A 115,343-nucleotide genomic window follows, 5' to 3' on the forward strand; every position below is an offset into this window, starting at 1 on the left:
TGGATATCTAAGCAATTCCAATTACCGTCATCCCCGACCCCGATCGGGGATCCAAAAACCTCGAAATCTAATTTACTCCGCGCTTGGTAAAATTCAAAAGCATTCGCTCACGCTTACTCGGGATACCCGATCAAGTCGGGTATGACCATAGATACCTAAGTAAGCTAACAGCCCATCAGGTCTTTGGAAGAGTCACACCCGTCTGGCCCTGATACTTGCCGCCGCGATCTTTGTAGCTGACTTCGCAAATTTCGTCTGATTCAAAAAACAGCATCTGCGCCACGCCTTCGTTAGCGTATATCTTTGCTGGCAAGGTTGTGGTGTTTGAAAATTCCAAAGTCACATGCCCCTCCCACTCCGGCTCTAGCGGCGTGACATTCACAATAATACCGCAGCGCGCATAGGTCGACTTGCCCAAACACATGGTTAACACACTGCGGGGAATACGGAAGTATTCAACCGTGCGCGCCAGTGCAAAGGAGTTTGGCGGAATAATGCAGTAGTCGGCGGTGATATCGACAAAGCTTTTTTCATCAAACGCTTTAGGATCTACCGTCGCAGAGTAGGTATTTGTAAATACTTTAAACTCATTTGAACAGCGTACATCGTAGCCGTAGCTAGACGTGCCGTAAGAGATAATTTTAGCGTCGTCGCGAGTACGAATCTGCCCTGGCTCAAAAGGCTCAATCATGCCCTCGCTCTCTGCCATGCGGCGAATCCACTTGTCGGCCTTAATACTCATTGCATCCCCTCTGGTAGTTCATTTCAATTTTTAAATTGGCTATGGCGACGATATTAATCATCGCTGATCGAAATATTCGGAAAAGCATTACTCTGCAGGCGCTGGCGCTTGGCCAACTCGGCGGTCATGCTGATGGCGACCTGCCGATATAACATCGCCGCATCGCTATCTGGATGAGCGGCTAACACCGGTTTACCGCAATCTGCCTGCTCGCGAATTTGCATTGAAAGAGGCAGGGAGCCCAACATCGGCACATCATAAGATTGCGCCATACGCTCGCCGCCGCCTTGACCAAATACATGCTCATGATGGCCGCACTGACTGCAAATGTGCACTGCCATATTTTCAATAATGCCCAACACCGGCACCGACACCTTGCGAAACATTTCAATGCCTTTCTTGGCATCTAATAGCGCAATATCTTGCGGCGTCGTCACCACTACCGCGCCAGACACCGGCACTTTTTGTGAGAGCGTCAATTGAATATCGCCCGTGCCCGGCGGCATATCAATAATCAAATAATCCAAATCCTGCCAATACGTCTGATTCAACAACTGCTGCAGCGCGCCAGTCGCCATCGGCCCACGCCACACCATCGGTGTATCGGCCGTCACCAAATAGCCCATCGACATCGACTGCACGCCATAGGCTTCAATCGGCAATAAATAATGCGTGCCATACTGCTTTGGGCGCTGCCCCTCAGGGATTCCCAACATCATTTGCACGCTGGGGCCATAAATATCAGCGTCCAACAATCCTACCCGCGCGCCTTCAGCAGCCAAAGCCAAGGCTAGATTCACAGACGTAGTAGACTTGCCGACCCCGCCCTTGCCAGACGCGACCGCAATGATATTACGGACATTTTCCATGCTCTTAATATTTTGCTGCGCCGCATAGGCCGCGACCTTCCACCCAAGCTGCACCGTCGCTTGGGTAACACCGGCCACCTGTTTTAGCTCTTCGCACAATAATTTCTCATATTGCTGCTGCGCACTTTTTGCGGGAAAACCAAGCTCAATTACCACATCGACGCGGTCGCCGCTGACAAGCAAAGACACAATATCGGCAAGCTCAGCCAGTGGCGAAGCCAAACCGGGCAGCACCACCGCCATCAGTTGCTCGCGTACTCTGGATTCCAGCGCTGCCGTCATATCTTTCCCCTGCCTTTAATAAATATTGAATCAGCCGGCGAGTATACGCCCCGCACCCATATCGAACAACGCCGAGACAGATGCGCCAAGCAGTCAAAAACGCTATAATCTCGCGCCTTTAAGTCCATTCAAGCCACCGACTATATGCAGTCACGGCTAGCACCACTAAACAAGGAAACCCATGTCGCGCAAGATTCTGGTCACCAGTGCCCTGCCCTACGCCAACGGCCCACTTCATCTCGGTCATTTACTGGAATCTATCCAGACCGATATTTGGGTGCGTTACCAGAAACTACGCGGCAATGACTGCATTTATTTATGCGCCGACGACGCCCACGGCACCGCCATCATGCTCACGGCAGAAAAACTCGGCATTACCCCGGAAGAGCAAATTGCACGGGTAAAAGCCGAGCACGAGCGTGATTTAGCGGGCTTCCATATCCGCTTCGACAATTACCACTCCACCCATTCCCGTGAGTGCCAACATTACTCAGAAGAAATTTATCGTCGCCTCGATGCCAACGGCCATATTGAGCGCCGCGACGTCACCCAGCTTTTCGACCCGGAAAAGAATTTGTTTTTAGCCGACCGCTACATCAAAGGCACCTGCCCCAAGTGCAAAACCGACGACCAATACGGCGACAACTGCGAAGCCTGTGGCGCGACGTACACGCCCGCGGAATTAATTAATCCGCGCTCGGCAATCTCTGGCGCCACCCCAATCGAAAAAAGCTCCACGCACTTTTTCTTTAAACTCGGCGACTTTGAAAACCTGCTGCGCAACTGGACCAGCAGCGACGCACTGCAGCCGCAAATTGCCAACAAATTGCGGGAGTGGTTAGACGCTGGCCTGCAAAGCTGGGACATATCCCGCGACGCACCCTACTTCGGTTTTGAAATTCCCGGCGCACCCGGTAAATTTTTCTACGTGTGGCTAGATGCCCCCATCGGCTATATGGCCAGCTGCGCCAACTGGTGCGAGAAAAACGGCCGCGACTTTGATGAATATTGGGGCACGGACTCCACCGCCGAGCTTTACCACTTTATTGGTAAAGACATTATCAATTTCCACGGCTTGTTCTGGCCCGCCATGCTGGATTCAGCCGGCTTCCGCCAGCCCACCGCAATTTTTGCCCACGGCTTTTTAACCGTCAACGGCAAGAAAATGTCAAAATCTCGCGGCACGTTCATCAAGGCGGAAACCTACCTAAAACATTTACCCGCCGAATATTTGCGTTACTACTTTGCCGCCAAACTGTCTGGCGCCGTAGATGACATCGATCTTAATCTGGAAGATTTCATCAATCGCGTGAATTCTGATCTGGTCGGCAAACTCGTCAACATCGCCAGCCGCAGCGCCAAGTTTGTGCAAAAAGGCAATGACGGCAAACTCAGCACCACCCAGCACAATGCCACACTGTGGCAGCAAGTCACTGGCGCAGGCGAATCGATCGCCGAGCTATACGAGCAGCGTGAGTACAGCAAAGCCGTGCGCGAAATCATGGCATTGGCAGACGCCACCAACGAATACTTTGACGCCTGCGAACCGTGGAAACTAGCCAAATCCGATGACACCATCGGCCAAGCAGCCGACGTCGCGTCGCAGTGCATCGACATATTTCGCGTACTCGCCACCTATCTTTCACCGGTATTGCCTGAACTAGCTAAGCAGGCCGAGCAATTTTTAAATATCCCACTGACTTGGCAGGGCGAGTTTGCGCCGCTGCACAATCACAGCATTGAGCCATTCAAAGCAATGATGAGCCGAGTCGACGCCGACAAGGTTGCGGCGATGGTGGAAGAAAGCAGTGACAACTCACCTGCGCCGACACCTGCCGCCAAACCGAAAAAGGCGGCGAAAGACAAAGACTCGGGTATAGCCGACACAATCGCCTACCCCGACTTTGCTAAAATTGATTTGCGTGTGGCGGAAATCGTCGCAGCAGAGGCCGTCGAAGGCGCCGACAAATTGCTAAAACTGACGCTCAGCTTAGGTGATTTGGGCACTCGCCAAGTCTTTGCCGGTATTAAAACCGCGTACAATGCCGAGCAGTTGGTGGGCAAACTTACCGTGATGGTCGCCAACCTGGAGGCGCGCAAGATGCGCTTTGGCATGTCTGAAGGCATGGTGCTCGCCGCCGGCCCTGGCGACCAAGAGATATGGTTGCTCAGCCCCGACAGCGGCGCCAAAGCGGGCATGAAAATTCAGTAAGCGCAGACACCTGCCCAGCAAAGGCAGGTGAAATGCATTACCGCTTTTTAAATTGAACGCTTGATCGAAATAAACTAAGATCGCCCGATAATGACGATCTGGCCCGTAATACTGCGTATTGCCCAGCCAGAGTAGATTTCGCATAAGCGATGCAAAGGTGAGGCTAAAAATTGTGTTAGCAGACTATTCACTATTGTTAATCAGCGCCATTCTGGTTAACAACTTCGTACTGGTGCAGTTTCTGGGCCTGTGCCCGTTCATGGGCGTGTCTAATAAACTCGAAACTGCCATCGGCATGTCTAGCGCCACCACCTTTGTACTCACCCTCGCGTCTATTTGCAGCTGGCTGACCTATGAGTGGCTACTCATTCCACTCGGCCTAGAATACCTGCGCACGATCACCTTTATTCTTGTCATCGCGGTGGTTGTGCAATTCACTGAAATGGTAGTGCGCAAAACCAGCCCCATGCTCTACAAGGTACTTGGGGTATTTTTACCGCTGATCACCACCAACTGCGCGGTATTGGGTGTCGCTCTGCTCAATATCAACAAAGACCACAGCTTTGTCGAATCAACCCTTTATGGCTTCGGCGCCGCTGCCGGCTTCTCAATGGTATTAGTGTTATTCGCCGCCATGCGCGAACGCATCACCGCTGCCGACGTACCCGCCCCATTTAAAGGCCCCGCCGTCGGTATGATTACCGCCGGCCTGATGTCGCTCGCCTTTATGGGCTTTGCAGGATTGGTATAGGCTGCAAACATGATTGAACTGATTGCCCAAAACCCGTTTTTAGCCTCACTGCTGGCCCTAGTCGGCCTCGGCTTGGTATTCGGCGCACTGCTGGGTTTCGCCGCGGTGAAATTTAAAACCGAAGGCAACCCCATCGCCGAGCAAATCGAATCGCTGCTGCCGCAAACCCAGTGCGGACAGTGCGGCTACCCCGGCTGTCGTCCCTACGCGCAAGCTATCGCTGAGGGCGACGATATCAATAAATGTCCACCTGGCGGCGAAGCCACCATCGCCGCCCTCGCTGATTTACTTGGCGTTGAAGCCAAGCCACTAGACGCCGCTGAAGAAGCCGTACCCTCGGTTGCCTTTATTCGTGAAGCAGAATGCATTGGCTGCACAAAATGTATTCAGGCCTGCCCCGTGGATGCCATTCTCGGCTCTGCCAAGCACATGCACACGGTCATCGCCAGTGAATGCACCGGCTGTGATTTGTGCGTAGAACCTTGCCCGGTAGACTGTATCGACATGCTCCCCATACAAACCAGCCTGCAAACCTGGCATTGGGACAAGCCCAAGCCGGCAGAAGATCTTATTGCGTCGGATCGCGGCACCACGAAACAAAGTGGAGCTGCGGTATGAGAAAAATATGGGATATTCACGGCGGCATTCACCCCGCAGAAAACAAACATCAGTCGCTACACAACCCAATTGAAAATGCCGGCATTCCGCCGCAACTCATTCTGCCCCTGGCGCAACATATCGGCGCGCCAGCCAGCCCGATAGTTAATGTCGGCGACCGCGTGCTTAAAGGCCAGATGATTGCCGAAGCGAAAGGCTTTGTCAGCGCGCCAGTTCACGCGCCAACATCCGGTGTTATTGCCGCCATCGAATCTCGCGTTATTCCGCATCCATCGGGCATGAGCGCTAGCTGCATTGTGATCGACACCGACGGCAAAGACGAATGGATCGCCCACCAAGGCATTGAAGATTACACCCAGCTCAGCAAGATAGAATTAGTCGACCGTGTTCGCCAAGCCGGTATTGCAGGCATGGGCGGTGCGGGTTTTCCCGCTGCGGTTAAACTCAGCACCCGCGACGACAAGCCAATAGAAACGCTAATTCTGAACGGCACCGAGTGCGAACCCTACATCACCGCCGATGACATTCTAATGCGCGAACGCGCAGCGGAAATCATCGCCGGCGCCGAAATACTTCGGCACCTGATTAAGCCCAGTAAAGAAACCCTGATTGGCGTAGAAGACAATAAACCCGAAGGCATAGCCGCGCTTAAAAAAGCGGCTGAAGGCACGGGTATTGAGATTGTGGTATTCCCGACCAAATACCCATCCGGCGGTGAAAAACAGCTGATTCAGATTTTGACCGGCAAAGAAGTCCCCTCCGGCGGCTTACCGTCAGACGTCGGCATTGTGTGTCAAAACATCGGTACCGCAACCGCCATTTACCGCGCTATTCGTTTTGGCGAGCCGCTTATTTCACGGATCACCACCGTCACAGGCGAAGCCTGCGGCCAACCACAAAATTATGAGGTTTTGCTCGGTACGCCGGTTCAGTATTTATTAGATAAAAGCGGCTTCAACAAAGACAATTGCATCCGCTTAATTATGGGCGGCCCTATGATGGGCTACACGCTACAAGACACGGCGGTACCCATTGTAAAAACCAGTAACTGCGTGCTGGCGCCAACCGTGGCCGAACTGCCACCGCCGCCGCCAGCGCAAGCGTGTATCCGTTGCGGCATGTGTGCAGAAGCCTGCCCTGTATCGTTGCTGCCTCAGCAAATGTACTGGTTCGCGCGCGCCCAAGAACACGAAAAATTAGAAAATCATCAGCTTTTCGACTGCATTGAATGCGGTGCGTGTTCGTTTGCCTGCCCAAGTAATATCCCGTTGGTGCAGTACTACCGCGCATCAAAAGCCGAAATTCGCCAAGCTCAGCAAGACAAAATTAAAGCCGAGCGCTCAAAAGAACGTTTTGAAGCGCGCACCGCCAGATTAGAACAGGAAGAGGCTGAAAAAGAAGCCAAACGCGCAGCCCGAATGGAAGCGGCGAAAGCCAAAGCAGCCGCCGCGGCAAACGCACCAGAAGCCGGCAAGGCCGATATCATTCAAGCGGCAATAGAGCGCAGCAAGGCCAAAAAAGCCGAATCGGCTGACCCAGCGCAAGCCGCCATCGCTCGTGCGCAGGCCAAACGTGACGGCAATGTCGAGGAAGAAAGCCCGCAAGAGAAAACCGAGCGCTTGCAAAAATTGTTAGCGAGTGCAGAGAAGCGCCTCTCAGCAGCTAAAGAAAAACTCGCTCTAGCCCAGGAACAGCAAAACGAGAATGCAGACGCCTTTGCAACGGCGGTTAGTAAAACTGAAGAGAAGCTCGCCGCCATACAAAAAGAACTGAGCGAGCACGAGGCAAGTTTAGCGCCGACAAAAGCGTCACCCGCGAGCGACAATGCCGATCCCGCGCAGGCTGCGATTACCAGAGCACTAGCAAAACGCGCTGGCGCTAACGCAGATGAAACTGACGAAGACAAAACCACACGCTTGCAAAATACCGTCGCCAGTACCGAAAAGCGCCTAAGCGCAGCACAAGAAAAATTGGCCGCGGCGCAGGAGCAGAACGACGCCAATGTCGCCGCCTTTGCGACTGGTGTTGAGAAAACTCAGGCGAAACTCGACACAGCAAAAAAAGAACTGAGCGACCATCTCGCCACGCTGAAAACGAGCAGTGCGAGCGAAGCGGTAGCGAGCGACGATCCGGTTCAAGCTGCCATCGAGCGCGCCAAAGCGGCTCGTGAAGCACAAGCGAATATGAGCGACGCCGACAAAATTAAGCAGACTATCGAGTCCCTGGAAAGCCGCATCGCCCGCACCAAAGAGAAACTTGAAGCTGCGCGCGCAGAAGGCGATGACAAAGCCGATCTATTGGCCGACTCGCTAGTTAAACTAGAAGATAAATTGGCCGCCGCTCAGCAAACGCTGAGCGAAACCTAGAATACGAGCACGAATGAGACTATGGGATTTTTAAAAGTCAGTTCACCACACGCCCACGGGCCAATGAGCACCGCGCGAGTCATGCGCTTGGTGCTGCTGGCAACCATCCCCGGTCTTTTTTCACTAACGTGGTTTTTCGGTTTCGGCAGCCTCGTCAACGTGCTTTGGGCAAGCATCACCGCACTGTCATTTGAGGCACTGGCTTTAAAATGGCGCAAGCGCCCAATCGGATTTTATCTCAACGACTACAGCGCACTCGTCACCGCTTTTTTATTAGGTATCGCGCTACCACCTGGATCACCATTTTGGTTGATCATGATCGGCACCGGTTTTGCCATTCTTATCTGTAAACAACTCTACGGCGGCATGGGCTACAATCCATTCAACCCAGCCATGGCGGCTTACGTCATGCTGCTCATTTCCTTCCCCGTACAAATGACCACATGGCTTGCGCCGCAGGGCAGCTTTGCCGGCGACCTGTTAGGGCCGATAGACGCCCTGCGCTACTGTTTTGGATTCGGTCGCGACAGCATCGACGCCATCACCATGGCAACGCCGCTAGATGTGCTCAAACAAAACAATTCACTGCTGATAGAAGACTTGTGGCAGGAGTCGTCACAGTTCGGCCAATTTGCAGGCATCGGCTGGGAATGGGCTAACATCGGCTTTTTACTCGGCGGTATGTATTTACTGTATCGACGCGTATTTACCTGGCATGCGCCGATCAGCATGCTGACATCGTTAACCGTTATGTCCACTTTGTTTTACGATGGCGGCAGCTCAGCTTCTGGCGGATCACCGCTGTTTCACTTGCTCAGTGGCGCCACCATGCTCGGCGCATTTTTTATTGTGACCGACCCTGTTACCTCTGCCGTATCGAATCGTGGCCGCGTCATTTACGGCGCACTGATTGGCATTTTGGTTTACGTCATTCGAGTGTGGGGCAACTACCCTGACGCGGTGGCCTTCGCAGTACTATTGATGAACTTCGCGGCGCCCTTTATTGATCACTACACTCAGCCACGAACCTACGGCCATAAATTAAAAGATCAGCAGGGAGGAAAGTCATGAATATCCTCGGCCGATCCATCACAAAAAACGGCATTTTGCTCGGCGTCTTCGCCGTCGTCACCACCGGTGTTATCGCGGGAACGTATTTATCGACCCGCGGTTTAATCCAAGACAATATCCGCCACGCAGAAGAGAGTGCACTACTAGAGCTCTTCCCAAAATCGAGCCACGACAACTCCATGCTAGACGACGCCATAAGCGCCAGCGACAGTGAGCTCTTAGGCCTGCGGGAAAGCAAAAAGCTCTACCGCGCCAGCATGAACGGCGAATTTGTCGGCGCCATATTGCCCGCCACCGCCCGTGATGGCTACACCGGCGATATCGATATGATTGTCGGCATTACCGAAGATGGCACCATCTCTGGCGTGCGCGTACTCTCTCATCGCGAAACACCGGGCCTCGGCGACCAAGTCGACTACAAAAAAAGTCATTGGGTTGATGGCTTTCTGGGTAAAAGCCTAAGCAACCCAGAAGAATCAAAGTGGGCGGTTAAAAAAGACAAGGGCGTGTTCGACCAATTCACCGGCGCGACCATTACCCCCCGCGCCGTTACCAACGCCGTACACAAGGCGTTACAGTATTACGACGCCAATAAAGCGCAAATCATCAATGCCGTCGCAGCAAATACGAGCGAACAGCAAGTAAATACCGACGCAGGAACTCAACCATGAGTGATATCAGTTACCGCGAGATCTCCCTAAACGGTCTATGGAAAAACAACCCGGCCATTGTTCAGCTGCTGGGTTTATGCCCCTTGCTCGCCGTCACCGGCTCGGTCATCAATGCCTTAGGCATGGGCTTAGCCACGATGTTAGTGCTTACCGTCTCTAACACCGCCGTCTCCATGATCCGCAGCTTCGCCTCAGACGCCATCCGCCTGCCCGCCTTCGTCATGATCATCGCCGCAGCGGTAACCTGTATAGAACTGCTCATGCAGGCCTTCGCCTACGAACTATTCCAAATACTCGGTATCTTCCTGCCGCTGATTACCACCAACTGCGTCATACTCGGTCGTGCAGACGCCTTCGCCTGTAAAAACAAAGTCCTGCCCGCCATGTACGACGGCTTTATTATGGGCGTCGGCTTCGCGTTCATCCTAATGTTGCTAGGCGCCGTCAGAGAAGTGATCGGCACCGGCGCCATCTTCGCCAATATGGATTTATTATTTGGCGAAGGCGCAAAAAGCTGGAAAATTGTTTTAGTAGACGACTACACCGCCGTGCTAGTCGCCATACTGCCACCCGGCGCTTTCATATTTACTGGCATGATTATCGCCCTGAAAAACATCATCGACACCGGCATTAAAAATCGCGAAGCGGCGAAGACGGAGAAAGTGGCGCCGACTAGCCGGCGGGTTCGGGTGACTGGGAATATTAGTTAAGGCTTTGGGAATGCTGGGAGTTGGGCGTCTGACGTAACGTAATTCGCTAACGCTCACTCTGGATCCCCGATCGCGGTCGGGGATGACGGTGGTTTTTTTAAAGTTTTGAATGGTCGGGGCTGGCGTGTAGTTGCTTAACGACGTGGCTTTAATGGCTCAGTTTTGAAGGCGCAGAGGTTGCGCCACCTTCAACCTCGACGCCTCATCAACGCACATCGCCATCGCCATCGCCATCAACGGTCCTCCAACATCAACGCCCAAAAGCCGTCACCATTAACGACCCAAACCTGTCATCCTCCACGTCCCACCGTCGTCATCCTCAACGCCCCACCATCGTCATCCTCAACGCCCCACCATCGTCATCCTCAACTCGATTGAGGATCCATATACCTCGGGCTTTGCCGCACGCCACAATGCGGCGAAGTAGCGTCGGAAGTCAGACGTCTGGCGTCCGACGCGAAAGGCGTTCACTTGCGCTCACATGGATCCCCGATCCGAGCCGGGGATGACTTGGTATAGTGTTGCCCTCAACAACGTCCCACCGCCGTCATCCTCAACGTCCCACCGCCGTCATCCTCAACGTCCCACCGTCGTCATCCTCAACTCGATTGAGGATCCACAACCCACGGGGCTTACTCAACTACATTAGTCGTCAAAACCAAAGGTATTCGCTGCGCCTATTAGCGTTCCCCGTTTTCCGTCTAGCCTAAAGCATCACTAGCGCTCCCCGCCTCCCATCCTCGCCTTTCTCGTCTGACCCCAGACGCCAGACTCCCGTCCCGCCTACTCTTCCGACGCCAGATAAAAGGCCAGCATCACAAGCCACACAAAAAGCCAAATCGACTTACATTAACGAGATAAAAACTAGCGTCAGTCTGCACAAGCAGTGTAGATTAAGCCCTTGTAAAAAAGCAGTTCTAAACTGATCGCAGCAATAATTAGCCACATCTCAAACTAGGTAAAAAAATGAGTTCCGCAAGTCTATTACAACGAATCAACAACAAAGAGACTGTAATCGGCGTGTTTGGCCTAGGTTACGTAGGCCTCCCCCTTGCCCTTTGCTTTGCAGAAGCGAATTATAAAGTCATTGGCTTCGACACTGACCCCGCGAAACCCAAACAACTTTCTCAAGGCCAAACCTACCTTAAGCATATCAACGCTGAGCGAATTCAAACGGCAATAAAGGGCAATTTTTCGGCAACATGCGACTATGCAAAAGCCAGTCAGCTAGACGCCATCATCATCTGCGTACCCACACCGCTGAACAAATACCGCGAACCCGACCTGAGCTACGTAACAAATACCGTCTCGCAGTTGTTACCGCATTTAAAAGCGCAGCAAATTCTGTCACTAGAAAGCACTAGCTACCCCGGCACAACTGAAGAACTCGTCCGCCCATTAATTGAATCCAAAGGCTTCACCATTGGCGAAGATTACTTTTTAGTCTATTCCCCCGAGCGAGAAGACCCCGGCAATAGCAGCTATACAACCAAAACAATACCAAAAGTCTGCGGCGGCGAAACACCCGCTTGCTTGAACGCTGGTGTGAAATTATACGAAAGCATTATAGATACAGTAGTACCCGTCAGCTCAACTAAAGCAGCTGAAATGACCAAGCTGCTAGAAAACATCTATCGCGCCGTCAATATCGGCCTAGTCAACGAAATGAAAATCGTCGCCGACAAAATGGGCATCAACATCCACGAAGTCATCGATGCCGCCGCCACCAAACCCTTTGGCTTTACCAAATTCACGCCCGGCCCCGGCCTAGGCGGACACTGCATACCCATCGACCCATTCTATCTAACATGGAAAGCGCGAGAATACGGCATACATACTCGTTTTATAGAGCTAGCTGGTGACGTAAACCGCGCCATGCCGGAATGGGTGGTGCAAAAAACCACAGATGCACTCAACGAACACGGGAAGGCGGTTAAAGGCAGCAGAATTTTAATTTTGGGCTTGGCTTACAAGAAAAATGTTAGTGACTCGCGCGAAGCTCCAGCGTTCGAAATTATCGCTAAGCTCAAAACAAAAGGCGCTAATGTAGATTACAGTGATCCGCATATACCGTTGTTTCCAAAGAAACGAGATTACATTTTTAATATGCAATCCATCGAATTAACACCAGGTAATCTCCAACAATATGATTGCGCAATATTGGTTACTGACCACGATAGCTTTGACTGCTCAATAATCGCAAGAAATAGCAAACTGGTAATCGATACCCGAAACCGCTTGGCTCACGACGCACATATTATTTCCGCATAGAAAAGCGACTCGATAATTACTTGCAGAGGCCTAGCATTGTCGTGATGAAAGCCACTACTAACCGAATACCTTAATACAAGGACAACAAGTGATTCATATAATCCTTGGCACCAAAGCTCAACTGATTAAAATGGCGCCAGTCATGGTTGAACTCAATACACAAGGCACCCCTTACAGGTTTATCTCTACAGGCCAGCACCGTGACACGATGAACGAGCTTCTGGACAACTTCGGCTTGAGAAGGCCTGACTACACTCTTTACAACGGCAAAGACATTACCTCAATTCTGAGCATGACAGTGTGGGCAAGTCGAATACTGTTAATGACCTTATTCAAAAAGCAGAAAATTTTTGGAGAACAAAAAAAAGGCATTGTTCTCGTCCATGGAGATACGTTTTCAACCCTGCTGGGTGCCTTTATGGGGAAATTCGCGCGGTTACTTGTCGGCCATGTCGAATCAGGACTCAGATCGCACAACTGGTTCCATCCTTTCCCCGAAGAATTGATCCGCGTTCTGGTATTCAGGCTCAGTGACTACTACTTCTGTCCAGACGACAACGCGATAAAAAATGTATCCAAGTATCCGGGCGCTAAAATCAGCACAGGCGCCAATACCCTGCTCGATGCGCTGCGCTTGGCGGAAAAAAACATAGATGCAAGCGAGGTAGACATTCCACAAGAAGCCTACGCGGTAGTATCGCTCCACCGATTTGAAAACATACGCAACGAACGCGCCCTAATGCGAGTAGTAAATTTGATTGAAGAGAGTGCAAAACATAACATCAAACTATTGTTTATCCTGCACAACCCCACAGAAAAGAAACTCAAAAAATTAGACCTCTACAATCGGCTAGCAAACAATCCGAACATTGAACTACGCCCACGCTACGACTACTTTAAGTTTATTAAACTAATTAAGCACAGCGAATTTGTGATTAGTGATGGCGGTAGTAACCAAGAAGAATGCGCCTATCTAGGAAAGCCAACACTGCTCTTTAGAAAAACTAGTGAACGAGGAGAAGGACTCGGAAGCAACTGCGTAATTAGTGAATACAGCCTCAAGATCGCATCAGAATTCTACGATAACTACAAAAATTACAAAAAGGAGCCACAATTGCTGAAGCATCAACCGAGCACCGTGATCGTTAAAAATCTTAGACAAAAATCCAACCCCTAAATAAAAATGCCGCTCGTAGTAGGAGGGAATACCAAAAGAAGATCTCTCGTGAGCAGCAACCATTTGCCAAGTGAAGCGTTCCGACAATTTAACCGAATACAGGCTTATATCAGACCTATTGCAGAGGATTGGCATTATCAAAAAAAAGGGGGGGCTCCCCGAGAATTAATTTGGCCAAACAACGTCTTTTAATAACATTATCGAACCTTCAGGAGTCAAATGCCCATAGTCTCTATAGAGGAAAATATCACCTATTTTGGTTTCACATCGTTCTGCACTACATAATTTTTTGTACAGCCAAACAACATCAACACTTGCCCTCTCTGCAATAGCACCAACCAATTGATGGCTTAATGTCTGCCGGACGGAACTTGCCGACATGGGGATAGTACAACCATCCAAAAAAGTAACTAAGCCTTCAAGAGCTCGCATATAACAGCCGTGTATATCAACTGCATCTTCAGTTTGAGGAGTTGGGCTGACAATGACGACTTTTTTACCAGCCTCTTCGATCTTTGATATCACATCAACCCAGCGCGCAATGAAGTCACTTCGATCAAACCTCTTCAGTTGACCTTCCGAGAGAAACATATTCCCATCATCCCCATAGTAACTAAACTGAGATGAAATAATAACCAAATTTATACTACTTTTATTAAGTATATAATCCAATGCTTTTTGATTATTAGAATTACAAAGTCGAGCACGCGCAAGAGGGAAATCTTTATTAACATGAGAATATTCCAAAGCCGGAGCACAACTCGACATGGTAAGTTGCACCAAGTACTTCTCGGCCTGCAAGACGCCAGCGACAATGTGCATAGCGTAGCTATCCCCCCAAACGGCCACAGTCGGATTTTCTGCCGTCCGGCATTCTCCCTCCAGCACTCCATCTACAAAGGAGCCAAATCTACATTTTCTAGACAACCCGTAATTTCGCCCCGGCGTGCCGGCAGCATCTGAAGACAGTGAATATTTTTCATATTGCTTTTCGATTGCGACAGGTATTACACCGCACGATAGTGCTGCGAGCGAAATCAGCCCAATCGCAACTCGCTTTCTCCCAAATATAATATTTTTAAATTTACTCTCAATGTACTTATACTGTAAACCACCTAGGAGTATGCTCACTACAACAAGAGAAAAAGAAAAATATATAGGTATGCGTCCCAAAAAGAAAAGGGACGAAAACACAAACAATGGCCAATGTATTAGATAAATCGAATATGACCAATCTCCAATTTTGCAAAGACTTCGTATGATAAAATTATTCGGAAATATCTGCCTCTTATCCAATAAAACCATACCTGTAATGAACACTACCAAAACAGAGTCAAAACCAGGACTCTGCAGCGATATACTCTTAAAACACAAGCATATCAAAAAAAAAGAAAGCACGCCCTTCACAAAGAAAGGGAATCTCCCCCCCCCTTGCGACTGAAAATAAACTGCGCATAACGATCCAAAAAGCATTTCCCAAGCTCTATAAGGCAATAAATAGAATGCCCAAGCTTGGTTATCAATAGAGTTTTTTATTGGCAGGGCATTTATCTGATCACTTACTACAAGAAAACACATCCCTAGGCTTATTAGAAAAAGCATTGCCAAAACAAAGGTTCTTTTCGCAGAGAAAAAAAACAAAATTGCTGGCAAAATAAAGTAAAACTGCTCTTCCAACGAAAGAGACCATATGTGCATCAACGGTTTGGTATGAGCTGCGTTTTCGAAATAACCCGATTGAAACGGAAGAACTAAATTCTCCGAAAATAAAACAGCCGCCCAAACTTGATTAACAAAATCACCCCACTGCTCATTTGTCAGGAAAATAGGCGCCAGAGAGATAGTGACCAATAGCGTACTAAAAAAGGCTGGAAGAAGCCTTCTCGCACGACGCGAGTAAAACCCAATAAACGAAAAGTTCCCGGAATCCAAGGATCGCACTATTTGTAGGGTAATTAAGTATCCCGATATAACAAAAAAAATATCAACGCCTAGATATCCGGCATCAAAGATGCCAAGCTGAGTGTGATAAAAAACAACGACAAGGACAGCAATGGCGCGTAAAATTTGAATATCAACTCGAGTTACTGCGTTTTGTAAATTTACTCTGTCTAATGTACTCACGATGTCACAACACTTCAGCCAAATCGAAATAGGGTAAAATCAACCCTTACTCACCAAAATATTTTTCAAGAAAGCGCGAGACGAGCCAGTCCCGCAGGGATGAACAAAACTTAATATCATTTACTTCATTAAGGCAAAATACTTCATATTTTCGACGCCGTATTCCCGACACAGGACTCAAAAGAAGCATGCCAAGAGGATCACCTATATCCACATATCGACAATCTATAGACCCAAGCACACTAGCACCAGTACTAAGCCCGTAATAAGCTTGCATTGTAGTTGCTACAGGAAGATCGTCTCTCGACTTGAACTGACTCTTTCTGGTAGTAACGATCTCATCAACGTACCTCTCCTCAATTTCACACATTATCGATCGAAGCATAGGAAAAGGCGCGTGATGAAGTTTTTTATCAGGGACCACTCCAAAATCTCTTAAAATTAGCTCCCCCGCCCTCGCCGCTGCATAATCAACAGGCCTTCTATCGTCTCCCCAATATTTAATATCATGGCGCGTTAGAAATACTTTTGGGCGCCCACTACTATCAAAGAATTTGTCGAAACCAACCGGCCGTGCAACGAATACATCGTCATTAAAATAGATAAATTTTTCTGACAATCCATCTATCCTATGCAAACAGCTCTCAATCGCTCGAGAATTAAAACAAGGAAGACACTTTTCATCCGGAAATATTTCCTCATGACTGACGGGAAGAATGTTGTACTCTTCCAAACGCTCTGGCAAACGGCAATTAGAGACGATAAATATGTTTCTGACCCACGGACAGTATTTTCTGACAGCGGCAACTGAATAAACCAGCTCCCCTCTATTTCGATATCTTGCTCCGGAGTTAACGCTGCTGTGCCATAAATCCTTGCCCTCACTGCGCAATGACGCATTTTGATGAAGAATACGCCAAGCTGGGTCGCTGCTATTGACCCAAGTAAATACGACATCTATCTCCATAAAATAACTCTATGTCTGGTTGCACAAACTTGAAAATCATATACCATTAAAACGCCATCATCATGAACCCATTTGTTACATAATGAAAATACGAATCGACATTTGCATCTGCACCTACAAACGACCCATCTTACTATCAAAATGCATCGAAAGTCTTTTAAACCAACAATCAATTGACAGTTATGATTGCACCATAATTGTAACAGACAATGACGCCAACCAATCAGCCATGACAGTCGTTGCAAATTTCAGCGATCAAAACAGGCCTAACCCACGATTTCTTTATTTATGCGAACCCGATAAAAATATTGCCAAAGCCAGAAATAAATGTTTAGAACATTCATCTGGAGATTTCATCGCATTCATAGACGACGATGAAGATGCAAGCCACAACTGGCTCTTTACACACCTTAATAGCATCGAACTATATCAATCGGCCGTATCAGCCGGCCCAGTTCTATCTAGATTTTCAGAACACACGCCAGCATGGATATCAAATGGATATTTTTTTGATCGAACTAGATATGCTACAGGCACTATCCTATCCACCACTCGAACGGGGAATGTATTACTGAAAAAATGTTTAATTCCTACAGAAGAATTCTATTTTAAAGAAGAGTACGGACTCACAGGAGGTAGCGACTCAGAATTTTTTAGAAGATTATCAAACAAAAATGTGAAGATCATCTGGACCGATGAAGCAATTGTTACAGAAGAAGTCCCGGAGTCCAGAGCATGTTCGGCTTGGCTTTTAAAAAGATCATATCGAATCGGCCAAGGTATGACTAGAATTTCAGTTGAACAGAATAGTATCAATCACCTCCCTATTTTTATTTTACGAAATTTTTTATTGGCTTCATATGCTATTACGCAGTATGTAGTTTTTTTGCCTATAGATAGAAAATCCAGCTTTAACGCTTTGAGAAAATTTTCAAAGAGACTAGGAATGCTTACTGCACTGTCAAAAAATTACTATCAAGAATATAAGTAACCATATTATATTTTTATTTTTTCAATCTGCTCGGTCTTCGATATCGCAGGAGTCTTCTCAAAGTACACAACATCACAAACATTACTAAAACAATCAAATTTTCCACGCCAATCATCCCCCATCACAAGAATATCGGCTTTGAAAAACTTAACCTATCCGGATTTCTCTTCCAAACTCTCTTCAAAGAATACTTCATCAACATACTTTACAGCTGACACGATCTCTATCCTCTCATGCTCGGAATAAACTGGAAGTCTGCCTTTCTTCTCGCAGTTCAATTTGCCCGTAGACACCCCAACCGCCAGCTTACCACCAAGCGCATTAGCTCTTTGCAATATTCTCAAATGCCCCACATGAAATACATCAAAGGTCCCAAATGTTATCACCACTTTACTCATGGGCAGCCCTCATACAATTCTAAATAATTCCTTACACGCCCTATCGGATGATGAGCCGTCTGCATAGCTCTCATAAACTATTGTCTTTATCATCTTACGTCGCTCATCAACGCTTAGCCGCCCAGCCTCTGACGTTTCAACTGCGTTTGCGATTGCCAATTTAAACCCCGCGAGGTCAGTGGCTGCTTCGCCATACCGGTAGCTGCCATCCAAGCTAAATCCCTTTCTAAATGGTGGTGGCACATCAAGGTATATCGTGGGGCGATCCAACAGCAGAAAATCAAACGCTATCGATGACCAATCGTATATCAAGATGTCGCTCAACAGGAGCAGTCGCTCAGTATCTGGGTATTTATCAGCTGGCACTGTATATACATTGTCGAATCGCTCGCGGTGCTCCGAGGTCGCGTTCAAATGCATGCGTATCAGAAATAGGCAGTTCTGCTCTTCCGCCATCTGGCTGAGCGCATGAAGAAACTCAGCCTCTACCATGCCAAAGGGGTATAGGCTTCTCGCTGTGTCGTCCTGTTTCCATGTTGGCGCATACAGGACGATTTTTTTGTCCGCGACAGGAAAATCATACTCCCGCATCAGCTCGTTCCGGCAGATTGCTCCAGGATTGATCAGCACATCTGTTCTGGCATAGCCGACCGCTTTCAGTTTTTCTCGCTTAAAACCAAACTTATTCTCATACAGGTCGGCCATAAAATTTGACGCCACCCAGATTTCGTCATAGCGGTGTTGTACTTTGAAATCGCTTTTATCAAAGCCTTTGAAGGGTATTCCATGCCAGACATCGATAAACTTCAGGGAAGAATAGTCCAGCAACAAGACCAATGAATGAAGGCCGTGGTCGCTGATGAGCGCCTTCGCTTTAACGAGCAGTATTAATCCTTGAGGACTACCTGCCCAGACCACCGATACGCCCTCACTTTTTAACTGTCGATAGTATGAGTAATCCATGGTGAGGTAGGTCAGGCTCAACTCATCATATTTCAAGCTCTCGCGGTATATGGCACCAAGGTTACCATTGAGCTTGTGAGCATAGAGTACCACCCGATTGTCGCTGGCTATAAATCGTCGCAACACCACCGCCAACAAGGTATTGAGGGTCAGTAGCACTAACCATAGCCAGTGCCACGGATTGACCTTATGGATTTTCATGGCCGCTGGCACTTGATGTGATTGATGTTTGTGCATTAGCCGGCTGCAGCATCAGTTCTTGATGCCCCTTCTCCAGCTCCTCACTTCTATGGCTGATGATAAAGATGCAGCAAGCGGGAAAGGTCTGCTGAATACCACGCAGAATGGCTTTAGCCGAACCAACATCCAAGGGAGCAAGGCTCTCGTCCAGGAAAAGCAGTTGCGCCTTTTTATAGAGCGCTCTGGCAATTAACACTCGGCATTTTTGTCCGCCAGAAAGATTGGTCGCACCTTCGCTGACTGCGCCACCGGGCAATGAGTCTAAGCCGCAGATATCATAGATACTGTCATATAGCGGCGCATCGTAGGTGCTAGCGCTACCCGCAATATTTTCCAGCAAGGAGCCTTCAAACAGGTAACCATTCTGGTTGACGTAAGCAATGGAAGCCCACCACTGGGGCCGAGGAATATCATTCAGATCCCCGTGATCTAGGCGGATTGTTCCGAGCTGGGGCTTACGTAAGCCTGCCAGCAGCTCAATAAGGGTGGTCTTACCGGCACCCGATGGCCCATTTATTCGCACTACCCCGGTAAGCGTAAGATCTGCAGTTAGATTCTGGATCACCCAGTCTTGCCCATGGTGGGCATAGCACAATCCATCCAGGCTCAGTTGCCTGAAATCATCGACTGCCCTGGAAGGCGCCGTCATCGACGCCGTGAAGGGAAGCGATTTCCATTCTTCTTTCACTCTTTCAAAAACCACTGTAGCACCGGTGACCTTACTGACGGCGTGGTAGATTTGCTGAGCCGCTGGAAGGATTTTGTAGGCCGCTATGGCGAAGAGTGAAATCGTCGTTACCAATTGATGGGGGTTGTCAGCTGATTTCCCAAGATAGTATGCCGCAATCAACAACAGCGTCATTCCCAATACTTCAATGAAGTTTCGCGGAATGGTGCCGAGAATTTCGATATTGGCGGTTTTCCTGGAGGTCCCTGTTTTGATCTGCCGAAAATGCTCCAGGTAATCTCTCAAGCGACCATCAATATGAATGTTCCGATAGTCCGCATAGCTGCCAGTGATCATCTGATTGAGCTGTTTCTGAGATTCGAAATTTTCAGCACTCATGCTCTTTAGCTTTGTTTTAATCAGCGAGTACACGAGGAAGTAGGCTCCCGCAATAATAAGCAGGATAAAGAGAGTGACGCGCACATTGAATGCCATCAGTAGCGCAGCAATTACGCCAAGCTGCACGGAACGGGAAAGTATAACGAAACTCGAATCGATAATGCCGGCTGACACGCGCTCACTGACGCCATTGACGTTGCGCAAAAACTCCGACCCAGGACGACTATAAAACGGCTCTATTGATTGCACCATATAAAAGTTGAAGGCTCTCGCTGAGATATCAGCACTTACTCGACGAATAAAACGTTGCCGAGCAAAGACTCCCAGTGTGGTCATAAGTGCGCCACCCCATATAAAGCCAACTGCACCCAATGTAGTCATCGCCAGAAATTTTGACTTCTCCGGCTCTCCAAGCCACACATACAATGTATGCAAGTAACCTTTTTCCACAGCACTTTCGAAGTCAATCAGGGATGTGATGGCCGGGATGACGGCCGCAATACCAATCAAATCTGCTATAGCGGTAATGCTCAACAAAACTGCAACAAGCCAGTATTCACGCCGCTGCTTTGCAGTTAGCAAGCCGAATGCGGATTTAATCGCAGAATACATCTTCAGACTCGCGCAGACTGTTGTAATTGCAAACAGCTGATAATACGTGCAAATAGCTCATGGTTTTGTATCAACGCTCTTTATACATCAACGTAGTTATCTGCTCAGATATCAAACCCATCATAAACAGCATGAACCCGCTGGTTAACAATAGAGCGCTCATATTCGTAAATCTGCTCATCACTGTGAATGTATATCCATACCAACCCAAACCAAGCAAAAAGAAGAGCGCCGCCGCAGGAGTAAATAATTTTAACGGCGAATACAGGGTAGCTACTTTAAAGATGATTAACAAAAATCGCATACCGTCTTTCAAGGGTTTGATATGACTCTTACCTTCTCTTTGTGCGGCATGAATCGGTACATACTTCACAGAGTAACCTGCCCTAAAAAATGCCATTGTGCTCGTTGTTGGGTAGGAAAAACCATTCGGTAATAAGTAAAGAAATTCTTTAAATTTCTCAGCACGCACCGCGCGAAAACCCGATGTTAGATCCTCGACTTTATGACCAGTCATATATGTTGCCAGCTTATTATAAAGGCTATTAGCCAATCCACGCCCGACACTTGCTTGAGAGCCAGGCTGGCGCGCGCCAACTACCAAATCATAGCCTTCATCAATCTCCGTCAATAATGAGCCAATATCTTTGGGATCATGCTGGCCATCGGCGTCCATAAAAATAATTGTGTCGCCGACTGCCGCTCTAGCACCGGATTTTATAGATGCACCATTGCCCTTAGGGTAAGGATGGTTGATTATCGTCGCCCCTGCGGAATAGGCTGACTCTCCCGTGTTATCGTTTGAGCCATCGTTAACAACAATAATCTCTGCCTCAGGAAACTGCTCTTTAATTGCCGTAACTACTATAGCAACTGTAGCTGCTTCATTCTTTGCCGGGATAACTACACTAATCATTAATAACTACCGCACTCTTCGTTAATTTGCCGTTGAATTTATTCGCCCTGCTGAAGGTCTTTGCGCACAACCTTCTCAAACTCATCTATTTCAAGCTTGAAATCTTCACTCGTCCGCTTCGACGCCCCTAAACGGCCTTTTGATATATAGCTTCGCGCCAACTCAGCGTAATCCAAAGCCTCTTTATAATAACCTTCCGTAGCGAGTAACGCTGCAATATACATCGCTGAGTCTGGTGATGGTCTTGCAGAAAGCGAATTTTTAAAATATTGTCGCCCCAACTCTACATCACCCTGATATACCGAAAGCACTCCCAAAAGATAGTGAATTTGGGCGTACCGTGCGGACCGAGTATTCGCATTAACCGGATTCTCGAGCAATGCCGATACAATTGAAAACGTATCTGACAACGCTAAGTTTTCACAATTATGCCGGTGAACTGTATTTACTAAGAACTTATAGTATTCAAATGTACGTAAATCGTATTTAGTTACTTTGGCTAAAGTAATAGCCTCAGCAACATTAATCGCACCCACCCTGCCAACCTGACAACTTACAATTAGCTCCCAGACTCGCAAATCAAATGCCTTCGGATTATTCGCGATGGCTTCATTGGTAACTCGAATTGCTGCGTCTATATTTCCGCTATTATATAATTGCATTGAAGCTTGTTGTTGAGCACGAGACGAGTTTGGAGAAAGGCTAGCCCATGACAAAACCATTGAATCGTAGTTTGACCATATTTTCGCTACATTAAATGTCATCGTTCCCAGTAATAAGAAAATCAATAACGACATAACAATAGCTAATGAAGCAGAAAGGTACTTATATAACAAATAAATGAAAGGCAGTATTAAAAATGCCGCTCCAAGATAATTCCTATGTTCAAAATAGAGCTCCAAAGGTACGGTTGTAGACTCTATTAAGTGACTCGCATAGAAAAACAAACCAGCAAAACTTAAAAGTGCCCATCGTTTTCTTATCCAAAAAAAGAAAATTAGCAACACAGAGTGAAAAGCTAAGGCCCAGAATGTCGATATAGGATTAAAAATCCCAGTCGACTTTAAATAGTCATCTTGAAACACTCCCCCAGTATAGAGACGAGGAAAAAACCAACGTGATTGATAGTCCAGTAGAATGCGCCCCTCGGTTAAAAGACGCTCATATATACTAAATCCACGGCTTGAAATTACCCTGTACAAGCCGCCGTCTACTACTCGCCAAATCAAGTATCCAGCAATTAACATTGACGGAAGCTGTAAGAACAAAAACTTCCAAATTTTGTTTAATTCAGTATTGTGCTTTGTATCATTAGCTAAAATCGTAAATTCCAATACTAAGACCAGCATCGGCAACAACGCGCCATTTTCCTTAGAAAACATCGCTAGAACAGTGCCCACGCCAACGCTTATACCCATGATAAAATAGGCTTTCATGGGTTTAATGAATATCAATGACCGACCGTATAAATAGCCCGCGATACCAGCAAAGCAAAACAATGCCGCGAGCTGGGCCATGCGCTGCACAACGTACAAGGTCGTAGAGATTAAAAAGGGATGAAGCAACCAGATTCCCGCAGTCGTAGCAGAAATCAACATAACGCTCCTGCCGTCAGCAATCTTAAGAAAATTTAAAATTTGGATGCAAATGAGGTATACCAATTGACCACAAAGTACATGAACGGCTAGGTTTGTTAATTTAAAAGGGAACGGATCTGCAGGCCAATTCTGGGCATTCATTAAAAAACTTAGTAACGAGATCGGTCGACCCGTTGGCCCCGAGGTACCGCCGAATACAAAAGCATTAAATGTCGCCCAATTATCTACGCCACCAAGTGCCCCCAACTTATCTAAATTACCAAAGTCATCAAATAAAAATGGTCCGTACATGCCTGGCCAATAAACTATGACGACCAGCACACCAACGAGCACCAACATCACCCATGCGAAACTTCTATTTTTTCCAGGAACAGCCATTACTAAACCAAAATATGAAGCCAAAATAAAAAAGCCCACTCACGTATGAATGGGCTTTCGCACTACCGACCTTTGAAAAAGGCTAAATCATGATGCAGTACGGCAAGAAGAAGGCATGTACTTTAACTCACCATCAAAGCTGCAGTTCCATGACAATGAACCGTCATTTGTAACTGGGGACAAGGTAATAACTTGACCGGAAATCGTGGCCGACGCATCTCCCCCAATGGTTGCAGTAATGACACCAGTAGCAACAGTAACCGAAGTCGTATATTTACCAGAAACAGAGGCAGCAGCGGGAATACCATCGCTTCCAGATGAAGCATCATCAAAATCACCCTTATCAGAATAAGAGTCCGCTACGGCGATCTTCAAACCACCAGCCAAATTCATCGCTTCAGCAGCTTGCGAGCGTGAAACGTAATCTTGATAAGCAGGAAGAGCAACAGCTGCCAAAATACCGATAATCGCGACAACGATCATCAATTCGATAAGGGTAAAACCTTGTTGTGTTCTTTTCATAATGAACTCCGGCAAATTTAGTCATTTCTTGGTGTGACAATGAATTATCACTAAGCATCGACATACAATAACTATGCCAACATATAAAGAAACACTTACAGATGGAGAATGTCGCGCTATAAGGTTGTTTTCTAGGCGCGCCAACCATCTAGAGCCCCGTCAATGGGAGTTGAGCGCCGGCATAAGACTGACAAAAAATGTCACCCGCCGCAGATTATGTCAGCTTCATAAGTAACTAACTCAAGCACTAGTGCTTAATCAATCTTTAGGCACTATACTGTTTTCATTACATTTTTTAACCACAAAGCGATGCGATGAATAGCCCAGTCACTCCCTTAAACGGTCTAGCGAGACGCCTTGTTTACGACGAAATTCTTGATGAAGATACCGTTCGCAAGGCACAGGAAACCGCCCAAAAAGACAAAAAGAGCTTAGTGTCTTATTTGGTGAGCAAGCAACTTGCCGATGGCGTGAAAATAGCAGAGATAGCCGCAGACGAGTTTGGCATTCCGTTTATAGATTTGCGTTCTTACACCACTGAACTCGCCCCGCAAAAAATTATTGATAACAAGCTAATTAAGCTTCACCGCACACTACCGCTTTGGAAGCGTGGTAAGCGTCTGTTTATTGGCATGTCCGACCCAACCAATATCCACGCTTTAGACCAAATCAAGTTTCATACCGGCCTAACGACTGAACCAATTATTGTCGAGGAAGCGGCGCTCAATGCCGCTATCGACAAATACCTTTCTGCCCAAGAGGAATCCCTCGCCGACAGCCTTGGCGATATGGACGACATCAGTCTTGAAAATCTCGATATTGAAGCCGTTGACGAAGACGGCGGCGGTGGCGAAGTTGAGCTCAAGGGTGCCGACGAAGCGCCGGTGGTTAAATTTGTAAACAAAGTTCTTATAGATGCAATACGCGGTGGCGCTTCAGATATTCATTTTGAACCTTATGAAAAGATTTACCGCGTGCGTTTTCGTACCGACGGTATCTTACAGGAAGTAGCGCGACCACCTGCATCATTAGGATATCGCCTTGCCGCTCGCTTAAAGGTTATGTCTCAGATGGACATTTCCGAGCGGCGAGTGCCGCAAGACGGCCGGATCAAAATGAAGCTATCTAAAACCCGCGCCATCGACTTTCGGGTTAACACTCTGCCGACACTTTGGGGAGAAAAGGTTGTACTACGGATACTTGACCCAAGCTCGGCGCAAATGGGCATTGATGCTCTAGGTTATGAGCCAAGCCAAAAAGACATGTATATGAAAACCTTGAATCAGCCGCAGGGCATGATTCTGGTTACTGGGCCTACCGGCTCGGGTAAAACGGTTTCTCTCTATACGGGCCTTAACATCCTTAATACCCCTGAGCGTAATATCTCCACTGCTGAAGATCCGGTAGAGATTAACCTAGAAGGTATTAACCAAGTACACGTAAATGCCAAAGTTGGCCTCGGCTTCCCTGAAGCGCTGCGCTCTTTCTTGCGCCAAGACCCTGACATTATCATGGTCGGTGAGATTCGTGATTTGGAAACGGCCGAAATTGCCATTAAAGCGGCCCAGACAGGTCACTTGGTGTTATCTACACTTCACACCAATAGCGCCTCAGAGACCTTAACGCGCCTATTGAATATGGGCGTACCGGCTTTCAACGTGGCAACATCAGTTAGCCTGATCATTGCCCAGCGCTTAGCGCGACGTTTATGTAAGGAGTGTGCCATTCCGCTAGATGTGCCACAGCACACCTTAATAGAAGAAGGGTTTACCGCAGAACAACTGGAAAAGGCAACAATCATGCATCCAGTAGGCTGCGAGCGCTGCAATAATGGGTATAAAGGCCGGGTAGGGATTTACGAAGTAGTTCGTATCACTCCCGATATTTCTCGTATTATTATGGAAAACGGCAATTCGCTTGAAATTGCCGCACAGGCGCAAAAGGAAGGATTTCCAAATTTACGGCAATCAGCGCTAAAGAAGTGCGCGCAGGGCGTAACCAGCCTTGAAGAAGTAAACCGAGTGACCAAGGATTAATAATGGCAACAGCATCCAAAACACAGGTTTTTATTTGGCAGGGCGTAGATAAGCAGGGCCGCAAAACACGAGGCGAGCTTACAGCTGCATCTAGCGCCTTGGTAAAAGCACACCTACGTAAACAAGGCATTGCTGCTAAAAATGTTAAGCGCAAACCTAAGCCTCTATTTAGCAGTAAAAAACCTATCAAGCCCGCAGATGTTGCTATTTTTGTCCGCCAGATGGCTACGATGCTTAAAGCTGGGGTTCCTTTAGTTCAAAGTTTTGACATCGTTGCGGAAGGTGTCGAAAACCAGACGATGCAAGAATTAGTCGTAGATATTAAAAATGAAGTCGCCTCCGGTGGCGGATTTGCGGCAGCCTGTGCAAAGCACCCGAAGTATTTTGACGAACTATTTTGCAGCTTAGTCGCCTCCGGAGAGCAATCCGGTACGCTGGAAATCATGTTAGATAGGGTTGCCACATATAAAGAAAAGACCGAAGCACTCAAGGCCAAAATTAAGAAAGCTCTTACGTATCCAATTGCCGTTATCGTTGTCGCCGTTATCGTTACCACAATTCTACTAATAAAAGTTGTACCTCAATTTGCGTCAACATTTGAAAGTTTCGGCTCGGATCTTCCCGCTTTCACAAAAATGGTAGTTGCCATGTCAGAATGGATGCAAGCCTATTGGTATATTGTGCTCGGCGTATCAATTGCTGCATTTTTTAGCTTTTCAAAGGCAAAAGAAAAGTCAAAAGCTTTTGCTGACTGGGTAGATAAAATAATGCTTAAAATCCCAGTTATTGGCGATATTGTTTACAATTCCGTTATTGCTCGGTTTTCTAGAACCCTTGCAACTACTTTCGGAGCAGGTGTTCCACTTGTCGATGCGCTAAACTCTGTAGCTGGCGCAGCCGGGAATGCCGTTTACTCAAAAGCGATCATTCAAATTAGGGATGATGTTACAACTGGGCAAACCTTGTACTCATCGATCAAATTCACAAACCTTTTCCCAAGCATGCTGCTACAAATGGTGTCGATCGGTGAAGAATCAGGCTCTTTAGACGACATGTTGGACAAAGTCGCGACGCATTATGAGGAGGCCGTAGATAACGCAGTAGACACACTGACGTCCTTGCTTGAGCCATTCATCATGTCGATACTCGGCGTGTTAGTTGGTGGATTAATGATCGCGATGTACTTACCCATATTCATGCTTGGTTCCGCCGTGTAGCCGATGCGCGAAGAGCGCACACCAAACATCACAGTAGACTTTATTTATGACATTTTTTGAGGCTCTCGCAAGCGCCCCAGCATTTACCATTACAACAATTGGTATTTTCGGATTATTGATCGGCAGCTTCTTCAACGTTGTCATATACCGCCTCCCGAAAATGATGGAAGCTAACTGGCGGGAGGAATGTGAGTATTTATTGAATGACGGAGAGCCTTCTACTCCACCGGCGCCAGCCACTGAATTTAATTTAGCGATCCCCAATTCTCACTGTCCATCCTGCAATGCGCCAATTAAAGCTTGGCAAAATATCCCTGTGATAAGCTACGCTGTACTGCGCGGGCGCTGCGCGAATTGTAAAGTTAGTATTAGTCTCCGCTACCCACTTATTGAAGTTATCACAGCGCTGATCAGTATTATGCCGCTGCTGATTTTTGGCATTACTCCTTACGCGTTTGCGATTATTTTATTTAGCTGGCTGCTATTAATTCTTACCGTCATCGATATCGATCATCAGTTATTGCCGGATCAAATCACCCTGCCACTACTGTGGCTAGGACTGCTGTATAACAGCATATTTGGACATATCCCTATTACCGATGCGCTGTGGGGTGCAATGGCTGGGTATATGATTTTATGGAGCGTCTTCTGGCTCTTTAAAATAGTCACCGGCAAAGAAGGCATGGGTTACGGCGATTTTAAATTACTCGCCGCACTAGGAGCTTGGCTCGGTTGGCAGTATCTGCCGCTGATCATTTTATTATCATCCGTTGTTGGCGCCGTATGCGGCGGACTTATCCTGGCGCTAAATCGCAAGTCAACGTCGACGCCAATGCCGTTTGGGCCGTACTTGGCCGGCGCAGGCTGGATTGCTGTTTTTTGGGGCGATGCCATCATTGACGGTTACCTGGGTTTCGCCGGCCTACGCTGAGGAATTACTGACTAATTACTGCGCTCTGTATTTTGAACGTCTGCGGTGCTCGGAATACTCATTTACTCCGCCCCGAAGACGTCTAAACTTCCTTAGCTAGCGACATTACTCAGGAATCCCCAGGATCCATAATTCATTAAAAAGCTAAATTTAAATATGACCGAAACCAAATATGAGTAATTTAATAGTAGGTTTAACCGGCGGTATTGGCAGTGGCAAAACCGCCGTTTCTGATCGCTTTGCTAAACTTGGTATTGGTATCGTCGATGCCGATGTGATTGCGCGAGAAGTTGTTGAGCCGGGTACCGAAGCACTGGCAAAAATCGCGTCGCATTTTGGCAATGATCTAATTCAAGAAGACGGGCAACTCAATCGGGCAGCGCTTAGGCAAACCATTTTTGCCGACGCCAATGCAAAAACCTGGCTTGAGTCCCTTCTTCACCCACTCATTGCAGATGAGACACTCAAACAGCTTGACGGGATTCAAAGCACCTACGGTATTTATGTCTCGCCGCTACTCGTCGAGAGTAATCAGCAAAGCTTTTGCCAGCGCTTGGTCGTGGTCGATGTGCCCGAGTCAGTACAATTGACCCGCACAATGACACGAGACAGTAACGAACAAGAGCAGGTTGAGCGCATTATAGCGAGCCAAGCAACACGCGATGAAAGATTATCCGCCGCCACAGACGTCATCGACAACACCTCAGGGTTTACTGATCTAGACCGACAAATCACCCGGCTTCACCAACAATTTTTAGAACTAGCGGGAGCGAATTAATGGCCAACGCAAGCAAGAAGCCCACGACAGTGGTGGCGTGCCCAAACTGCGGCACAGAACAGGTTTGGGATACCCGCAATGAATTCCGCCCTTTTTGCTCAGCCCGATGTAAGAATAATGATCTTGTCGCATGGGCGAATGAGGATCACGCTATTCCAGGACAGCCCTTAGAGGATGTTTTTAGCGAAGATTTGGAAGGTAATTATTAGAAAAAAGGACATTCGCTGACGCTCACACTGGATCCCCGATCGGGGTCGTGGATGACGTGGAGTAGTGGCGTCATTCTCAGCGCACCACCGCCATCATCCTCAACTCGATTGAGGATCCATAACTTCGGGCTTTGTAGCACTCCGCCGTTACGTCAGAAGTCAGACGCCTGGCGTCCGACGCTAAAGGCATTCGCTGACGCTCACACTGGATCCCCGATCGGGGTCGGGGATGACGTGGTGTGTTATATAAAGGTGTTCGCTTCGCCCATTTAGATCCCTGATCGGGGATGACATGGTGTGTTATATAAAGGCTTTCGCTTCGCCCATTTGCGTCCCCGGCCGGGGTCGGAGGTGACGTCATTTTATAGAGCCGCGGAATGACGTACTTCAGGCTTCAGGCACGTAGGTTGGGTAGAGGAACGAAACCCAACATTGATGTGGAGGCGTACTCCGATTGTTAGGTTGCGCCACACTCATGTTGGGTTTCGCTCTGCTCTACGCCAAGCTACAGGCTCTTTTACGCTGATTGTATTACGTCGATAATTGCTACATTAGCAGCTGGAAATTCGTATTCACGAAGTGTGCTCGGCTTCACCCAGCGCAGTGGTTGACCTTCCTTTCCGATTGGCTCGCCTTCAAAACCTGACACCGCCCACACGTCTAGCAATACCACTTTATCTGTGTAGTCATGACGTATTTCTAGTAACGCGGTGCAGCTCGAAGGGGTGACAACGATTCCTAGCTCTTCGCGCAACTCGCGAGCTAGAGCATCACAGACTGTTTCACCTTGCTCAACTTTGCCACCGGGAAATTCCCACAAGCCGCCTTGGTGTGCGTCGTCGTGACGACGAGCGATAAGTATCTGCCCTTGGGAGTTATAGATTACCCCTACCGCAACGTGTATCTGTTTATTAGCTGCGGTATTCGGCATTGATTTTGACGTAGTCGTAGGAGAAATCTGTCGTCCACACGGTCTCGGTATGCTGGCCGCGATTCAAATTAATACGAATTGTGATTTCGGACTGCTTCATGACCGCCGCGCCCGCCGCTTCGGTATAGCTTGCCGCACGGCCGCCGTGTTCGGTAATTAACACGTCGTCGAGGTGTACTGTTAAAATCGATACATCCAAGGCTTCGACACCGGCACGGCCAATCGCTGCCAATATACGCCCCCAATTCGGGTCGCTGGCAAATAGCGCTGTTTTCACTAGAGGTGACTCTGCTACTGCATAGGCGACCTTCAGCGACTCTGACACGTCCTTGGCACCAGCCACTTCTACCGCGACGAATTTGGTAGCACCTTCACCGTCGCGCACAATGGCATGGGCCAGTTCAAGAAAGACTTCGTTGAAAGCAGCTTGCAGCTTTTCGAAAGTTTGACCTTCCGATGCTGACAATAATTCACCGCCTGCCTTGCCTGTTGCGACCAAAACACAGGAGTCGTTTGTTGAGGTATCGCCGTCGATAGTAATGCGGTTGAACGACGCATCTGCAGCGACATCTAACATCGCCTGCAATACATCTGGCGCAATAGCGGCATCCGTTGCAACGTAGCCTAGCATGGTGGCCATATTAGGCTTAATCATACCGGCCCCTTTGGATATACCGGTGACAGTGATGGTACGACCGTCGATCTCTATTTTTCTTGAGGTCGCTTTAGGGCGGGTATCGGTAGTCATAATACCGTTGGCGGCCCGCTCCCACGCATCTGCCGATAGCGCGGTCACTGCGGCGGGCATGGCGGCAACAAGTTTATCGAGGGGAAGTTTTTCGCCAATAACGCCAGTAGAAAAAGGTAAGATCTGCTCTGGAGCAACACCTACGTGTTCCGCTAACTCTGCACAAGAGGCGTGCGCGTCTGCCATACCGATTGCTCCGGTACCGGCGTTGGCATTGCCAGTGTTGATCAATAAATAGCGTGGTGAATCTGCAGCAAGGTGCTTTTTAGCAACCGTAACGGGGGCCGCGCAGAACGCATTAAGTGTGAATACGCCAGCAACGGAACTGCCTTCGGCTAACTCGAAAACAACGGTATCTATGCGCCCTGCCTTTTTAATGCCGGCACTTGCTACCCCTATGCGCACGCCATCGACTGAATGCAATGTACCCAAATCACCCGAACCTACCGCCATGCTGGTGTCTTCCTCAGTCTAATTTGCCATGACATTGTTTGTATTTTTTGCCGGAACCACAGGGGCATGGCTCGTTGCGTCCCACTTTAGGTGCCTCACGCACAAAGGTTTCTGGCTGCGCAGCTTCCTGCGCTGGTTCGCTGACATCTTCTTCGACACTTAAGCCGCTAGATTCAGCATGTTGAAACTCCATCGCCCGCTTCGCTTGCTCTTCTCGGCGCTGCTGCTCTAAAGCCTCGGAGTTTTCATCTTGCTGTAAGCGTAAATGCGATAAGAATCGAACCACATCATGCTTAAGCGTTTCGAGCATTTGTTGGAACAATGTAAACGCTTCACGCTTGTATTCTTGCTTCGGATTCTTCTGTGCAAAAGCGCGCAAATGAATACCATGACGCAGGTGATCCATAGTCGCCAAGTGCTCTTTCCACAACGTGTCTAAGACCTGCAGAAAAATATGTCGCTCTATCTTGCGCATATCGGCGCCAACCAAAGCACACTTAGATTCATAGGCGAGATCCACCGCCTCGTAAACACGCTCGTGGATGACCGACTCATTCACGGAACGATCTTCATCCAGCCACTGCTGAATAGGCAGCTTTACCTCAAACTCAGACTCTAGACGATGTTCAAGCCCACTGATATCCCACTGTTCTTCGAGGGTTTGCGGCGGTATATATTCGCTAACAACATCACCGACCACATCGGCACGAATAGCTTTGAGCATTTCGCTAATGTCGTCAGCTTCTAGCAGTTCGTTGCGCTGCTGATAAATAATTTGGCGCTGGTCGTTGGCTACATCATCGTATTCAAGCAACTGCTTACGCATATCGAAGTTACGACCTTCAACTTTGCGCTGCGCTTTTTCAATTGCATTTGAAACCATACGGTGTTCTATGGCTTCGCCCTTCTCTAATCCCAGCGCCTGCATAATGCCGCGCACGCGATCAGAGGCGAATATACGCATCAGGCTGTCTTCTAGAGACAGGTAGAAACGCGATGCACCGGGGTCGCCCTGACGACCAGCACGTCCGCGCAACTGGTTATCTATCCGGCGTGACTCGTGACGCTCGGTACCAACGATGTGCAGTCCGCCTGCTTGCATGACTTTTTCGTGACGAATTTTCCACGCTTCGCGAAGCTCGTTGATCATCCCATCAGATGGATTTTCTAACTGAGCTATTTCAACATCAACATTACCGCCGAGCACGATGTCAGTACCGCGCCCCGCCATGTTCGTCGCAATGGTTACCACGCCAGGGCGTCCAGCCTGGGCAATGATTTCCGCTTCTTGTTCGTGGTATTTTGCGTTGAGGACTTTGTGCTGAATGCCGGCTTTTTGGAAGCGCTGAGACATTTCCTCAGAGGTCTCGATAGAGGCTGTACCAACCAGAATTGGGGCACCACTTTCAACAACACCCTTAACATCTTCAACAATCGCGTCGTATTTCTCTTCTTTGGTCAAGTACACCAAATCATTAGAGTCTCGACGGGCACTCGGCTTATTAGTGGGAATCACCACGACATCCAAGCCGTAAATCTGACGGAATTCAAACGCTTCCGTATCTGCGGTGCCGGTCATACCCGCTAGTTTTTCGAACTGACGGAAGTAGTTCTGGAAGGTTGTTGATGCCAGCGTTTGGCTCTCGGCCTGAACCGTAACACCTTCTTTTGCTTCAATCGCTTGATGGAGACCTTCTGATAAACGGCGGCCCGCCATCGTCCGGCCAGTGTGCTCATCAATCAGCACAACCTGATCATTCTGAATAATGTATTCGACGTTGTTATGGAATAAAACATGGGCGCGCAATGCCGAATTCACATGATGAAGTAAATTCAAGTTTCCTGCCGCATAAAGGCTGTCGCCCTCGTCCAGCAATTTCGCCTGCACAAGCATGTCTTCGACGAGCTGATGGCCGTGCTCGGTTAATTCCACCTGGCGCATTTTTTCATCGACGGTGTAGTGACCTTCGTCAGAGGGTTTTCCGGCTTCATCCATTTCAGCGGGAATGAGTGACGGAATAAACAGGTTAATTTGCTTGTATAACTTGGAACTATCTTCGGCGGGACCAGAAATAATAAGCGGGGTACGCGCCTCATCGATAAGGATCGAGTCGACTTCATCAATAATGGCGTAATTCAAACTGCGCTGAAAGCGATCGCTAATGGCAAACGCCATGTTATCGCGCAGGTAGTCGAAGCCGAATTCGTTGTTGGTGCCGTAGGTGATGTCTGCTTGGTAGGCCGCTCGCTTTTGCTCGGACTCTTGGCCTGAGCGAATAATTCCAACACTTAAACCTAAAAATTCATAAAGAGGGCGCATCCAGTTCGCATCGCGCTGCGCGAGGTAATCGTTGACGGTTACCACAAATACGCCATTGCCTTCCAGGGCATTTAGATAAACCGCCAAGGTAGCCACAAGGGTTTTACCTTCACCGGTGCGCATCTCTGCAATAGTGCCTTCATGTAGGCTGATGCCACCGATAAGCTGCACGTCAAAGTGGCGCATTCCCATCACTCGGCGGCTCGCTTCACGACAAACAGCAAAGGCTTCAGGCAGTATCTGATCTAGGGTTTCACCACTGCTTAAGCGCTGCTTGAACTCACTGGTTTTCGCCGCAAGAGACGCATCATCTAGGGTGGTTAAGCCCTCTTCAAAGGCGTTGACCTTGGCCACCACCTTGCGCATCCGCTTGAGTTCGCGGTCATTTTTACTACCAAAAACTTTCTTAACTACTGCTGTAATCATGATGAATTCGTTACTGTTCCCGGGATTATATCCCTATCTTTGATGGCGCTTGCAGATTGTCGACATTCTAAATATCGTCAGCTCAGACACTAAACTCAGTTCCAAGCTACGCATTAAATTATACAGCCCGCAAAAACCGCACCAAGCTACATTGTCCGAATGAAAATATGATGACGGCTCCGGACTTAATATCCAAAAGAATCAACGCCAAAGATCGCGCTTGTTACCTGCAGGCTGGAAGTAAGCTATACCGTAACACCGAGGCGCAATATCGCATAGATGAGACAATATTACCATGCTTAGACCGACGCCAGACTAAGCATGGAGGAGGGAAAACTAGGCGACAGCAGCTGGCGCCATGTAGCTAATTGGCGCGTCGGCGGGGTCTTCAAATGTTACCCATTCCCACGCATCGGTATCTTTAATAAGGGCGCGTAGCGACACATTATTCAAGCCGTGTCCCGACTTGTGCGCTTTAAACTCGCCGATAAGACTCGTGCCCAGCAGATATAAATCACCGATGGCATCTAAGACCTTATGCTTTACAAACTCATCTTCATAACGAAGACCGTCTTCGTTAAGAATGCGGTATTCGTCAACAACAATCGCGTTGTCAACACTGCCGCCCTGCGCCAAACCTTTCGAGCGCAGGTATTCAATCTCGTGCATAAACCCAAAGGTCCGCGCCCGACTCACTTCTTTAACAAACGAGGTGCTGGAGAAGTCTAACTCGGCATGACCAGTCCGGTCTTTGAAGACCGGATGATCAAAGTCGATAGTGAAAGAGACTTTAAAGCCGTCAAAAGGGAGGAAACTCGCGACTTTATCGCCATCCTTCACTGTTACCGGACGCTTGATACGGATGAATTTCTTAGGTGCATTTTGCTCCTCAATCCCAGCGGACTGGATGAGAAATACAAAAGGCCCCGCACTGCCATCCATAATAGGCACTTCCGACGAACTGACTTCAACATAAGCATTATCAATACCCAAACCAGCCATTGCAGAAAGCAAATGTTCTACCGTCGACACTCTCACGTCACCGTTCATTAACGTGGTGGAAAGCGTTGTATCACCCACATTTTCAGCGCGAGCATGGATTTCAACAACGGGATTCAAGTCGGTGCGACGGAAAATCACACCGGTATCAACCGGCGCTGGCTTCAGCGTCAGGTAGACCTTTTCCCCCGTATGCAAACCAATTCCGGTGGCACGGATGGTGTTGCGCAAGGTGCGTTGTTTAATCATGTTCATACTCACTCTATGGGCCGGACGGCTACATTTGCAGAGACGACGCTACTAATGTGCTAGCGATAAATCGCTGGCACTTCGCCCTGCTGTACCGGCTACAGCTGGTTAATCGGCTTGACGCCGCAGAAACGCAGGAATATCCAAGTATTCCATGTCCTTATCTGCCATCGGCGCCGGAGCCACATCTCGCGCAACCGCCGCCTGCTGGTTATTGCGCATTACTGTTGGTCGATCAAGCTTACGGTAGTCGGTTGAGCGAGCTTCTACAGGTCGAGACTCAACAACTTTAAGCGGTGCTTCTTGACCCAATCCATCCAGGCCTGTTGCCACCACTGTGACGCGTAATTCATCGACCATATCGGGATCAATTACAGTTCCGACCACGACTGTCGCGTTCTCGGAAGCAAACTCCTCGATAGTATCCCCGACATCGTTAAACTCGCCTAGGGATAGATCTAGACCTGCGGTAATATTAACCAAAATCCCGCGCGCCCCTTGCAAATTCACATCTTCGAGCAATGGACTGCGTATAGCGGCTTCTGCTGCTTCGCGAGCGCGATTTTCGCCGGTGGCAACACCGCTGCCCATCATCGCCATACCCATCTCAGACATGACGGTACGTACGTCAGCGAAATCGACGTTAATCATACCTGGGCGAATAATGAGATCGGCAATGCCCTGTACTGCACCCAACAATACATCGTTGGCGGCTTTAAACGCATCGAGCAAACTGGTGTTTTTACCCAAAACCGGCAGCAACTTTTCGTTCGGAATAGTGATCAAGGAATCCACGTGTTGACGCAACTCCTTCATACCTTCCAGTGCCACCGCCATGCGCTTCTTGCCCTCAAACGGGAACGGCTTGGTAACGACTGCCACAGTCAGAATACCCAGCTCTTTTGCTACTTGCGCAACTACTGGCGCCGCGCCGGTACCCGTGCCGCCGCCCATACCGGCAGTGATGAATACCATATCAGCACCTTGCAGCGCCTCGGCGATACGGTCGCGATCTTCCATCGCTGACTGACGGCCAATTTCTGGATTCGCACCTGCACCCAAGCCCTTGGTAATGGTTGTGCCTAATTGCAGCACTGTTTTAGAAGACACATTGGTCAGTGCCTGCGCATCGGTATTGGCGCAGATAAAATCCACACCATCAACGTTACAGGCAATCATATGCTTCACAGCATTGCCTCCACCGCCACCAACACCTACTACTTTTATTACTGCGTTCTGAGGAACGTTATCTACTAGCTCAAACATGGTTTTTTCTCCCTTTTTGCATAATCAATCGCGCTGCCAACGCGACCGCCTATCACATCGTTAAAAATTGTTTTGAATCCACTGTTTTAAATTCGCCAAAAAGCCACCGCTGCGAACGCGACCGCGCCCGCCGTGTTCAGCCTGGTGTTTAATACCGTAATGCAGTAAACCGACACCCGTTGCGTATATGGGGTTGCGTACAATATCGGTTAAGCCACGCGCGTCTTGCGGAACCCCGATACGAACTGGCATATGGAAAATCTCTTCCGCCAGCTCGACAACACCTTCCATTTTTGAGGTGCCACCAGTTAACACGATGCCCGCGGCGCAAAGATCTTCGTAACCGCTGCGGCGCAATTCCGCCTGAATCAAGGTGAAGAGTTCGTCGTAGCGGGGCTCGACTACCTCGGCAAGTGCTTGGCGAGAAAGCTCACGCGGAGCGCGATCGCCCACACTGGGCACCTTGATCATTTCACCCTCGCCCGCGAGTTGCGTTAGTGCGCAAGCATATTTGATTTTGATTTCTTCGGCGTACTGGGTCGGGGTACGCAAGGCCATGGCGATGTCATTAGTGACCTGGTCACCCGCAATCGGTATAACACCGGTATGACGAATCGCGCCGTCGGTAAAGATCGCGATGTCGGTGGTTCCACCGCCAATATCTACCAGACATACACCAAGTTCTTTTTCATCATCCGTCAGCACGGCGTAGCTTGATGCCAGCTGCTCAAGAATGACGTCCTCAACTTCGAGGCCGCAGCGCCGAATACATTTCTCAATATTCTGAACCGCGTTCACCGCACAGGTCACCAAGTGCACTTTCGCCTCAAGGCGCACACCCGACATCCCCAACGGTTCTTTAATGCCCTCTTGCTCGTCGATGACAAATTCCTGCGGCAGGATATGCAGTACTTTTTGATCCGCTGGAATCGCCACGGCTTGCGCTGCATCAATAACCCGGTCGAGATCAAGCTGGAACACTTCGCGGTCGCGAATTGCCACAATGCCGTGGGAATTCAAACTGCGTATATGGTTGCCCGCGATACCAACGTAAACGCTGTGAATCTCGCAGCCCGCCATCAGCTCCGCCTCTTCAATCGCGCGCTGAATGGAGTGCACCGTCGACTCGATATTAACCACCACACCTTTTTTAAGGCCTCGCGATGGATGCGAACCAATGCCGACAATTTCCAGCTTGCCGTCTTCGTTCATCGACCCAACGATAGCCACCACCTTCGAGGTGCCAATATCCAGACCGACTATCATCCGGCTTGCATGTGAACTAGCCATTGCTTTGCTTCTCCCAATTTAGCGATCCGTCCCGCACCGGCAACGCACTTACTTTAGCCATTTACTTTAACTACCTTCCAACTCGTGCCACGACACGGCCAAACCATTGATGTAACGGGTATCTACCCGCTTTAAGCGTTCAAAATCTGCAGCCAATTGCTGCTTGTAAACCCACATAAAGCGACGCAATTTTTCCAATGGTCCCTGCCGTCCTAAAACCAATACCGCACCACCATTTAAGGTGGCAGTCCAGGCACCGCGATCATTCATTTGCAAACGCTGCAGTACCAAATTTTCATCACCCAACAACTGACTCATCAAACGGTACTGACGCATAATTTCTATTGCACTGCCGTCTGGACCGCTCAGCAATGGCAAATCCACATCGCTACGCATTCCCTTTGTTGGCAAAAAAATCTTGCCCCGATGATTCAGTAAACCGCCATTACCCCAAGCGGCAATCGGCGTCTCCTCAACAATCGTAATCTTTAGCTCTCGCGGCCAAACTCGCTCCACAATTGCTCTATACACCCAAGGCTCTTGTTCCAGCTCACTCTGAATACCCTCCAGATCCAAACCGATATAACCCACCGCCAAATGACTGGTCACCCTATCCACCAGCACATCGCGGCTGACGTGGCGGAAATCACCTGCAAACACCACGCGATCAACTGGGATAGATTCCAACTGACTGCCCAGGCGCTCCACGCCGTATATAAACCCCATCACTGCCGCCAGCAGCAGCAAGCGATTAAAAATTCGCCCCCATTCCCGCGATATCGCTTTACGCTCACCGCGCTCCGGCTTGCTGCGTTTAAAGCGATTATGCTTAACGCTGACAAGCTTCATTAGCCCAACTCACCCTCATCGATGCTAGCTAGCAAAATTGCCCGCACCAGTTGTTCAAAATCTAAGCCAGCCTGTTTGGCCGCCATCGGCACCAAACTGTGATCAGTCATACCCGGCACAGTATTCACTTCCAGCAAATAGAAGCGACCATCACTATCGCGCATCACATCAACCCGTCCCCAACCTTCACAGCCCAAGCTAGTGAAGGCAGCTAGCGCCAATTCGCTAAGCTCCAACTCGTCGCTCGCACTCAATCCGCAGGGACACAAGTAACGCGTATCATTCGACAAATACTTGGCGTTGAAATCATAAAATGCCGCATCGGTTTCCAGCTTTATTGCAGGCAAGGCCACGCCATTTAAAATGGCTACTGTGAACTCACTGCCCACCACCCACTGCTCAGCGAATACACGCCCATAAGCCTGCGCGTTCTGCCAAGCGCTCTGTAATTCTTCAGCGCTGGCTGCGCGCGACATGCCGATACTTGAACCTTCGCAAGCCGGCTTGACTATCACCGAACCCAAGTCGGCAATGATCGCCGCCCAATCGCTGGCCGCGGTTAGCTCAATAAACTTAGGTGTGGACAAGCCCATACCCAACCACAACAATTTGCAGCGAAACTTATCCATCGCCAGCGCAGAGGCCATTACGCCGCTACCGGTGTATGTCACGCCCAAGCACTCCAATGCACCTTGCACCGTGCCGTCTTCCCCTCCGGGACCATGCAGCGCAATAAACGTATGACTGAAATCTGCCTCCACACGCTGCATCCATCCGCGATCAGCAACATCGATGGCCTCAACTGCAATCCCCTGGCGTTGAAACGCCGCCGTCACTGCGGCACCGCTTTTTAACGAAATTTCACGCTCGGCCGAATGTCCGCCAAACAGGACCGCAAGCTTGCCGCCAATGGCTTTATTAATTTCCGCTACCGTCATATCGCTCATCAGTAATACCTACACCCAATCCTGACCAGACAATTGCTGCGCCAAGGCGCCAATATTTCCCGCGCCCTGTGTCAGCAATACATCACCAGGACGAATACGTGTTTTTAAAATATCAAATGCCGCTTCAGTGCTTTCCACAAACACCGGCTCAAACTTACCCTGCAGACGAATGCTCCTGCACAAGCTGCGACTGTCCGCGCCAGCAATTGGCTCTTCACCTGCGGAGTAAACGTCTAACAACAGTAAGCTGTCGACCGTCGACAACACCCGCACAAAATCCTCATACAAATCTTTGGTGCGACTAAAGCGGTGCGGTTGATACAGCATCACCAAACGGCGATCAGGCCATGCCTGACGCGCTGCTGATATTGTCGCCGCCACTTCAGTCGGGTGGTGACCATAGTCATCCACTAACATGAATTCACCTTCGCTTACCGCCAATTCGCCGTAGCGCTGAAAGCGTCGGCCAACTCCTTGGAAATTGGCAATCCCGGCGCAAATCGCATCGGCAGATATGCCTTCATCACTTGCCACCGCTATCGCCGCAGTGGCATTCAACACGTTGTGCACACCCGGCTGATGGATGCACAGAGCCAGCTCACTGCCATCGGGACGGCTTACTGAAAAACGACTTTGCATTCCCTGTTTCTCTAAGGAGTGAATTCGAAAATCAGCGTCGTCGCTAAACCCGTAGGTCAATGTGGGGCGACCAATATCTGGCAACAACTCACGAACAACCGGGTCATCAATACAAACCACTGCAATGCCGTAAAATGGCAAATTGTGAAGGAACTCAATAAAGGTCCGCTTCAACTTGCTAAAGTCGCCGCCATAGGTCGCCATATGATCGGCTTCAATATTCGTAATAACAGACACCATCGGCTGCAAATGTAAGAATGACGCGTCACTTTCGTCTGCCTCCGCTACCAAATAGCGGCTCTCACCCAAGGCTGCATTGGTACCAGCACTATTCACCAATCCACCAATGACAAAAGTCGGATCTAGACCGGCCTCTGCAAAAATAGACGTAATCAAACTTGTGGTCGTTGTTTTTCCGTGGGTACCTGCAACGGCGATACCGTGACGATAACGCATTAACTCAGCCAGCATTTCGGCACGACGAACAATTGGAACTCGGCTACTGCGTGCGGCAATAATTTCTGGATTGGCGTCATTTATCGCGCTGGATACCACCACCACATCGGAGTCACCAATATTCTCACCACGGTGGCCGAAGGCGATCCGCGCACCCAGCTGCTGTAAACGCGCGGTACTAGGCGATGCCTTTAAATCTGAACCCGAAATAATGTACCCAAGATTTAGCAACACCTCGGCGATGCCACACATACCAGCGCCGCCAATACCGATAAAATGTATGCGCTTAACTCTGCGCATTTCTGGCACAACGAAGGGGTGCTTAGGACTCATGGGCAAACTCCATGCAGTAATCTGCCGCGACATCGGCAGCATCTATTTTTGCCAACCGTCTTGCCGCTTCCGCGTTATTCAACAGATTCCCCCGCTGTGCCTTTTCACTTTGCAGCCACTCTAATAACGCTGAGGCTGTAAATTCTTTTTGATCAATGATTTCGCCTGCACCGCCATCCGCAAACCATTTCGCGTTCGCGCGCTGATGGTCATCTATTGCGTGAGGTAGCGGAACTAATATTGCTGGCACTCCGGCTGCGGCTAACTCAGCAACCGTCAATGCACCTGCGCGACAAATCACCACATCCGCCCAACTATAAGCCGCCGCCATATCGTCAATAAATGCTTCCGCCAGAACGGCCACATCAGCCTCGGCATAGGCCGCTAGTACAGCCTGCTCATGGTCGCGACCAGTTTGATGCCACAGCAATGGTCGCTCGGCTGCTGGCAATGTCTGCCAAGTTTGAATCACTACATCGTTGATTGGTTTAGCTCCGAGGCTGCCCCCCAATACCAATACTCGCAATTGTCCGCTGCGCTCAAGCCATCTTGCGGCCGGTGTATCCAGCGCCGCAATTTCACGACGGACAGGATTGCCGATATAGCGATTTTTTATACCGCCGAGTGCGATTGGATATCCGGTCAGACACAATTTGGCAATTTTCGCTAACAGGCGATTCGTGGTGCCTGCAACCGCATTCTGTTCTTGAATCACCACCGGCACGCCCAATAATTTTGCGGCCAGCCCACCCGGGCCAGAGGCGTAACCGCCCATACCCACCACACAAAAGGGTTTCAACTTTAGAATCAAGCGCATGCTTTGCAGCACAGCCACGCCCGCTTTGAATATCGCCACAACACGAAACAAAGGATTTTTGCCTCGCACACCCGACATATTTAAACAGTGCAAAGGTAAATCCGCAGCCGGCACTAAACGCGCCTCTATGCCTGCGGCAGTACCCAACCAGTGCACGGCGACACCGCGTTCAGCCAAGGCTCTAGCTACGGCTAATGCGGGGAAAACATGGCCACCGGTGCCGCCGGCCATCATCAATACGGTGCGCTCAGCGGCCATCTTGCCTCCGACATTCCCGTTCGATTCGTCCAACCAATGCAACCATTGCCATACATACCATTAAGCTACTGCCGCCATAACTCATGAACGGCAAGGTCAGTCCTTTGGTCGGCAACAATCCGGCATTTACACCCATATTGATAAAAGCCTGACCGCTAATCATGATGGCAATCCCATAGGCCACCAATGCGTGAAATTGCTTGCCCATCGATTCCGCATATCGACCAATAAATAAAATCCGCCCAATCAAGGCGACAAACAGACCGAGAATTAATAAGGTGCCTAAAAAACCAAATTCTTCCGCAAAGATAGCGAACACAAAATCGGTATGCGCTTCAGGCAAGTAAAATAATTTCTGCACGCTATTTCCTAAACCGACACCACTAAATTGGCCGCGACCAAAGGCAATCAATGACTGGGTTAACTGATAGCCAGTATTAAATTGATCTGCCCACGGATCAGTAAAAGCGGTTAAGCGCTTCATCCGATAGGGCTCAAAGATCACCATGGCGACAGCGCCAGCAACGCAACTTAAAATCACGAGCAAGAACTGGCCTAGCTTTACGCCGCCAAGAAAAATCATCACAAACGCGGTGCCAGCGGTGACAACGGTTGCACCAAAATCGGGCTCAAGCATTAGTAATAAGGTTACGGCAAAGAGCAGGGCCATAGGTTTAACAAAGCCTGACCAACTTTCACGAACCTCATCGTGTCTGCGCACGAGATAGCCCGCCAGATAAAAGATCACACATAGCTTTACAAACTCAGATGCTTGCAAGGTTATTGGGCCTAGGGATATCCAGCGGCGACTACCATTAACTTCGCGCCCAACGCCGGGAATAAGTACTAATGCCAACACCACAAAGCCAAGCAACAGCAACAGCCAACCGCTGCGTTCCCACACGTCGATTGGCGTGAGATACATGACAAGGCTAAGCACTGAAGCCAAACTAAAGTGGAATAGATAGCGCTTAGCAAAATAGAACGCGTCGTCGTAGCGACTCGCCGCGTGCTCAACCGATGCGGATGTCATCGCGACAAACCCAACCACCAGCAAGGCAACTATGATCAATTGTAAATGGCGATCAAATTGCTTGACCTCGGCAATGCTATTGCTCAGGTAGCTCATACAGACACTCCCCTTGCCAAAGATTTAACGGCATCGCTAAATACTTCGCCGCGGTGCTCATAGTTTTTAAACATATCGAAGCTTGCGCACGCCGGCGACAAAAGCACCACGTCGCCGTCGACTGCATAATTTGCCGCTGCGTTTACCGCCGACAACAAGGTATCGCAAATAGCAGCGGGAATTCTGCCGGCTAAAAGCTCGAGCATTTTTGGCGCCATCTCGCCAATAAATACTGCCGCGCGGGCGGAATCTGCAGCAGCGTTCATCAATGGCGTAAAATCCGCTCCCTTGCCGATACCGCCGGCAATCAATACGACCTTGCCAGAACCTGCTAAACCGCGCAGGGCCGACACCGCGGCGCCAACATTAGTGCCCTTGGAGTCGTTGTAATAACGGACGCGGCCAATTTCAGCTACAAATTCGCAGCGATGCGGCAAGCCCTTAAACTCACACAGCGCAGTTAACATGGCTGGCATGGCTAAACCGATAGCACTGCCCAGTGCCAATGCAGCTAGTGCATTGCTAATATTGTGCGAGCCCACTATTTTCATGGCTGCTACCGGAAGTAAGGGTTCCCTCGCTAAGGCTAAATACTGTTCGCCTTCTTTTTCCATCAAACCGAAAGCCCGAAAATCTGAGCGTCCCAATCCGAAGCTCCACTTCACTACATCATCGGGAACCAAGGGTGTACTCAGCGCATCGTCACGATTGATAACAACTTGCTTACACTCTCTGAAAATACGGTGCTTGGCTTGGTGGTAATTAATAAGACTGCCGTGATGATCTAAGTGGTCTTCACTGACATTCAATACAGTGGCTACTTCCGCGCCGACCGAAGCGCAGCGCTCTAGCTGAAACGACGACAGCTCCAGCACATACAACTCGACACTATCGTCTAACAAATCTAACGCAGGTGTACCGAGGTTGCCCCCAACAGCGACCCGACGGCCTTCGCACGCGGCCATTTCGCCAACCAAGGTGGTCACTGTACTTTTGCCGTTAGACCCGGTGATAGCGACAAGTGGCGCTTTAGCCTCGCGACAGAACCACTCTATATCGCCAGATACATGAACACCTTGAGACTTAGCCGCGGCAATAGCAGGCTCTGCTAGGGAAATACCAGGACTAATTACGAGCTCGGTTGCGCTTAAAAATTGATCTTCAGAAAATTCGCCCAATGTAAGCTCAACACCGGGAAACTCCCGCCGAAATTCTTCTAATCCGGGCGGGATATCTCGACTATCTGCAAGCGCAAAAGACAGTCCTTGGCGGGTAAAATAACGGGCGATAGAAAGCCCGGTATTACCTAAACCAATAACGACCCGTCTATTGTCGGATGCAATCAAACTCACTTTTTGTACCAACCCCGAATAAAAATTTTAACGTAGTTTTAAAGTTGCCAAACCGAAAAGCACCAGCATCACAGTAATAATCCAGAAACGCACAATGACACGTGGTTCCGGCCAACCCTTTAATTCAAAATGATGATGAATAGGTGCCATGCGGAAAATACGTCGCCCCGTTAATTTGAAGGAAGCGACTTGTAAAATGACCGACACCGTTTCTAATACAAAAATGCCGCCCATGATAAAAAACACAATTTCATGCCGCGTAATAACGGCAACGGTTCCCAGTGCAGCGCCTAATGCAAGCGCACCGACATCGCCCATAAAAACTTGCGCGGGATAGGTGTTAAACCACAGGAATCCCAAGCCTGCGCCTGCCAAAGATCCACATATAACAATCAACTCACCGGCACCTGCCACATAGGGAATGTGCAAATACTCCGCGAACTTAACGTTACCGGTCAGATAGGCAATTAAACCTAAAGCAGCACCAACCATAACCGTCGGCAAGATTGCCAAACCATCCAAACCGTCGGTCAAATTGACTGCGTTACTGGAACCAACTATCACGAAATACGTGAGCACGATAAAAAATGCGCCCATCTGCCAACTTACGTTTTTGAAGAACGGAAAAAACAATTGGGTGTCGACCGGACTATCTGCGGTTACATATAAAAAGATCGCCGCACCTAAGCCGGCGATACTTTGCCAAAAATATTTCCAGCGCGCTGGAAGCCCACGTGAATTGCGCTGTATAACCTTGCGATAGTCATCTACCCAGCCCACTGCGCCAAAAATCGCAGTAACCACAAGTACGGTCCATACAAAGGGGTTCCGCAAATCTGACCACAACAAGGTGCTGGTAAAAATCGCCACTAAAATAAGTGCGCCGCCCATCGTTGGAGTACCTGATTTACTCAGGTGCGACTTAGGACCATCGTCACGGATTGCCTGGCCAATTTGATAGAAATTTAATTTACGTATCATGAACGGGCCAACTAACAAGGAGATAGCCAAAGCCGTTAAGACGCCGAGAATGCCGCGAAAACTCAGATACTGAAATACCGCAAAACCGCTTATATGCTGACTTAGGTACTCAGATAGAAATAGCAACATTAGCTATTACTCCCTGTTAATTCCGCAGAGAGCGCGTCAACTACTTCTTCCATCGCGGCACTGCGCGAACCCTTGACCAATACCGTATCTCCCGATTTTACAAAACGACCTAACTTAGCAATTAGTTCCGCCTTCTTAGCGAAGGCAAAACTCTCTCCACCGAACTCGGAGGCCATTAATTCAGCAAACTCGCCCACCACAAATAGGGCGTCTATTCGATTCTCACGGGCGTAAGCGGCAATCTCGCGGTGTCGCAAATCGGCCTCAGCACCAAGCTCAGCCATATGCCCCATGACAAATACTTTTCTACCAACACCGCTCGCTAACACATCAATCGCGGCGCGCACCGAACCAGAATTAGCGTTATAACTATCGTCAATCACTGCGACACCGGCGATGTCTCGCCGCAACAGACGCCCGCTAACACTGCGCATAGACTCTAAACCTGCAACAACGTCTGCAAGGCTTACACCAGCGGAAAGTGATGCCGCTGCTGCCGCCAATGCATTCGCTATCATATGGCGCCCCGACAAAGGCATGCACACTCTTGCACTACCGTTAAAACTCACCAATTCAAACCGAACCGTTCCCGGTACACTCAGGTCAATATCACGAGCAAACACATCGACATCCTCACGCACAAGGCTGAATAGACGTTGTTTTACGTGCTTGGCAATGCTCCGCCACAACTCGCAATACGTGTCATCAGCGTTTATGACGGCAAGGCCATGTTGCGGCAAACTACTAAATATCTCGCCCTTGGTCTTCGCCACACCTTCCAGTGATCCGAAGCCAGCAATATGCGCTGGCTGTGCGTTTGTTAATACCGCGATATCCGGCTCAGCAAACTCACATAAATAAGCAATATCACCTTGTTTGGCAGCGCCCATTTCGATCACTGCAAAACGATGTTTTTCTTCGATAGCGAGCAAACTCAATGGCACGCCGATCTCATTGTTTAAATTACCTTGCGTGGCGAATAAATCACCGTGCTGCGCAAAGATACTTGCAAGCATTTCTTTGGTGCTGGTCTTCCCGCTACTGCCAGTAACCGCAACTAGTGGCCCTGAAAATTGACGACGATTTTCTCTTGCGATCAATCCCAAAGCATGACGACTGTCTGTGACCAACACACTGGGCAGAATATCCGTTGATTCACTAACTAATGCTGCTATTGCGCCATTTTTTTTAGCGTCTTCAACAAATTTATTGCCGTTAAAATTTTCGCCAGACAGCGCAACAAATAAATCGCCACGTTTAATTTTCCGAGTGTCAGTGGATAAACCCAGCACTTGTACATCGGCGCCGCACAACTTTCCGTCAGCACAGTTCGCAATTTGCCCTAAGGTCATCGGAGAAATCACAGCGATGTCCTCGCGGCTAGAGCAAGACGCGCACATTGCACATCGCTAAATGGCAATCGGTGACCAGCTATTTCCTGGTAATCTTCGTGCCCCTTGCCTGCCACTAAAACAATATCACCCGATCTTGCAGACGCAATAGCGGCTTGAATAGCTGTCGCTCGCTCAGGCTCTAAAAATGGTTTCTCACTCATTCCCGCGCAGATATCGGCGATAATTCCCTCGGCAGATTCCGATCGTGGATTATCGTTAGTCACCCAAACCTGATCTGCATATTGCTCAGCAATCGCACCCATCAACGGCCGCTTTGATTTATCTCGATCACCACCGCAACCCATCACACAAATAATTTTTCCGAGAATAACGGGGCGCAATGTTTGCAACACTTTTTGCAGTGCATCTGGTGTATGAGCGTAGTCAACGACGGCCAATACATCATCTTCCGAACGTAAACACTCCATTCGGCCAGGCACAGGTTTCAATAACGGCAAGGCCGCCTCGATATCTTTTGCGGGAACTCCCAAACCTAATAATGCGGCACTCGCCGCCAGTAAGTTTGATAAGTTAAATGCGCCCAACAGAGGAGAGCTAATACTTATATCACCCCAGCCACTGCGTAATTGCGCACGAATGCCATTCATATCGCAGCTCACATTTTCTGCGTATACCTTTGCTCTTTCGTCAAAAACACTAAAATCAATAATCTGTTTCGCTGTTGATCTAGCCAATAATTTGCGACCAAACTCGTCATCCCGATTTATAACCGCCAGCTGCAATCCCGACCAAGCAAATAGCCGAGCTTTTTCTTCGCCATAGGCCTCCATCGAGCCGTGGTAATCAAGGTGATCTTGGCTAAGGTTGGTAAACACGGCGGCGGCAAAGTTTAAAGCGGCAACACGGTGCTGCGCCAAGCCGTGAGACGACACTTCCATCGCCGCCCAACTTGCACCGCCATCGCGCCAATCACCAAGAATTGCCTGTACAGAAACCGCATCCGGAGTCGTATTGGCGCCGCTGCTTAAGCGCCCAAAACGACCACTGCCCAATGTACCTATAAGGCCACAGGGTTCACCGATTGCCTCTAGTAACTGTGCAACCATCCACGCGCAACTCGTCTTACCGTTGGTTCCGGTAATACCGATCAATTTAAGTTGCGAAGATGGATTGCCATAAAAACGGCCAGCTATATCGCTCAACTTTGCCAGTAAATCATCAACCACGACCACGGGTAATGACCACTGCGCGGGATCGAATGGTGCGTCAGCTATCACGGCAACTGCGCCAGCATGAATCGCGGCATCAATATAATCTCGGCCATCGACGGTATGCCCACGCACCGCCAAGAACACATCGCCAGCTTGCACGTCGCGACTGTTCAGTGCCAAGCCGGTTACCGGCACGGCTGCAACTTCCGGCGGTAAATCGTTTAGCAAATCGCCGAGTAATCTTGGTACTGTGTAATCCTGTTGCTCTGCCATCACGCCGCCGAATCTCCCTTCACTTTAGGTTTAGGGTCAGCCGGCTCTAGGTTGTCCGGCGCAATATTTAACAAGCGCAAAGCGTCAGACACCACTTTCGAAAAAACCGGTGCGGCAACCAAGCCACCAAAATAATCTCCATGGGGTTCGTCTATAGTTACTACCGCCACAATCCGGGGATTACTTGCCGGTGCAACACCTGCAAACAAGGCGAAATAGCGATCCTTTGCGTACCCACCGGCTTCAGCTTTATGAGACGTTCCCGTTTTACCGGCAATTCGATAGGCATCTACTTGCGCTCGCGTTGCAGTGCCACCCAGCTCGGTCACCTCCTCAAGCATTGAAACAACTTGCCGAGCTATTTTTGCTGAGATCACTTGTTGCTTAACGGGCTTTTCGGTTCGCTTGAGCAGCGAAACCTGCTGAAACATGCCGCGGTTTGCAAACACAGAATACGCCTGAGCAAGCTGTAAATTTGTTACCGTCAAACCGTAGCCAAATGCAAATGTAGCGCGTTCAATAGCACGCCAATTTGGTCTATTCGGCAACATACCGTTGCTTTCGCCAGGAAAGCCCGAACCAGTTGAACGACCGAGGCCAAAGCGATTAAAAACGCCCCAAACATCGTTCTCATCGAGTGACAAAGCGATCTTAGTTGTCCCGACTTGGCTAGATTTTTTCAACACCTCCGCAACGGTAATCGAACCGTAGTTGCGGTGATCCTCAAGGACCTTCGGGCCGACCTTTATATAACCGGGATTGGTATTAATAATTGTATCAGGCGTGTATTTACCACTTTCTAAACCGGCAACAATTGTTAGCGGCTTAACAGTGGAGCCAGGCTCAAACATATCTATTACCGCGCGATTACGCATCGCATCTGGCACTAGCTGGCTCCGATTATTCGGGTTGAATGAAGGCTGATTTACCATTGCTAGTACTTCACCAGATTCGCTGTCGATAATAACGACCGAACCGGCTTTAGCGCCGGTTTTGGTGATTGCTGACTTGAGTTCTTTGTAAGCAAGATATTGCAAACGCAAATCTATACTGAGCTGTATATCTTTGCCGGGGCTAGCAGCCTCGCCGGCGTCTATCTCCCTAATAATATTGCCGTATAAATCTTTTAATACCTGCTTGCGCCCCGGTGTGCCGTTAAGCCATTCGTCGTAGGCAAGCTCCAACCCTTCCTGGCCGCGATCGTCGATATCGGTAAAGCCAAGGACATGCGCAGTGACCTCTCCCGCTGGATAAAATCTGCGGTACTCCCGTTGCAAATACACACCCGGTACTTTCATTTGCATAATCTGCTGAGCCGCTGCGGGTGCCATGTGTCGACGCAGATACATAAATTGACTGCCGCTATAACGTGCTATACGGCGCGACAATTCAGCTGGCTTCATTTCTAAACTAGTGGCTAGGCGAGCCCATTCTTCCTTCGCATTTTTTAACTCTTGAGGGTTTGCCCAAATAGACGCAACCGGAGTACTTACCGCCAAAGGCTCGCCATTGCGATCTGAAATCATGCCACGATGAGCTGGAATCACCTCGGTACGATTTGTACGGGCATTGCCCTGGCCCTGCAAAAACTCGTAACCACGATCGACATCTAACACTTGCAGCGTTAGCGTACGCCATACTAAAAGAAGCGCGAGCACAAATAGCGCCCCCACAACAATGCGGAAACGCCACGGCGAAATAGGTGCTTTAACCTGCTTTCCCATAGCCCCCAACCATTTTTACTTCCCGCGCCTTAGGCGCTTGCATTTTTAATTTTTGAACAGCCATGTCTTGCACACGATCTGGTGACGCCCATGTACTTTGTTCGAGCAATAAACGGCCCCAATCTTCTTCGAGCAACATTGCATCACGGCGTAAATCTTGTAGCTGGCCAAATAACTTGCGACTCTTATGCGAACTTTGAACCACGGCAATGCACGAAATAATCACTAGCAATATTAGTAGCGGCACAGCCACGCCGCCGATAGGAGCCTGAACTTCAGCTTCTGCTAGCACATAATTCTTTTTATTTGTGCTGCGCTGCTTTTTGCCCAGCATATATCCCCCTATGCACACTCGTCGTATGCTAGTTTTTCTGCCACTCGCATGACTGCACTGCGCGAACGGGGATTCATCTCGACCTCTTGCTCCGACGCCTTTACTGCCTTACCAATAATTTTTAAACGGCGATTACGCTGACTTTCTGTCACCGGTATATATGCCGGCACATCGTCACCTTCAGATTGACGCCGCATGAAACGCTTAACCATCCGATCTTCTAAGGAGTGAAAACTAATCACGACCAAACGACCACCAACCGCTAATTGATCAACCACACTTCCGAGCAATCTTTCTAAATCGGTCAATTCATTGTTAATAAAAATTCTAATTGCTTGGAAACTCCGAGTCGCCGGATGCTTGTGCTTTTCCCAAGCAGGATTTGCTTCAGTTACGATTTTTGCCAGCTGCAATGTCCGTGTAATCGGCGCCTCTTCCCGCGCAGCAATAATCGCTCTGACAATGCGCTTGGCAAATCGCTCTTCGCCGTAGTCACGCAAGACCTTAACCATTTCCGCCTCTTCAGCAGTCGCAATCCACTCCGCCGCACTCATACCGCTGCCGGTATCCATGCGCATATCGAGATCGCCATCGCGCATAAAGCTAAAGCCGCGCTCAGCTTGATCAAGCTGCGGGGACGACACCCCTAAGTCGAGTAACACCCCAGTAAATGGGCCGCCAAAATCCGCTTCTTGTGCTAATTTCGCAAGCTCGGCAAATGAACCGCGTGCGATACTAAAGCGGTGATCACCAGCCGCTAACTGCTCACCCTCGGCAATTGCCTGGGCGTCTTTATCAATCCCTAATAAACTGCCATCGACAGCCAACCGCGAGAGAATCAATCTGCTATGCCCACCACGACCAAACGTGCCATCAACGTAACGACCGCTGGCATCGGTTACTAGCGCGCTGACCGCCTCGTCAAGCAGTACTGTTAAATGCTGTTCCAAGCTATCCACTCTCGCTAAAGGGAAAGGGATAACATTTCTTCTGGCATGTCACCCTCTCCCGCTGCACCCAGCCAATCGAACCAGCCAGATTCACTCCACAGTTCTAGTTTTTTACCCTGACCAACCAGCAATAGCTTCTTATCAAGATCGGCGTAATCACGTAATGGCTGAGACAGAAGTACACGCCCATTGCCGTCCATTTCTAGAGGTGTTGCATAACCCAGCAATAGGCGCTGCGCTAGCCGAGCTTTGCGGTGAATATTGGGAAGCGCCTCGATCTTTGGCAGTAAATCCAGCCACTGAGGTTCGGGGTAGACCAGTAAGCAGCGCTCTTCGGTATGGGCGGTTATCACTAAACGGCCGTCACAGGCAGACATCAAGGCGTCGCGAATTTTGGCTGGTATCGCCAAGCGCCCCTTGCTATCCATTGTGATTGTATGACTGCCGAGGAACATAATTCCCACCAAGCTCCGCTTTTAAACCGCAAAATACCACGAAAAACCACTTTTACCCACTGGGGCACACTATAGGAACTTGCAAGCCTAGGTGTCAAGCAGCGCAGAAGGGAATTTTTGTAAATGTGTCAGTAACTTGCGTGATAAATTGGGCAATGGAAATTGAGTTTTTTTAGCTAGCTTCTATAAAACAAAGACATGAGGAAGTGACTTAATGTAGAACATTAAGTGCGGGAATACTTTAGCGAGAAATGAAAGAAAGTTGAGTCGGCCGATAAGCCGGGTTCTGTCTTGGACGACCATTCATCTGGGACCTGCGTCACCGCAAGCCTCTAGCAGCCTACCCGAATCCACTGTGGGCCACAGCAAAGGATTCCTATTTGGCCTTGCTCCAGGCGGGGTTTACCATGCCACGAACTGTTGCCAGTCGCGCGGTGCGCTCTTACCGCACCATTTCAACCTTACCGGCAGCTTGCGCTACTTAGGCGGTGTATTTTCTGTTGCACTTTCCGTAGGCTCGCACCTCCCAGGAGTTACCTGGCGCCTTGCCCTGCGGAGCCCGGACTTTCCTCCCAACAGTAAACTGAAGAGCGATCGTCTGGCCGACTCAACTGTAAGGATAACCAGTAGTCTGGGCTTTAGCAAGCGCTATTTCAGGCTAATCCTGAAGCGGAAAGTCTAAACCATATTGGTATAACTGGTTTTTTTTGAGACCACTGATTTTTGAGCACAAAGCGGCGGCCTGCTTCAAGGGCAATTCGGCCCGCAATATATTCAGCATATCAATTGTCGCCGCGGGAATACCCTCATCCCCTTTAAAGCCCTCTATTAACAATACACACTCACCGCGTTGCTGATTGCTATCTGCACTGACCCAGTCATGAAGCTCTGATGCCGGCAGGCGCTTCACTGTTTCGAATAGCTTGGTGATCTCCCTAGCCAATACGACAAGCCGATCCCCGCCCATTGCGGCGCTAATATCCGCGAGGCTATCTCGGACCCGATGCGGCGCCTCATAAAAGATCATAGTGCGGCGCTCACGCTGCAAACCTTTCAACACCGTTAACCTCGCGTGCTGTTTGGCAGGCAAAAAACCTTCAAACATAAAACGATCAGATGGCAGTCCAGCCACACTTAAGGCCGCAATCACCGCACATGCCCCTGGAATAGGAACAACTTTAATCCCTTCCCGCAGTGCCAAATCAACTAAGCGGTAGCCGGGGTCTGATACCAAAGGCGTACCCGCGTCCGAAATCAGTGCCAAACTTTTACCGCCGCGCAAATGAGCAAGCAAACGCTCTAGCTCTGCACTATTACTGTGATCGTGATAGGCACAAACAGGTGTACGTATATCAAAATGACTAAGTAACGTGCGACTGTGACGGGTATCTTCAGCGGCAATGAGCGCTACTGTTTGTAGGATCTCTACGGCTCGGGGTACCATGTCCGATAAATTACCTATCGGCGTGGCAACAACATAGAGGGTCGGGGTATTATCCACGGGCTAGCCTCACTCAATCTTACATGACCGCGCAGACTAACAACGGCCAATCAATGAAGACAAGCACTTTCATACTTATACTCATCGCCGCACTCCTGGCGAGCTGTAGTTCGGCACCCGTTACGCAGACAAAGCCTAGGCCAAGTAACGTCGAGAGGTACACGGCTAAACCCCGCCCCGTGTCGACGCCAAGCGGCGAGTTCAACCCCGCAACTGTAGATATCGCCACCGCCGAACAGTGGTTAACGGACGCCAAAAGTTTAGATCCCGATGAGTCAGCAGAGCTATTACTGCAAGCTGCTGAGGTATTGCTAAGGGAAGGAGAACTTGCGCGCGCAGACGATGTAACCGGCGAATTGATTCCCCCGGAACTTACCGCAGACCAAGCGCTGCGCTTAGCTATTATTCGAGCGCGAGTTCACCGCGGTCACGCCGAATTTGCACAAGCCTTAGCGCAACTTTCAGAGCCGCTAGTAGAACGTGCCGTGCTGGAAGCGCCGGTTCGTCGACAAATGCAATACAGCCAACTTCGCGCCTCCTTATACGAAATAGAAGGTGATTATTTATCTGCCGCCCGCGAGCGGATATTTATAGACCCGCTGCTTACCATCACCCAACAGCCAGCCAATAGAGAATCGATCTGGGCCTCTCTAATGCAAATACCGACCTCGGTGCTCGTCAAAAATATCAACAGCACTAGCAATAGAGACTATATCGGCTGGCTCGAACTTGCCTCTATTGCTAAAGACAATCAGAACAATATCGATGCACAAGTAAAACAACGTGATGCATGGCTGCGCAACTGGCCCCAGCATCCCGCCCACAACGCACTCCCAGGCGGACTGGACAAGCTAAATGATTTGATTGTTGAGCGCGCCGATCAAGTGGCCCTGATTCTGCCAGTTACTGGCCGCTTAGCAGCATACGGCAAGGCGATTCGCGATGGCTTTTTTGCAGCTTATTACGAGACCTTAAATGAAGGCGGCAATGTCCCTCAGATCAACCAATATGACAGTAATTCAACAGACATCAGTTCCCTGTATCAGCAGGTTTTAGACAGTGGCAATAAGCTTGTCATCGGCCCACTGGAAAAAGAAAATCTAAGCGCCTTGGTCGCAAGTCATCCAAGCACAATGAATGTACCGACACTGGCACTCAATCGCATAGATGGCGACCGCTTTCCCAAGGGCTTATACCAGTTCGGTTTAAATCCAGAAGATGAAGCAGAGCAAATCGCCGATATCGCGAAAAGCAAAGGCTATTCACGCGCACTTATTCTCACGCCAGAGGGAACATGGGGACAGAAAGTCGCGGCAGCTTTTGCCCAGCGCTGGCAAAGTTTAAATGGCAGAATAGTCGCCAGCCAAACTTTCGACGCGTCGAAAAATAATTATTCGCAACGCATTAAAAGCACATTACAAATTGACAAGAGCCAACAGCGTCTGCAGCGCTTGCAGCAGATTATTGGCATACGCCCCAACTACGAGCCTTATCGGCGATCGGACGTAGATTTCATATTTTTGCTAGCTAGACCAAACGAAGGCCGCGCGATTAAGCCTCTTCTCGCATATCACTACGCTGGTGACATCCCGGTGTATGCAACATCGCACATCTATCGGGGCAGTAATTCGCCCAGCAAAGACCGAGATATTAATGGCGTCCGCTTTATCGATATACCCTGGATATTTGACGAAAAATCGGCAATCCGCCAAGAAATTAATACTGGAATACCATCAAGCCCCGCCTACCAAAGGATGTACGCGCTGGGTGTAGACAGCTTTCGACTGCATTTACGCCTCAAGCAATTACGCAATGGTGCGAGCGCACGCGTGTTTGGCGAAACCGGTACACTTACACTGAATGCGCTTGGCCAAATAGAGCGCGAGCTGGCCCTAGCCGAAATTCAAGACGGAATCGCTGTCGTCAACCCGATGGGGATTGCTAGCAAAGACGCGGAAAATGATTTTTAAATCTCTAAAAAGCGCAGACATTGGAGACAGGGCTGAACGCGGCGCCCGCCGACTACTCGAAAAACACAAGCTTAAGATTTTGCACCAAAATTACCGAAGTCGTTTCGGAGAAATCGATCTTATTGCGATGTCAGAAAAATACCTTATTTTTGTTGAGGTGCGCTTCAGAGAAAATTCGTTCTTTGGCAGCGGAGCTGAAACCGTCACCAGTAAAAAGCAACAACGCATAATTCTTACCGCACGCCACTTCCTCAGCAGTGGCGCATACACTGAACTACCTTGCCGCTTCGATGTCATTGAAGCAAGTAACGATAAAAGCGGTAAACTACATTTTAACTGGCTAGAAAACGCGTTTCAGGAGTGAAAGACAAAATTACCGTGGACTATTCCGAGCAAGTAGTAGATTTATTTCACCGCCACATTGAGAGCTGCATGTACACCATGGAGGCACTTGGCGAGGCCATTGCACAGGCTAGCGAGTGCCTTGTAGAAAGCATGCTCCAAGAGCACAAAATTATCTGTTGCGGAGAAGGCAACAGCGGCTTAATTGCCCACCATTTAGCAACCAATTTACTGAATAGCTTTCAACACGAGCGTCCAGCATTGCCCGCGATGGTGCTAAGCTCCGATGCTGCGACCGCAATAGCAGCCGATTCCAGTTACAACGATATTTACGCAAATCAGATACGCGCGCTAGGGCAAACAGGCGACTGCCTTGTTCTTTGCTATAACGGCGGCGGTGCAGCAGCTACGCTTAGAGCAATCCAAGCGGCCCACGAGCGAAATATGCGCGTAGTCTCAATCAGCAATGTCAAAGGTGGCGATGCCAGCGCCCTGCTATTGCCAGACGATATAGAACTTACTTTTCCGATCGAAGACCGTGCAAGAGCAATTGAAGTTCAGCTCGTTGCCGTACACAGCATTTGCGAATTAATAGACACTCAACTATTTGGAACCCCCCACGCATGAACATATTTATACGTTTTGGCCTTACGATAGCGCTCACCCTATTCATGAGCGCATGTACGCAAATTATCACCGCAACCACCGACAAACCCATTGCCGATGATCCAGGAAGCCGAAGCCTAGGCAGCTACGTTGACGATGAAATCATTGAAACCAAGGTTCTCGTGAACATCAACAAAACCGATCCCGCGCTAAAGGCATCTCGTATTAGCGCCACCAGTCACAACGCTATCGTACTGCTAACAGGGAATACCGCCAGCGAAGACCTCCGGCAACTTGCTGGCGAGGTTGCAAGCGGCGTCAAAAAAGTACGTAAAGTGCACAACGAACTAAGCGTAGGGGCCGATGTAAGCATGCTAGCCAGAAGCAATGACGCCTGGATAAGCACCAAAGTAAAGAGTCGATTATCACTAAACGAACAGCTAGATGCATCAAAGATTAAAGTCGTCACCGAAAACGGCATCGTTTATTTAATGGGCCTGGTATCTAAAGCAGAATCTGACACCGCCGCCACTGTTGTTAGTGAAACTAGCGGTGTGCAAAAAGTGGTGCGGGTTTTTGAATACTACTAACTTTCATTAAGAAAGCTGAAAAAGTCGCTAAGTTTATTTAACGACTTTGAGACTTGGCTTAGATTTAGTCGGGAGCTTGCTTAAACTCGCCGATGGGCGGGAACCAGCAGGCTGCGGAGGTGGCGTTGGCTCCTCTGCATCGAACAACATACCTTGGCCATTTTCCTTAGCGTATACGCCTAGCACAGCACCGACAGGCGCGCTTACCTCTTGTGACACACCGCCAAAGCGACCACTGAAGCTGAGAATGTCATTGCCGACATTTAGCCCCATGACCGCCGAGGGGGATATATTCAGAACAATTTGACCATCTTGGACATACTGCTGCGGAACAAAAACACCTTCGCGCAGGGCATCCACCAAAATATAGGGTGTGCAGTTGTTATCCACCACCCACTCATAAATTGCTCTGATCATATAAGGTCGACTAGACGTCATTGCCATATAAATTAAAGCAGCAAATTAAGCTACTGATGCCTCGCTACGCAATTCACGCTCTTTTTCAGTCAGACTTTCTTGGAAAGCCGGACGCTCAAACAACCGCTCCATATAGTCAAACAAAGGTTTTGACTGGCGGGTTTGCGGAATCACCACACCCAACTGCGGTAAACGCCATAAAATAGGCGCCAAACAGCAATCAACTAAGGTAAATTCTTCGCTCATAAAAAAGGGCTTTTCTGCAAAAATTGGCGCCACAGTTAACAAGCTGTCACGTAATTCCTTGCGCGCCTTTTCGGCGTTTTTCGGGTTATTACCAGCGAGCAGCTCGTCAACTAATCGACACCAATCCCGCTCTATACGATAGATATACTGGCGACTTTCACCACGCGCTACTGGGTAAACCGGCAGCAAAGGTGGATGCGGGAACCGCTCATCCAAATACTCCATCATGACCTTGGACTCATACAAGGCCAAGTCGCGATCAACCAAGGTTGGCAAAGAGTTATAGGGATTTAGTTCGGCGACCTCTTCCGGCAAGTTATCCGGCTTCACATCGACGATATCAACAGTCACGCCTTTTTCGGCCAATACGATTCTTACCCGATGGCAGTAATGACTCGCTGCGTCGGAAAAGAAAGTCATGGTAGAACGCTTGGCTACAACGCCCATTGATCTCACCTCAAATTAGAAAACTAAAACAACAAACGGGCAGCTCTAACTAGAGCCACCCGCCAACTATTACAAGCCCTTACAAAAGCGTAAAAACTAGTAGCAAAATTTAATGCACATCTTTCCAATATTCACGGTTTAGCAAGTACGCAAATATAAAGAACAGCGTGATGAACAGCAGCACAAATACACCAATACGCTTACTTTTCGCTTGCGCAGGCTCACCCACGTAATCCAAGAAGTTAACCAGATCATAGATTACTTTATCATATTCAGCCGGGCTCAAAGCGCCTTCGGGGGAATAGGTAAATGATCCACACGGATTTAACGCCTTGCCGTCTTCATCGAACAATACATCGTCACCCGTTAATGGGTCGCGAAGTATACCACCATTGTGCGCGTGAACCGGACCTGGCGCGCAGTGCGGCATACCTTGCAATTCAACTAAAACATGCGGCATACCAACATCTTTAAAGACTTTGTTATTAACACCCCAAGGACGTGACGGATCTGAATGGAAAGTACGAAGATAGGTGTACAACCAATCAGTGCCGCGAGCTCGCGCAACCAAGGTCAGATCTGGAGGTGCTGCGCCAAACCACTTTTTTGCATCATCCGCCGCCATCGCATTGGTCATTAACGAGCCAATTTTTGCATCAGCGTCAAACTTTAAGTTTTGCTCAAACAAATCAACGGGAATACCGAGATCATCTGCAGTGCGCTGATAACGACCGTATTCTAATGAATGACAGCCCATACAATAATTCATATAAGTCTTAGCGCCGCTTTGCAGCGACGCCTCGTCAGTCACATCAGTATCAATTTGATCGCAAGCCATGGTGCCACAGTTAAATGCAGACTCAGCACCAGCGGCTTTGAGAGGTAATACCGTCAGCACGATTACAGCCAACAGCACCAACATACTCTTCCAAAAGCCCATACCGCCATCGGTAGTGCGGGTTGGCTCAGGTTTAGTCGCCTCCCACTTGGTCCAGAAAGGCATCAGAATGAAGAAGGCGAAATAAATAACCGAACAAATACGCGCCAACAAAGTACGCGCTTCGGTTGGTGCTTTCACACCAAGCACGCCCAAGATCAGGAATGAAGCAACAAAAATCAAGATTGCAGCTTTACTCACACGGCCTTTGTAGCGAATCGACTTCACAGGACTGCGATCCAACCATGGCAACAAGAATAGAATCGCAACCGAGGCACCAAAGGCAATAAAGCCGAGCAACTTATCAGGAACCGCGCGCAATACCGAATAAAACGGTGTGAAGTACCAAACTGGCGCGATGTGATCTGGCGTTTTCAGACCATTAGCAATTTCAAAGTTCGCATACTCGATGAAATAACCACCCATTTCTGGGCCAAAGAAGATAATAGCTGCGAAGACGAACATGAATACCGCTATCGCCGTTAAATCATGCACGGTGTAATAAGGATGGAAGGCAACGCCATCCAGAGGAATACCATTTGCATCCTTATTCTTCTTAATTTCAACGCCGTCTGGGTTGTTAGAACCCACTTCGTGCAAGGCAAGTAGATGCAATACAACCAAGGCAATTAATACAATTGGCAGTGCAACAACATGAAGAGCAAAAAAGCGGTTCAAGGTAATACCCGATATCAGGTAGTCACCGCGAATCCACTGCACGATATCCTCACCGACAACAGGAATAGCACCGAACAAGGAGATGATAACCTGTGCACCCCAGTAGGACATTTGCCCCCATGGCAGCACGTATCCCACAAAGGCTTCAGCCATCAGCGCCAAGAAAATGAACATACCAAAAACCCAGATTAATTCCCGCGGTTTTTTGTACGAGCCATAAATTAAGCCGCGGAACATATGCAGATACACCACAACAAAAAACGCTGACGCGCCGGTGGAGTGCATGTAACGGATTATCCAGCCAAACTCGACATCCCGCATGATGTATTCAACAGAGCGAAATGCTTCTTCAGAGCTTGGTGTAAAGCTCATAGTCAACCAAACACCAGTCAGTAGCTGGTTTACCAGCACAACTAGAGAAAGGACGCCAAAGAAATACCAGAAATTGAAGTTTTTCGGCGCATAGTATTTACCCATATGGGTATCCCACGCACGCATAATAGGTAGGCGGGCATCAACCCAGTCACGCAGACCCACTAACATTTTGATCATTACGCAGCCCCCTGATCAACACCGATAACAATCACATTGTCACCCTCGTAGGAATACGGAGGAATAACAAGGTTTTGAGACGCAGGCGAACCTTGGTAAACGCGTCCCGCCAAATCAAAACGTGAACCGTGACATGGGCAAAAGAAACCACCAAGCCACGCCTTACCGCCCAAATCGGGAACACCGACCTCAGGGTAATGCTTTGGCGCACAACCTAAGTGGGTACACAAACCAACAAGGACAAGATATTCCGGGCGAATAGCGCGAGTTGCCGAATCAACGTACTCTGGCTGCTCGGAACCCGCAGAGGCTGGATCCTTCATGTACTGATCAAGCTGCTTTAAACCTGCAACTTGCTCTTCGGTGCGACGCACCACATAAACGGGCTTACCGCGCCACTCAACAACAACCATCTGGCCCGGTTCCAGTTTACTAATATCAGCCTTTACCGGTGCACCAGCAGCCTTTGCTTTAGCGCTTGGATTCCAAGAACCCACGAAGGGTGTTGCTATACCGACTGCGCCTGCGGCACCCACAACGGATGTTGCAGCGGTCAGAAAGCGTCGACGCCCTGTATTTATGCCGTCATTGCTCATGACGATTCCCCCATAATATACGAAAACTCAGGCAGGCCCCGCCTCTCGAAACGGAGCCAAATCCAAAATTCCAAATGGGCCAAATAGTAATGAACTTGGCCCTTACTGACAACATTAATGCGCAGCACAGACCTATATCAGGGCCTTTGCTTGAGCAAAAAAAAACGCCCACATAAAAGCTCGTGGGCGTTTTCCGAGTGCCGTAGCGGCAATCTCCACAGACCAGATGGCCGTCGCGGTTAACGCTTGGAGAATTGCGGCTTCTTACGTGCTTTACGCAGACCGACTTTCTTACGCTCAACTTCGCGAGCATCGCGAGTTACGTAACCAGCTTTACGCAGACCGCTGCGCAAACCCTCGTCGTATTCCATAAGAGCACGAGTAATACCGTGACGAATCGCGCCAGCCTGGCCAAAACTACCACCACCGCTAACCGTTACAGTCACATCAAACTTTTCAGCCATTTCGACCAGCTCAAGCGGCTGACGAACGATCATACGCGCAACTTCACGACCAAAGTACTGGTCAAGAGTCCGGGCATTAACTGAAATAGCACCTGTTCCTGCTTTCAGGAATACACGAGCTGAGGAGGTTTTACGGCGACCTGTACCGTAATACTGGGTGGCTGACATATTGCGCTTCCGTTAGATATTCAGTTCAACTGGCTGCTGAGCGGCATGGGGATGCTCAGTTCCAGCGTAGACTTTCAATTTTTTAAACATTGCACGACCCAGCGGATTCTTGGGTAACATACCCTTTACCGCACCCTGGATCACGCGCTCAGGGGCTTTATCAATCAACTTTTCGAAGCTTATAGACTTCAATCCACCTGGATAACCAGTGTGGTGATGATAGATCTTGCCAGTTGCTTTGTTGCCAGTAACGCGAATCTTCTCCGCATTAACAACAACGATATAATCGCCAGTATCAACATGAGGCGTGTATTCAGGCTTATGCTTACCGCGCAAACGATGCGCAATCTCACTGGCCAAACGACCCAATGTTTTTTCGGCGGCGTCTACTACGTACCAGTCGTGTATTACGTCACTGGGTTTTGCGCTTAAGGTTTTCATGTTTCTCGCCTATAGGGCCCGTACCGAACAAAGAGCGCGAATACTACATAAGTGCCAAGGGTTTTTCAAGTGGAATATTGATTTTGTAAGCCATAATTCTCAATGACCTATGGCCGGTGCTCGCAGGCCAGATATTCCTCTGATTGCATTTCAAGCAAGCGACTCTGAGTGCGCTCAAATTCGAAATCCAATCGACCGCCAGTATACAACTGCTCCAGCGGTGCAGCCGCAGATAATACCAGCTTAACGTTACGGTCGTAAAACTCATCTATCAAATTAATGAAACGACGCGCCTGATCATCCCTTCCAGCACCCATTTGCGGGACATTACTAATAAGTACCGCATGGAACACCCGCGCCAGCTCGATATAATCATACTGACTGCGCGGCCCATCACACAACTCTGAAAAATCAAACCACGCAACATCATCAGCGACAAATAAGGCCTGAATCTGCCGCCCCTCGATATCAAGCAGCTGATCTGCACTGGCAGCCTCAGGCGCCAAGCGCTTAAAACTCAGGGCCAAACTTTGATCCGCAGCCTCACCCAATGGGTGATAATAGAGCTCGGCCTGTTCAAGCGCCCGCAGACGATAATCCACGCCACCATCGACGTTAACCACATCAACCCTATCTTTTATCAAGGCAATGGCAGGCAAGAACCGCGCCCGCTGCAAACCATCTTTGTACAAACCGTCCGGAACAATATTTGACGTCGCAACAAGAACCACGCCGCGCGCAAAGAGCCGATCAAATAAGCCGGCCAATATCATCGCATCGGTGATATCTGACACAAAGAACTCATCAAAACAAATCACCCTCGCCTCGTCGGCAATGCGATCAGCAACAATGACTAATGGGTTTTTCTCACCTGACAGGGATTTCAACTCGCGATGCACTCGCTGCATAAAGCGGTGAAAGTGCGCGCGCATTTTGTTTTCGAAAGGCAATGTATCGAAAAAAGTATCCATGAGATACGTCTTCCCTCGACCTACACCGCCCCAAAAATAGAGCCCGCGAATCGTCGGCGGAGGGGTATTTCGTCCTGATAGCTTGGCCCCTACACGAGCAAAAAAGCTGCTACCACCCTGCGAGGGCTGAGCAAGCAGATCATCATATAAGCGCTGCAAACACTGCACAGCGTGCTCCTGAGCCGGATCATAAGAAAAATCGGCCTGCGTGAGATCGTGCTGATAACGCTGTATGGGAGTAGACATTCGTGTAGCCTCTTTCAAGACGGGCGCAACTGTACCGAGCCACAACCCAATTGGCAATTTTTTATCCCGGAGTACTGAACCCCAGCCAACGAGGGGTTATACTGTAGCGAAGGAGTGACAACTACGTCGACTCATCGGAGGAACCTCTGTGCAAGACATCAATACATTAATCGCCGTCGCCATTATCTGCTTACTCATCGGCGCAGCGGTAGGCTATTTCATTGTTGGTCGAATGAGACCTGAACAACAAAACCGCGCAGCGTTAGAAAAGCAATTCAATGATATGCAGCGTCAACAGCAAGACTATCAACAAGAAGTCAGCCATCACTTTGACCGCACGGGTGAACTACTTAACGAGCTGGCCGAAAGCTATCGCAGTGTTCACAACCACATTGTGGAGGGCGCACAAAATCTTCACAGCACCGGCATCAGTCCTCTGCAGGCCATTCCCGAGGGCCGACCAGTACTGGATAACAAGCCGAGCAAACTTGCCCCCGCAGCGCCACCACTAGATTACGCTCCACGGCAGCCCGGCAAAAAGGGTGCTCTACACGAAGAGTTCGGCATGGATTCAGAAAAGAAGCCCAAAGAACACCTTGAGCCGCCGGTCTCTCCGCACGCGTAATCTACACCAAATCCAAATCACCATACTATTTCCGGCCTAAATGTTCTTAGGCCGGATTGTCGATATCTATAAATCGATGATACAGATCAAATTGGTCTGCCAGATTTTTCGCCACAGCCTGTATGCCATAGCGCTCGGTAGCGTGGTGCCCCGCCGCAATATAGTGAATACCCAGTTCCCGCGCAGCCAGTATTGTGGGCTCCGATACCTCGCCGCTTAGATACGCATCAACACCAGCGGCAAACGCCTTTTCAATATAAGACTGCGCGCCGCCCGTACACCAAGCTATCGTTGAAATAGGTCGGTCATGACCTACCTCTAACAATGGCTTACGCCCCAGCACTAGCTCTACGTGTGCCGCAAACGCCTCTGCGCTCATTGGCGCAGAAAGGCGACCAACATTTCCCACCGACCGCGGGTTATTAGGCTCAAGTCCACCCTCGACATGAATACCTAGCCGCTTGGCCAACTGAGCGTTATTGCCCAGTACCGGATGGGCATCCAATGGCAGGTGATAGGCTATTAAACTGATATTGTTGGCGAGTAATAACGCGAGTCGATTTCGCTTCATACCGACAATACAGGGATCTTCGCCGCGCCAAAAATAACCATGATGGACCATGATGGCATCCGCCTTTTCTGCAATCGCGGCCTCAATTAGGGCCTGCGAAGCAGTGACGCCCGAGATGATACGACGAACGGTCTCACTGCCCGCCACCTGCAATCCATTCGGGCAGTAATCGCTAAATTGTGCTGGCTCTAAAATGTTATCTGCCGCAGCAAGCAAATCACCAAGAGAAACCGCCATAAACCCTCACATTAATTCTGAAATGTCACATTTCGTGCTAGGCTAGCACCCCATAAAGACAAGCATCCAGTGCTTCCCCACTTAATCACCCAGCGAGGACCGGCACTTGACACGGAACAGCCTGAAACCACTGATCTGGCCCACCATTTGCGGCATTTTACTCGGTCTATGCATACTCGCCTATCTACCCAGAGATCGCGACAAAGACTACGTTTACGCCGTTGAACACGCGGCTCCGGCCGTTGCCAACATTTACACTACCAAAGTTGTGGAACAGCGCCACCCACTTGCCGACGACCCACTATTCAAACATTTTTTCAGCCGCAACGGTCGCGTGAAGCAGCAACTTGAACGCAGCCTAGGATCAGGCGTCATTGTCAGCGATGCGGGATATTTGCTCACGAACTATCACGTCATCAAGGGTGCCGACGAGATATTGGTATTACTCCATGACGGCCGACAAGCACTAGCAAGCGTTATCGGCAGCGATGCAGACACCGACCTTGCCGTCCTAAAAATCGACTTAGACAACCTCACCAGCATCACCATTGGCGACCCATCAAAAATTCAGGTCGGCAACATCGTGCTCGCCATCGGCAACCCATACGGCTTCGGCCAAACTGTAACCCAAGGCATTGTCAGCGCGACCGGTCGCTACGGATTAGGCCTTAGCCAGTTCGAAAATTTCATTCAAACTGACGCCGCAATCAACCCCGGCAACTCCGGTGGCGCGCTTATCGATACAAAAGGTCGATTACTCGGGATCAACACCGCGATTTACACCCAGAGTGGCGGATCAACTGGTATCGGCTTGGCCATTCCAACTGATTTAGCACTCCGTACCATGAGCGATCTCATTAGCTATGGTCGACCACTGCGGGGCTGGCTGGGCATTGAAGTTCAACCCGTTGGTGTGGGCACTAATGGCGTCATTATTACCGCGCTAGCAAACAGTGGCCCAGCAGAAAAAGCCGGTTTAAAAATTGGTGACATTCTCATTAATATAAACGGTGAACAAGTCGGCGACGGCCATGCGGGCATGAAACTCATCACCTACACTCGGCCCGGCGAAAGAGTGAGGATCGCTTTATTACGCGGCGAAGAAACAATCACAATCGAAACAGAAGTGGCTATGCGGCCTAATAGCTAGGCCGCAAATTACGCAGATGCCAGAAGCCGCTGCAGCGACTTGAACAACACCTCACTATCTTCGGGTCGACCTACGGTAATACGCAGATACTGCTCAATGCGCGGCATTTTAAAATGCCGAACAATCACACCGTCTTCTCGCAAACCCGCCGCCAACTCCGAGGCATCGCGACTCATATGCCGACAAAATACAAAATTGGCTGAAGACGGCAACACCTGAAAATCAAACGACGCGAGACGAGTCACCATCGCCTCACGCTCAGCCATCACCGCCTGTCGGGTTTGCTGAAAATAGGGCTCATCCGCAAACGATGCCGCAGCACCCAACTGAGCCAGACGATCTAATGGATAGGAATTAAAACTATTTTTAATCCGCTCCAATGCCTCAATTAGATCTGGATGACCAACCGCAAAACCAACCCGCAAACCCGCTAATGAGCGCGACTTTGACAGCGTTTGCGTCACTAACAAATTAGGAAAGCGATCAACCAGGGAAATCGCAGAGTCACCGCCGAAATCAACATAAGCCTCGTCAATAACAACCACTGTTTCGTTGTTAACCGTCAGTAGCCGTTCAATTTCTGCCAGCGACAAGAAACACCCCGTCGGCGCATTCGGGTTCGGGAAAATAATCCCGCCATTAATACCTCGGTATTCCTCGATCTTAATCTGGAACTTGTCATCCAGCGGGATTACCTCGTACGGTATCTTATACAAACCACAATACACGGGATAAAAACTGTACGTGATATCCGGAAACAGCAAGGGCTTACCGTGCTGAAACAAGCCATGAAAAACATGCGCCAAGACTTCATCAGAACCGTTGCCGACAAATACCTGCTCTGCTGCAACACCGTGGTAATCCGCAATCGCCGTTTTTAGCACATCGCTATTCGGATCGGGGTATAAACGCAGCGCGGCAGTCGCCTCAGCTTTAATAACTTCAAGTACTTTTGGCGATGGTCCATAGGGATTTTCATTGGTATTGAGCTTGGTTAATTTACTTAACTTTGGCTGCTCCCCAGGGACATAGGGCACTAAATCTTTAACGAATGGACTCCAATACCTACTCATCACAATCACCTAATATGCGATATTCCGCGCTGCGGGCGTGAGCCTGTAAGGACTCTCCGCGCGCGAGTACCGAGGCAACTTTAGCCAATTCCGACGCACCCGCCGCTGAGCAGGCAATCAAAGATGAGCGCTTCTGGAAATCGTAGACACCTAACGGCGATGAAAACCGCGCGGTGCCAGAGGTAGGTAACACGTGATTCGGTCCAGCGCAGTAATCCCCCAACGCTTCTGGTGTATAACGCCCCATAAAGATAGCGCCGGCATGGCGTATTTTAGGCAGCCACTGCTCCGCATCGTCGACAGATAACTCTAAATGTTCTGGCGCTATTCGATTACTAATCGCAATCGCATCATCCATGTCGTTAACCAGCACCAGCGCACCGCGACTCACCATAGAGCTGCGAATAATATCGGCGCGCTCAGACTCCGGCAGCAAACGACTGATACTCGCTTCAACCTGGTTTAAAAAGTTGGCATCAGGACTCAACAGTATCGACTGAGCATCTTCATCGTGCTCAGCCTGCGAAAAAAGATCCATCGCAATCCAATCAGGGTCGGTCTTGCCGTCGCAAATAATTAATATCTCAGAGGGACCTGCAATCATATCCAAGCCGACGCTGCCAAACACTTGCCGCTTAGCGGTGGCGACATAAATATTGCCGGGGCCAACTATTTTATCAACTTTAGGAATCGTTTCTGAACCGTATGCCAGCGCCGCAATTGCCTGGGCGCCGCCGATGGTAAATACGCGATCAACACCCGCTATAGCCGCAGCGGCCAACACCATGTCATTGACAAAGCCTTTGGGGGTCGGCGACACCATAATCAACTCGCCAACGCCAGCTACTTTAGCGGGTATAGCATTCATTAATACCGATGACGGATAAGTCGCCTTACCACCTGGTACGTATAAGCCAACGCGATCTAAGGCGGTAATCTGCTGTCCCAACAAAGTGCCATCTGCTTCGCGATATGACCACGACTCCTGGCGCTGATGCTGGTGATAGGTTTTTATTCGCTCCGCAGCCGTTTCTAGGGCCGCTCGAACATCCGCATTTATATTTGCCAGGGCGGCGTCAATACGACTCTTCGGGATTTCCAAGTCCGCTGCTGCTTTGGGTTCCCAGCTATCAAACCGCCTCGTGAACTCAAGAATCGCGGCATCGCCCTCGCCGCGAACTTTCGCAAGTACGTCTGCCACCGTTGCCACCACCGAGGGGTTCGACACCGACTCCCAATCCAGCAATGCCGTCAGCGCCGCATCAAAATCGAGGTCCGCACTACTCATGCGCCTTATTAGAGTATCAGCCATTGCTGACAAGCTCCTCCGCGCTTTGCCGGGCTTCCACCGCAACCGTTAACTTCGCGATAATATCTTGAATACTATTATGCTTACGCTTCATCGCCGCCTTGTTCACGACAAGACGCGAACTCACATCGGCGATCATGTCACGCGGTTCCATACCATTGGCCCGCAGGGTATTTCCCGTATCCACAATATCGACAATTAAATCGGCCAAATCCATCAGGGGCGCCAATTCCATCGCACCGTAAAGCTTAATTAACTCAACTTGAATCCCACGCTCTGCAAAGTGCCTGCGAGCCACATTGACAAACTTGGTGGCAACTCGCACACGACCATGCGGCAAGGACTCACCAACACGACCGGCAGTCATCAATCTACAACGGGCGATATTAAGATCTAAGGGCTCATACATATCGCCCGCACCGACCTCTAACAGCATATCTTTGCCCGCCACACCAATATCCGCCGACCCCAACTTTACATAGGTCGGCACATCAGTGCCGCGAATAACAATCAAACGAATATGTGAATGGTTAGTCTCGAAAATCAGCTTGCGACTGCTGCTTATATCTTCGGCGGGCACGATGCCCGCCTCCGCCAACAATGGCAGAGTTTCTTTTAAGATACGCCCTTTGGTGAGCGCAATAGTAACCGGCTGATCCACAAATTAACTCCAGGTACCGTAAAGCATTTAATTGGCAACGCGACGAATAGTGGCCCCGAGCGCAAGGAACTTTTCTTCAATGCATTCATAGCCACGGTCTATATGATAGATGCGATCCACAAGCGTATCCCCATCCGCAACCAAACCAGCAATAACAAGACTTGCCGACGCACGCAGATCACTGGCCATGACTGGCGCCGCTTTCAAACGCTCGGTGCCGGTAATCATGGCGGTATTGCCCTCTATACTAATTTTAGCGCCCATTCGATTCATTTCATGGGTTTGAATTAGGCGGTTTTCAAATATGGTTTCAGTAACATGGGAAACTCCATCGGCAACCGCATTCATCGCGGTAAACTGCGCCTGCATATCTGTGGGAAAACCCGGGTACGGGACGGTCTTAATATTAACTGCTTTTGGCCTACGCCCTTCCATATCGAGGGTAATCCAATTTTCACCGGATTCAACTTTTGCACCCGCCTCAACGAGCTTTACCAATACTGCCTCTAGCGTTTCAGGCCCTATTCCGCGCAAGCGAATAGATCCCCGGGTCGCCGCCGCTGCCACCAAATACGTGCCGGCTTCAATGCGGTCAGGCATAACTGAATAGGTGCAGCCATGTAAACGCTCTACCCCGTCAATAATTATTGTCGCACTACCGTGCCCGCTAATCTTGGCTCCCATCGCGATAAGACAGTTTGCCAAATCAACGATTTCGGGCTCTCGCGCGGCATTTTCTAAAACCGTGCGCCCTTTCGCCAGTGCGGCGGCCATTAAGACATTTTCAGTGCCGCCAACAGTGACCATATCAAACAAGACATGGGCGCCGCGCAAACCACCTTCGGGTGCCGTTGCCGTAATATAACCGGCGTCGACATCAATTATCGCACCCATGGCCTCTAAGCCACGCAAATGCTGATCAACCGGGCGACTACCGATAGCGCAACCACCAGGAAAAGAAACCCGAGCATGGCCAAAATGCGCCAATAAGGGCCCCAAGACTAAAATCGAGGCCCGCATGGTTTTCACCAACTCGTATGGGGCAGTCGTTTTGGTGGTTGTTGAACCATTAATTTCGACGCCGAGATTTTCATCGACAATCAACTCGGTTCCCATACTGCGCAACAGCGCAATCATGGTGGTAATGTCATGCAAATGCGGCAGATTGCGAATCATCACCGGTTCGCTAGACAATAATGTAGCCGCCAAAATAGGCAGCGCTGCATTTTTTGAACCGGAAACACGAATCTCGCCGGCCAACGGCCCGCCGCCGGTTATAAGCAACTTATCCATGAAATCTCCTGGAAATTCCGCTTAGCCTTAAGATTGGGCTTCGTCGGGGGTCAACGCTTTAATATTGATGGCGTGTAAAGAGCCATCCCGAATCCAATCATTGACTGCAGCATAGACAAGCTGCTGACGCTTTACCGCACGTAATCCGGCAAAGGCATCACTAACAACGCGCACGTCAAAATGGCTGCCATCACCATTCACGGCGACTTCACTACTGGGAAAATGCTCTAAAAGACGCTGTTCGATATATTCTACTTGCATGCCCATCCCGCTCTTACCTACCACTACTTTGCACAAGCGCGGAATTGTACGCAATTGCGGAGAACATGGCGAGGCGAAACCCTAGTCAGGGCTCGCCTCGCCTATTAAAAGAAGGTTACTCTGCGGCTTTTTCCATCACCTCTTGCGGCGCAACCGTCCAGTTCGCAATAACCTTATCGATGTCGCCATTATATTGCTTAACTGCGGCGTTAAACTGATTTTGATAAATCCGACCTAAATTCAAGCCCTCAATAATCACGTTGCGCAATTTCCAGACACCATCTGAACCTTGGCGAAGCGTATAGACAACTTGATATGGCTTAGCGCGCTCACCGTAAATATCTTGGCGCACACCAACGCTACCTGACAAATCCACATCGTCGGCCAATGGCAACACTTCAATACGATTGCCATTAAAGCCAAGCAAGCCCTTTGAATACGTATTGATCAATCCGTCTTTAAAGCTATCGGTAAACCGAATTACGCGCTCGCGAAACTGCGCACGCTCGGCTTCCGTTTTTAGGCTTTCGTAGTAACCACGACTGCCATATTTACCCATAATACCCCGCGCAAAACTTTGAAAATCCACCACTTCGTCCATAATGCGCCGAACTTCATTGGTAAAGCGCTGCGGATCAGTGTCAATGTAACCACGCGCATCCTCAATCACTTTGACCAACTCTTGGGTAGTGTCTGCAACTACCTCATAGGGACCTTTGTCGGCGGCAAAGCTCGGTGAAAACAGGCCAAACACCATAAATAATGCCACTACTATTTTTTTACACATACCATCCCCTTAATTTTTATCCGTGCTTCATTACCAATAAAATACGGGCAACTGCGAGTTAAGACCCCATTTTACGCCAATGACTCCCAATTCAGACCTTAGCTAAACCTGTTAATTTGTCACATTGGAAATTATCATACACAGGATTAGCGCCAGCTGAACGGGCGACACAAACTACCTAAGGTATTCTGAGTGAGCAATAATTCTAGTTTTATTGGGTCAGCGCAACGCGTCATCACCATGGAGCGTGACGCCGTTAGTGTCTTAATTGACCGGATCGACGACTCGTTTGAACGCGCCTGCGATATTTTACTGGCATGCAAAGGCCGCGTGGTTGTCACCGGCATGGGCAAATCTGGGCACATCGGCAATAAAATTGCGGCGACCCTGGCCAGCACCGGCACCCCCGCTTTTTTTGTTCACCCCGGTGAAGCCAGTCACGGCGATTTAGGAATGATCACCGCTGGCGATGTGGTCATCGCCCTTTCTAATTCTGGGACCACCGCAGAACTCATCACTATTTTACCGCTGTTGAAACTGCTAGCTGTACCCGTCATTGCGTTAACAGGCAAACCAGACTCAGAACTGGCCACAACCGCGGATGTACACTTAAACGTAGGCGTTAGCGAAGAAGCATGTCCACTCAATCTTGCCCCTACATCTAGCACCACGGTTACGCTCGTAATGGGAGATGCTCTCGCGATTGCGCTTTTAGAGGCTCGCGGTTTCACAGCCAATGACTTTGCAATGTCTCACCCCGGTGGCGCACTGGGCAGACGACTACTGCTAAAAATCGACAGCATAATGCATACTGGCGCCGCCATACCCTCCGTTGAGTTAGGCTGCGCCTTAAGCAGCGCTCTACTGGAAATGAGCAGCAAAGGTTTGGGTATGACTGCAGTAGTAGATAAATCGGGCTCGCTGGCCGGCATATTTACAGACGGCGACCTACGCCGAGCTATTGATCGCGGCATAGATATACACAGCAGCCCAATTGATGACATTATGACTCGCAATTGCCGTACCATCCGCCCCGGCACGATGGCCGCAGAAGCGCTGCGTATTATGGAAGATAACAAAATTACTGTTCTGGTGGCCGTCGATAGCGAACACAAACCAGTCGGCGTTATCCATACTCACGACCTGCTAAAAGCAGGCGTCGCATAGAGAATATAGAAGCAATGCAGAGCGTTATCGAGAAAGCAAAACCCATCAAACTATTGGCAATGGACGTCGACGGGGTACTAACCGACGGCAGTCTTTATTTTGGCAACAGCGGCGAGGAAATAAAGGCCTTTAGCATCCTCGACGGTTTAGGGATAAAACTACTGTGCGATGCGGGTATCAAGCCGGCTATTATAACGGGGCGCAGCTCGGAGCTGCTTAAACGGCGCGCCGCGGAACTCAAAATTGACCTTATATACCAGGGCCGCGAAGACAAACTCGTTGCCCTCGAAGAGCTGCGAAGCGACCTTGGACTTAGCTTTGAAGAAATTGCCTACGTCGGCGACGATTTGCCCGACCTCTCTGCTATTCGCCAGGCTGGTCTAGGCATTACCGTAGCCAACGGCCATTACTACGTTGCTCGTCACGCCGATTGGCAAACCAAAGCTGCGGGCGGCAATGGCGCGATAAGAGAAATATGCGAGCTCATTCTCAAGGCTCAAGGCAAGCTAAATGACGCCCTAGAGCAATACCTTTAAATATGAAAGGCTTTAACTTTTTCACACTACTTTCGGTGCTATCGGCAATAACCGCGCTAGCAGGGACAGTAGTGTATTTAACTCAATACAGCGAGAGCGGCAAGCTCAGTATTACAGAGCAATTTGAAGCCACGCCCGATGCCGACTCACACCTGACTAACGTCAATGGCATTAAATACAGCAGCAACGGCGATATAGCCTATCAATGGCGAGCAAATAGCGCCGAGCGCCTAATTTCCGACGGTTCAATCACCTTACAAAAGCCCTACTATATCGGTAATATCGCCGAGCAGCGCCCTTGGACCGCGAGCTCGCAGTCGGGACGACTTTCACAAAATGGCGAACAACTAACACTAGAAAATACCGTCATTGTCAAAGACCTAATTCGCCAGGCGGAAATTTCCACAGAAGCACTAAATATTAATCTTGAAAATAGTGAGGTAAGCACGTCACTGGCGCTTACGCTCAAATTACGCAACGGCAAAACAAACTCAATCGGCATGCAAGCCAGCCTGAAAGATGAGCGCGTTGAACTGCTAAACCAGGTAAAAGGTCGCTATGAGCCCTACTAAAGCCGCACTTGCTGCCGCGCTTTTCCTCGCTGTAAGCCAAATCGCAGTCAGCCTTCCCGATGATCGCAAAAAAGCGATCAACCTGAGCTCTGACCGCGCGATATACGAGAATAATCAGGGTATCTATATCGGCAACGTCAATATGAGCCAGGGCTCATTAAAAATTCGCGCCGACAAGCTCACTATCGTCGAGTCTGATCGCAAAGTAGAAAAGGTGATCGCCGAAGGCAGCCCCGCGTATTTTGAACAGCAACCGCGCGCAGAAGAAGGCGTGGTTATAGCCAGCGCGCAGCGTATTGAATACAGCTTGCAGCAAGAAGAAATACTGCTGCAAAGAAATGCTTCAATCACCCACCAGGGCTCCAAGATCTCGGGCGATAGAGTCGTCTACAGCGGCCGTAAGCAAATGGTAATAGCTGATGGCGGCAGCAACGAAAAAGACAATCGCGTCAAAATGACGCTACAACCCCAAGCGGCGCCAGATGACGCACCCGCTAGCGGCGATAACAAAGGCGCTGCCGAACCTAGCCCAAGCCCAGAAAGCACCAACGCGGCGCCAACACCTGCCGCAGAGGGAACCCAATAACGATGCCCGTTTTACAAGCGAAGAACCTCGCCAAAGCCTACAAAGGCCGCGAAATTATTAAGGATGTGTCGCTGACGATTAGTAGCGGTGAAATCGTCGGCCTACTTGGTCCGAACGGCGCAGGCAAAACCACCTGTTTCTACATGATCGTGGGCATTGTCAACGCTGATCGCGGCAGTATTCAGCTCGATGACCGCGACCTCACAAAGCTGTCAATTCAAGGCCGCGCAAAACACGGTGTAGGTTATTTACCCCAAGAAGCGTCCATCTTTCGCAAACTTAGCGTGGCCGACAACATCATGGCCATTTTGGAAACGAGGCGCGATCTAAATCGCAGTCAGCGCAAAGATAAGCTTGAGGCACTCCTGCAGGAGTTCCACATTACGCATATCCGCAAATCCCAGGGTATGGCGCTATCTGGCGGCGAGCGTCGACGGGTAGAAATTGCTCGCGCACTCGCCACCGAACCCAGCTTTATTTTACTGGATGAGCCTTTTGCTGGCGTCGACCCTATCTCCGTTAACGACATTCAAAATATTGTTAGACACCTGCAGGCACGGGGGATTGGGGTATTAATCACCGACCACAACGTCCGCGAAACCTTAGACATTTGCGATAAAGCCTATATTGTGGGAGAGGGTCGTATCGTCGCGGAAGGCAACGCGGAAACAGTGCTAAGCAACCAGATCGTTCGCGATATATACCTAGGCGACAAATTCACATTGTAAGTAATGTTCCTTATAAATGAATCGGCACAGGTATTGCAGGGAATCGGTGTCACGACTACACTGACATTGAGGCATTTAATTGCCGGTAGAACAAAACACCGTTCGCGTTACCACTTAAATCATGTTGTAGAAACCATAGCCTATGAAACAATCGCTACAGCTAAAAGTCGGCCAAAGCCTGACAATGACACCCCAGCTGCAGCAGGCGATTCGTTTATTACAACTGTCTACATTAGACCTCCAGCAAGAAATTCAATCCGCTCTCGACTCCAACCCATTACTGGAAATCAGCGACGACGACGGCGATATTGAGGTCAACACCGAACCCACCTCAGCCGAACCCAAAAAGCCCGAAAAAGCGGGTGACAATGAAATAGAAACGCCTCAGCCTGAAGCCGACACGGAATGGGCTGAACGCAGTGATATTCCAGAAGATCTTCCGGTGGACAGCCAGTGGGACGACGTATTTCAAACCAGCGGTAGCGGTTCCGGCAGCAGCTCCTCTGGTGAGGATAGTGACTACAACAACGACTATCGGCACTCGAGCTCAGATTCCCTGCAAGATCATTTGCGCTGGCAACTCAACTTAAGCCGCTTGTCCGATATAGACCAAATGATCGCCGACGCCATCATCGATGCTATCGATGAAAAAGGCAGACTTACCGTCGATCCAGAAGAGCTTGTAGAAGGCTTTGACAACGACGCGATAGAGATAGAAGAAGTAAATGCGGTATTACACCTCATCCAACAATTCGACCCACCAGGCGTAGGTGGTCGAGATCTACAAGAATGCCTGTTGATTCAGCTCAAACAAATGCCGCGCAACACGCCCTACGTCGATGAGGCGTGTTTAGTCGTAAGCCAATATATGGCTCAACTCGGCAATCGCGACTACAATCAAATTATGCGTCGCTGCCGTTTAAAAGAAGATCAGCTGCGCGATATCCTAAAGCTTATTCAGTCACTAGATCCGACTCCCGGCAACGCGATAGGAAGTGATGACACTGAATACGTTATTCCCGACGTATTCGTAAGCAAGAAAGAGGGACGCTGGTTGGTAGAGCTAAACCCCGATATTGCGCCAAAAATTCAAATCAATGCGCAGTATGCATCAATGGCTCGGCAGAGTAGCAATGCCAGTGACAATGACTATATCCGCGACAATCTCCAAGAAGCACGGTGGTTCATTAAAAGCTTAATCAGTCGCAATGAAACCCTGATGAAAGTAGCTACAAAAATCGTCGAGTACCAACGCGGCTTCCTGGAATATGGCGAAGAAGCCATGAAGCCTCTGGTTTTACACGATATTGCCGAGGCGGTCGGCATGCATGAATCCACTATTTCGCGGGTCACCACCCAAAAATACATGCACACGCCACGCGGAATTTTTGAACTAAAGTTCTTCTTTTCAAGTCATGTATCTACAGATACTGGCGGCGAATGCTCGAGCACAGCAATACGGGCACTGATTAAAAAATTGGTTGCGGCGGAAAACCCTCGCAAACCTTTAAGCGACAGTAAAATCACAGACTTACTCGCCGAACAAGGTATTCAAGTTGCGCGGCGAACCATTGCAAAATACAGAGAATCACTGGTCATTCCGCCCTCTAATGAGCGGAAACGACTAGTTTAAAGAGAGCCATACACGAGCCGGAATTTTGTTCTCTGGCGAGGAAAAGTGCAAACATGAGGATATTTATCCATATCCAATTAATTGCCCTTTATGCCGCTGCCAGCGGGCAAAAAGAAATTCGTGCATAGATCTCACAATGCGGTGATCTAAAGATCGCCGCACGTTGCAACTCGCCGCGAGGCGCCAGCATTTTTTAGCGATGAAGGAGCAATATATGCAGATTACTGTAAGTGGTCATCACGTAGACGTTACCCCCGCCCTCCGCGATTATGTAAACAATAAACTCACAAAACTGCAGCGACACTTTGACAATATCACCAACACCGATGTCACTCTGACGGTAGAAAAACTCGTTCAAAAGGCCGAGGCAACAGTACACGTTGCAGGTGCAGACCTATTTGCTACTTGTGAATCAGAGGATATGTATGCTGCAATTGACAGCCTGACCGACAAACTTGATCGCCAATTAATCAAACACAAAGAAAAATCGCTGGGTCGCTAAGACCCGCGATACTCACTGAAGTTAACCACGTAATTATCATGACACTTGACTCAATACTCACAGAAGGGCGCACCGAATACGGTGCGTCCGTTACCAGTAAAAAACGCTTACTTGAATATATCGCTGCCGGTATTGCAGCAGATAACACAGAATTTGATGCGGACGAGTTATTTAACGAATTGCTCGCACGCGAACGCCTAGGTAGTACAGGCTTAGGCCACGGTGTCGCCATCCCACACTGCCGCAGCAGCCGCTGCACTCAAATCACCGGCATGTTGCTCAAATTAGAACAGGCCATTGATTTTGAGGCCGTAGATGATGAGCCCGTCGATCTTATATTCGCGCTTATTGTGCCCGCCGAGGCCCACGACGAGCATTTAAAAGTACTTGGCGCACTAGCGACCGCGTTCAATGAAGCCGATTACCGCAGTAAGTTGCGCAGCGCCGAGAACACCGAAGTCTTATTCAAGCGCGCGATAGCAAGCTAAAATGGAACTCATCATTTTAAGTGGTCGATCGGGATCTGGGAAAAGTACGGCCCTCCACCAATTAGAAGATGAAGGCTTTTATGCTATCGACAATTTACCGGTGTCACTGCTTCCCGCGCTGGTCCGCGAGCTTTCGCAAAGCCCGCTGAAAGTCCACAAGCAAGTCGCTGTCTGCATTGATGCTCGCAACTCTCAGGATGAACTAGCTCGATTTAAATCACTGTGCGACGAAGTTAAAAAACATGCCCACTTGCGCATCGTATTTTTAGATGCGGGCGACGATAAGTTAATAAAACGCTTTAGTGAAACGCGACGCCGACACCCACTAACCACCGATTCACTGCCTCTTGCCGACGCAATAAAGCTTGAATCAACACTACTCGAACCCATCGTGGTTGAGGCGTCATTAGCTATCGACAGCAGTGACATGACGGTGCATGAGCTGCGCGCAGCGATTCGCGATCGTATTTTGGGGGTAGATGCCAGCAAGCTCGCCGTACAATTGAAATCCTTCGGATTTAAACGTGGCCTGCCAATTGATGCCGACCTAGTTTACGATCTTCGTATGCTACCCAATCCGCACTGGCAAGATGGACTCCGCACACTCACCGGACAAGACAGCGAAGTACAGAACTACCTAAGCAGCCAAGCAGACGTGATGCTGATGTACGACGACATCCTGCAATATTTGCAGCATTGGCTACCTAAAATCGAGGCGAGTAACCGCAGCTATTTCACCATTGCCATCGGTTGCACGGGCGGTCAACATCGCTCAGTATACATGGTCGAAACGCTTGCCAAGGCCTTGCGCAAGACCCATCCAGACCTGCAAGTTCGCCATCGCGAACTACATTAGAGTACCCACGATGGTCGAGTCCAATATAATAATCATTAACAAGCTAGGCTTACATGCCCGCGCAGCCGCAAAACTAGTCGCAACGACAGGCGCATTTGCCGCCAATATTCAAATCAGTATCAATGACAAATCGGTCGACGGCAAAAGCATTATGGCCGTGATGATGTTAGCCGCTAGCAAAGGCACCGAAATTACCGTGCGCTGCGATGGTGGCGATGAACAAGAAGCGCTATCTGCTGTGCTCGATATTATCTCTCAACGTTTCGGCGAAGCAGAATAATAAGCGTAATATGACTTATTTATGCTAGTAGCCGACTACTGCGGATTGTTGCAGAGAGCACTTTAAAGGATAATTAACCAAGACTCTCTTTTCACCTAATGGCTCAGGTAAATCTAGTCTCCTATATAAAACGCTAGGGATAGGTATGGCCCAGACTGCTGACAAGCTTCAAACCGAGAGCCAACTCAAAACCCTAAACGAAGCGTTGGGTTCGGGGGGCTTTCTGCAAATCCGTCGCATGTTAAACGGTTTGCCCCCTGCCGACGCTGCCCATTTAATAGAATCCACACCGCACAAAATTCGTAGCGTGCTGTGGCAGCTGATCGACATCGAGAATGAAGGCGACATTCTCCAGCATCTTAACGATGAAGTTCAAAGCCAGTTCCTGCGTCAAATGGACGCGGAAGAAGTCGCGACTATTACCGAAGGTCTGGAAGCGGATGATATCGCGGATATACTCCAGCAGCTGCCCGACCGTGTAATTCGTGAAGTTCTCGACTCAATGGATCATCAAGATCGGATTCGAGTCGAGCACGTCCTGTCCTACGACGAGGACAGTGCCGGTGGTTTGATGAACACCGACACCATTACCGTACGACCAAATATTACCCTCGACGTGGCATTGCGTTATCTGCGTCGTCACGAACAACTGCCAGAAATGACCGATAGCTTGTTGGTGGTCAATCGCAACGATCAGTACATCGGCGTGCTATCACTGCGTAAACTATTGGTATCCGACCCCAGCGTCACAGTTCGAGAAATAATGGACACCGAGGTGGAGCCCATCCCCGCTCGCATGTCCTCGCGGGAGGTCGCCACACTCTTTGCCAGGCACGACTGGGTATCGGCGCCCGTCGTCGATGACAACAGCCTGCTGCTAGGCCGTATTACCATAGATGACGTGGTAGACGTTATACGTGAAGAATCTGACCACTCATTAATGAGTATGGCGGGTTTGGACGAGGACGAAGATACCTTTGCCGCCGTTCTCACCACCGCGCCGCGCCGCGCAGTGTGGCTAGGTATTAATTTGCTCACCGCATTTATCGCCTCGGCGGTAATTAATCTATTCGAAGGCACCATCGAAAAAGTCGTCGCTCTCGCCGTCTTAATGCCAATAGTGGCAAGCATGGGCGGCGTAGCCGGCACCCAAACACTCACCGTGGTCATTCGCGGTATGGCATTGGGGCATATCAGCCGCGACAACAGCCGCTGGCTAATCAATCGCGAAATGGCCGTCGGCGCCATCAATGGGGTGGTTTGGGCGATCATCGTTGCCGGTGCCACCACCCTGTGGTTTGACGACCCCTTAATGGGCGGCATAATCGGCGCCGCGATTATTATTAACTTATTGACTGCAGCTCTCGCCGGCGCAGTATTACCGCTGGCGATGAAATCATTGAATATAGACCCAGCTCTGGCAGGCGGCGTAGTGCTTACCACCGTGACTGACGTCATTGGCTTTTTATCATTCCTCGGACTCGCCAGCTATTTTTACGGCTAGCTTAATCCAACAATATTAAATGAATTAAACGGATCGCAACGTGACCGAATCAGAATTAGAGCGCCCCAGTAAAACGGCGCTAAAAAAAGAAATGCAGGCACTGCAGGAGCTCGGTGAAAAACTGGTCAAGCTCAGTAATAACGAGTTAGCCAAGATACCCATCCGTGACGAGCATCTTAGCGAGGCCATCGCAACTGCACGACGCCTAACCAGCCGAGAAGGCTTACGACGCCAGTTGCAATACATTGGCAAGTTGATGCGCGGCATCGATCTCAGCGAAATAGAGGCGGGCTTAACTAAGCGTGAAGAAGGACAGCGTGAACTAGCGCGCGCCTTCCATCGTTTGGAAGACCTGCGAGATGACATCGTTGAAGAAGGGTTACCAGCGATAGAGAAAGTAGTCGCGCAATTCCCTGACGCAGATCGCCAGCGACTCAGAACACTGATCTTACAAATTGGCAAAGATGCGAAAGCCAACAAGCCCCCCGCTGCCAAACGCAAATTATTTCAATACTTAAAAGAACTGCAAGAGCACTTGCCCAAAAATTAAGTATAACGCTTTATAAACGGCGATGCTGGGCGACCGGCATCCTTAGACGCAGCGCATTCTGCTCAGCTGAATCATAATCTGCGAGAATACATACCTCTCCAAGACCTGCTTCAGCTAACACCCTCCCCCAACTATCTATAATCACAGAACCACCTGATGTCTGACGTTTGGCGTCATGGACACCACCCTGATTCGCCGCCACCACCAAACATTGATTTTCTATCGCGCGGGCACGCAACAAGGGCAACCAATGCGCCCACCCGGTACTGCGCGTAAACGCCGAGGGCAGAACAACAATATCGGCCTTTAATTCAAACATCTGACGAAATAGTTCGGGAAAGCGCAAATCGTAGCAAATACCAACACCTATTCGACCGAACGGCGTCTCGAGCACGACCACATCATCACCCGGTGCGTAGCTGTCCGACTCTCGATAACTACCCTGAGCATCAGCGACGTCGGCATCGAATAAATGCATTTTTCGATACTGACCAAGGCAACATCCGTCCGGCCCGTAAACGAATGACGTCGCATATACCCGCCCGTCGGGAGCAGGGGTTGGAATGGTACCGGCAACCAGCGTTAAATTATATTTCGCAGCTAAATGGGCTAGTTGTGATTGCAAATCACCGCTAGCAGCTTCTTGGACAGCTAGATCAAAAATTCGCTGACGGCCAAACAACGCGAAATTCTCCGGCAACACGGCCAGTTTTGCACCGCCATTTGCCGCCTCCGCTATTAACCCTTCTGCACGCAGTAAATTCACAGCCAAATCGCTGCTAGAAACCATTTGCAGCGCGGCAACTGTCACTAACGACGTCGATCTAGCCATAATCTACCCCCACAACAATTGGCTCATGAGCTACTAAGTAACCGATCACTCAAGCGTTTCACTGACCTCGGGTGAAGCTTGTTGAACGTCGTCATTATCCACATCGAAGATCTTTTTGAACGTCAACTCGGGCTGTTGAATGGTGCCAGAAATATCATAGACCGCACTTGAAAAACTATCGACCTGCTCTTCAAACACCTTGCTAACCACATAGGCGCCAGCCGCCGCAGGCAAACCGCCGACAAGCGCCGCCACCCAAGGTAAATTACTACCCACTGGCAATGTTGCCACCAGGCGAAGATCGGGAACGTCGGTGGTCAAATTAATATTTCCAGTCATCTGGAAGCGACTAGACGGGCCCTTTATATCTAAAGGCGTATTCAGGCGCACAATGCCCTCGTTTAGCGTCAGACTGCCGCGCATAGAATCAAAATAAATACCTTTGCTAAACACATCGCGAAAATCAAACTTCAAACGCCGGATAATATTAGCCATATTAAAAATGCTAAATACTCGTAAAGCGCCGCTGGCCGCATCTGAACTTTTTAGAAAACGACCATCCTCAAAGCTAAAACTAAAATTACCATCGCTGCGCAAAATATCCCAACTCATGGGTGAACTCGACCAGGAAATATCAACATCGAATTCGCCGCGCTTTGTTTCCATCACATTGGAATAGCCTAAGCCCGTCAACACCGATCCCAAATTTTGCACCGCAAACTGTCCTTGCAACTGAGATACCTGACTGCCGCTATCGTCACGAAGCCAATGTAAACTGCTTTCACCGCTTTGCGGCGCAAGTGAAATACCTCGAAGCTCTCCCCGCAGGGCATTGAAATGGGCTCCGTAAGCATCTGTGCGCAGATCAAAACCGACACTTCCCCACTCTTTGCCGCCAACCGTAAGCTGATCAATATCCACATCGGCATTCATTAATGTCCGCGGATCCAGCTCCTCCACGCCCACCCCGGGCCGATCACTAAAGGCAGGCAAATCTAATTTTTGTAAGGCTATCGACGTAACCATTAGCGAGCTGTTTCGAGGAAACACCAGTTCGCCAGCCAGTTGTTGGCTGTCGACTTGCAACTGCCAACGTTCAACATTTTCACTAAGTGTCAGCCGCACATCCGTTAACAATTGATCAAAAATATCGACCGCACCAAACTTTAACTCATTGACGGATAAGACCAATCCAGCACTATCTCCCGGCTCAGCAGATACCAGATATTGATTAGCAATCTGTTGCCACTGCTCAAAGGTTGCAAATTCAACAACACCATCAACATTAAATTGACCTAACAGTGGCCTAGGCATAACACTGGCGATATCACCACTACCCAGCGTCAAATTAGCACCGAATACCGCACCGTCGCTTATGCCCAAATTTAGATTAAATTGATTGTTAATTGCCAGCCGCAGCAGTGGCTCTTCGCCAAAGGGCAGCACTATCGTTAGCGCTTGCACCGCGTCGGGAGCCTTATAGAACGGTTGCGGCAGAGAAATTTCTACTCCCTGTAAGTCAGACGTAAGCTTGAGACTGGGATCATCTCCTCCCGCCTGAATATGCAGCTGAACATCGCTACTGCCATTGAAAAATTGCAGCACCGGAGTTTGCAACCACTGCTCAATATCTTTAGTAGCAACATGAGTAGCGAGCGCCACATCAACCTGGCTTCCATTCTGATTTATGGTGCCGGTAATTGGTCGCTCAAACACATTGGCTTGCAATTTATTACTGCTGAGCCCCCCGTCAGAATCGTAGTGCAAATGCCCCTTCACATCGCTCAGTGCCAAACGAAAATCAGGTAAACCCAACATCTTAATATCAAGATCGGTATCAACCCGCACTTTGGGAATAAGCTCACCAACGAACGCCAAATGCAAGCCGAAGTCTACCGTTGCATCGCCTTCACCGGTCCACGAATCAAAGGTATTGCCAAGATAAGAGTGCAGGGGCGTATCGATGAGCAAACTCTTTATCTGCGCGAAACTGGGATTCGCGCTAGTCGCGACATCTAGCGCTGCATCGCCGCTTGCCAATGGCGCGACCCGAACATCTAAGGGGCCAAGCGACAAACCATTTATGATTGCCGAGTTTGACTGAGCTACAACATTGGCATTGTCGATCAGCAACGACGCTTTTTCAGCGTGGACTGCTGGCCAATCGCTCTGAAAACGTAGCTCAACATTCTCAAGATCAAGATCCAACTGCACCGATGGATGCTGCTCTGCGTGGGCCAATAATGAACCGTGATAAATAAATCCCGCTGTGGTGGCACGACCGGCGCGGATACTCTCTGCCAGCCAGGTATGCAATCCATCGCTGAGTACATTAGGCGTGTAGCTGTCGTGCTCGCTGGCATCGATATCGCGCGCACCGATAATCAGTGTCATCGCTGGGTCGGGCACAGCGTCTTTGTGTAAGGGCAAATCCAATCGCAGCAGTGCAGACAAGGTCTTGCCGTTACTTTCAGCCTTGATTAAACCACTGTACAGATTTAGGCGCTGATCATCATAGCTCCAGCGCAGTTCAGCCTTAACATCATCTAGCGCAAATGCCTTCTCATACAAATGCGGAAATGACAGGGATAAAGCCTCAGAATCCACCATCAACAATCCCTGCTGCGGGCCGATTTCAAGATAACCCGTCAGGCCCTCGGCACCGGGCGCACCCTGCCATGCCTGCACACTGAGATCCACCGCCTCAGCCCTGAGCGCAAAACTATCGATGCCGGAGTCGCCAGTAATAAGGTCAAATTCAATATGATCTAACAGCCCAGTCGGCGCTAAATCGCTCAACACCCCTTGTAAATGCTCGGGCAAAATATCACTTTCGGTAAGAAGGGCGTTTGTCGCTGCCACCTCTAACTGCGGTAAGGTAAATAGCCACAGCTTATCCTCGGGATGACGCACCGAAACACCAGCCAAATCTAGACGATGCTCCCGCCACTGGGCGTCAAACTCGGTAAAGCTAACTCGCCAAAATCCATCGCGGTGACTGCCAGCAAAGCGCATATTTACATCTTCTAAAAAGTCGTCTTCTGCGCGCCACAAAACCCCGACAGCCAATTTTGGTGCATTGAGCACGCCGCTCAAACTTATGCGCTGGCCTCGTCGCCAGCTCATCCAGATCTCGCCGCTGACCTCGCTGTCAAACAAGGGCGCACTTTGCTGAAATATTGGCGCAATAGCCGACAGCCGACTGCCATCGATGACCATATAGGCACTGGCATTGAATCTTTCGGTGTTGCGGGGATCACCGTAAGCTTCCAGCGACATTTGAATATCACCGTCGCTGTCAGTATTTAATTGCGCAAACACCCGTCGGAATTTGTCGTCGCTACGCAGAGAAAAATCTCGACTACTAATATACTTTACGTCGCCGTCTGCATAATTGAGCGTGACCGCAAACAAACCCAAGGTGGCATTGCGGACACCCAGCACCGAATCAATCAACATATCTGGACTGCCGCTAGCAGCATCATCCGCTACCAATCCCGGTACTTGCCAACGTCCCTCACTGTCTTGCGCGAGCTCTATACTGAGAGTACCCGCCTGTATTTGACGTACTTTCGGCGTGCCCGTCAGCAGTGAGGACAAGACATCGACTTCTATGCGGGCGTGATCGAGATGAACGGCAGCGTGACTGCCAAGACGAAAATCGCTTACGTCTATAACGGGAGACAGACCAGACCAGCTTCCCTGAAGGCTGGCCGCCTGCATTTGAATACCGCTAAAACCTTCAATAAACTCAAAAATATCTTGCTGGTAGCGGTCGACCAAACCAATGTACTGGCGGCCAAGGCTAGCATACAAGGCCAACAGCACCAGCAACACCAAGGCAGCACCCCAGAGCAAAGCGTAAAGTTGGCGAACTGCCCGCACCAGCATCAGTAATCACCCACGGTCAACAACGGCTCCCATTAAAGCAAAACAACATCATATTGCTCCTGGGTATATACCGCCTCTACCTGAAAGCGAATACTCGCGCCGATGAACTCCTCAAGATCAGCGACATTGGCCGACTCTTCGTCGAGTAGTCGATCAACTACCTCCTGAGACGCCAACACCAGCAAGCGCTTACTCTCATAGGCCCGTGACTCGCGCAAAATCTCCCTGAAAACTTCATAACACACGGTTTCAGGCGACTTAAGCGAACCCCTACCGTGACAATAGCGACAGGTCTCACAGAGAATGTGCTCAAGACTTTCGCGGGTACGTTTGCGGGTCATTTCTACTAAACCCAACTCAGAGACGCCCGTAATCGACGTTTTGGCGTAGTCCTTTTCCATTGCCCGCTCGAGTGCACGAAGCACTTGGCGGCGATGCTCAGGGTCTTTCATATCGATGAAATCGATAATAATAATGCCGCCGAGATTTCGCAGCCGCAGTTGGCGAGCCAACGCCGCCGCGGCCTCAAGATTAGTTTTAAATATGGTTTCTTCTAGATTGCGATGACCAACAAAAGCGCCGGTATTAATATCGATGGTACTCATGGCCTCGGTTTGATCGATAATCAAATAACCGCCGGACTTAAGCTCCACCTTGCGCCCAAGGGCTTTTTGAATTTCGTCCTCTACCCCATAGAGGTCAAATATAGGTCGCTCACCGGGATAATATTCAAGCTGCGAGCTGATCTCCGGCAGATAATCCTCGGCAAATTCGGCGACCCGTTGAAAACTCTCGCGGGAATCAATACGAATTTTTTCCAAGCCCGGCCGCACCAAATCGCGCATTGTGCGCATAAACAAGGGCAAGTCTTCATAGATTACGCTGGGCGCCGTATCGCGTTTCATGCGGCGCTCTACCGCCGCCCACAAGCGCTTTAAGAACTGGACATCGGCAAGCATTTCATCATCGCCCGCGCCCTCTGCCGCGGTACGCAAAATATAGCCATCGCGCAGGTCTTCGTCATCCACCCGCGCGGCTGCCTCAAGCATGTCGCGCAGGCGCTGGCGCTCGTCCTCATCGTCTATCCGATGGGAAACACCAATATGCGCAGCCCCAGGCATATAGACCAAGTAGCGGGAAGAGACCGACAAACGCGTCGTTAAGCGCGCGCCTTTGGTCCCCATAGGATCCTTACTCACTTGCACGGTGAGTAACTGACCTTCGCGAATTTTGCTGCGAATATCCGCATGCTCGCCGCTCTCAGTGTCTAAGCTGGCGATGTCTGAAGCGTGAATAAAACTTGTGCGCTCTAAACCAATATCAACAAATGCCGCCTGCATACCGGGCAACACCCGCACCACTTTCCCTTGGTAGATGTTGCCGACGATACCTCGCGAGCGACTGCGCTCGATGTACACTTCTTGCAGCACACCGTTTTCGACCACTGCCACCCGAGTTTCGACCGGTGTTACATTGATTAGAATTTCTTCACTCATTCCCTGGCTCTACGTCATTCCGGCTTTGTCCAGCAAAACCGCTGTTTCATATAATGGCAAACCCATTACACCAGAATAGCTACCACTCAAGTGCTTTACAAAGCGTCCCGCTGCGCCTTGTATGCCATAGGCACCCGCTTTGTCATCGGCGTCTCCGCTGTCGACATAGGTATCAATTTGCGCGGCGCTAAGTTCTGCGAACACGACCTCAGTCACGCTTAGATCCTGTTCAACGCCAGCGGCCGTGTGCACCGCAAGTGCCGTCATCACCTGATGAGAACGGCCACTCAAACCGCGTAGCATCACCTTAGCATGTTGACGACTTAAGGGCTTTCCCCAAATTTCGCCATCAACAATAACTGACGTATCTGCCGCTAACACAAGGCGATTTGGGAAAAGTTTAGCCACCGCCGCCGCTTTTTCACTCGCCATGCGCTGAACGTAGGCAAACGCCGCCTCTCCCTGCACGGGGGTCTCGTCAATATCGGCAGGGACTACCTGAAAGCTCACCCCTATTTGCGTGAGTAATTCAGCGCGGCGCGGTGATCCCGACGCAAGAATGATTCCAATGTTTGCCGTCAAAGCTAAAACACCACAAACAAACGCTGCCACCATGCCACTATTGGTCGCACAAATAGCCACAATAAGCCGGTCGTTAAGGCGGGAAGAAATACCAGCCAATGCGTGTGCGCAACACCATTTATATTTTGCGCCCACTGATCAACTAAAATATGGAAGAGTTCGAGTAGCAAAACAAAGGCGGCCTGCTTGCGCAAACTAAACATCCGCAAGCGCTGATAGGAGACTTGTATGATGTAAGCAACCACGGCGAAGGCAAAGGCGTTTTGCCCCAATACCCCACCCTGCAATACATCCAATAAAATGCCGCAAAGCCAGCAAACAATAACGCCGACCCGCTCGGGAAGCGCCAACAGCCAGTAAACTAATATAAGTAATAGCCAATCAGGTCTAGCCCAAGACAAATCAGGGCTAAGGGGGGTAATACTCAGTAGTAAAGCAATGAATATCGTGACGACGACAAACCACAAGCCATGCGCATGCGATTCCACGCGCTACTCCTCAGTCTTCTGCTCACTGAAAACCAGTAAGACGTTGCGACTGCGATCTAGCTGAGCCATGGGGCGGGCACGAACTTCAGCAAACGGTTTACCTGGGTCTATCGATACTCCAATCACCTCACCGACGGGATAGCCGCTGGGGAATCGACCACCAAGGCCCGAACTTACCAACATATCGCCAACTTGAATATCTGTGGTAGCGGCGACATGGGTCAAAGCCAACTCGTCAATCAACCCAGTGCCTTCTGCGATAGCTCGCAGGCCATTGCGGCTGACACGAACAGGCAGCGCATGAGCGCTGTCGGTAATAAGTAAAACACGGCTTTGAAGGACACCAACATCGGTGATTTGACCGAGCAAGCCATTGGCGTCGATCACCGGCTGACCAACAAAAGCGCCATCGCGACTGCCTTTATCAACAAGTAGCTGATGGCGATTAGGATCTGAGGCAACCGCGACAACCTCTGCCACCACAACCGTGTCATTCACTCGCTCGGCAGAATTCATCAGCTCGCGCAGACGGACGTTCTCGGCACGCAATTCGATATATTTCTGGAGTTTGGCATTTAGAATAAGGGATTCAGATCGCAGCCGCTCATTATCCGCTAGCAGCTCACTTCGGCTTTTCCAAGAATCGCCAAACTGACTGGCCATCCGACTGGGCACATCAACAATCCAGTAGAACGGCGCCGCAACGAGAGACAACTGGGTGCGTAGTGGCGCCATAAAATCGAGGCGCTGACCGATCAAAATCAGCACCAAGGCAAGACCACCCAAAATCAGCAGTCGACCGCCAACAGAGGATTCATTGCGAAATACCGGCTTAATTGCTGCTTCCTCCCACCTTGGGGCGAATCATTATTACTCAGCAGACAATATATCAAGATGATGGCGATCCATCATCTCTAAGGCTTTACCACCACCGCGGGCAACACAGGTTAAAGGGTCTTCAGCGATAATCACCGGCAGCGCACTCTCGTCGGCGATTAACTGATCGATGCCTCGCAACAAGGCGCCGCCACCAGTCAACACAATACCCGTTTCAGCAATGTCTGCCGCCAACTCTGGAGGAGACTGCTCAAGAGCGCGTTTAACACCCTGAATAATCACCTGCAAAGGCTCCTGCAAGGCTTCCAAAATCTCATCGCTGTTTAAAGTAAAGCGACGCGGTATACCCTCGGCGAGATTGCGACCACGCACATCAATCTCACGCAATTCGCTGCCAGGGTAGGCGCAGCCAATTTCTTGTTTGATACGCTCGGCAGTCGCATCACCAATTAAGCTGCCGTAGGTGCGACGTACATGAGTAACAATCGCCTCATCAAAGCGGTCACCACCAACACGAACCGAATCGGAATACACCACACCATTTAGGGAGATAATCGCTATTTCAGTGGTACCACCACCAATATCAACAACCATCGAGCCCGAGGCTTCGTCAACTCGCAGACCCGCACCAATCGCCGCGGCCATAGGTTCTTCAATTAACCGCACTTCGCGGGCACCCGCACTCAGCACGGATTCGCGAATCGCTCTGCGCTCAACTTGTGTACTCTTGCACGGCACGCTAACAAGGACACGAGGGCTAGGGCGAATAAAGCTATTTTGATGGACCAATTTAATAAAATGCTGGAGCATTTTTTCGGTCACTTGGAAGTCGGCAATAACACCGTCTTTCAAAGGGCGAATTGCTGTGATATTCCCAGGCGTACGCCCGAGCATCCGCTTGGCTTCCATACCCACGGCTTCGATTGTTTTTTGACCATTGTGTACGCGGATTGCCACTACCGAGGGTTCATCCAGAACGATCCCCTGACCACGCACATATATGAGAGTATTTGCCGTTCCAAGATCGATCGAAAGATCATTGGAGAACATGCCGCGAATTCGTTTAAACATGTGTATTTTTCACCTTATACAGCCCCGTTTTTGGGCAGGGACCAGGCTAATCGGACCGGGAGCGATTGCCGCCCGGCAACATCGCGAGGCCCTAAATTAAAAACTTTGCCACTCTATCAACGGCAGGGATTTAGGGCAAGGCGCAAATATGATAAGTTTAACGGTTTACCGGCAAGCTCATTGCATTTCCGACGCAATCCTCATTTTGCGCAGCGGAAATCTGTCTGTGTTGCCGTCAATCAATATGAAAAGGGTGAGCATGAGCTTAGACCAAAACGACATTGCCAAGCTGGCGCGACTAGCGCGTGTTAACGTCGCCGAATCAGACACCGCCGAACTCAGCCAACGTATTGGCGATATTCTAAATATGGTCGACGCCATGCAAGCGGTGGATACTACCAATGTAGTTCCAATGGCAAACCCACACGATGCCACCCAACGTCTGCGCGCCGACGAAGTAAATGAAGTCAACCAGCGCGAGCACTTTCAAAAAATCGCACCACAAACCGCCGACGGTTTGTATTTGGTACCTCAAGTTATTGAATAAAACGCTGCAGCTAATTGCAACAACGCACCATATTTACCGCCGCACCTATATTCGGCAGCCATAATGAGTAATCTAAACTATGCCCAATCATACGATTGCCGACATTCTTCGCGGACTGGAAGCAAAAACGTTTTCCAGCGAAGAAATTACCCAGCAGTACCTTAACGCCATTAATAAACACGACAGCAACTACAATAGCTTTATCACCGTGACCGCCGAACAGGCACTGGCACAAGCTCGCGCTGCCGATGCAGCCCGCCAAAATGGCTCCGCTGGCACTCTGTGTGGCGTGCCTATCGCCCATAAAGATATTTTCTGCACCGAGGGTGTTCGCACCAGCTGCGCGTCAAAAATGTTGGATAACTTCATCGCGCCGTACAACGCCACCGTCGTTGAGCGACTCGCCACTGCCGGCGTAGTCACCTTGGGCAAAACCAATCTTGACGAGTTCGCCATGGGTTCTTCAAACGAAACCAGCTTTTACGGCCCCGTTCGCAACCCGTGGAATACCGACTGCGTGCCCGGCGGCTCCTCTGGTGGTTCTGCGGCGGCTATCGCTGCCGGACTCACACCCGCAGCCACCGGCACCGACACTGGCGGCTCAATTCGCCAACCGGCGGCGCTTTGCGGCCTGACGGGCTTAAAACCCACCTACGGACGTGTTTCGCGTTATGGAATGATTGCCTTCGCATCCAGCCTCGACCAAGGCGGGCCAATGGCCAAAACCGCCGAAGACAATGCCTTGCTACTGCAGGCTATGGCGGGTTTTGACCACCGAGACAGCACCAGCATGGATCTGACCGTGCCCGACTACCGCGCCGGTCTAAACAAAGATCTCAGCGGGCTCAAAATCGGGGTGCCAAAAGAATATTTCAGTGAAGGCCTAGACCCAGAAATTGCGTCGGCGATAGAAGCGTCGCTGGATGAATATCGTAAAATGGGCGCAGAAATCAAATCTATTAGCCTGCCACACACTCATTTAGCGGTGCCTTGTTACTATATTATTGCACCCGCCGAAGCATCTGCTAATCTGTCACGTTTTGACGGCGTACGCTATGGATATCGCTGCGAAAACCCAAAAGATTTAGACGACCTCTATTGCCGCAGCCGCGCCGAAGGTTTTGGCGAGGAAGTGAAGCGCCGTATTTTGATCGGCACCTATGCTCTATCCTCCGGGTTTTACGATGCCTACTACCGCAAAGCCCAACAAATTCGCCGTTTAATTAAGCAAGATTTTGATGAAGCTTTTAAATCCGTAGACATTATCGCCGGCCCCACCACCCCAAACCCGGCGTTTGCCTTGGGTGAAAAAGTCAGCGACCCGCTCACCATGTACCTTGAAGATATTTACACCATCGCCGTTAACCTGGCGGGCCTACCCGCTATTTCATTGCCCGCCGGCTTTACCAAGGGCAAGCCTATTGGCCTGCAATTAATCGGCCGCGATTTTGACGAAATCACCCTGCTCGCCGCAGCGCATCAATACCAACAGCGCAGCGACTGGCACCAGCAAGCCGCTCCCGGCAGCGTATAAGGAAAGCGACTATGGAATGGGAAGTTGTAATTGGTCTGGAAATTCACGTCCAGCTCACCACCAAATCTAAGATTTTCTCTGGCTCCAGCACCGCCTTCGGCGCTGACGCCAACACCCAAGCTAGCGCGGTTGACTTGGCCATGCCCGGCACCTTGCCGGTGCTAAACGAACAGGCGGTAAAAAAGGCCATCTTATTTGGTCTAGCCATCAATGCTGACATTTGCCGCGACTCGGTGTTTGACCGCAAAAATTATTTCTATCCCGACTTACCCAAGGGCTACCAGACCACCCAGATGGACTTTCCCATCGTCGGTCCCGGTATCGTAGAAATCACCTTGAGCGACGGCAGCACCCGCCGTATTCGCGTGCACCACGCCCACCTAGAAGAAGACGCCGGCAAATCCCTGCACGAAGATTATCATGGTATGTCGGGTATCGACCTAAACCGCGCCGGCACACCACTGATCGAAATTGTCTCCGAGCCCGATATGCGCAGCGCCGAAGAGGCCGTCGCTTATTTGCGTAAGATCCACTCTATTGTGACTTACCTGGGTATATCCGACGGCGATATGTCGCAGGGCTCCTTACGCTGCGACGCCAATGTGTCAATTCGCCCCAAGGGCCAAGAGGAATACGGCACCCGAGCAGAGCTTAAAAACATTAACTCCTTCCGCTTTGTTGAACGCGCCATCAAAACCGAGGTGTTGCGCCAGATAGAACTGATTGAAGACGGCGGCAAGGTCAAACAAGAAACACGCCTTTACGACAGCGACAAAAACGAAACGCGGCCAATGCGCAGCAAAGAAGAAGCCAACGATTATCGCTACTTTCCCTGCCCAGACTTGCTGCCAGTTCATGTCGAGCAATCGGTAATCGATGAACTACTGGCCAGCATGCCGGAATTGCCCGATGCCAAACGTCAGCGTTTTGAAGAAGAGTTTGGCCTTTCTGCCTATGACGCAGGCTTGCTAACCGGCGAGCGCCCCGTTGCCGATTATTTCGAGGCCGTGGCAAGCAGTGCAGGCGATGCTAAACTCGCCGCTAACTGGGTCAACGGTGAATTGTCCGCCGCACTAAATCGCGAGAACCTCACGATAACCGCCAGCCCTGTCACTGCCGAACAATTGGGCGGTTTGATTCAGCGTATTCGCGACAATAGTATTTCCGGCAAAATCGCCAAGCAAGTTTTTGATGCGCTTTGGAATAAAGAGGGCGATAGCGCCGACGCCATCATCGACAGCAAGGGCTTAAAACAAGTATCAGACAGCGGCGCACTGGGGGCGATGGTTGACGAAGTGCTAGCCGCCAATCCCGAGCAAGTTGAGCAATTCCGCGGTGCCGATGAAGGCAAACGCAAGAAAATGCTGGGCTTTTTCGTCGGCCAAATTATGAAAGCATCCAAAGGCCAAGCCAACCCCGGCGTGATCAACTCTCTTTTAAATGAAAAACTCGGCGGCTAACACCGCCAGCAATTAAGGTAGCAAAAATCATTATGAAAAAAGACAAAGAAAAAGTACTCGACGAAGTCTGGACCGAATCACGGGTTCGCGAGTTTCTGGATTCAGAGCCCAAAGCCGGTACCAACAGAGACTTTCACGCCCTGCTAAAGGCCTACCAAAGCATGCGCGCGGATGACTTTGAACTGTTCATTGAAATGTTTTTGGAGACCGGCCGCGATCTAAACGCCACCGACAAGGGCGGTCGCACCGTGCTGAGTTACGCCAAAGAACACCGCAACTCAGGCGAGCATGTCGCCGCTTTAGAAAATAAGGGCGCGGTTTAACCACCGCCCTAAACCCAATCTCAAAACCCGCGACCGCGGGCTAAGCGGTCGCGGTTCTCCTGCTTTTTCTTTTCACTTTTCCGCAACATGATATACACCGCGCCCGCGCCACCATGCTGAGGCTGCGCACTGCAAAATCCCTGCACTTCTTCCATCTCAGGCAACCAACGGTTTACATAGGACTTAAGCACTGCTCCTGTGGACTCGCTGTGATGACCACGCCCGTGCACAATCATAATAGTGCGCAAATCTGCCTTCATCGCCTCGCGAATAAATTCAAAGACCTGCAGGCGCGCCTGCTCAACCGTCATTTTGTGCAAATCCAGCCGCGCCTCGATGGCATATTTACCCTGCTTTAGGCGACGAAATACCCCGTTCTGCACCCCTTCGCGCTTAAATTCCAGCACATAGTAAGGGTCCAGCAACTCAATTTCAGACGTCGACAAAAAGTTGCGGGCACTGCTTTGCGCTGTCGCTGCGGCGCGACGGGCGGCGATATTCACCGCGCCGCCATCATCTTTTCTGATAACAACCCGCCGCTCAATCTCGAGCGGTTTGACACCGGCCATCTCTTCAGCGAACAATCGATCATCGTCGTTCATATTCACCTCCTCCGATGTAAAGGATTCAACATGTCAAATAACGGCACCAGCCCTGCATCGAATTTTAACCCTGCGCTCTGCCCACTATGCGAACAGGCCAATCAATGCGCAGTCGCCGCCGGCGAAGATCCCTCAAGCTGCTGGTGTATGTACACCGTGATTAGCGAAAATGCCAAACGAACAGCCAATCAACAAGGCGACTCAAAGCGCTGCCTCTGCAAACAGTGCGGCCGCCCACTCGATAAATAGTTACTGGTAGGCCTCGGCCATTTTCTCATAGCGGGCGCACTCGGGAGTCTTTTCATCGCCACTATTTTCAAGCTCTTCACAGCTAAGCGTGGTCATCGAGTCCATACACGCGCTCGCCGCCCCATGCAGAGGATGCGTCGCTGCCACATTACTAACCTGCTGCTGAATAGCGACGCATGCGCCCTCTAAGCTCGCCATCACCATCGCCCGTACATCCGGCGTTAGATCAGCCTCACCGACGCTTTTCAGCGCGCAAGATTTCATTTTTTCGCACAGAACATTGTACGAATCACCAATGTCAGCAGCCTGTAAAGTCGCAGAAAGACCCATCATCAACACCGCGTACATTGCATAAACTGTTTTCATAAGACCCTTCCCTCAGTCAATATTCCTAAATTCTGGCTTGTTGCCGTTTTACCCACGCCACCAAACGCGATAACGTTGGCATAGTGATACGCTAGCGCCTTCCTTTCTGGCTAGCAATCCCACAATCGCAATTACTTTTTTATTGATACAGGCAAATCGGCTTATGAATATACGCCCGCTAAGCGGCCCAGATTATTTACTCCGCGGCTTCAAAATTATTCGCCAGCCGGGAATTCGCCTGTTTGTCGCCATCCCACTATTAATCAATATTGTCATCTTTGGCGCATTCACCACCCTGACATTGGACGCCATGTCGGGATGGATCAATCAAGTCATAGCGTGGCTGCCCAGCTGGCTGGACTTTTTGCGCTGGATTTTATGGCCGCTGGCAGTAATTTTAGTGCTAGCGATAGTCATGTATATATTCAGCACGGTGGCCAATATTATCGCGGCACCATTTAACGGTCTATTGGCAGAAAAAGTAGAGGAAATGCTAACCGGTCAAGAGGTGTCTGGCCGCGAAACCATTGCCATGGCCATTGCAAGCTTCCCGAAAAGTATTGGCCGCGAATGCCAGAAATTACTTTATTATCTCGGCTTTGCGATTCTCACCCTGATCGCCAGTTTTGTAATTTCGCCGCTGGCCCCCTTACTCTGGTTCGCCTTAAATTCCTGGATGATGGCTGTCGAGTATTGCGACTATCCCATGGACAATCACAAACTCAGTTTTAAAGATGCGCGCAAACGCATTGCCAGCCAGCGTGGCACCAGCGCGAGTTTTGGCGCGTTGGTCATGCTGGGCACAATGGTGCCAATTTTGAATTTATTTATTATGCCCGCCGCGGTCTGCGGTGGCACTTTGATGTGGGTAGAGCGCTTAAAAGATAAAGCGTAGGGCCGTGCCACTGCTTTTTTGCAAGCGAGGTGGAATTAGCCTCGCTATACATTACTGTTCCGGCGGTATTAAAACTTGCCACCATCTTTAAGCAAATGCTCTGGCGGCCGTTCGCAAGGCAACTTCATACCCAACTCAGCCTCTATGCCCGGCAGCAGAAAGGCATCGTCTTCGCAGGCAAAGCTTATCGAGGTACCTGTTGCTCCGGCGCGACCGGTGCGGCCAATACGATGCACGTAGTCGTCTGCATCTTCAGGTAGTGTGTAGTTAATAACATGACTCACGCCATTTACGTGAATACCGCGGCCAGCCACGTCAGTGGCTACCAGGCACTCAATTTCACCGTCTTTAAACTGCTGCAGGGTGCGCGAACGCTTATTCTGTGGAATTTCACCCGACAAAATACCGCAGCGAATCCCATTCTTCTGCATTTTCTCAAAGAGGCGACGAGTCTCATCACGGCGGTTTGCAAAGATAATCACACTGGTCGCACTTTCATGGCGAACAATATTCAGCAGTAATTTAAATTTATCCTGCGACTCAACCAAGTAGACTTTTTGATCAACCGTATCCGTCGCTACACTTTCGGGCTCGATTTCAATATTGATCGGCTCTTCCGTCCACTGCTCGGTCAGTCGAATAATATCGTCGGTGAAGGTCGCACTAAATAGCAATGTCTGACGATGGCTCTTCTTAGGACATGAACGCACGATGCGTTTCACCTGGGGAATAAACCCCATATCCAACATCCGGTCCGCTTCGTCGATAACCAGAATTTCAATTTGATCGAGATAAAGGTCTTTACGACCTTCAAAGTCCAGCAAGCGACCCGGCGTTGCCACCACGATATCAACCATGCCCGCTAGCTTATCTTGCTGCTTTTGGTAATCCATACCGCCGATAAGGGTGACCACGTTCAAGCCGCAATATTTACCAAGCTTGCGGGCGTCGTCGCCAATTTGCACAACCAGCTCTCGCGTAGGCGCAATCACCAGTGCACGAGGCTCACCGGCAAAACGCTCTTCTTCAATTGGGTTATTCAGTAGGTCGTTAAAAATGGTGATCAAAAAGGCAGCCGTTTTACCCGTGCCGGTTTGCGCCTTACCAATCACATCATTGCCACGAAGTGTATGCGGTAAGGACGCCGCCTGAATCGGCGAACAGTATTTAAACCCTGTGTCGGCAATGCCGTGCATTAAGGTCTCGTCGAGATCGAGGTCATGAAAACGGGTTTTACCCTCTTCAGGCGCCACCTCAAACTCTTTTACTGACCAGCTACTCTGCTCTTGGACGACAGCCTTATTTTGGGTTCGGCCCTTACGCTTATGACCATCGCCGTGCCGGTCTTTGACTTCTGGCTTCACTGATTTGGCAGCTCTTCCAGTATCGGCAGCAGCCGTGTTTTCGGGCGCTGACGGCGCGGATTTACCTGATCCAAACAACTTTTTTAACAAAATACATTCTTCTTACATTGCTCAATAATCAGCCATTCTATCATCATTCAACTGCTATCGTGCCAGCCTGCTTTTCCTGCAATTTATTAGGGACTGCTGAATCCACCTCACTCTGCTTCTCTGGCGCCACTTCTGGCAATTCTTCGCTCGGTGGCTCTGGTGACTCTTCCCGCGATGCGGCTGGCGCTTCCGCCGACGATGGCTTCACTTCGACAACCGGCTCAGATTTTTCCTCAACTCGCTTTGACCTAATATATTGCCTCGCATTGCGATCTAAATAATAGTCAAAACTTAGGTAACGCCCCCCACCGCTAAACAATAAGCTCAACAGCAATATGAAGTAGGTCGCCGCAAACTCAATACCGTTGTTTAAGATGACGAAATTGCCTTTCTCGCTTAGCCAATCATAGTGACCATAGTTAGCCAATATGCTGCTCGCGCGATCCAGGCGCTCGCCGACGGCAATGCTATTATCCATACTCTGCTGAGCCATCGGTATACCGATGTCGGCGAGTGGCTTTGCCGTACTCGTCAGTGGGTCGCTCGGCGCGATAGCAAACCAGCCGTTATCCCAATGCACCGAGAAAGCCGCCACCAACATAGCCACCATAAGTGGGATACTCACCCAGCGCACTGCCAAGCCTAACAGCAGCAAAAACCCGCCAAGCAACTCGGTGTACGTCACCAAATAGGTCATCACTTCCGGATAAGGTAATTTCAAACCTTGATCCAGCCACATCGCAGTTGCATCGAAATTCTGTAATTTGTACAAGCCCGCCGCGAGCATAATCGGCGCCAGGTAGAGGCGGATCAAAAAAGGGGCGACGAAATCGAGTTTTGCGAACAGTGTGAATACGCCGTCATGCAAAAAGTAATACGCCTTCAAAATATGTCTCATGGTGCTCCCTCACTATTCTTCTTTTTTACTTCAATACCCGATCTTATTTTGCGACCGGCAGGATTAATTGCGCGTCTGGCAAGCGGGGCATTCCGGGTCGCGGCGCAGGTTTAGTTGTCGCACGTCCATACTCAGACCATCAATAATAAGTAGACGGCCCACCAAGGCTTCACCCATCCTGGTTATACACTTTAGTGTCTCGAGTGCTTGCATACTGCCCATCATTCCCACGATAGGTGCAAGCACGCCGCTTTCCGAGCAATTCAAAGCGGCATCGTCTGCCTCATGATAAAGACAGCGGTAACAAGGCGAATCATCGCGCCTAAAATCAAATACGCTTAATTGTGCCTCACCGCGAATCGCAGCCCCCGATACCAGCGGCCGGCGCGCTGCGAGGCAGGCGCTATTTAATGCAAAGCGGGTACTGAAATTATCACTAGCATCCACCACCACATCGACACACTTAACCGCCTCTAGCAGCGCATCGCCCGCCAAACGCACATTCATAACGTTGAGTTTGGTGTCTGAATTAATAGCTGCAATACTAGCGGCCACAGACTCAGCTTTGAAACTGCCCACATCCGCTTCACCATGGGCAATTTGACGCTGCAAGTTGCTTAATTCAACCTTGTCATCGTCGGCCAAATGCAATTCACCAACACCTGATGCGGCAAGATATAAAGCCGCAGGGCATCCGAGGCCGCCCATTCCGACAATCAACACCTTACTATTTAATAAGGCTTGCTGACCGTCGACGTCTAAATCCGGCAACAGAATATGGCGGCTATAACGCAGTAATTGCTCGTCATTCATCATTGCCACGTCCCCCAGCTAATTCGTTCATTGCCACCGTAGTCGACTTGCGAGCCAACGTCTACGAAGCCCCGCTCGCGCAAGCATTCACGCACAAGCTCAGCCTGATTGTAGCCATGCTCAAGCAATAACTTACCGCCTGACTTTAAATAGTCGGGGGCAACACTAATAATGTGTTGTAAATCAGCCATACCGCCATCCTCAGCAACAAGCGCTGATTTCGGCTCAAAGCGAACATCACCCTCAATTAAATGGATATCTTGCGGATCAATATACGGCGGGTTGCTCACAATGAGCTGAAAACGCTGCGCGGGTATCGACTCAAACCAATGTGAACACACTAATTGCACATGATTAAGCTTAAGGGTGTCGCGATTCTGTTCAGCCAAGCTTAATACCTCGGCTGAAAAATCCGTAGCTAGTATGACTGCATCAGCTCTTTCAGATGCTATGGCCAAGGCGATTGCGCCAGTGCCAGTGCCCAGATCTAAAACACGCGGAGCCCGCTGCCCGTCAAGCATGGCTATCGCCCGCTCAACCAAGCATTCGGTATCGGGCCGAGGAATTAAGGTCAGCGGTGATACCGCCAAACGCAGCGACCAAAAATCTCGCTCACCCAAGATATGGGCTATCGGCTCGCCCGCAATACGACGATCCAATAAAGCGCGGAATTGCTGCTCTTGCGAAGCGTCGAGCTCACGCTCAGGCCAACTGTAAAGATAGCTGCGCGGCTTGGCGATGCAATGACATAGCAGCAGCGCGACGTCTAAATCCGGCGTGTCGCTAATACCACGCAGCTGCTGCCGTTTTGCCATCGCCGCTGCAATGGTCAATCCGCTGGCAGCAAGGGACTCGGTCATTATTCCGCCAATGCCGCCAGAAGATCAGCCTGATATTCCTGACGCAAAGGCGACACCACGCAGTCGACATCGCCCTGCACAAACTCGTCCAATTTATACAGGGTTAAATTGATACGGTGATCGGTAACCCGACCCTGCGGGAAATTATAGGTGCGAATACGCTCCGAGCGATCGCCGCTTCCCACCAAGTTCCGGCGCTCGGTTGCTTGATCTGCCTGCAGCTTGCTACTCGCGGCGTCATTGACCTTAGCGGCAAGCAAGGACATCGCCCGCGCCTTATTCTTGTGCTGCGAACGCTCGTCCTGGCACTCCACGACAATACCTGTGGGAATGTGCACAATACGCACCGCCGAGTCAGTGGTGTTAACGTGCTGACCACCGGCGCCGCTTGAGCGGAAGGTGTCGATTCGTAAATCGCCCTTATTAAGCTCGATGTGGTCAGCCTCTTCTGGCTCCGCCATAACCGCAACCGTGCATGCCGAGGTGTGGATACGACCCTGTGATTCGGTTTCTGGCACGCGTTGAACACGGTGCGCGCCGGACTCAAACTTGAGATGACCGTAGACTTCCTGCCCCGCCACGCGACTAATAATCTCCTTAAAGCCGCCGTGCTCACCGTGGCGCTCGCTAAGCACTTCCACTCGCCAACCTTTACGCTCGGCATATCGGGAATACATGCGAAACAGATCCCCCGCAAAAATGGCCGCTTCATCACCACCGGTACCGGCGCGAATTTCCAAAAACACGTTGTGGGAATCGTTAGGATCGCGAGGCAGCAATAAGGTTTGCAGCTCCAACTCTAAATCCTCTAACTTTTCCTTGGCCGACGATATCTCTTCTTCAGCCATGGCGCGCATGTCGGCGTCATCTTCCGACAGCATTGCCGTCGCCTCGGCCAAGTCTTCTGTTATCTGCCGATAACGACCATAGGCTTCAACGACTGGCTCAATTTCAGCGTACTCTTTCGACAAACCGCGAAAGCGATCCTGATTGGCAATAATTTCACCGTCGCTCAACAAGGCGCCTATCTCTTCGTAACGATCAAGCAAATTGTCGAGTTTAATGACAATGGAGGCCTTCATATTTTCTCACTTGGTTGTTTAGGGTCTTGTGCTTAAGAATCACTGTCTTTTAGTTGAAACAGTTCTCGCGCCCAATGAATAAGGTCTGTTCGCCCCTTGGCACCCGCTTCTTTTATTTGGGTGGTGGGGCTGTGTATCAATTTATTAGTTAAACCGCGCGCGAGCTGCTCCAATACTTGTTCGGCGTCATCGCCCCGCGCCAAATTGCGCAGCGCGCGATCAAGCTCCGAATCACGCAACTGTTCAGCCTTGGCGCGATAATCTCTTACCGTGCCGACCGCATCCCGCGTTTTCAACTGGGACTCCCACTCTCCCAGCGCCAGAGTAATAATATCCCCGGCCTTGAGCGCCTCACCTTGACGCGCGCGCTTGTTCTCTTCAACAATTTCGCGCAAATCATCGACGGTATAAAGGTATACGTCTGCCAACTCGGCAACCTGCGGCTCAATATCTCGTGGCACCGCAATATCAATCATCACCATTGGTCGGTGTTTACGCTTTTTTAAGGCACCCTCGACAGCGCCCTTGCCCAATATTGGGAGCTGGCTCGCCGTTGACGCAACCACTATATCGGCACCGACAAGGCTTTGCGGGATATCCGACAGCATAACCGCTTCAGCGCCAAACTTTTGCGCCAGTTCCCGAGCCCGTTCGAGGGTGCGATTGGCAATGATAATGCGTTTTATGCCTTTATCGTGCAGGTGCCGCGCCACCAACTCGATGGTTTCACCGGCGCCAATCAATAAGGCCGTGCAGCTGCTCAGCGAAGAAAATACGTGTTGGGTTAAATTTACCGCCGCGTAGGCAACCGACACCGGGTTTGCCCCCACCGCCGTATCCGTTCGCACGCGTTTAGCGACGGAAAAGACATGGGCAAAAATCCGGTGCAATAAGCCGTTGGCGGTACCCGCCTCAACGGCAACCGCATAGGCAGATTTCATTTGCCCTAAAATTTGCGGCTCACCTAACACCATCGAATCCAAACCCGCAGCGACTTCCATCATATGCTTCAAGGCGCCGTCGCGACGGTAATCGTAGAGACAGGCACTCAGCTCAGCGTGGTCTATATGATGATACGCCGCCAGCCACTCCAAAATACTCGTCGCCACCACATCGCCATCATCATTAGCAATGCCATACAGCTCGGTGCGATTACAGGTGGACAGAATCGCCAGTTCCGACACTCCCGTACTCAGCACCGCGTCCTTTAAAGCTTGCTGCATTTGCTCAGGCACAAACGCAACCCGCTCGCGAATCGAAACGGGTGCCGAATTGTGATTAATGCCAATTACGAGCAAATTCATTAGATGCCGAGTACCTGCATTTCCAGAGCGGAGCTAAAATAGCAGGGAATTTTAGCAAGACAGGGGCCAAATGTGGATTTTATTACCTGCTTTTACAAAACAATCTGCAGCCAACACCCGCTCTGCGAATTAAACACCTAGGTAACTGTCCTATTCAGCACCCTAACCACCAGCTAATAGCCATGCTAACATTGGCCTTTAAACACGGTACCGACAACTACGCTATGCACCAAATCCTTACCAGCCTAATGCTGAGTCTAGCTATCCTCACCACCGGTGGTTGCGCAGCACTGACGTCCGAGCAAGAACCGTCGCCCACTGTTAAAAAGACCGCCAGTGCCAAGCCCGCATTAGCAACACGCCCATTTCCAGAGGACGCTTTTTTTGATTTGCTGGTGGCCGAGGTCGCCCTGCGAAACCAAGACGTTGAAACCGCGCTGGACAATTACACCTATCAGGCGGAAAAAACCGGGGATTTGGGTGTCATCATTACGACTGCCAAATTAGCCCAATACCTCAACCGTGATGACATTGCCGCGACATATGCCAAACTCTGGGTAGACCAAGAACCGGAGGCGGCTGAAGCGTACTTCATTTTATCGTCGTCACTCGCCAAGAGCCAAAACCCACTTACCGCCCTGCCGTATATGGTCAAAGTACTTGAGCTAGGCGGCGACAGTAACTTCGCCGCCTTAGCCGCCACCGTGCTTGGACGAACTGAGAGCGAACAACTCGAGTTTCTCGATGAGCTCAATCGCCAGCTTAAACTGCACCCTGGCGACAACTCACTAAAAATTGCCAAGGCGCTAATACTGCAGTACAAAAAGCAGGAAGAGTCCGCCCTGATACTTGTCCGCGAAGTATTAAATGAAGAGCCCGACAACCCCCATGCCCTCCTCATCGAAACACGCACACTTAGCCAACTCGGCCGCGACGAAGAAGCTCTGACCAGACTGCGCTATGCCGTCGATCAAAACCCCCACCACAAACGCCTGCGCCACGACCTCGCTCGCCGCCTTGTGAAAGTCGACTTGTTTCAGGCCAAGGCGCAATATGAAGAACTGGGAAGACAAAACCCGAACGACCGCGATCTGCTGCTCGAACTCATGCTTATTAATCGCGAGTTAAGCAACACCGCCGAGGTCGCAGAACAACTTAAGTCCCTCAATGACACGCCAGAACTTCGCAGCCGTGCCAATTATATTCTTGGCAGACTGGACGAAGAAGATCATAACTGGCCCCAGGCGATAGAGCATTACTTGCAAGCTACCGGCAGCGACGAGTTCAATCAATCAAGTCAGCGAATCGCCAGTATCAGTCTTGCCGTTGAAGGTATCGACAAAGCCTTGGCGCGACTCAAAGCCCTGCGCCTAAACCATCCGGAACAAACCATCCATATCTATTTGCTTGAGGCTGAAATCTTACGCAAAGAAACTCGCTACCAAACAGGTTATGACTTACTCAGTGAGGCACTAAATCGCTATCCTGACGATGAACAACTTAGATACGCGAGGTCATTATTTAGCGAAAGGCTCGGCAATATTGACGCTGTAGAAAGCGATTTACAGCATATTATTGACCGCGACCCCAAGAACGCAACGGCGCTTAATGCGCTTGGTTATAGCTTGGCCAATCTTAGCTCACGCCTGGACGAGGCAGAGCAACTGGTCAAGCGCGCGCTTGAAATTGAACCCAATGACCCAGCGATTATCGACAGCTATGGCTGGATAATGCTTCTGAAAGGCAAGCTTAATGAAGCGGTGTTACTGCTAGAAAGAGCATTCAAACAAACACAGGATCATGAGATCGCAGCACATTTCGGTGAGGCGCTGTGGTTAACTGGCGACAAAGAACGCGCAAAAGCCGTTTGGGAGGCTGGCTTACAAGACACACCCAACAGCCCAATCATTCTCGACACACTGCGCAAACTAGATCTTTTCAATGAGTAAGTTAATTATGCCCACATCGCTCATATTGCGAAGCCTTGCCCTAATAGCAACACTGCTAATCGGCGCCTGCGCAACGCCGCCAAAGCCGCCAATCAATAGCGAATCTGAAACCTGGCAGTTACAGGGTAAAATCGGCCTTTGGTATAACAACAAACAGGAAAGCGCGACGATTGACTGGTCGCAATGTAATGCTGAGCGCGGCCGAATCCGCCTGAGCGGACCACTCGGCTCGGGCGGCATTGAGTTATCTGCTGACCAAGCAGGCGCTACCTTAGTACAGAACGGCGAAACCACTCACGCAGACAGCATCGATGAACTTGCCAGTCGCGCCGAGTGGCCGCTGCCAGTCGACGCTCTTCGCTACTGGGTAAGAGGTCGCCCCACCCCCACTGAAAAATTAGATGGTCGCGTAAATACCAATGGTCAATTAGAAGAGCTGGCACAAATTGGCTGGCAAATCACTTATCAATACCGCACGCCATTTCACCAACTACCCAATAGAATTACCGCCAACTCAGCCGATACCAAACTGACACTAATCGTCAGTGAATGGCTGGACCTGCCTAAACTCTGTAGCGAATAATGCAAACACTTAGCCTTCCCTGCCCGGCAAAAATTAATTTATTTCTAAAGATCACCGGCCGTCGCCCAGACGGCTATCACGAGTTGCAAACCCTGTTCCAATTGTTGGATTACGGCGACACCCTGACCCTCAAACACCGCGATGACGACAAAATTCGCCTCCTGAGTGCACTTAGTGGCGTCAATTCAGAAGATAATTTAGTGGTTCGCGCCGCTCGCAAACTGCAAGCCTGTAGCAAGCACATCGCCTGCGGTGCAGACATCCAATTAGACAAACGCCTGCCCTTAGGTGGCGGTATCGGCGGCGGCAGCTCAGATGCGGCCAGCGCATTATTAGGGCTGAATAAGCTATGGCAGCTGGGTCTCAGCCTCGACACCTTGGCGGAGATTGGGCTTGAACTTGGCGCTGACGTTCCCGTATTTGTGCGTGGCAAAACCTCATGGGCAGAGGGAATTGGCGAGAAATTAGAGCCACTGGAAACCCCTGAACTCTGGTATGTGGTGATAAAGCCCGACTGCCACGTCTCCACAGCAGAAATTTTTTGTCATGAACAATTGACACGCCATGACTCACCGATCAAAATAGCGACCTTTCTTGGGGGGGGTACCGGAAATAGTTGTGAACCGCTGGTTCGAAAACTATACCCAAAGATTGATAAAGCCTTGATTTGGCTGGAACAATTCTCTCCCGCGAAGCTAACTGGAACAGGCGCATGCGTGTTCGCCAGCTTCGAAGATCAGATAACAGCTCAGACTGTTTGCGAGCAGCGACCCAATGATATTCAGGGTTTTGTTGCCCGAGGTGTTAATACCTCGCCACTGCATCGTGCACTGGGCTTACTCTAACAAGTTATCGTAAAAAGTTTATTGGGGTGTCGCCAAGTGGTAAGGCACTGGGTTTTGATCTCAGCATCCGTAGGTTCGAGTCCTACCACCCCAGCCATATTTAGACCATGCCGCCAAAAGCGGCATGTAATCAAAATCAGTCGCGTATAATAACGACCTGAATAAGCCTAGCTTGATATAAAAGCGGCAACCACCTAATTTTTCAAAACACACATGCCCAACAGGACTCTGACCGTGCCAAAGATGATGGTCTTCACCGGCAATGCCAATCCCGAACTCGCACGTAAAGTTGTTGAGCATTTGCACCTGCCCCTTGGCGATGCCACGGTAGGCAAGTTTAGCGACGGCGAAATTTACGTTGAGGTAAATGAAAACGTACGCGGTGCAGACGTCTTTCTTTTGCAGCCGACCTGCGCACCGACTAATGACAACCTGATGGAACTCATCGTTATGGCAGACGCCATGCGCAGAGCCTCCGCTGGTCGTATTACCGCCGTGGTACCGTATTTTGGTTACGCTCGCCAGGATCGCCGCGTGCGCTCTCAGCGCGTGCCAATATCCGCCAAAGTCGTTGCCGACATGATGAGCGGTGTGGGCATTGACCGCGTACTAACCGTCGACTTGCACGCCGAGCAAATTCAGGGCTTCTTTGATGTGCCGGTAGACAATGTTTACGGTTCGCCCGTCCTGCTAGACGACATTAGTCGCCAGCAATACGAAAACCAAATGGTTGTGTCGCCAGATATCGGCGGCGTTGTTCGCGCCCGCGCTGTAGCCAAACAATTGGACGATGCCGACCTTGCCATTATCGACAAACGCCGCCCGCAAGCGGGTGTTGCCCAAGTCATGCATATCATCGGTGAAGTTCAAGGTAAAACCTGTTTGCTGGTCGATGACATGGTCGATACCGCCGGCACATTATGCAAAGCAGCAGAAGCGCTAAAGCAGCATGGCGCAGCAAAAGTTGTCGCTTACTGCACACATCCTGTATTATCCGGCGCCGCCATTAAGAATATCAATGGCTCTGAACTAGACGAACTGGTGGTTACCGACACCATTCCGCTGTCAGAAGAAGCTAAAAAGTGCACTAAAATTCGTCAGCTAACGCTGGCAAATCTACTGGCCGAGTCAATTCGACGGGTTAGTAATGAAGAGTCGATAAGCGCTCTGTTTCGTTAAATCATAACGATTTAACAACAGCGCCATCGACATTTACCGCCGCACTGGTCGCAAGTCGGCGGTTTTCGCGTTATTAAGGAGACTATTATGTCTAGCGATTACACAGTTAGCGCCAAAGCGCGCGCAGACGTAGGGAAAGGTGCGAGCCGCCGCCTGCGTCGTCTGGAAAATGAAGTACCAGCAATTGTTTACGGTGGCAGCAGCGCACCACAAATGATCAGCATTCTGCACAAAGATTTCTTGTGGTTCTTGGAAGATGAAGCCTTCTTCACTTCTGTCTTAACTTTAGACATCGATGGCAAAAAAGAATCTGTTGTACTTAAAGACTTGCAGCGCCACCCAGCAAAATTGAAACTGATCCATGCTGACTTTTTGCGTGTTGATGCCAACACCAAAATCACTCTGCACGTTCCGCTTCACTTCCTGAACGAAGATATCTGTGTTGGTGTTAAAACTCAGGGCGGCAACATTATTCACGCCGCAACTGATCTAGAAGTTCAGTGCTTACCAAAAGACCTACCAGAGTTCATTGAAGTGGACATGGCGTTGATTGAGACAGGCACTACCCTGCACATTTCTGACCTCACGCTACCTGCTGGCGTAGAAAGCCCAGCACTAGCACTAGGTGAAGATCACGACTTGGCTATTGCCACTGTACACGCGCCACGCGGCGCTAGCGACAGCAGCGATGACGAAGAAGACGCTTCAGCAGAAGAGTAAGCTGACGGCCCTTACGGGCCAACAGTAACAGGCGCCCCATTGGAAACGATAAAACTGATAGTAGGCTTGGCGAACCCCGGCCCACAATATCAAGATACACGTCACAATGCGGGCGCTTGGTTCGTTACAGAGCTTGCTCGGCAACAAGGCTGCACACTATCTAGCGAATCTCGGTTTTACGGCGAAACTGCCAGAATCCAATATCAGGGCAGCGATCTCCGCCTTCTGATTCCAAGCACTTTCATGAATCGAAGCGGGCAAGCCATTGCCGCACTCGCCAATTTTTATAAAATTGAGCCCGAATCCATACTTATTGCCCACGACGAACTGGATATTCCAGTCGGCAGCGCGCGCTATAAAAAAGGCGGCGGCCACGGTGGTCACAACGGTCTTCGCGACAGCGTCGCCCAACTCGGCAATAATAGTAATTTCCACAGATTAAGAATCGGCATCGGCCATCCCGGCCACGCGTCACAAGTCACCAATTATGTACTCGGGAAACCTTCCGCCGATGACCGTACAAGCATCGATCACTGTATCGATGAGGCACTGCGAACACTACCTGACGCCGTAAACGGAGACTGGGCCAAAGCCATGAATCAACTGCACAGCTATAAACAAGGGTAATATCACATGGGTTTTAACTGCGGTATCGTCGGACTTCCAAACGTCGGCAAATCCACCCTCTTCAATGCCCTCACTAATGCAGGCATTGACGCGGCCAATTTCCCCTTCTGCACCATCGAGCCCAACTCCGGCATCGTCATGGTGCCAGACCCGCGCTTGCACGCGCTGGCAGAAATCGTGAAACCTGAGCGTATCATGCCTGCAACCATGGAGTTTGTGGATATCGCAGGCCTCGTTGCTGGCGCCTCAAAAGGTGAAGGACTAGGTAATAAATTCCTCGCCAACATCCGTGAAACCGATGCCATCGCCCACGTTGTGCGCTGCTTTGAAGACGACAACATCATTCACGTCGCCAACAAAATTGACCCCGCCGCCGATATCGAGATTATCAATACCGAGCTCGCGCTAGCCGATATGGAAAGTATCGATAAGCAATTACAAAAAGTGGTTCGGGTAGCCAGAAGCGGCGACAAAGACGCCACCGTACTTAAAAACCTATACGAGAAGCTGCTCGCCCATCTAGACCAAGGCAAGCCCGTGCGCTCACTGAGTCTGGACGCCGACGAAATGGCCCGCACCCGCAGCCTGCACCTGCTCACCATAAAGCCGACCATGTACATCGCCAACGTCAACGAAGAAGGCTTTGAAGACAACCCACACCTGGACGTGCTTCGCGCCATCGCCGCCGAAGACGGCGCCATCGTGGTTCCGATTTGCAATAAACTCGAATCAGAAATTGCCGAACTAGACGACAGCGAAAAAGCCGAATTCCTCGCCGACCTAGGCATGGAAGAGCCCGGGCTAGATCGCGTGATTCGCGCCGGCTACCAATTACTCGGCCTGCAAACCTACTTTACCGCAGGCGTAAAAGAAGTTCGGGCTTGGACCATTCCCGTTGGCGCCACCGCCCCACAATCTGCCGGCGTAATCCACACCGACTTCGAAAAAGGCTTCATCCGCGCCGAAGTGATTGCCTATAACGACTACATCCAATACAAAGGCGAACAAGGCACAAAAGACGCTGGAAAATGGCGACTAGAAGGCAAAGACTACATCGTAAAAGACGGCGACGTCGTCCATTTCCGCTTCAATGTGTAACGCGAACTGATCTGCGCTTGACAAGGTGCGCCGATCCTTGGAAAATGCGCGCCTTCTCTCGTCAGAGAACAGTGGCAAGGTAGCTCAGTTGGTTAGAGCACAACACTCATAATGTTGGGGTCGGCGGTTCGAATCCGCCCCTTGCTACCATTATTCGAAAAAACCACTTAACCGTGGTTTTTTTTCGGCTGTTGGAAAGTACGCAGCACTCAACGGGTGGATGAGAACCGCCGCGCGGTTCGATAAAATGCGACCAGCATTTTAGACGGCGATAGCCGCCCGAAGGGGCAGTAACAGGCCCCAGCCTGTTACTGATCAATCCGCAGTACGCCCCTTGCTACCATTATTCGAAAAAACCACTTAACCGTGGTTTTTTTTCGGCTGTTGGAAAGTACGCAGCACTCAACGGGTGGATGAGAACCGCCGCAGCGGTTCGATAAAATGCGACCAGCATTTTAGACGGCGATAGCCGCCCGAAGGGGCAGTAACAGGCCCCAGCCTGTTACTGATCAATCCGCAGTACGCCGCTTGCTACCATTATTCGAAAAAACCACTTAACCGTGGTTTTTTCGGCTATTGGAAAGTACGCAGCACTCAACGGGTGGATGAGAACCGCCGCGCGGTTCGATAAAATGCGACCAGCATTTTAGACGGCGATAGCCGCCCGAAGGGGCAGTAACAGGCCCTAGCCTGTTACTGATCAATCCGCAGTACGCCCCTTGCTACCATTATTCGAAAAAGCCACTTAACCGTGGTTTTTTCGGCTATTGGAAAGTACGCAGCACTCGACGGGTGGATGAGAACCGCCGCGCGGTTCGATAAAATGCGACCAGCATTTTAGACGGCGATAGCCGCCCGAAGGGGCAGTAACAGGCCCTAGCCTGTTACTGATCAATCCGCAGTACGCCCCTTGCTACCATTATTCGAAAAAGCCACTTAACCGTGGTTTTTTTTCGGCTGTCGGAAAGTACGCTGCACTAGACGGGTGGACAAGAACCCCCACACGGCTCCACAAAATGCGACCAGTATTTTAGACGGCAACCGCCGCCCGAAGGGGCAATAACAGGCCCTAGCCTGTTATTGATCAATCACCATCTGCCCCCGAAAAATGCGACTAACAGGCTATATACCTATCAACACACCAAACCTAAAATGACACATAGCTATTTATAAACAAAAAAGCCTTCCGAGTGACTACACTTCAGCGAAAGCCAATACAGGAACAACAAATGCCATCTACCGTCTTGCAACGCTTATATCAAACTCTCGGCCTGACAGGTAACCAAGCACCACGTGACCCGGCAAGCCCGCCGGAAAGAAACGCCCCATCACCGCTTCCTACTTTTGTCCACTATGTTCGCTCTCGCTTTCGACTGCTAAATCAGCCACCAAAGGCTGAAGACATAGCTATAGCGTTTACAAAACGCCTAAAAATCGGACTGCAGACCCTAGATGAGCAGTTATCCAGTTGCGACTTATTTACCTTACCGGCTGGGTCACAAGAATGGACGGATACGGGTATTAATCTAGCAGCGGGCGAATCGATAACCGTGATGGGGGATGGCGGCCTATATCTATCGCGAAGACTTGATGTTGTTATCGGCCCCAATTTTGGACTGTGGTATCGAATCGCCAATCAAGATAATTCAGGACATATCAATATACTGCCTTTGGGCGGCGCCGTTATTACTGCAAAACAAGGCGGCACATTACAACTCATTGCTGCGGTGCCGGGTGAGTTCGGGGATGCGCAAGGCGGATTCGATCCGAACATTGCAAGCCTAAAGGTTAATGGGGAGTTTGCCGCAGCCGTGCTGCGCTGGAAGGGTGATACAGTGAAAGCATTAAGCGCGGCCGCGGCTACTGATGCGAATTTGTTTGGTCCCGTTCTAGCGCGCTTTAAAGAACGTATCCAACCACCGAAAGGCTGGCATTATTTATGGCGCTTAGGTGAAAGCGAAATATACCAAGATAAAGAAAATAGCTTGTGCTGTGCCACACATGCGAATGGCGGGATCTTGCAGTATCCAGTGAATATGGCACTAAACAGCGATTTAGTATTTAACTGGCAATGGTGTGTTGACGCTTTGCCTTCTAAATTAGCCGAACACATCCAACCCACGCATGACTACCTATCTATCGCAATAGAGTTCGACAACGGCCTTGATCTTACCTATATGTGGAGCAGCGACCTCGACGTAGATACTATTTTTCAATGTCCGCTACCGTGGTGGGATAAGCGCGAAACCCATTGGGTTGTGCGAAATGACCCTGCAGATCTGGGCCGCTGGTTAAACGAATCTCGCAATGTCCTCGCTGATTACCAACGCGCTATTGGCGGACCAATTCCGAACAAAGTCGTTGGCGTGTGGCTGATCGCGAATTCAGCTTTCCAACGAGGCGAAGGTCATTGTCGTTATCGCCAGATAAACCTGCGGAACGAACAAGACACAAAAATCATTTACGACTAACAAACCTGCCCGGCGGGGAAACCAACTCAATCACCTGATACCACAACTAGGCGCGACACTTACAATACAAACGTTAGCGCTGCTAAAGAACTTTACGCAGAACAGCGAGTGTCAGCCATAAAGTCCCTCTTTAACGCTTCATTACTAGGAATTGGGCGGCGAATCTATACCGAAAAATGCCTCAAAATTCGCAAACTGTAACTACAGCAAAAGTGCAGCCTTAATTCACTACCGCCTACTCGATATGCAATGTGATAAAATATCCGTCCACAAATAGATACTGCACAACCCCCATGACCAAACCCGACACCCTATACGCCACTCCCCACGCAAGTCTCACACGCTTTGCCTTTGACGAGCATGTAGTCGAAGTTTTTCCAGACATGATTCAGCGTTCAGTACCCGGTTACGCAACAATCATTGCCATGACGGGAGTGATGGCGGGCAAATACGCCCAAACGGCAAGCAATTGCTATGACCTTGGCTGTTCGCTAGGCGCCAGCACCCTCGCTATGGCGCGGGAAATCGGCAAGCGCGATTGTCAGATCATTGGTGTGGATAATTCCTCGGCAATGATTACTCGCTGCCAAGACTATATTGCAGATATACCGCAATCGATTTCGCTGCGCTGCGAGAATATTCAAGACACTCAAATCACCAATGCCTCGGTGGTCGTGCTCAACTTCACCCTACAATTTGTGCCGGCTGAACAACGCGCCGCGCTCATCCAAACCATCAGCGACGCGATGCGGCCTGGCGGCATTTTAATTCTGTCTGAAAAAATTCAATTTTCTGACCCTCATTTACAAAAATTAAACACCGATCTGCACCATACGTTTAAACGCGCAAACGGCTACAGTGAGCTGGAAGTTGCGCAGAAGCGCAGCGCGATCGAAGATGTATTAATTCCTGAAACCTTGGCCACGCACCAGCAGCGACTTCGCGACGCCGGATTTAGCAGCATCGATGTCTGGTTCCAATGTTTCAATTTCGCCTCATTAGTTGCAATAAAATGATCGACTACCAAGCATTCCTAAACCGCCTAGACGAAATACCGGAGCTGGCAAACTGGAGACAATCCCTGCCAGCGCAAATCGCGGCGGGACTTAGCGAGGACCGCTACGGCGATCTACCCCGCTGGAAAGACGCCCTCGCCGCACTGCCCAATCTCAGTCCCGAAACCATTACTTTAGACCGCTCTCGCGTCGGCGTCGACGGCCCAATCAACGAAGAGCAGCGTCAACAGCTGCACGACGCGCTCAAAGGCCTGCACCCTTGGCGCAAAGGCCCCTATGACCTGTTTGGGGTACATATCGATACCGAATGGCGATCAGACTGGAAGTGGGATCGACTCAAGGACGCCATTGCCCCGCTAGCCGGGCGCAATGTCTTAGATGTCGGCTGCGGCAGCGGCTACCACTGTTGGCGAATGCGCGGCGCGGGTGCCAATCTCGTCGTCGGCATCGACCCAACCCCCTTGTTTGTGATGCAGTATTTCGCGCTGCAAAAATACCTTTGTGACAACACCGTCGCCGTTTTACCGATGGGGATAGAACACTTGCCGGAGAAGTTGCAAGCGTTCGACACCACCTTCTCTATGGGAATTTTGTACCACAGGCGCTCGCCCTTTGACCACCTGATCGCACTGCGCGACAGCCTTCGCCGCGGCGGCCAATTAATATTAGAAACCCTCGTCATCGAAGGTGGCCCCGGCCAAGTTCTGGTGCCCGAGGACCGTTACAGTAAAATGGGCAATGTGTGGTTTATTCCGACGACCGACACACTAGAAGCGTGGTTAAAAAAAGCAGGTTTTAAATCCCCCCAGCTCATCGACGTTAGCCAAACCACTTGCGAAGAACAGCGCAGCACCGACTGGATGACCTTCCACTCGCTGGCAGAATTCCTCAATCCTGAAGATTCAAATCAAACGATCGAGGGCTATCCCGCACCGCGCCGTGCTACCTTCATTGCCGAAAAACCGTAACAGCGTCGCATAATTGACTCACAAAGCCACAAAATGGCATTTTTGTGATATGTTGATGAAACTTATAAGTATGAAAACGTGCCAAATAAATCCAAGAAACGGCACAGCGGAATAAATCATGCTGCAAACTGGAACAGGACTTCTGAGCGACCGCCTCAAATCACAATCAAGACTGTGGTTTGGCGAGCACCTGTACCGCTATTTTGAACGTCTTGAAGACAACTTTCATCGCCGCTCTCTCACCGCCAGTGATTCCATAGAACAAGCTAACTTATTAGCACAACAACAGGCCGTTAAACTGGGGCAAGACGAGGCATTTCGTTTATTTGCCGATCATATCAATCGCGCCTTCAACACCAACCGCGCCTATGAAGCCGGGGGCCATTCGTCACTAGATAGACTCGCTCAGCGCCTTGAAAAATTACCCGACACCTATTTTGATAAGGAAAAGCCGCAACTGAGCAATATTTGTCGCGCGATTGCCCCCATAACCGTGCTCGCTGGATTCCAGCAGATTTTAGCGCCACTAAAACTAGACGCCGCCCACCGGCATCACGCCCTAACCATGTTCCAAGGCCTGTTCATTCAAGAATTGAACAAGCTCTACGATGATTTATTTGAATCACTACCCGTCGAAAATCAAGCCCATAACGTCGAGGCTTGGATCAGCCACATCAAGCAACAACTAAGCGAAAACAATCTGTCGACACAGGATCGCGCGCTAACTGAAACAAGGCTGCAACGCCTGCTCAAATTGCACTCACATCGACACCGTGCCAGTGACAACACCGTCGTCATGGAGCCCAGCGACGCAGAGCTACTAGAGACAGCCGCAAATATATTTCAACTGCTACCCACCAAACGCAGATTATCGCCAGGCGTTTTGAGCTCACTCAATACCTTGCAAACCAGTGTGAGCAGCCTGGCCCTAAAAGATCGCAATGCATTTATGCACCCGCTGCATCCGGCGAGACAAATCTGTCGGCAGGTAATCAACACCCTCTGCCAATGGGATGACGCGCAAACAAATCAACGCCAGCAATTTGACGCCGAACTTAAAATAATTTGTAAAAAACTAACAGCCCACAACATCAATGCCAGTCTGTTTTATCAGATTCGCGAGCAAATCGATGCCTGCTGCCAACACTTAATACAAAGTATCAAACTCAACGACAAACGCAGTTTGAATGCCGAAGTCGGCC

General features: G+C 50.0%; 109 protein-coding genes, 2 tRNA genes and 1 other RNA gene (1 of these 112 cut by a window edge). 52 read left to right on the top strand and 60 right to left on the bottom strand.

What is annotated here, in order from left to right:
• Nucleotides 1–175 precede the first annotated feature (175 nt).
• Complete coding sequence (dcd, locus tag KXJ70_RS05280) at nucleotides 176–742, bottom strand: dCTP deaminase (RefSeq protein ID WP_219042396.1); 567 nt, start codon at nucleotides 740–742, stop codon at nucleotides 176–178.
• A 53-nt stretch (nucleotides 743–795) separates the two neighbouring features.
• A complete protein-coding gene (gene apbC / locus KXJ70_RS05285) occupies nucleotides 796–1,893 on the bottom strand; it encodes an iron-sulfur cluster carrier protein ApbC (RefSeq protein WP_219042397.1) in 1,098 nt (365 codons plus the stop codon).
• Nucleotides 1,894–2,074: 181 nt separating this feature from the next.
• On the opposite strand from apbC, the gene metG reads away from it, so the two are divergent.
• From metG to KXJ70_RS05330, 9 genes are all read left to right on the top strand, one after another.
• Nucleotides 2,075–4,105, top strand: a complete 2,031-nt coding sequence (gene metG, locus KXJ70_RS05290) for a methionine--tRNA ligase (protein ID WP_219042398.1) — start codon at nucleotides 2,075–2,077, stop codon at nucleotides 4,103–4,105.
• Between the two features lie 172 nt (nucleotides 4,106–4,277).
• Nucleotides 4,278–4,856 carry an electron transport complex subunit RsxA gene (rsxA, locus tag KXJ70_RS05295; RefSeq protein WP_219042399.1) on the top strand — a complete coding sequence of 193 codons (579 nt, stop codon included), beginning with the start codon at nucleotides 4,278–4,280 and terminating at the stop codon, nucleotides 4,854–4,856.
• A 9-nt stretch (nucleotides 4,857–4,865) separates the two neighbouring features.
• Entirely contained in the window at nucleotides 4,866–5,474 is a 609-nt protein-coding gene (gene rsxB, locus KXJ70_RS05300; RefSeq protein WP_219042400.1) for an electron transport complex subunit RsxB, read from the top strand.
• Nucleotides 5,471–7,840, top strand: coding sequence for an electron transport complex subunit RsxC (rsxC, locus tag KXJ70_RS05305; protein WP_219042401.1), 2,370 nt, complete (start codon nucleotides 5,471–5,473; stop codon nucleotides 7,838–7,840). The genes rsxB and rsxC overlap by 4 nt, the downstream gene beginning before the upstream one ends.
• Nucleotides 7,841–7,861: 21 nt before the next feature.
• Complete coding sequence (rsxD, locus tag KXJ70_RS05310; RefSeq protein ID WP_219042402.1) at nucleotides 7,862–8,911, top strand: electron transport complex subunit RsxD; 1,050 nt, start codon at nucleotides 7,862–7,864, stop codon at nucleotides 8,909–8,911.
• Nucleotides 8,908–9,582: an electron transport complex subunit RsxG gene (rsxG, locus tag KXJ70_RS05315; protein ID WP_219042403.1), complete on the top strand. Its 675-nt coding sequence runs from the start codon at nucleotides 8,908–8,910 to the stop codon at nucleotides 9,580–9,582. The genes rsxD and rsxG overlap by 4 nt, the downstream gene beginning before the upstream one ends.
• The gene (locus KXJ70_RS05320) at nucleotides 9,579–10,292 is read left to right on the top strand and encodes an electron transport complex subunit E (protein ID WP_219042404.1); all 714 of its coding nucleotides are present in this window, start codon (nucleotides 9,579–9,581) and stop codon (nucleotides 10,290–10,292) included. Before rsxG ends, KXJ70_RS05320 begins: the two co-directional genes overlap by 4 nt.
• 966 nt (nucleotides 10,293–11,258) lie before the next feature.
• Entirely contained in the window at nucleotides 11,259–12,563 is a 1,305-nt protein-coding gene (locus tag KXJ70_RS05325) for a nucleotide sugar dehydrogenase (protein ID WP_219042405.1), read from the top strand.
• Between the two features lie 88 nt (nucleotides 12,564–12,651).
• On the top strand, nucleotides 12,652–13,740 hold the full coding sequence (locus KXJ70_RS05330; RefSeq protein WP_219042406.1) for a UDP-N-acetyl glucosamine 2-epimerase: 1,089 nt from the start codon (nucleotides 12,652–12,654) through the stop codon (nucleotides 13,738–13,740).
• A 165-nt stretch (nucleotides 13,741–13,905) separates the two neighbouring features.
• Here the strand turns inward: KXJ70_RS05330 and KXJ70_RS05335 are convergent, their stop codons facing one another.
• Nucleotides 13,906–15,864, bottom strand: a complete 1,959-nt coding sequence (locus tag KXJ70_RS05335; protein WP_219042407.1) for an acyltransferase family protein — start codon at nucleotides 15,862–15,864, stop codon at nucleotides 13,906–13,908.
• A gap of 46 nt (nucleotides 15,865–15,910) precedes the next feature.
• The gene (locus tag KXJ70_RS05340; RefSeq protein WP_219042408.1) at nucleotides 15,911–16,831 is read right to left on the bottom strand and encodes a stealth family protein; all 921 of its coding nucleotides are present in this window, start codon (nucleotides 16,829–16,831) and stop codon (nucleotides 15,911–15,913) included.
• Nucleotides 16,832–16,913: 82 nt separating this feature from the next.
• Here KXJ70_RS05340 and KXJ70_RS05345 point away from each other — a divergent pair, with 82 nt between their 5' ends.
• A complete protein-coding gene (locus tag KXJ70_RS05345) occupies nucleotides 16,914–17,822 on the top strand; it encodes a glycosyltransferase family 2 protein (RefSeq protein ID WP_219042409.1) in 909 nt (302 codons plus the stop codon).
• Nucleotides 17,823–17,974: 152 nt separating this feature from the next.
• Here the strand turns inward: KXJ70_RS05345 and KXJ70_RS19300 are convergent, their stop codons facing one another.
• The 6 genes from KXJ70_RS19300 to KXJ70_RS05375 form a co-directional block, all read right to left on the bottom strand.
• Complete coding sequence (locus KXJ70_RS19300; protein ID WP_255558193.1) at nucleotides 17,975–18,220, bottom strand: FAD synthase family protein; 246 nt, start codon at nucleotides 18,218–18,220, stop codon at nucleotides 17,975–17,977.
• 9 nt (nucleotides 18,221–18,229) lie between these two features.
• Nucleotides 18,230–19,384, bottom strand: a complete 1,155-nt coding sequence (locus tag KXJ70_RS05355) for a CDP-glycerol glycerophosphotransferase family protein (RefSeq protein ID WP_219042410.1) — start codon at nucleotides 19,382–19,384, stop codon at nucleotides 18,230–18,232.
• A complete protein-coding gene (locus KXJ70_RS05360; RefSeq protein WP_219042411.1) occupies nucleotides 19,371–21,101 on the bottom strand; it encodes an ATP-binding cassette domain-containing protein in 1,731 nt (576 codons plus the stop codon). Before KXJ70_RS05360 ends, KXJ70_RS05355 begins: the two co-directional genes overlap by 14 nt.
• A 70-nt stretch (nucleotides 21,102–21,171) precedes the next feature.
• The gene (locus tag KXJ70_RS05365; protein ID WP_219042412.1) at nucleotides 21,172–22,017 is read right to left on the bottom strand and encodes a glycosyltransferase family 2 protein; all 846 of its coding nucleotides are present in this window, start codon (nucleotides 22,015–22,017) and stop codon (nucleotides 21,172–21,174) included.
• Nucleotides 22,018–22,055: 38 nt separating this feature from the next.
• A complete protein-coding gene (locus tag KXJ70_RS05370; RefSeq protein ID WP_219042413.1) occupies nucleotides 22,056–23,993 on the bottom strand; it encodes a tetratricopeptide repeat protein in 1,938 nt (645 codons plus the stop codon).
• 87 nt (nucleotides 23,994–24,080) lie between these two features.
• The gene (locus KXJ70_RS05375) at nucleotides 24,081–24,515 is read right to left on the bottom strand and encodes a pilin (RefSeq protein ID WP_219042414.1); all 435 of its coding nucleotides are present in this window, start codon (nucleotides 24,513–24,515) and stop codon (nucleotides 24,081–24,083) included.
• Nucleotides 24,516–24,829: 314 nt separating this feature from the next.
• On the opposite strand from KXJ70_RS05375, the gene pilB reads away from it, so the two are divergent.
• From pilB to KXJ70_RS05400, 5 genes are all read left to right on the top strand, one after another.
• Nucleotides 24,830–26,551 carry a type IV-A pilus assembly ATPase PilB gene (gene pilB / locus KXJ70_RS05380; protein ID WP_219042415.1) on the top strand — a complete coding sequence of 574 codons (1,722 nt, stop codon included), beginning with the start codon at nucleotides 24,830–24,832 and terminating at the stop codon, nucleotides 26,549–26,551.
• Between the two features lie 2 nt (nucleotides 26,552–26,553).
• A complete protein-coding gene (locus KXJ70_RS05385) occupies nucleotides 26,554–27,768 on the top strand; it encodes a type II secretion system F family protein (protein WP_255558194.1) in 1,215 nt (404 codons plus the stop codon).
• 46 nt (nucleotides 27,769–27,814) lie between these two features.
• Complete coding sequence (locus tag KXJ70_RS05390) at nucleotides 27,815–28,699, top strand: prepilin peptidase (RefSeq protein WP_219042416.1); 885 nt, start codon at nucleotides 27,815–27,817, stop codon at nucleotides 28,697–28,699.
• Nucleotides 28,700–28,871: 172 nt separating this feature from the next.
• A complete protein-coding gene (coaE, locus tag KXJ70_RS05395; protein ID WP_219042417.1) occupies nucleotides 28,872–29,477 on the top strand; it encodes a dephospho-CoA kinase in 606 nt (201 codons plus the stop codon).
• The gene (locus KXJ70_RS05400; RefSeq protein ID WP_219042418.1) at nucleotides 29,477–29,686 is read left to right on the top strand and encodes a DNA gyrase inhibitor YacG; all 210 of its coding nucleotides are present in this window, start codon (nucleotides 29,477–29,479) and stop codon (nucleotides 29,684–29,686) included. Before coaE ends, KXJ70_RS05400 begins: the two co-directional genes overlap by 1 nt.
• Before the next feature lie 517 nt (nucleotides 29,687–30,203).
• Here KXJ70_RS05400 and mutT read toward each other — a convergent pair.
• From mutT to rsmI, 21 genes are all read right to left on the bottom strand, one after another.
• The gene (mutT, locus tag KXJ70_RS05405) at nucleotides 30,204–30,617 is read right to left on the bottom strand and encodes an 8-oxo-dGTP diphosphatase MutT (RefSeq protein WP_219042419.1); all 414 of its coding nucleotides are present in this window, start codon (nucleotides 30,615–30,617) and stop codon (nucleotides 30,204–30,206) included.
• Complete coding sequence (gene argJ / locus KXJ70_RS05410; protein WP_219042420.1) at nucleotides 30,598–31,818, bottom strand: bifunctional glutamate N-acetyltransferase/amino-acid acetyltransferase ArgJ; 1,221 nt, start codon at nucleotides 31,816–31,818, stop codon at nucleotides 30,598–30,600. The genes mutT and argJ overlap by 20 nt, the downstream gene beginning before the upstream one ends.
• 13 nt (nucleotides 31,819–31,831) lie before the next feature.
• On the bottom strand, nucleotides 31,832–34,564 hold the full coding sequence (gene secA / locus KXJ70_RS05415; protein WP_255558195.1) for a preprotein translocase subunit SecA: 2,733 nt from the start codon (nucleotides 34,562–34,564) through the stop codon (nucleotides 31,832–31,834).
• A gap of 336 nt (nucleotides 34,565–34,900) precedes the next feature.
• Entirely contained in the window at nucleotides 34,901–35,812 is a 912-nt protein-coding gene (gene lpxC, locus KXJ70_RS05420; protein WP_219043090.1) for a UDP-3-O-acyl-N-acetylglucosamine deacetylase, read from the bottom strand.
• Between the two features lie 108 nt (nucleotides 35,813–35,920).
• Complete coding sequence (gene ftsZ, locus KXJ70_RS05425) at nucleotides 35,921–37,078, bottom strand: cell division protein FtsZ (RefSeq protein ID WP_219042421.1); 1,158 nt, start codon at nucleotides 37,076–37,078, stop codon at nucleotides 35,921–35,923.
• Between the two features lie 60 nt (nucleotides 37,079–37,138).
• Nucleotides 37,139–38,368: a cell division protein FtsA gene (ftsA, locus tag KXJ70_RS05430; RefSeq protein ID WP_103683629.1), complete on the bottom strand. Its 1,230-nt coding sequence runs from the start codon at nucleotides 38,366–38,368 to the stop codon at nucleotides 37,139–37,141.
• A 66-nt stretch (nucleotides 38,369–38,434) separates the two neighbouring features.
• Nucleotides 38,435–39,217: a cell division protein FtsQ/DivIB gene (locus KXJ70_RS05435; RefSeq protein WP_219042422.1), complete on the bottom strand. Its 783-nt coding sequence runs from the start codon at nucleotides 39,215–39,217 to the stop codon at nucleotides 38,435–38,437.
• Complete coding sequence (locus KXJ70_RS05440; RefSeq protein ID WP_255558196.1) at nucleotides 39,217–40,164, bottom strand: D-alanine--D-alanine ligase; 948 nt, start codon at nucleotides 40,162–40,164, stop codon at nucleotides 39,217–39,219. The genes KXJ70_RS05435 and KXJ70_RS05440 overlap by 1 nt, the downstream gene beginning before the upstream one ends.
• A gap of 9 nt (nucleotides 40,165–40,173) precedes the next feature.
• Nucleotides 40,174–41,592, bottom strand: coding sequence for a UDP-N-acetylmuramate--L-alanine ligase (murC, locus tag KXJ70_RS05445; protein WP_219042423.1), 1,419 nt, complete (start codon nucleotides 41,590–41,592; stop codon nucleotides 40,174–40,176).
• Nucleotides 41,582–42,667, bottom strand: coding sequence for an undecaprenyldiphospho-muramoylpentapeptide beta-N-acetylglucosaminyltransferase (gene murG / locus KXJ70_RS05450; protein WP_219042424.1), 1,086 nt, complete (start codon nucleotides 42,665–42,667; stop codon nucleotides 41,582–41,584). Before murG ends, murC begins: the two co-directional genes overlap by 11 nt.
• Nucleotides 42,657–43,796, bottom strand: a complete 1,140-nt coding sequence (ftsW, locus tag KXJ70_RS05455) for a putative lipid II flippase FtsW (RefSeq protein WP_219042425.1) — start codon at nucleotides 43,794–43,796, stop codon at nucleotides 42,657–42,659. Before ftsW ends, murG begins: the two co-directional genes overlap by 11 nt.
• The gene (gene murD / locus KXJ70_RS05460; protein WP_219042426.1) at nucleotides 43,793–45,148 is read right to left on the bottom strand and encodes a UDP-N-acetylmuramoyl-L-alanine--D-glutamate ligase; all 1,356 of its coding nucleotides are present in this window, start codon (nucleotides 45,146–45,148) and stop codon (nucleotides 43,793–43,795) included. The genes ftsW and murD overlap by 4 nt, the downstream gene beginning before the upstream one ends.
• Before the next feature lie 27 nt (nucleotides 45,149–45,175).
• Entirely contained in the window at nucleotides 45,176–46,258 is a 1,083-nt protein-coding gene (gene mraY / locus KXJ70_RS05465; protein WP_219042427.1) for a phospho-N-acetylmuramoyl-pentapeptide-transferase, read from the bottom strand.
• Nucleotides 46,258–47,622, bottom strand: a complete 1,365-nt coding sequence (locus KXJ70_RS05470; RefSeq protein WP_219042428.1) for a UDP-N-acetylmuramoyl-tripeptide--D-alanyl-D-alanine ligase — start codon at nucleotides 47,620–47,622, stop codon at nucleotides 46,258–46,260. The genes mraY and KXJ70_RS05470 overlap by 1 nt, the downstream gene beginning before the upstream one ends.
• Nucleotides 47,619–49,097, bottom strand: coding sequence for a UDP-N-acetylmuramoyl-L-alanyl-D-glutamate--2,6-diaminopimelate ligase (locus tag KXJ70_RS05475; RefSeq protein WP_219042429.1), 1,479 nt, complete (start codon nucleotides 49,095–49,097; stop codon nucleotides 47,619–47,621). Before KXJ70_RS05475 ends, KXJ70_RS05470 begins: the two co-directional genes overlap by 4 nt.
• Nucleotides 49,097–50,821 carry a peptidoglycan D,D-transpeptidase FtsI family protein gene (locus KXJ70_RS05480; protein ID WP_219042430.1) on the bottom strand — a complete coding sequence of 575 codons (1,725 nt, stop codon included), beginning with the start codon at nucleotides 50,819–50,821 and terminating at the stop codon, nucleotides 49,097–49,099. The genes KXJ70_RS05475 and KXJ70_RS05480 overlap by 1 nt, the downstream gene beginning before the upstream one ends.
• On the bottom strand, nucleotides 50,805–51,155 hold the full coding sequence (gene ftsL / locus KXJ70_RS05485) for a cell division protein FtsL (protein ID WP_219042431.1): 351 nt from the start codon (nucleotides 51,153–51,155) through the stop codon (nucleotides 50,805–50,807). The genes KXJ70_RS05480 and ftsL overlap by 17 nt, the downstream gene beginning before the upstream one ends.
• A gap of 8 nt (nucleotides 51,156–51,163) precedes the next feature.
• The gene (gene rsmH / locus KXJ70_RS05490) at nucleotides 51,164–52,105 is read right to left on the bottom strand and encodes a 16S rRNA (cytosine(1402)-N(4))-methyltransferase RsmH (RefSeq protein ID WP_255558197.1); all 942 of its coding nucleotides are present in this window, start codon (nucleotides 52,103–52,105) and stop codon (nucleotides 51,164–51,166) included.
• A gap of 14 nt (nucleotides 52,106–52,119) precedes the next feature.
• Nucleotides 52,120–52,560, bottom strand: a complete 441-nt coding sequence (mraZ, locus tag KXJ70_RS05495; RefSeq protein WP_159239346.1) for a division/cell wall cluster transcriptional repressor MraZ — start codon at nucleotides 52,558–52,560, stop codon at nucleotides 52,120–52,122.
• A gap of 259 nt (nucleotides 52,561–52,819) precedes the next feature.
• Nucleotides 52,820–53,170, bottom strand: an RNA gene (rnpB, locus tag KXJ70_RS05500) — RNase P RNA component class A.
• 48 nt (nucleotides 53,171–53,218) lie between these two features.
• On the bottom strand, nucleotides 53,219–54,061 hold the full coding sequence (gene rsmI / locus KXJ70_RS05505) for a 16S rRNA (cytidine(1402)-2'-O)-methyltransferase (protein WP_219042433.1): 843 nt from the start codon (nucleotides 54,059–54,061) through the stop codon (nucleotides 53,219–53,221).
• 179 nt (nucleotides 54,062–54,240) lie between these two features.
• Between rsmI and KXJ70_RS05510 the strand changes: the two genes are divergently transcribed.
• Genes KXJ70_RS05510 through KXJ70_RS05525 form a run of 4 tightly spaced genes read left to right on the top strand, consistent with a single transcriptional unit; the run spans nucleotide 54,241 to nucleotide 57,569 of the window.
• Nucleotides 54,241–56,031, top strand: coding sequence for a penicillin-binding protein activator (locus KXJ70_RS05510; RefSeq protein WP_219042434.1), 1,791 nt, complete (start codon nucleotides 54,241–54,243; stop codon nucleotides 56,029–56,031).
• A complete protein-coding gene (locus KXJ70_RS05515; protein WP_219042435.1) occupies nucleotides 56,021–56,395 on the top strand; it encodes a YraN family protein in 375 nt (124 codons plus the stop codon). Before KXJ70_RS05510 ends, KXJ70_RS05515 begins: the two co-directional genes overlap by 11 nt.
• A complete protein-coding gene (locus tag KXJ70_RS05520; protein WP_219042436.1) occupies nucleotides 56,392–57,000 on the top strand; it encodes a D-sedoheptulose-7-phosphate isomerase in 609 nt (202 codons plus the stop codon). Before KXJ70_RS05515 ends, KXJ70_RS05520 begins: the two co-directional genes overlap by 4 nt.
• A complete protein-coding gene (locus KXJ70_RS05525) occupies nucleotides 56,997–57,569 on the top strand; it encodes a BON domain-containing protein (RefSeq protein ID WP_219042437.1) in 573 nt (190 codons plus the stop codon). The genes KXJ70_RS05520 and KXJ70_RS05525 overlap by 4 nt, the downstream gene beginning before the upstream one ends.
• A gap of 33 nt (nucleotides 57,570–57,602) precedes the next feature.
• Here the strand turns inward: KXJ70_RS05525 and KXJ70_RS05530 are convergent, their stop codons facing one another.
• The 7 genes from KXJ70_RS05530 to zapE all read right to left on the bottom strand — a co-directional run bounded on the left by KXJ70_RS05530 (nucleotide 57,603) and on the right by zapE (nucleotide 63,732).
• On the bottom strand, nucleotides 57,603–57,986 hold the full coding sequence (locus KXJ70_RS05530) for a ClpXP protease specificity-enhancing factor (protein WP_439655071.1): 384 nt from the start codon (nucleotides 57,984–57,986) through the stop codon (nucleotides 57,603–57,605).
• Between the two features lie 45 nt (nucleotides 57,987–58,031).
• Nucleotides 58,032–58,679 (bottom strand): stringent starvation protein SspA, encoded by a 648-nt coding sequence (gene sspA, locus KXJ70_RS05535; protein WP_219042439.1) that lies wholly within the window; start codon nucleotides 58,677–58,679, stop codon nucleotides 58,032–58,034.
• A gap of 109 nt (nucleotides 58,680–58,788) precedes the next feature.
• Nucleotides 58,789–60,846 (bottom strand): ubiquinol-cytochrome c reductase, encoded by a 2,058-nt coding sequence (locus tag KXJ70_RS05540; protein WP_219042440.1) that lies wholly within the window; start codon nucleotides 60,844–60,846, stop codon nucleotides 58,789–58,791.
• Entirely contained in the window at nucleotides 60,846–61,442 is a 597-nt protein-coding gene (petA, locus tag KXJ70_RS05545) for a ubiquinol-cytochrome c reductase iron-sulfur subunit (protein WP_219042441.1), read from the bottom strand. The genes KXJ70_RS05540 and petA overlap by 1 nt, the downstream gene beginning before the upstream one ends.
• A gap of 239 nt (nucleotides 61,443–61,681) precedes the next feature.
• The gene (rpsI, locus tag KXJ70_RS05550; protein ID WP_159239103.1) at nucleotides 61,682–62,074 is read right to left on the bottom strand and encodes a 30S ribosomal protein S9; all 393 of its coding nucleotides are present in this window, start codon (nucleotides 62,072–62,074) and stop codon (nucleotides 61,682–61,684) included.
• A 12-nt stretch (nucleotides 62,075–62,086) separates the two neighbouring features.
• Complete coding sequence (rplM, locus tag KXJ70_RS05555; protein WP_219042442.1) at nucleotides 62,087–62,515, bottom strand: 50S ribosomal protein L13; 429 nt, start codon at nucleotides 62,513–62,515, stop codon at nucleotides 62,087–62,089.
• Between the two features lie 107 nt (nucleotides 62,516–62,622).
• A complete protein-coding gene (zapE, locus tag KXJ70_RS05560; protein ID WP_219042443.1) occupies nucleotides 62,623–63,732 on the bottom strand; it encodes a cell division protein ZapE in 1,110 nt (369 codons plus the stop codon).
• 148 nt (nucleotides 63,733–63,880) lie between these two features.
• Between zapE and KXJ70_RS05565 the strand changes: the two genes are divergently transcribed.
• Entirely contained in the window at nucleotides 63,881–64,357 is a 477-nt protein-coding gene (locus KXJ70_RS05565) for a Z-ring associated ZapG family protein (RefSeq protein ID WP_219042444.1), read from the top strand.
• Nucleotides 64,358–64,403: 46 nt separating this feature from the next.
• Here KXJ70_RS05565 and KXJ70_RS05570 read toward each other — a convergent pair whose 3' ends face one another.
• On the bottom strand, nucleotides 64,404–65,165 hold the full coding sequence (locus KXJ70_RS05570) for a Nif3-like dinuclear metal center hexameric protein (RefSeq protein WP_219042445.1): 762 nt from the start codon (nucleotides 65,163–65,165) through the stop codon (nucleotides 64,404–64,406).
• 106 nt (nucleotides 65,166–65,271) lie between these two features.
• Between KXJ70_RS05570 and KXJ70_RS05575 the strand changes: the two genes are divergently transcribed.
• Complete coding sequence (locus KXJ70_RS05575) at nucleotides 65,272–66,315, top strand: S1C family serine protease (protein ID WP_219042446.1); 1,044 nt, start codon at nucleotides 65,272–65,274, stop codon at nucleotides 66,313–66,315.
• A gap of 8 nt (nucleotides 66,316–66,323) precedes the next feature.
• Here KXJ70_RS05575 and hisC read toward each other — a convergent pair whose 3' ends face one another.
• The 6 genes from hisC to KXJ70_RS05605 form a co-directional block, all read right to left on the bottom strand.
• On the bottom strand, nucleotides 66,324–67,388 hold the full coding sequence (gene hisC / locus KXJ70_RS05580; protein WP_219042447.1) for a histidinol-phosphate transaminase: 1,065 nt from the start codon (nucleotides 67,386–67,388) through the stop codon (nucleotides 66,324–66,326).
• Complete coding sequence (gene hisD / locus KXJ70_RS05585) at nucleotides 67,381–68,700, bottom strand: histidinol dehydrogenase (protein WP_219042448.1); 1,320 nt, start codon at nucleotides 68,698–68,700, stop codon at nucleotides 67,381–67,383. The genes hisC and hisD overlap by 8 nt, the downstream gene beginning before the upstream one ends.
• Nucleotides 68,693–69,358 (bottom strand): ATP phosphoribosyltransferase, encoded by a 666-nt coding sequence (hisG, locus tag KXJ70_RS05590; RefSeq protein WP_219042449.1) that lies wholly within the window; start codon nucleotides 69,356–69,358, stop codon nucleotides 68,693–68,695. Before hisG ends, hisD begins: the two co-directional genes overlap by 8 nt.
• 27 nt (nucleotides 69,359–69,385) lie before the next feature.
• Nucleotides 69,386–70,651, bottom strand: coding sequence for a UDP-N-acetylglucosamine 1-carboxyvinyltransferase (murA, locus tag KXJ70_RS05595; protein WP_219042450.1), 1,266 nt, complete (start codon nucleotides 70,649–70,651; stop codon nucleotides 69,386–69,388).
• 27 nt (nucleotides 70,652–70,678) lie between these two features.
• On the bottom strand, nucleotides 70,679–70,912 hold the full coding sequence (locus tag KXJ70_RS05600; protein WP_219042451.1) for a BolA family protein: 234 nt from the start codon (nucleotides 70,910–70,912) through the stop codon (nucleotides 70,679–70,681).
• A gap of 115 nt (nucleotides 70,913–71,027) precedes the next feature.
• Complete coding sequence (locus tag KXJ70_RS05605) at nucleotides 71,028–71,699, bottom strand: MlaC/ttg2D family ABC transporter substrate-binding protein (protein ID WP_219042452.1); 672 nt, start codon at nucleotides 71,697–71,699, stop codon at nucleotides 71,028–71,030.
• 192 nt (nucleotides 71,700–71,891) lie between these two features.
• Between KXJ70_RS05605 and KXJ70_RS05610 the strand changes: the two genes are divergently transcribed.
• The 12 genes from KXJ70_RS05610 to yjgA all read left to right on the top strand — a co-directional run bounded on the left by KXJ70_RS05610 (nucleotide 71,892) and on the right by yjgA (nucleotide 81,101).
• Entirely contained in the window at nucleotides 71,892–72,866 is a 975-nt protein-coding gene (locus KXJ70_RS05610; protein ID WP_369409749.1) for a KpsF/GutQ family sugar-phosphate isomerase, read from the top strand.
• Nucleotides 72,867–72,880: 14 nt separating this feature from the next.
• Nucleotides 72,881–73,402, top strand: coding sequence for a 3-deoxy-manno-octulosonate-8-phosphatase KdsC (gene kdsC / locus KXJ70_RS05615; protein WP_219042453.1), 522 nt, complete (start codon nucleotides 72,881–72,883; stop codon nucleotides 73,400–73,402).
• A 2-nt stretch (nucleotides 73,403–73,404) separates the two neighbouring features.
• Nucleotides 73,405–73,974 (top strand): LPS export ABC transporter periplasmic protein LptC, encoded by a 570-nt coding sequence (gene lptC / locus KXJ70_RS05620; RefSeq protein ID WP_219042454.1) that lies wholly within the window; start codon nucleotides 73,405–73,407, stop codon nucleotides 73,972–73,974.
• Nucleotides 73,961–74,560 carry a lipopolysaccharide transport periplasmic protein LptA gene (gene lptA / locus KXJ70_RS05625; protein WP_219042455.1) on the top strand — a complete coding sequence of 200 codons (600 nt, stop codon included), beginning with the start codon at nucleotides 73,961–73,963 and terminating at the stop codon, nucleotides 74,558–74,560. Before lptC ends, lptA begins: the two co-directional genes overlap by 14 nt.
• 2 nt (nucleotides 74,561–74,562) lie before the next feature.
• Entirely contained in the window at nucleotides 74,563–75,288 is a 726-nt protein-coding gene (gene lptB, locus KXJ70_RS05630) for an LPS export ABC transporter ATP-binding protein (RefSeq protein ID WP_219042456.1), read from the top strand.
• A gap of 142 nt (nucleotides 75,289–75,430) precedes the next feature.
• Nucleotides 75,431–76,921, top strand: a complete 1,491-nt coding sequence (locus KXJ70_RS05635) for an RNA polymerase factor sigma-54 (RefSeq protein ID WP_219042457.1) — start codon at nucleotides 75,431–75,433, stop codon at nucleotides 76,919–76,921.
• A gap of 214 nt (nucleotides 76,922–77,135) precedes the next feature.
• Complete coding sequence (gene hpf / locus KXJ70_RS05640) at nucleotides 77,136–77,423, top strand: ribosome hibernation-promoting factor, HPF/YfiA family (RefSeq protein ID WP_103683591.1); 288 nt, start codon at nucleotides 77,136–77,138, stop codon at nucleotides 77,421–77,423.
• Nucleotides 77,424–77,461: 38 nt separating this feature from the next.
• Nucleotides 77,462–77,911, top strand: a complete 450-nt coding sequence (locus KXJ70_RS05645) for a PTS sugar transporter subunit IIA (RefSeq protein ID WP_219042458.1) — start codon at nucleotides 77,462–77,464, stop codon at nucleotides 77,909–77,911.
• A gap of 1 nt (nucleotide 77,912) precedes the next feature.
• On the top strand, nucleotides 77,913–78,767 hold the full coding sequence (gene rapZ / locus KXJ70_RS05650; RefSeq protein WP_219042459.1) for an RNase adapter RapZ: 855 nt from the start codon (nucleotides 77,913–77,915) through the stop codon (nucleotides 78,765–78,767).
• A gap of 10 nt (nucleotides 78,768–78,777) precedes the next feature.
• Nucleotides 78,778–79,047: an HPr family phosphocarrier protein gene (locus KXJ70_RS05655; protein ID WP_219042460.1), complete on the top strand. Its 270-nt coding sequence runs from the start codon at nucleotides 78,778–78,780 to the stop codon at nucleotides 79,045–79,047.
• Nucleotides 79,048–79,192: 145 nt separating this feature from the next.
• The gene (gene mgtE, locus KXJ70_RS05660; protein ID WP_219042461.1) at nucleotides 79,193–80,551 is read left to right on the top strand and encodes a magnesium transporter; all 1,359 of its coding nucleotides are present in this window, start codon (nucleotides 79,193–79,195) and stop codon (nucleotides 80,549–80,551) included.
• 40 nt (nucleotides 80,552–80,591) lie between these two features.
• Nucleotides 80,592–81,101, top strand: a complete 510-nt coding sequence (yjgA, locus tag KXJ70_RS05665; protein ID WP_219042462.1) for a ribosome biogenesis factor YjgA — start codon at nucleotides 80,592–80,594, stop codon at nucleotides 81,099–81,101.
• Between the two features lie 10 nt (nucleotides 81,102–81,111).
• On the opposite strand, the gene KXJ70_RS05670 is transcribed toward yjgA, so the two are convergent.
• The 7 genes from KXJ70_RS05670 to KXJ70_RS05700 form a co-directional block, all read right to left on the bottom strand.
• Nucleotides 81,112–81,933 carry a carbon-nitrogen hydrolase family protein gene (locus KXJ70_RS05670; RefSeq protein WP_219042463.1) on the bottom strand — a complete coding sequence of 274 codons (822 nt, stop codon included), beginning with the start codon at nucleotides 81,931–81,933 and terminating at the stop codon, nucleotides 81,112–81,114.
• A 45-nt stretch (nucleotides 81,934–81,978) separates the two neighbouring features.
• The gene (locus KXJ70_RS05675) at nucleotides 81,979–85,824 is read right to left on the bottom strand and encodes a YhdP family protein (RefSeq protein ID WP_219042464.1); all 3,846 of its coding nucleotides are present in this window, start codon (nucleotides 85,822–85,824) and stop codon (nucleotides 81,979–81,981) included.
• 32 nt (nucleotides 85,825–85,856) lie between these two features.
• Nucleotides 85,857–87,320 carry a ribonuclease G gene (gene rng, locus KXJ70_RS05680; RefSeq protein ID WP_219042465.1) on the bottom strand — a complete coding sequence of 488 codons (1,464 nt, stop codon included), beginning with the start codon at nucleotides 87,318–87,320 and terminating at the stop codon, nucleotides 85,857–85,859.
• A gap of 9 nt (nucleotides 87,321–87,329) precedes the next feature.
• On the bottom strand, nucleotides 87,330–87,902 hold the full coding sequence (locus tag KXJ70_RS05685) for a Maf family protein (protein WP_255558201.1): 573 nt from the start codon (nucleotides 87,900–87,902) through the stop codon (nucleotides 87,330–87,332).
• Nucleotides 87,903–87,904: 2 nt separating this feature from the next.
• Complete coding sequence (gene mreD, locus KXJ70_RS05690; RefSeq protein WP_219042467.1) at nucleotides 87,905–88,390, bottom strand: rod shape-determining protein MreD; 486 nt, start codon at nucleotides 88,388–88,390, stop codon at nucleotides 87,905–87,907.
• A 3-nt stretch (nucleotides 88,391–88,393) separates the two neighbouring features.
• Nucleotides 88,394–89,176 carry a rod shape-determining protein MreC gene (gene mreC, locus KXJ70_RS05695; protein WP_255558202.1) on the bottom strand — a complete coding sequence of 261 codons (783 nt, stop codon included), beginning with the start codon at nucleotides 89,174–89,176 and terminating at the stop codon, nucleotides 88,394–88,396.
• Nucleotides 89,177–89,260: 84 nt separating this feature from the next.
• The gene (locus tag KXJ70_RS05700) at nucleotides 89,261–90,298 is read right to left on the bottom strand and encodes a rod shape-determining protein (protein ID WP_219042468.1); all 1,038 of its coding nucleotides are present in this window, start codon (nucleotides 90,296–90,298) and stop codon (nucleotides 89,261–89,263) included.
• Between the two features lie 148 nt (nucleotides 90,299–90,446).
• On the opposite strand from KXJ70_RS05700, the gene gatC reads away from it, so the two are divergent.
• The 4 genes from gatC to KXJ70_RS05720 all read left to right on the top strand — a co-directional run bounded on the left by gatC (nucleotide 90,447) and on the right by KXJ70_RS05720 (nucleotide 94,162).
• Complete coding sequence (gatC, locus tag KXJ70_RS05705; RefSeq protein WP_369409750.1) at nucleotides 90,447–90,845, top strand: Asp-tRNA(Asn)/Glu-tRNA(Gln) amidotransferase subunit GatC; 399 nt, start codon at nucleotides 90,447–90,449, stop codon at nucleotides 90,843–90,845.
• Between the two features lie 79 nt (nucleotides 90,846–90,924).
• Entirely contained in the window at nucleotides 90,925–92,379 is a 1,455-nt protein-coding gene (gene gatA / locus KXJ70_RS05710; RefSeq protein WP_219042469.1) for an Asp-tRNA(Asn)/Glu-tRNA(Gln) amidotransferase subunit GatA, read from the top strand.
• A gap of 11 nt (nucleotides 92,380–92,390) precedes the next feature.
• The gene (gene gatB / locus KXJ70_RS05715) at nucleotides 92,391–93,839 is read left to right on the top strand and encodes an Asp-tRNA(Asn)/Glu-tRNA(Gln) amidotransferase subunit GatB (protein WP_219042470.1); all 1,449 of its coding nucleotides are present in this window, start codon (nucleotides 92,391–92,393) and stop codon (nucleotides 93,837–93,839) included.
• 32 nt (nucleotides 93,840–93,871) lie between these two features.
• The gene (locus tag KXJ70_RS05720) at nucleotides 93,872–94,162 is read left to right on the top strand and encodes a PA4642 family protein (protein WP_219042471.1); all 291 of its coding nucleotides are present in this window, start codon (nucleotides 93,872–93,874) and stop codon (nucleotides 94,160–94,162) included.
• A gap of 20 nt (nucleotides 94,163–94,182) precedes the next feature.
• Here the strand turns inward: KXJ70_RS05720 and smrA are convergent, their stop codons facing one another.
• Nucleotides 94,183–94,764 (bottom strand): DNA endonuclease SmrA, encoded by a 582-nt coding sequence (smrA, locus tag KXJ70_RS05725; protein WP_219042472.1) that lies wholly within the window; start codon nucleotides 94,762–94,764, stop codon nucleotides 94,183–94,185.
• 30 nt (nucleotides 94,765–94,794) lie between these two features.
• Between smrA and KXJ70_RS05730 the strand changes: the two genes are divergently transcribed.
• A complete protein-coding gene (locus KXJ70_RS05730; protein WP_219042473.1) occupies nucleotides 94,795–95,013 on the top strand; it encodes a cysteine-rich CWC family protein in 219 nt (72 codons plus the stop codon).
• Here KXJ70_RS05730 and KXJ70_RS05735 read toward each other — a convergent pair whose 3' ends face one another.
• A complete protein-coding gene (locus tag KXJ70_RS05735) occupies nucleotides 95,014–95,379 on the bottom strand; it encodes a hypothetical protein (protein ID WP_219042474.1) in 366 nt (121 codons plus the stop codon).
• A gap of 163 nt (nucleotides 95,380–95,542) precedes the next feature.
• Here KXJ70_RS05735 and cysZ point away from each other — a divergent pair, with 163 nt between their 5' ends.
• Nucleotides 95,543–96,274: a sulfate transporter CysZ gene (cysZ, locus tag KXJ70_RS05740; protein WP_219042475.1), complete on the top strand. Its 732-nt coding sequence runs from the start codon at nucleotides 95,543–95,545 to the stop codon at nucleotides 96,272–96,274.
• A gap of 68 nt (nucleotides 96,275–96,342) precedes the next feature.
• On the opposite strand, the gene rhlB is transcribed toward cysZ, so the two are convergent.
• From rhlB to hemA, 6 genes are all read right to left on the bottom strand, one after another.
• On the bottom strand, nucleotides 96,343–97,728 hold the full coding sequence (gene rhlB, locus KXJ70_RS05745) for an ATP-dependent RNA helicase RhlB (protein ID WP_255558203.1): 1,386 nt from the start codon (nucleotides 97,726–97,728) through the stop codon (nucleotides 96,343–96,345).
• 43 nt (nucleotides 97,729–97,771) lie between these two features.
• Entirely contained in the window at nucleotides 97,772–98,626 is an 855-nt protein-coding gene (locus tag KXJ70_RS05750; protein WP_219042476.1) for an HvfX family Cu-binding RiPP maturation protein, read from the bottom strand.
• A 63-nt stretch (nucleotides 98,627–98,689) separates the two neighbouring features.
• On the bottom strand, nucleotides 98,690–99,439 hold the full coding sequence (locus KXJ70_RS05755; RefSeq protein ID WP_219043097.1) for a HesA/MoeB/ThiF family protein: 750 nt from the start codon (nucleotides 99,437–99,439) through the stop codon (nucleotides 98,690–98,692).
• On the bottom strand, nucleotides 99,439–100,299 hold the full coding sequence (prmC, locus tag KXJ70_RS05760) for a peptide chain release factor N(5)-glutamine methyltransferase (RefSeq protein ID WP_255558204.1): 861 nt from the start codon (nucleotides 100,297–100,299) through the stop codon (nucleotides 99,439–99,441). Before prmC ends, KXJ70_RS05755 begins: the two co-directional genes overlap by 1 nt.
• Nucleotides 100,299–101,381 (bottom strand): peptide chain release factor 1, encoded by a 1,083-nt coding sequence (gene prfA, locus KXJ70_RS05765; RefSeq protein ID WP_219042477.1) that lies wholly within the window; start codon nucleotides 101,379–101,381, stop codon nucleotides 100,299–100,301. Before prfA ends, prmC begins: the two co-directional genes overlap by 1 nt.
• Before the next feature lie 32 nt (nucleotides 101,382–101,413).
• The gene (gene hemA, locus KXJ70_RS05770) at nucleotides 101,414–102,685 is read right to left on the bottom strand and encodes a glutamyl-tRNA reductase (protein WP_219042478.1); all 1,272 of its coding nucleotides are present in this window, start codon (nucleotides 102,683–102,685) and stop codon (nucleotides 101,414–101,416) included.
• A gap of 182 nt (nucleotides 102,686–102,867) precedes the next feature.
• Between hemA and KXJ70_RS05775 the strand changes: the two genes are divergently transcribed.
• The 13 genes from KXJ70_RS05775 to KXJ70_RS05835 form a co-directional block, all read left to right on the top strand.
• Nucleotides 102,868–104,634 carry a tetratricopeptide repeat protein gene (locus KXJ70_RS05775; RefSeq protein WP_219042479.1) on the top strand — a complete coding sequence of 589 codons (1,767 nt, stop codon included), beginning with the start codon at nucleotides 102,868–102,870 and terminating at the stop codon, nucleotides 104,632–104,634.
• Entirely contained in the window at nucleotides 104,627–105,217 is a 591-nt protein-coding gene (gene lolB, locus KXJ70_RS05780; protein ID WP_219042480.1) for a lipoprotein insertase outer membrane protein LolB, read from the top strand. Before KXJ70_RS05775 ends, lolB begins: the two co-directional genes overlap by 8 nt.
• The gene (ispE, locus tag KXJ70_RS05785) at nucleotides 105,217–106,062 is read left to right on the top strand and encodes a 4-(cytidine 5'-diphospho)-2-C-methyl-D-erythritol kinase (protein WP_219042481.1); all 846 of its coding nucleotides are present in this window, start codon (nucleotides 105,217–105,219) and stop codon (nucleotides 106,060–106,062) included. Before lolB ends, ispE begins: the two co-directional genes overlap by 1 nt.
• Nucleotides 106,063–106,084: 22 nt before the next feature.
• Nucleotides 106,085–106,159: transfer RNA gene (locus tag KXJ70_RS05790), tRNA-Gln, on the top strand.
• Nucleotides 106,160–106,308: 149 nt separating this feature from the next.
• Nucleotides 106,309–107,241, top strand: coding sequence for a ribose-phosphate diphosphokinase (locus KXJ70_RS05795; RefSeq protein ID WP_439655075.1), 933 nt, complete (start codon nucleotides 106,309–106,311; stop codon nucleotides 107,239–107,241).
• Nucleotides 107,242–107,328: 87 nt separating this feature from the next.
• The gene (locus tag KXJ70_RS05800) at nucleotides 107,329–107,961 is read left to right on the top strand and encodes a 50S ribosomal protein L25/general stress protein Ctc (protein WP_219042483.1); all 633 of its coding nucleotides are present in this window, start codon (nucleotides 107,329–107,331) and stop codon (nucleotides 107,959–107,961) included.
• Nucleotides 107,962–108,000: 39 nt separating this feature from the next.
• Entirely contained in the window at nucleotides 108,001–108,588 is a 588-nt protein-coding gene (pth, locus tag KXJ70_RS05805) for an aminoacyl-tRNA hydrolase (RefSeq protein WP_219042484.1), read from the top strand.
• 6 nt (nucleotides 108,589–108,594) lie between these two features.
• Complete coding sequence (gene ychF / locus KXJ70_RS05810) at nucleotides 108,595–109,686, top strand: redox-regulated ATPase YchF (protein ID WP_219042485.1); 1,092 nt, start codon at nucleotides 108,595–108,597, stop codon at nucleotides 109,684–109,686.
• 73 nt (nucleotides 109,687–109,759) lie between these two features.
• Nucleotides 109,760–109,836: transfer RNA gene (locus KXJ70_RS05815), tRNA-Met, on the top strand.
• 1,079 nt (nucleotides 109,837–110,915) lie between these two features.
• Nucleotides 110,916–112,157: a DUF3047 domain-containing protein gene (locus KXJ70_RS05820; RefSeq protein WP_219042486.1), complete on the top strand. Its 1,242-nt coding sequence runs from the start codon at nucleotides 110,916–110,918 to the stop codon at nucleotides 112,155–112,157.
• 293 nt (nucleotides 112,158–112,450) lie between these two features.
• Complete coding sequence (gene cmoA, locus KXJ70_RS05825; protein ID WP_219042487.1) at nucleotides 112,451–113,173, top strand: carboxy-S-adenosyl-L-methionine synthase CmoA; 723 nt, start codon at nucleotides 112,451–112,453, stop codon at nucleotides 113,171–113,173.
• Nucleotides 113,170–114,141 carry a tRNA 5-methoxyuridine(34)/uridine 5-oxyacetic acid(34) synthase CmoB gene (gene cmoB / locus KXJ70_RS05830; RefSeq protein WP_219042488.1) on the top strand — a complete coding sequence of 324 codons (972 nt, stop codon included), beginning with the start codon at nucleotides 113,170–113,172 and terminating at the stop codon, nucleotides 114,139–114,141. The genes cmoA and cmoB overlap by 4 nt, the downstream gene beginning before the upstream one ends.
• A gap of 118 nt (nucleotides 114,142–114,259) precedes the next feature.
• Nucleotides 114,260–115,343: the 5' portion of a DUF1631 family protein gene (locus KXJ70_RS05835; protein ID WP_219042489.1), read on the top strand. The gene runs 407 nt beyond the window's last position; 1,084 of the gene's 1,491 nt are visible here — the first part of the coding sequence; its start codon is at nucleotides 114,260–114,262; its stop codon lies beyond the right edge, outside the window.

Source organism: Zhongshania aquimaris, from assembly GCF_019312595.1.
Classification (GTDB): Bacteria; Pseudomonadota; Gammaproteobacteria; order Pseudomonadales; family Spongiibacteraceae; genus Spongiibacter; species Spongiibacter aquimaris.

What these genes read in the sequence shown, in the direction of transcription:
- coaE (WP_219042417.1), top strand. Translation starts at nt 28,872, where the DNA reads ATGAGTAATTTAATAGTAGGTTTAACCGGCGGTATTGGCAGTGGCAAA.
- smrA (WP_219042472.1), bottom strand. Translation starts at nt 94,764, where the DNA reads ATGAACGACGATGATCGATTGTTCGCTGAAGAGATGGCCGGTGTCAAA.
- hemA (WP_219042478.1), bottom strand. Translation starts at nt 102,685, where the DNA reads ATGAATTTGCTCGTAATTGGCATTAATCACAATTCGGCACCCGTTTCG.
- KXJ70_RS05340 (WP_219042408.1), bottom strand. Translation starts at nt 16,831, where the DNA reads ATGGAGATAGATGTCGTATTTACTTGGGTCAATAGCAGCGACCCAGCT.
- rplM (WP_219042442.1), bottom strand. Translation starts at nt 62,515, where the DNA reads ATGAAAACCTTAAGCGCAAAACCCAGTGACGTAATACACGACTGGTAC.
- rsxG (WP_219042403.1), top strand. Translation starts at nt 8,908, where the DNA reads ATGAATATCCTCGGCCGATCCATCACAAAAAACGGCATTTTGCTCGGC.
- ftsA (WP_103683629.1), bottom strand. Translation starts at nt 38,368, where the DNA reads ATGGCTAGTTCACATGCAAGCCGGATGATAGTCGGTCTGGATATTGGC.
- secA (WP_255558195.1), bottom strand. Translation starts at nt 34,564, where the DNA reads ATGATTACAGCAGTAGTTAAGAAAGTTTTTGGTAGTAAAAATGACCGC.
- KXJ70_RS05530 (WP_439655071.1), bottom strand. Translation starts at nt 57,986, where the DNA reads ATGATCAGAGCAATTTATGAGTGGGTGGTGGATAACAACTGCACACCC.
- lpxC (WP_219043090.1), bottom strand. Translation starts at nt 35,812, where the DNA reads ATGATTAAACAACGCACCTTGCGCAACACCATCCGTGCCACCGGAATT.
- KXJ70_RS05820 (WP_219042486.1), top strand. Translation starts at nt 110,916, where the DNA reads ATGCCATCTACCGTCTTGCAACGCTTATATCAAACTCTCGGCCTGACA.
- KXJ70_RS05775 (WP_219042479.1), top strand. Translation starts at nt 102,868, where the DNA reads ATGCTAACATTGGCCTTTAAACACGGTACCGACAACTACGCTATGCAC.
- rsxC (WP_219042401.1), top strand. Translation starts at nt 5,471, where the DNA reads ATGAGAAAAATATGGGATATTCACGGCGGCATTCACCCCGCAGAAAAC.
- KXJ70_RS05435 (WP_219042422.1), bottom strand. Translation starts at nt 39,217, where the DNA reads ATGAAGCTTGTCAGCGTTAAGCATAATCGCTTTAAACGCAGCAAGCCG.
- KXJ70_RS05600 (WP_219042451.1), bottom strand. Translation starts at nt 70,912, where the DNA reads ATGCAAGTAGAATATATCGAACAGCGTCTTTTAGAGCATTTTCCCAGT.
- prmC (WP_255558204.1), bottom strand. Translation starts at nt 100,299, where the DNA reads ATGACCGAGTCCCTTGCTGCCAGCGGATTGACCATTGCAGCGGCGATG.
- KXJ70_RS05385 (WP_255558194.1), top strand. Translation starts at nt 26,554, where the DNA reads ATGGCAACAGCATCCAAAACACAGGTTTTTATTTGGCAGGGCGTAGAT.
- hisD (WP_219042448.1), bottom strand. Translation starts at nt 68,700, where the DNA reads ATGGCTGATACTCTAATAAGGCGCATGAGTAGTGCGGACCTCGATTTT.
- KXJ70_RS05700 (WP_219042468.1), bottom strand. Translation starts at nt 90,298, where the DNA reads ATGTTTAAACGAATTCGCGGCATGTTCTCCAATGATCTTTCGATCGAT.
- mgtE (WP_219042461.1), top strand. Translation starts at nt 79,193, where the DNA reads ATGGCCCAGACTGCTGACAAGCTTCAAACCGAGAGCCAACTCAAAACC.
- rng (WP_219042465.1), bottom strand. Translation starts at nt 87,320, where the DNA reads ATGAGTGAAGAAATTCTAATCAATGTAACACCGGTCGAAACTCGGGTG.
- KXJ70_RS05480 (WP_219042430.1), bottom strand. Translation starts at nt 50,821, where the DNA reads ATGGGAAAGCAGGTTAAAGCACCTATTTCGCCGTGGCGTTTCCGCATT.
- KXJ70_RS05400 (WP_219042418.1), top strand. Translation starts at nt 29,477, where the DNA reads ATGGCCAACGCAAGCAAGAAGCCCACGACAGTGGTGGCGTGCCCAAAC.
- dcd (WP_219042396.1), bottom strand. Translation starts at nt 742, where the DNA reads ATGAGTATTAAGGCCGACAAGTGGATTCGCCGCATGGCAGAGAGCGAG.
- KXJ70_RS05375 (WP_219042414.1), bottom strand. Translation starts at nt 24,515, where the DNA reads ATGAAAAGAACACAACAAGGTTTTACCCTTATCGAATTGATGATCGTT.
- rpsI (WP_159239103.1), bottom strand. Translation starts at nt 62,074, where the DNA reads ATGTCAGCCACCCAGTATTACGGTACAGGTCGCCGTAAAACCTCCTCA.
- cmoA (WP_219042487.1), top strand. Translation starts at nt 112,451, where the DNA reads ATGACCAAACCCGACACCCTATACGCCACTCCCCACGCAAGTCTCACA.
- KXJ70_RS05540 (WP_219042440.1), bottom strand. Translation starts at nt 60,846, where the DNA reads ATGATCAAAATGTTAGTGGGTCTGCGTGACTGGGTTGATGCCCGCCTA.
- prfA (WP_219042477.1), bottom strand. Translation starts at nt 101,381, where the DNA reads ATGAAGGCCTCCATTGTCATTAAACTCGACAATTTGCTTGATCGTTAC.
- petA (WP_219042441.1), bottom strand. Translation starts at nt 61,442, where the DNA reads ATGAGCAATGACGGCATAAATACAGGGCGTCGACGCTTTCTGACCGCT.
- KXJ70_RS05390 (WP_219042416.1), top strand. Translation starts at nt 27,815, where the DNA reads ATGACATTTTTTGAGGCTCTCGCAAGCGCCCCAGCATTTACCATTACA.
- hisC (WP_219042447.1), bottom strand. Translation starts at nt 67,388, where the DNA reads ATGAGTAGGTATTGGAGTCCATTCGTTAAAGATTTAGTGCCCTATGTC.
- KXJ70_RS05675 (WP_219042464.1), bottom strand. Translation starts at nt 85,824, where the DNA reads ATGCTGGTGCGGGCAGTTCGCCAACTTTACGCTTTGCTCTGGGGTGCT.
- KXJ70_RS05655 (WP_219042460.1), top strand. Translation starts at nt 78,778, where the DNA reads ATGGTCGAGTCCAATATAATAATCATTAACAAGCTAGGCTTACATGCC.
- mraY (WP_219042427.1), bottom strand. Translation starts at nt 46,258, where the DNA reads ATGTTGCTATTTCTATCTGAGTACCTAAGTCAGCATATAAGCGGTTTT.
- KXJ70_RS05515 (WP_219042435.1), top strand. Translation starts at nt 56,021, where the DNA reads ATGATTTTTAAATCTCTAAAAAGCGCAGACATTGGAGACAGGGCTGAA.
- ftsZ (WP_219042421.1), bottom strand. Translation starts at nt 37,078, where the DNA reads ATGTTTGAGCTAGTAGATAACGTTCCTCAGAACGCAGTAATAAAAGTA.
- KXJ70_RS19300 (WP_255558193.1), bottom strand. Translation starts at nt 18,220, where the DNA reads ATGAGTAAAGTGGTGATAACATTTGGGACCTTTGATGTATTTCATGTG.
- KXJ70_RS05320 (WP_219042404.1), top strand. Translation starts at nt 9,579, where the DNA reads ATGAGTGATATCAGTTACCGCGAGATCTCCCTAAACGGTCTATGGAAA.
- KXJ70_RS05635 (WP_219042457.1), top strand. Translation starts at nt 75,431, where the DNA reads ATGAAACAATCGCTACAGCTAAAAGTCGGCCAAAGCCTGACAATGACA.
- metG (WP_219042398.1), top strand. Translation starts at nt 2,075, where the DNA reads ATGTCGCGCAAGATTCTGGTCACCAGTGCCCTGCCCTACGCCAACGGC.
- KXJ70_RS05795 (WP_439655075.1), top strand. Translation starts at nt 106,309, where the DNA reads ATGGTCTTCACCGGCAATGCCAATCCCGAACTCGCACGTAAAGTTGTT.
- rsxB (WP_219042400.1), top strand. Translation starts at nt 4,866, where the DNA reads ATGATTGAACTGATTGCCCAAAACCCGTTTTTAGCCTCACTGCTGGCC.
- murG (WP_219042424.1), bottom strand. Translation starts at nt 42,667, where the DNA reads ATGGCCGCTGAGCGCACCGTATTGATGATGGCCGGCGGCACCGGTGGC.
- KXJ70_RS05365 (WP_219042412.1), bottom strand. Translation starts at nt 22,017, where the DNA reads ATGATTAGTGTAGTTATCCCGGCAAAGAATGAAGCAGCTACAGTTGCT.
- KXJ70_RS05730 (WP_219042473.1), top strand. Translation starts at nt 94,795, where the DNA reads ATGTCAAATAACGGCACCAGCCCTGCATCGAATTTTAACCCTGCGCTC.
- KXJ70_RS05800 (WP_219042483.1), top strand. Translation starts at nt 107,329, where the DNA reads ATGTCTAGCGATTACACAGTTAGCGCCAAAGCGCGCGCAGACGTAGGG.
- lptA (WP_219042455.1), top strand. Translation starts at nt 73,961, where the DNA reads ATGAGCCCTACTAAAGCCGCACTTGCTGCCGCGCTTTTCCTCGCTGTA.
- KXJ70_RS05670 (WP_219042463.1), bottom strand. Translation starts at nt 81,933, where the DNA reads ATGGCTAGATCGACGTCGTTAGTGACAGTTGCCGCGCTGCAAATGGTT.
- ftsW (WP_219042425.1), bottom strand. Translation starts at nt 43,796, where the DNA reads ATGAGCTACCTGAGCAATAGCATTGCCGAGGTCAAGCAATTTGATCGC.
- lptB (WP_219042456.1), top strand. Translation starts at nt 74,563, where the DNA reads ATGCCCGTTTTACAAGCGAAGAACCTCGCCAAAGCCTACAAAGGCCGC.
- KXJ70_RS05755 (WP_219043097.1), bottom strand. Translation starts at nt 99,439, where the DNA reads ATGAATGACGAGCAATTACTGCGTTATAGCCGCCATATTCTGTTGCCG.
- KXJ70_RS05645 (WP_219042458.1), top strand. Translation starts at nt 77,462, where the DNA reads ATGACACTTGACTCAATACTCACAGAAGGGCGCACCGAATACGGTGCG.
- KXJ70_RS05345 (WP_219042409.1), top strand. Translation starts at nt 16,914, where the DNA reads ATGAAAATACGAATCGACATTTGCATCTGCACCTACAAACGACCCATC.
- KXJ70_RS05605 (WP_219042452.1), bottom strand. Translation starts at nt 71,699, where the DNA reads ATGTGTAAAAAAATAGTAGTGGCATTATTTATGGTGTTTGGCCTGTTT.
- KXJ70_RS05720 (WP_219042471.1), top strand. Translation starts at nt 93,872, where the DNA reads ATGAAAAAAGACAAAGAAAAAGTACTCGACGAAGTCTGGACCGAATCA.
- KXJ70_RS05475 (WP_219042429.1), bottom strand. Translation starts at nt 49,097, where the DNA reads ATGGCAGAGCAACAGGATTACACAGTACCAAGATTACTCGGCGATTTG.
- KXJ70_RS05735 (WP_219042474.1), bottom strand. Translation starts at nt 95,379, where the DNA reads ATGAAAACAGTTTATGCAATGTACGCGGTGTTGATGATGGGTCTTTCT.
- lolB (WP_219042480.1), top strand. Translation starts at nt 104,627, where the DNA reads ATGAGTAAGTTAATTATGCCCACATCGCTCATATTGCGAAGCCTTGCC.
- KXJ70_RS05370 (WP_219042413.1), bottom strand. Translation starts at nt 23,993, where the DNA reads ATGGCTGTTCCTGGAAAAAATAGAAGTTTCGCATGGGTGATGTTGGTG.
- sspA (WP_219042439.1), bottom strand. Translation starts at nt 58,679, where the DNA reads ATGGGCGTTGTAGCCAAGCGTTCTACCATGACTTTCTTTTCCGACGCA.
- hpf (WP_103683591.1), top strand. Translation starts at nt 77,136, where the DNA reads ATGCAGATTACTGTAAGTGGTCATCACGTAGACGTTACCCCCGCCCTC.
- KXJ70_RS05325 (WP_219042405.1), top strand. Translation starts at nt 11,259, where the DNA reads ATGAGTTCCGCAAGTCTATTACAACGAATCAACAACAAAGAGACTGTA.
- ychF (WP_219042485.1), top strand. Translation starts at nt 108,595, where the DNA reads ATGGGTTTTAACTGCGGTATCGTCGGACTTCCAAACGTCGGCAAATCC.
- argJ (WP_219042420.1), bottom strand. Translation starts at nt 31,818, where the DNA reads ATGGCGGTAGGTTCGGGTGATTTGGGTACATTGCATTCAGTCGATGGC.
- rsxD (WP_219042402.1), top strand. Translation starts at nt 7,862, where the DNA reads ATGGGATTTTTAAAAGTCAGTTCACCACACGCCCACGGGCCAATGAGC.
- cysZ (WP_219042475.1), top strand. Translation starts at nt 95,543, where the DNA reads ATGAATATACGCCCGCTAAGCGGCCCAGATTATTTACTCCGCGGCTTC.
- lptC (WP_219042454.1), top strand. Translation starts at nt 73,405, where the DNA reads ATGAAAGGCTTTAACTTTTTCACACTACTTTCGGTGCTATCGGCAATA.
- kdsC (WP_219042453.1), top strand. Translation starts at nt 72,881, where the DNA reads ATGCAGAGCGTTATCGAGAAAGCAAAACCCATCAAACTATTGGCAATG.
- mutT (WP_219042419.1), bottom strand. Translation starts at nt 30,617, where the DNA reads ATGCCGAATACCGCAGCTAATAAACAGATACACGTTGCGGTAGGGGTA.
- KXJ70_RS05570 (WP_219042445.1), bottom strand. Translation starts at nt 65,165, where the DNA reads ATGGCGGTTTCTCTTGGTGATTTGCTTGCTGCGGCAGATAACATTTTA.
- KXJ70_RS05360 (WP_219042411.1), bottom strand. Translation starts at nt 21,101, where the DNA reads ATGTATTCTGCGATTAAATCCGCATTCGGCTTGCTAACTGCAAAGCAG.
- KXJ70_RS05525 (WP_219042437.1), top strand. Translation starts at nt 56,997, where the DNA reads ATGAACATATTTATACGTTTTGGCCTTACGATAGCGCTCACCCTATTC.
- cmoB (WP_219042488.1), top strand. Translation starts at nt 113,170, where the DNA reads ATGATCGACTACCAAGCATTCCTAAACCGCCTAGACGAAATACCGGAG.
- zapE (WP_219042443.1), bottom strand. Translation starts at nt 63,732, where the DNA reads ATGTCTACTCCCATACAGCGTTATCAGCACGATCTCACGCAGGCCGAT.
- apbC (WP_219042397.1), bottom strand. Translation starts at nt 1,893, where the DNA reads ATGACGGCAGCGCTGGAATCCAGAGTACGCGAGCAACTGATGGCGGTG.
- murA (WP_219042450.1), bottom strand. Translation starts at nt 70,651, where the DNA reads ATGGATAAGTTGCTTATAACCGGCGGCGGGCCGTTGGCCGGCGAGATT.
- gatB (WP_219042470.1), top strand. Translation starts at nt 92,391, where the DNA reads ATGGAATGGGAAGTTGTAATTGGTCTGGAAATTCACGTCCAGCTCACC.
- rapZ (WP_219042459.1), top strand. Translation starts at nt 77,913, where the DNA reads ATGGAACTCATCATTTTAAGTGGTCGATCGGGATCTGGGAAAAGTACG.
- murC (WP_219042423.1), bottom strand. Translation starts at nt 41,592, where the DNA reads ATGAGTCCTAAGCACCCCTTCGTTGTGCCAGAAATGCGCAGAGTTAAG.
- KXJ70_RS05355 (WP_219042410.1), bottom strand. Translation starts at nt 19,384, where the DNA reads ATGAAAATCCATAAGGTCAATCCGTGGCACTGGCTATGGTTAGTGCTA.
- KXJ70_RS05440 (WP_255558196.1), bottom strand. Translation starts at nt 40,164, where the DNA reads ATGAGCGATATGACGGTAGCGGAAATTAATAAAGCCATTGGCGGCAAG.
- gatC (WP_369409750.1), top strand. Translation starts at nt 90,447, where the DNA reads ATGATAAGTTTAACGGTTTACCGGCAAGCTCATTGCATTTCCGACGCA.
- ispE (WP_219042481.1), top strand. Translation starts at nt 105,217, where the DNA reads ATGCAAACACTTAGCCTTCCCTGCCCGGCAAAAATTAATTTATTTCTA.
- pilB (WP_219042415.1), top strand. Translation starts at nt 24,830, where the DNA reads ATGAATAGCCCAGTCACTCCCTTAAACGGTCTAGCGAGACGCCTTGTT.
- gatA (WP_219042469.1), top strand. Translation starts at nt 90,925, where the DNA reads ATGCCCAATCATACGATTGCCGACATTCTTCGCGGACTGGAAGCAAAA.
- KXJ70_RS05750 (WP_219042476.1), bottom strand. Translation starts at nt 98,626, where the DNA reads ATGAGACATATTTTGAAGGCGTATTACTTTTTGCATGACGGCGTATTC.
- mraZ (WP_159239346.1), bottom strand. Translation starts at nt 52,560, where the DNA reads ATGTTCCTCGGCAGTCATACAATCACAATGGATAGCAAGGGGCGCTTG.
- ftsL (WP_219042431.1), bottom strand. Translation starts at nt 51,155, where the DNA reads ATGCTGGGCAAAAAGCAGCGCAGCACAAATAAAAAGAATTATGTGCTA.